Here is a 115343-nt window from a genome sequence, read left to right on the forward strand (position 1 = left end):
AAAACTTGAAAAAAGTATTTGACATTGTACGCTAAGCAAAGAAAAAGCCATTCATTTTATGGCCCTATTACCTTCTTTTAAGTCGACACTTAACAGCAAATCCGTCAGATGGAACGTATAGCTTCCTTAACAGGAACAGATCCAGCTACTAGTTGAAATTCTTTCCCAATAGTATTCTCATTTTCCAAGCTGGCGACGACGACCCTTGCTACATCTTCTCTCGGAATTTCACCTCGTTCTACTTCTACACCTGCATTTACTTGAGCTGTTCCTTTATCATTGGTCAGAATACCAGGGTGGATAATTGTATAATCCAAATCCGTTCCCTTTAACCATTTATCCGCATAATGCTTTGCTGCAACATATGGCGCAAAGGATTCTGGAGCCGCTTGAATTGCTTCACGTCTCGTATCAAACGAACTGATCATGACGAACCGTTTTACACCCGCAGCTTTAGCTGCCTCGACCGTTTTCACAGCACCATCCAAGTCCACCATAATGGTTTTGTCTTTTCCTGTATGTGGCCCAGAACCTGCTGTGAATACGATGGCATCAACTCCCTCAGCAGCTTTCGCAATAGCATCAATGTCTTGTTCCAGATCTACCACTGCCGTATCCGCACCTAGATTTTCGAAAAAGTCAGCTTGCTCCTGTTTACGAATCATTGCCTTTGCTTCCAGGCTATCACTATCCTGAATGAATGAAACGAGATGTTTTCCAATTTGACCATTTGCCCCAACTACAAGAACTTTCATTTTATCCATCCTTTCTAAGTAATTTAAGAGATCTACTAACATTTTAATCCTATTACAGATCTCTTCCTTCAATTATCGTTAGAAAAACTCGCATTCGTTCGCCTTTTAGCAAATGTGTAGTATTTTTTTTTGCTTTGGACATTTAAATTTTGGCTACGCCGAATCCTCTTCTTCGCTAAAATTTTATACTTTTTTAAAGTGTAAATAGAAATATAGACGATGTCTAGTACTCCACACCTAAAGGTCATTGTTCTTTTTCCAGAGGTTCATTGGGTCGGTTTGCTCGTCCTTTAATCCCATTTGTACCATCTTTAGTTTACGATCTTCTTTACGTTTTCCTAACTCTTTATAAATAATTTGCGATTTCCCTAACCCTGCTGCAACAGCATCCTCTACAGACTGGCAATAATACACCTTTTTAATCCCTGCAAAGTACATCACTGTCAGACACATTGGGCATGGCTCTCCACTAGCATACATCGTATAATCTGATAAATCATGTGTTCGCAATTCTTTCTGTGCCTTTCGTATAGCCAGCATTTCCGCATGTCCGCTTATATCATATGTTTTATGTAATTCATTTACCCCTTCCGCCGTAACTTTATTATCTTTCACAAGTACTGCACCAAAAGGCTGTCCCCCGTCCCTCACATTATTGACAGCTAATTCTACTGCTCGTTTCATGAATGGGTCCATTCTTCATCACCTCCTGCTTTCATTGAGATTTTCCATCAGTAACCATCAATCACTGTTTTAATAGTATGGATTGTCCAACTAACCAGAAACCTAATGTCATTAAACCTATTAATACCCTATATTATCAAGACTTTTCAGTGTAACTTTATCTTAACATATCACCATCAAAATATTCTAAGATTTACGACATAACAACTATTGCAAATTCACCCAGAAAAATTCACAAGGGATATTTTGTAAGTATCTTCATTTAAACTGATTGCGACACCCCGCGTCTTAAACTTTTGAGTCAAGAATAATTGGGGGTTGATAAAAAGAGGAACCTTTTAAATTTTTCTTCAACAGTTTTTCACTCCCATCAAGCCACCCCACCTCAAAGCTTAAATTCCTTCTGCAATGTTTTAGGGGACATATTGTACTCCTTTTTGAAAAGACGATAGAAGCTGGAGTAGTCCACAAAACCGCATTGGACGGCAATTTCTTTGATGGAAATCTCGTTCTGTTTAATCATGCTTAATGCTAGAGAAAGCCGCTTTAAGGTCACATAACGGTAAAAAGGTAAATTCATTTTTTCCTTAAAGTAGTGGGAAAAATAATATTTACTTAAGTAAAATCGCTCCGATACATGCTCTAAAGTTAATGCAGGGTCTGTTAAATGTTCTTCAATGTACTCCAATATTGATACTAGCCGTTCATCCAACTCATTTTTTTTACTTAAACCAGCCGCACTTTTCGTCGGATTAAAAATAAGCTCCAGTGCTTGAAACAATTGATACTGTAGGGTAAAGGAATATTTCTCTTTGCCCTCCTTAATCTTTTTAATAATACTTTTTAATAAAGAGACCATATGCTGAAAGCTTTTGGAATCTAAATGGTACATATAAATCCCGTTCGCTTTTTGAAACGTCGTATTTTCTTTTAAAAGTGGAGAACTGTACTCAAAATCATTCATTAAATGCTGGCTGATGGTAACAACGAAGCGTTCATACTGATCAAGACTATTGGCGATCACTCGATGTACCGCATAAGGTGGAATCACCACGACATCCCCCTTTTTTAAATTATAGGTCATTCCCTCGCAGAAATACTCACATTCCCCATCCACCAAAATAAAAATTTCAAACACCTCATGACTATGGAGCTGATAAAAGGGCTCTGTACTTTCCAATCCTCCCCATGCACTTTCATTATGTTTCCGCAGTATACTCGTCTCTATAGTTGGACCCATATGATAGATTTCAAAATCCTGCGTTAACATTGGCAAAAAATAGGTTTTACTCATGAATCATACCACCTTAAAAAATAAGCAATAACTGCAATGTTTTATAGCAATAAATGTTATTTATAAAAATTGTAACGATGTTATTATATCATTGGAAGCTTAAGGAAATCATTCTAATAGAAATTGAACTGTAAAATGAATTTTTAGATATGGAGGAAAAGACAACATGTTATATCCTATAGCTACAGAAAGTCGTGTCGTGATGGATTTAAGCGGCACCTGGAAATTTATGATTGATAAAGAAACAGAAGAAGTAAATGTGAAGCAGCCATTGCCAACCAGTCAACTTATGGCCGTTCCCGCTTCGTTCAATGACCAGGCTGCTTCCCAGGAAATACGCGAGCATAATGGCTATTTTTGGTATGAAAAGGAATTTTCCGTTGCCAAAGCTTTGCGTGATGAAAGATTAGTTTTACGATTCGGTTCTGCCACCCATGAAGCATGGGTATATATTAATGGAGAATTTGCCGTACATCATAAAGGCGGATTTACCCCATTTGAAGTAGAAATCAATGAGTTTCTAGTTCCTGGAGAAAATCGTCTAACGGTTCGCTTAAGCAACATTTTAGATTTTACGACATTACCTGTGGGAAATTATTCTGAGAAGAAAGATGAAAACGGTAAAGTTATCCGTAAAGTTGATGAGAACTTTGACTTTTTCAACTATGCAGGTTTACATCGTCCGGTAAAAATTTACTCTACGCCTACTAACTATATCGAGGACATTACGATTGTTCCAAATGCCGATTTAGCAGCTCAAAAGGCAGATGTTCAAATTTCTGTTAAAACTGCAGGTACATTTGATGAAGTACGTGTGACGATTCTGGATGAACAAGGAAATCAAGTGACACAGGAAACCGGAACTGACATTACTACTGTAATCAATGAGGTCCAATTATGGCAGCCACTGAATGCATATCTTTATACTGCAAAAGTGGAAGGGATGAAAGATGGACAAGTAGAGGATGTCTATGAAGAAGCATTTGGTGTTCGTAAAATAGAAGTGAAGGATGGCAAATTTTTAATTAATGGAGAGCCATTCTACTTCAAAGGATTCGGAAAGCATGAAGATACATTTGTCAATGGCCGTGGACTAAACGAAGCATATAATGTCTTAGATATCAATTTAATGAAAGAAATGGGAGCTAACTCCTTCCGTACGTCCCATTATCCATATTCAGAGGAAATGATGCGTCTATGTGACCGTGAAGGAATAGTTGTCATCGATGAGACACCTGCTGTAGGATTAATGGCATCCTTTAACTTTGATGTATCCATTTTAGAAAAAGATGATTTTGAAGACGAAACATGGAAACAAATGAAAACGTCAGAAGCGCATGAACAAGTTATTCATGAATTAATTGACAGAGATAAAAACCATCCTTCTGTAGTCATGTGGTCGATTGCGAATGAGGCGGCGACTTACTCTAAAGGTGCACATGAATATTTCGAGCCATTATTCAATCTGGCACGTGAATTGGATCCCCAAAATCGTCCATTAACCTATGTCAGTATCATGATGGCTACACCTAAAACGGATAAATGTTCAGACCTTGCTGATGTCATTGCCCTAAACCGCTACTATGGCTGGTATGTACAAAATGGTGATTTGGCAGCAGGTGAAGTGGCCACTCGTAATGAGCTGTTGGAATGGCAGGAAAAATATCCTGAAAAACCAATCATGTATACCGAATATGGTGCAGATACGGTTGCCGGTTTCCACAGTATATACGGTGAGCCATTCTCTGAAGAATATCAGGAAGATTACTACAGAATGAACAGCAAAGTATTTGATGAAATTCCAAACTTTGTAGGGGAGCAATTATGGAACTTCGCTGATTTCCAAACGAAATTTGGTATTATGCGTGTTCAAGGAAACAAGAAAGGTGTCTTCACTAGAGAAAGAGAACCCAAAATGGTCGTACGCTATCTAAGTGACCGCTGGAAAAACATTCCTAATTTTGGGTATAAGAAGTAGGAAGGATTTGGGCTTCCAAGTATTTGGAATCTGGTACACTTACACAAGTGACCTTAAACACTTAGAAAAACGGGATTGCTACATATTAGCTCTCCCGTTTTTTAATACTGTTGATACTTGATAAAATCAGCTCTTTTCACATAGTTTGTTATTATGAATTGATATAAACGACGGACTAACTTTAAATGATATCAGAGATTAATCGACCGCTACGGAAATACACTACGCTTTCCGCGGGCGACCCGTGACATATAATTTTCATTTAAAAGGCAACAAACCTCTTCGGTGGGACGAGTAACTGTAGTCCCAACCTTTTAGAAAACAGACTAAAATAAAATATCTTATAGCTCTTTCTACGATTCTCGATTTTTCTTCGGAAACATAGATGAGCTCTATGTTCCCTTTCTGACATTTTAAGCTCTCTTAAACCGCCCCATTCTTCCCCCTCAAATATCAAATGTGGGAAGAGTGAAGCCGAATGTGGACCCTTCTCCCTCTTTACTTTCGACCCATATTTTTCCTTTATGTGCTTCAATAATCTCTTTGCAAATAGCTAGGCCTAAACCATAGCTACCGCTATTGCTATTGTTTTCCTTTGTATAAAAACGCTGAAAAACATGTGGCAGCTCTAACTCAGGAATACCAGAGCCCTGATCCCGAACCATCAGCTTGAGTATGTTTTATTGCATTCGATAGCAGATTACTGACAACTTGTTCGACATCGGAAGGTATGCTGCTCTTAGTAACTATACACGCCACACATGGAAGCAGCAGAACCCACTATTTTTCACCCAAATGCTGCTTTAACGTACTAGTTGTCGTTTCTAATAGATTTGGATTAATATCCAGGTAATAGATTCCATCAATAAATTTTTCTTCTACTCCATCTTCCATATTTATAACCTGAATAGATTTAGAGTTACTTTCGTCTGTTTGGAATTGATTAAATATGTCACTTGGAATATTCGTTTCACTTTCTTTTATGAGGTTTTTAATTTGAGAAAAGGATAGACGTTCCTTTATTAATTCAGCAATATCATATATTTGAATACGATTTTCCCTTGCTTCCTCTTTATCAATTCCTATTTCTGCATATATCTCTTCTTCTGGAATGACAGAATAGTAATCAATAGAAACATCAACGAGATCCGACACAGATGCCAAGACTGGTACAGGAGTTGAATTGATAGCATATGCATGTGTTAATTTATCCTCTCCTATCACTTTTCCTTCTGAATTAAATATTTGAACATATGCTTCACGAGGAATTGGTACTAATTTCATACTGTGGTCCCTGCTATTATATGTAAGTAAAATATGAATCGTAGTTCTATGGTTACTATTTTCCAATGAATCCTCCCCCAGGAGTAAGACTGAAAAGGATATATCTTCTTGCTGAGAGGCCTGTTTTGTATTCAACTGACCTGTTTTATTACCTGAATACAGGTGCGGTAAAACTAATCCAATCGCTAATAGTAAAACCATGACAGTACCTAATATGGGACCAGTGTAACGTTTCCCATTACGCAAAAAGTTCGTATTATGTTTTTGTTTTTTTTGATACTTTTCTTGAATTTTTTTGAACGTTTCGATTCTGTCTTCTTTCGTAAATATTAAATCGTGCTCATCTAAAGAGGACCTCTGATTAAATTTGTTATCCATAAATACCAGCCTCCTCCAATAAAATTTTTAACCTTTGCTTTGCTCTTCTTAACCTTGTTTTTACCGTATTAGTATTCAAATCAGTAACTTCGGCAATTTCTGTGATAGATAAGGACTTGTAGTAATATAAATAGATCACTTCCTGATAATTTTTAGGCAAGGATAGGATAATGTCTTTCATCTCTTCAGATTCTGATTCTTTGATTACTTTTTCTTCTGTTAAAGGTAAAAAAGTGTTAACAGCACTCTCTAAAATATTTTTCGTTTGCACCTTCCTGTAATGCCAGCTTTTTAAATAATCCTTGGACTGATTAATGGTGATTCGATATAGCCATGTTTTTATGGAGGAATCATAACGAAATGTATCCATGTTTTCATAGCATTTAATAAAGGTATTCTGAACCATATCCTTCGCAGTTTCTCTGTCTTTTACATAATAGAATGCCAGTCTAACTAAATCACTCCCATGTTCAATCATCATTTCTTCTAATATATCTTTTTTCTTTTCTTTCTCCATAACTCCCCTCTTCCCTAACCTATTTTAATATTTGCCCTTTTGACGAAAGCCGATTAAAAAGAGTTTCAGGATTTCAAAAACTTTTCACACGTTAGGAGTGGAAAATATAAAATATTAGCCAAGAAGTGAACGTAGCTAATATTTTAGTCCCAAGGAAAAACCACTTCCTTAAAAAGACGTGTAAAAGTAAACTTTTCTAATAACCCTTTCATTTTACCAGCTAGATTATTATGTCGACATAAAAAAAACAGCCAGCTCATAGTGAACTAGACCATTCCGATAATTTCTTAATAATTCTATTAGTTGAGTATAATCGGTTAGTTATATTTAATATAATTCTATCCTCTAATCAACTGCTTGAAAAATGTGTTCTCTAAATTGCATATAATCGTTACCATTATAAAGAGGCTGGGACAAAAGTGTTTTATTCAAAGAAAAATCCGAACTTGAAATTTTGATTGGTGGATATAAACCGCTCCGGAAATACACTTCGCTTTCCGCGGGCGGCTGGTGAGCCTCCTCGTGCTAACGCACTGCGGGGTCTCACCGATGCCTTTCCTCCCGCAGGAGTCTACGTATATTTCCTCCGCTAAAGTATGATTAGGTAAGATTAAATCTCGAAATAACCACATTGGTTTATTATAGAGTATAAAGTTATATAAAAAATCCCCTATGCAGTAGAAAAGGATTGTCGGATGATACTGTTTCCAATTCCTCCAATCCCCCCATTTCAGCGCCGCTATGGTATAGATAACATTAATTAAAATATACATAATACCAATCCTTTAAAAAGAAGAATATTATTATGCTCTCCAAATATAAAGCAGCTTATTAGCTGTGAAACATTCTTATTACACCATGCATACATATCTTCACTTTTATGTTTTATTTATAAAACGGTTTTATCTTTTTATATTAATTTACAAATACAACTATTAATCAGTGGGATTTTTTTCATCCCCACTTATGGTTAGATGAACCCGGAATTAACTGGCTGACCGTCCCCCTACTTATCATTCTTGAAGTATCTCAAATTCTTGAAGTGAGTTCTTACAACCAGTTAATCTGTGATAAAAATAGCGTCCGCTTCCCCCCCCTGAATGGCCAATTATCTCAGCTCTTTTATTTCCTTGTTCACTGTTTAAAAAGATATTGAATTTTATTTAATCAAATGTAAAATAGCAATATAAGAATCCTATGAAAGAAGGCCCTCAAATGGAAAAAGCTCTACCAAAGCAAGCTGTTACAACCCATGATGACAATCAGACGATATATCGGATACTGTTTCTGATCGGAACCTGTCACCTACTAAACGATTCGCTTCAGGCTGTTATCCCTGCGATGTTTCCTATTTTGGAAAATTCGATGGGACTTACATTTACACAGCTTGGGCTTATTGCCTTCACCTTAAATATGGTTTCTTCCGTCATTCAGCCTTTTGTCGGTACATTTACCGATAGGCATCCCATTCCTTATGCGCTTCCTATTGGGCTCACGAGCAGCATGGTTGGTATGCTCGGTTTAGCGTTGGCACCTAATTTCTGGATGATCCTGATAAGTGTTATATTTATCGGCTTAGGATCTGCCATCTTTCATCCAGAGGGATCCCGTGTCGCTTATCTTGCAGCGGGAAATAAAAGAGGACTTGCACAATCGATTTTTCAGGTTGGAGGAAATTCTGGTCAGGCACTAGCACCAGTTATAACTGCCCTGATTCTCGTTCCCCTCGGACAGAAGGGAGCACTTTGGTTTACCTTGATTGCGGCTTTAGCGGTTGGTGTTCTGTCATATATTTCCAGATGGTATGCGGGGCAAATGAAACATATAGCCATGAAACAGAAAAAGACCCATGACAAAAAGGAGAACAAATTCGTATCCAAAGCTATTAAAAGTGCACTAATTATTCTTATATTCATCGTATTTGCCAGGTCCTGGTACGCGGCAGCAATTTCTAATTTCTATGCCTTTTACGCTATCGATACATATCAGCTTACCATTGCCAATTCACAAGTATACATATTCATATTTCTAGCAATGGGAGCACTCGGCACTTTTTTAGGCGGCCCTTTTGCCGATCGCTTTGGTAGAAGAAATGTTATTTTATTTTCACTCGTCGCCTCCAGTCCGCTTGCCATTTTATTACCATATGCTGGCCCAATTGCTGCTATGATTTTATTGGCTGTTATTGGTATCATCCTAATGTCCAGCTTTTCCGTAACTGTCGTGTACGCACAAGAGCTTGTCCCGGGGAAAATCGGTACCATGTCCGGACTCATTGTTGGCTTAGCCTTTGGCATGGGTGCTATCGGTTCCGTTGCTCTTGGATCATTTATCGATTTCTTTGGGCTAACCACAACGATGATTTTGGCATCCCTGTTACCTTTGTTGGGCCTTCTAACCTTTTTCTTACCTACAGATGAGAAGGTTCAGGAGTGGTATGAGTAGGAAGCATGAGGACGATTCTTTAAGAGAACTTACGCATTAGAAGGCACAACTAGCGGATTTCCTCTGCTAGTTGTGCCTTTTTCTTTTCTTATGTATTCACTATCCGCAAAGTTTTTCATTGTCTCAGTATTTACGTCTTCCAGTATAGAATATTATTATATTAAACCGTAATAAAGTGTTCACAATTGCAAGAAGGATTTTTCATCATTAGGGTTATTTTCTATCAAAAGTGGTTCAGTTTTCAATTGCTATGGTGGTTCACTTTTAAATTACCATATACAAGGATTCAGGATTATATTCGGAATGTTATAGAATCTTCTACGCGACCTTTTGACTCCCAACCGAGTTCGTTCGGGCACCTAGAACCTCTCTACGTTACCTTTTGACTCCCAACCGCGTTCATTCGGGCACCTAGAACCTTTCTACGTTACCTTTTGACTCCCAACCGTGTTCATTCGGGCACCTAGTCTCTTTCTTGGATTCCTCGAAAAATTAGTTAACAAATTTAAAAAGAACTTTTTCACCAATACTGGACGGTTCTTTTCGCTTCCGTTCATACCGTAATCTAAAATAGTAGCCCCTATATTACTGGAAGAAAGAACTGCCTTTTTTATCTGAAGTATTTTCAATGAACAAATTTTACAGAGCGAATTATTGGTGATAAGCAAAACTCCTGTCTTGAACCATGATTTTCCCGCATCTCTTGAAAAGGTTAGCAAAACTCGCATTCGCTCGTCCTTTAGCGAATGGGTAGTTTTTCTTATACTTAGGACGTTAAAATTTTAGCTACGTCGAAAAACTTCTTTGCTAAAATTTTATACTTTACTAACGTGCAAAAAAACAACACCTGCGTTGGCCTGCAGGTGTTGTTTCATCAAAAAGTGAATCTTCCATCCAAGTTTTTTCTCCTCCCACTGATGGAATAAGAGTTTATTAGCTGCCCGACTCCACTTTTATCATTCTTAGTATCTCGTACTCTTGACGTGGAGAGGTCCCACAGCCAGTTAATCACGTGATAAACTCACAACTCCGCTTGTTCCTCTGTTTCCCATTTTTTTACTTCTTCTCGAACAATCGGTGCCACTTCTGTTCCTAACAATTCAATAGCACGCATTACATCTTCATGCGGCATGGAACCAACTGGGACATGAAGCATAAAGCGAGTTATTCCAACGTTTTTACGTAAAAAGATAATTTTTTCCGCTACGGTTTGTACATCCCCTACATATAAAGCTCCTTCCAAACTACGCGCATGATCAAAGGTGGCACGTGTATATGGCCCCCATCCCCGCTCTCTGCCTATAACGCTCATAGCCTGTTGAGTAGGTGGGAAAAATTTCTCCACAGCCACATCCGTACTCTCGGCAACAAACCCATGAGAGTGAGAGGCAACCGTCAGTTTCGATGGATCATGTCCATTTTTCTCTGCCGCACGCTTGTACAATTTAACGAGTGGAGCAAACTGAAGCGGACTGCCGCCAATAATAGCAAGAACAAGAGGCAAACCTAGGACACCAGCTCGAGCGACGGATTCAGGTGTGCCACCACTGGCAATCCAAATTGGTAAAGGATCTTGAACAGGCCGAGGATATACCCCACGATTTTGTATGGCAGGTCGATGCTTCCCGGTCCAATTCACGATTTCGGAATCACGGATTTGAAGCAGCAACTCCAATTTCTCCTCAAATAGTTCATGATAGTCATTTAAGTCATAACCAAATAGCGGAAAAGACTCAATAAAGGAACCCCGTCCTGCCATAATCTCTGCACGTCCATTCGAAATGGCATCTACCGTGGCAAATTCCTGAAACACACGAACCGGGTCATCTGAGGATAATACCGTTACCGCACTGGTGAGGCGGATTTGTTTGGTTTGTGAAGCCGCCGCAGCTAACACCACCGCCGGAGCCGAACTTGCATAATCTTCCCGGTGATGTTCTCCTACACCAAAGACATCTAACCCCACTTGATCCGCTAAGACGATTTCTTCTACAACCTCACGAATTCGCTCGGCATGACTAAGCACTTTTCCTGTTTTTACATCCGGAGTTGTTTCGACAAACGTTGTAATTCCAATCTCCATATGATTGCCTCCTCTTATTATTTGTAAGTATTTTTACTAATCATAGTCGATTTAACCGGGATATGGAAGAAATTTGCAATCATCGAGGTTGGCAAAGCTTTTTCCAAGCACTACTGCATGGAGGAGATGGAAACATATAAGCATCCTTTGCATCTCATTGGAAAATGTTCCTCCGTTTGCTTGCTCTATCTTCACTTCTTGTCTAAACTAGATTTATATTAATTTCCGTATTGTTGTCGAGAGGAGTGCCTGAATGTGAACCATCCTATAATCAAGCTAATCTTTCGAATACTGCTTGCACTATTCCTTGCAGCTATTGGAATTTTCTTTATCTATCAATTGTTAAGGCTTACATACCCATTTCTTCTTGCTGCACTGTTTGCCTTTCTGATCAATCCAATGGTTCGTGTATTAGAAAAGTATGTGCGAATCCCCCGGCTGATTGCTGTACTGACGAGCATTATCTTGCTCATTGGTTTAGTGGGTGGTATCGTGGCCATCACGATTATAAAAATTATTGATGGGTTTCGACATTTATCGGAATACGTTCCCTCACAGATTGAACAAATATCTGTGACGATTCAAGATTATGTTAACCATTACATATTACCGCTTTGGGACCAGGGGATTGGCTTGATGGATAACTTAGAACCTTCTCACCAGAGAGCCCTTCAAGAAGGGATTCTATTAATTGGAGATAACTTGGCTGCAATGCTTGGAAATTTAGGTCAAGGAATTGCCAATGGACTTTCATCGATTGTCAGTGCCCTTCCCATCACATTTACAGTTATTATTTTTACTATTCTAGCTATTTACTTTATCAGTAAAGACTGGCATAAATATACACAGCTTTACAGAAATAAACTGCCTTTTTTTATCCAAAAACAGACCATGGATGTTATAGATGACTTGAAAACAAAAATCTTTGGTTTTCTAAAATCACAAATCATTCTTATGGGCTTAACCGCTATTGTCAGCCTGATTGGTTTACTGATTCTCCGCGTAGACCAGGCATTAACTATCGCATTCATCCTGGGATTCATTGATTTGATTCCGTATGTAGGACCGGGAATAGTCTTAATTCCCTGGAGTGTTTATAGCTTTTTCACAGGGAATCTCTTTATGGGGATTGGTCTCCTCATCCTCTATGCGGCAACGGTAACTGTTCGTCAAATAGCGGAACCAAAAGTATTATCAACTAGCCTGAAACTAAACCCGCTAGCCATTCTTATATCCCTATTTGCCGGACTCCAGCTGTTCGGTTTAATGGGGCTGGTCATTGGGCCCGTATTGCTTGTGCTTTTCGTTTCTTTATATGATGCAAAGGTGTTTAATGGACTGTGGGGCTTTATTAAAGGGAAATATGGGTAATAATCCAGGAAGTTTTGGAATAGTTCCTGTCCCGAAGAATATTTTGCTCATCATTTCCAGAAAGGGAATCTTCAATCAGTGGAATTATATCATCTCCCACTGATTGTTAGTCCTAAAGGATGACCTAAAGGCCTCTAAACCAATGAGGAATTTACTGGCTGCCCGTTCCCCACTTATCATTCTTGAAATATCTTGAATTCTTCTCGTTAAGGGTCTTACAGCCAGTTCATCACGTGATAAAAAAACTATCAATTAAGGGAGATGATCGGAAAGATGTCAAATTTTTGCCCAAATATATGGCCTGAAGAACCAGTTCCTAATAAAGTGAAAACTTGCGATAAGTGTGGTCTGATTGAACATGGCTCACGAATGATTTGGGGAGAAGGAAATCCAAACGCTCGAATTATGGTAATCCTCGATAACCCTGGTGCACGTGAAGACCGAGATGGCAACCCGTTTGTTTGTGGTACAAGACAAACATTACAAAAAGCTGCTTCGAAAGTGGGATTTAGGACAGATGATCTATACGTAACCTATATTTTAAAACGAAAACCTACTCGTGCATATGATAAGGAAAAAACAAGAGAAATCTGTATGATGCACCTCGACGATCAGTTACAAGAAAAGAAGCCTGCATTCATCCTTTGTCTCGGAAATGTAGCTGTCCAGTCCTTTTTTCAAGATGAAGAGGCAGAGGTAAAATCCTTGCGCGGTACCATGCACAATATAAGAGGTATGAAAACAACCGTAGCATACCATCCCCTTGCTGTCAGAAGGAGGCCTAACCTATGGTCTCTATTTTTGGATGACTGGCAATACCTTGCTAATCATTTCCACAAATAAGTTAATTTAGGCCCCATCACCTTTATTTACCATTAACTTTTTAAAGCATCCATGGTAAAATAACTCTTTTAGATTAATAAAATCATTTACTATAGATATTACTTTTTAATAAGGAGGTTGAAAGCATGGCTAAGAAATCAATGGTTGCTAAACAAAAGCGTCAACCAAAATATAAAGTTCAGGAGTACACACGCTGTGAGCGCTGCGGGCGTCCACATTCTGTCCTTCGCAAGTTTAAATTATGCCGTATCTGTTTCCGTGAATTAGCTTATAAAGGGCAAATTCCCGGAGTAAAGAAAGCGAGCTGGTAATGATAAGTCAACCAAAACGGTTGGCTTTTTTTCATGTTGAAAAGCATAAAAAAAAGAAACATAAGGACTAATGAGAAGGACTGGGGCAGTTCCCAGTCCTTCTTCTTGAAATGCACGGATAATCATGGAGACGGTTCTTGCTACCAATTTGCGAAATGCAAAGTAAGTGAATCGCCACCTTGTTCCATTACCTAGCCCAGTATGTTAACATTGAATGACAGTCATTTTTAAAGGAGTTTTAACCTATGAATGTTCCGATTCTTTATGAGGACAATCACTTACTGTTTGTAGAAAAACCCGTTAATATACCGGTGCAGGAGGATCGTTCCAAGGATGAGGACTTACTAACACACTTGAAGAAAGATTTGAAGGTACGTCATCAAAAGCCAGGAAATGTCTACCTTGCCCTCATTCATCGCTTAGACCGTCCTGTCGGTGGGGTGATGGTGTTTTCGAAAACGTCAAAAGCCGCTTCTCGTTTATCCGATGCCATCCGCAGAAATTCCGTCGATAAAAAGTACCTGGCTGTCGTCAGAGGAATTCCCCCAAAAGACTATGGTGTGCTGAAGGATTATCTAGTTAAAGATCGCAGCAAAAATAAAGTGTATACCACACAGCCAAATCACAAAAAAGCAAAGAAGGCGGTACTGGAATATCAAGTCATCGGCAAAAAGAAAGGCATGAGTCTACTTTCCATCCAACTTCATACCGGAAGACCCCATCAAATACGTGTTCAGCTTTCCTCCCGCAATATTCCGATTTACGGGGATCAGAAATATGGTGAAAAAGTGAACACACCAGGAGAGCAAATCGCCTTATGGTCACAGGAACTCGCTATTGAGCACCCAACAAAAAAAGAAGAAATTAAAATACACTCCCTTCCACCAAATCACTACCCTTGGAATCTTTGGTAGGAAGCATGGGGTGGTTCTTCTGCTTTCAGAGTCGCGAAAAAGGAAGCGGGATTATAAGGGCTATGCTTCGGAAATAGATTTTAATAGCTTGTGGCTGGATTTGGTGGTGTTCGCGAGCAGGTTCCTTCTTCCTGTCGTACGATCTTTTGGTCTTGGCGCGCGATTTGGATGGACTCTCGCGCGGGTTTCCTCCTTGCCGCTCGATTTGCACGGACTCTTGCACGGGTTTCCTACTTGTCTCTCGATTTGCACAGACTCTCGCGCGGGTTTCCTTCCAAGCGCTTGATTTGCAGCTCCCTTCCCTCGTTACTCGATTTCAGTGGATAGCAGCCACACCGCTTCAACAAAAAACATAAATAAAGGGAAGCAAGAGAACTGTCCCCATGCTTCCCTAGCTTCCAGATTGACTAAATTTTTTGCGTAATGTCTCTCGTCCTTGCCAAATATGCGTTAGAATTTCCGATTTGGGGGTGTCCAGTACTTCACAAATCTCCTGAACAGATAATTGAAAATGATTGCTAGATTGCAAGATTAGAGATAATCTCTCTTTTATAGACACACCCATCAAACAGGCTTCTATATCCGCATGTAGATACGGATGAAGGATTGAACACCCATCAAAAGAATGGCTATGCTCCACCCCTTCGCTAAGCTTCCCCTCTCTTAACCGGCACTGCGCAAGAGCTACAGTTGTCTGATACAGCCACAACGAGAATTTTCGGTTCGCAGCATCATACTCACCAATGTGGGAATAAACATATAAGAAAGTATCTTTGGCCAGTTCCTCGGCCTTTTTCCTGTTTCCCATCGTAGTGTAGCAGATTTGATAAACCGGTTGCTGATAGTGCTGCACCAGTTTCTTAAAAGCACTACTTTTCCCCTTTTTCACTTGTCGAATGACACGCTGCCTTATCTCCCTCATCCCTTATCCCCCTTAGAAAAACTCGCATCCGCTCATCCTTTAGCAAATGTGACGTTTTTCCTATACTTTGGACATTAAAATCTTAGCTACGTCATGTTCTCTTCTCGACTAAAAATTTATACTTTCCGAAAGTGTTAAAAAATACCAAGCTCGTTATTCCCTTTCCGAGCTTAAGGACATCGCTTCGGTTAACTTCACTATTTCATCCTGATCGATATCTGGATTTGTTATCAAGAGCGAATAGCGCAGACCATCTTCATCCCAAAGAAATCCATTCATGACTTCCTCATATTCTGCTATATTTCCTCGGATTTCGAAATTCCCATCCTCTATCCGCATATCCTCAGGAGTTTGAAAAATCGACAATGAAAACATTGGGATATCTTCTTTTGATCTATAGGTAAGTTCCACTTCATACCTATCCAATTCGCTTGAAAAATCATACATCTGCACGTCAGACAGATAGATATCATCTTCTTTAAAAACGAGGAACGCTTGACCGAGCGCTTCTTCTGCCTCATCTAGTGTTACTGGATTGGGACCAAACATATCATCTAAACTAGCAATCTCGACATCATCTGGAATATCGATGGCAAACGTTTCTTCCGTAAAATTCGGAGAGAAGTCCAGCATTGTATATTCAAATTCTGTTCGCATATCTCCAGTTTCCGAGACCACTTTTACGACAAACCACGTTTTCTGTTCAACCCAAATCTCCATATCGCCAAGTAAATTATCTGTATCATTTGCTTTCACTTCAATATGGTACGTATTCAAATCAAGTACCTTTTCTTCCCCAGCGATTTCATACGTATGGGTATCCTGCATCGATTCCATCATCGTTTTAAATTGATCTTTCGGACTTAAACTGACCATCTCCTCCAATTCACTAACATCCATTTCATGTACTTCCTGTTTGCTCCTATCATACATAAGCATTTTCTTTCCATCATTTAGGACCTCGATTTCCTGATTGAGCAGTTGATCCTTTGTAACAACCTTCCTCTTCCCATTCGTTACATATTCCTGTAATATAACATGCTCCATAAATTCTTCTCCGTCATAAAGCTTCATTTCAGATTCCCCATGATAAGTAGATACATCCTTATCCGACTCAATCGCATTATGGATGATTTCCTTTGCAGAAACATTCATTTCTTGTGAACAACCTCCTAACATGAATATAATTACACTTAATAAAATCACGCTTCTTCTTTCCACCAACTTCATCGTTATCCCCTCTCCTTGATCCAGCAGGCAATTAATGTCCCTTTCTTTTCCGTTGACCAAATTTTTATTTTTCCAGCATGTTTATACATAATAATTTTAGCAATGCTTAGCCCCAAACCTGACGTTGCCCCTTTCCCTCTTGATGTATCATCCTGAAAGAAGGGCTGAAACACTTTTTCCAGCTGACTTTGTTTGATACCATTCCCTTCGTTTTGAATAAGAATAATCGTCCCATCTTTTCGCCATTCATCCACTTTCCCCTTAAACTCCGAAAAAATCCAATGAGGCAATGTCTTTTGCGAGGAGACAGCAGCCAGCCAAATCTTGTGATTGTTAGGAGTATAGCGAATGCTGTTATCCATTAAATTATCAACCACTCGAATCATTTGCTTCGGGTCAAGAAGATAGGAATTTTTGACATAGAGATCGGTTGTTAATGTGATACCTTTTCTTGAACATGGCTCCTCATAACCGGAAAACAGCATTTCAAAAAACTCATTCCCGTTTACCAGTACAGGATTTAAGATATTCCCTGATGATTGCAGAGCAGTAAATACGGATAAATCATCAATCATCTGTTTCATATGATCTAATTTATCAATGAGAATGGACTGATATTCTTCCCGCTCCTTTTCGGATAAATGATGATTTTCCAATGCCTCGGTGTACGTTCGAATAACGGTTAAAGGCGTTTTTAAATCGTGAGATAAGGAGGCGACCATATACTCCTTTTCCTTCTGCTGCTGAGCAAGAGCTTCCCTTGTTTCTTTAATTTGCGCTTTCATCTGTTCAAAATGGGATATTAGCCCCCCTATTTCATCCTTGGATGGAACCAGTGGTTGATTCAGTTCCTTCCCTTCTGCAAAGGCCTTCATATGCTCCTGCAGTTGATAGAGTGGACGATTTAACTTGTAATTTAACGACATGATCACGACCACATAGAGTGCAATGAAAAATACTCCTAAAAGTACAAACATGACAATGGTACGCTGATTCGTTGTTTCGACCCACGCACTTCTTCCAATCGTAATTTCATATAAACCCACTAACTGATTTTCCTCTTGATTAAAAACCAGCCTTTTCGTCGAATATGTACGTGGATTTTTTTGATATTCATTTAAATTTTGATATAAGTTATGTTGATTCACCTGAAAAAGCCTTATGGTTCCAGGTGTGTCCAGCGTGGAAAACAACAAGACACCATCATAACGATATAAATCTATTTTCATATGATCGTCTGCTAGATTCCGTAGATGCTCATAATTTTCTTCAGGCTGGATTTCATACAAGGTTACATCCTGTAGATGGCTTTCCAAGGAATTTACTAACCCCTGAAATTCAAAGTATTCCTTTATATCCTGCTGTTGATCATAATGACTTAGACTGATATATAATAGATAAATCGCTGCAATAGGCAGCAACATGACAATAAGATAGCTGATCATCAGCCAATTCTTTATTTTCATTCCAAGGCTTCCCCTATAAACCGGTAGCCGACACCCCAAATCGTTTGAATGAATTTAGCTTGCTTTTGATTATCCTTCATTTTGGTACGCAAGCTTTTAATATGTACAGTTACCGTATTATTCCCATCTACATTCATCAGCTGCCAAACGTGCTCATATAACTCAGACTTTTTAAAAGTAATAAATGGATTTTTCGCAAGCAGGAACAAAATATCCCGCTCTTTTGCTGTTAAAAAAAGTAGTTCCTCATCGATAAACACTGCTTCATTTAAGAAATCGATGGCTAATCCATGCTTGTAATAATCGATTTGCTCTGTCTCGTGCTTCTTTGTATATCGGTGGTACCTTCTAAGATGAGATTGAACCCGGGCAGTTAACTCCTTTAAACTAAATGGTTTTGTTAAATAATCATCCGCTCCAAGATCCAGCCCCAGAATCTTGCTCTCATCTTCATTTTTTGCACTTACAATTAACAATGGCACGTCACTTTCTAAGCGAATCGTTTTACATAACGTAAAGCCATCCATTTCCGGCAGCATTAAATCCACAATCACCAATGAAAAGGATTCCTGTTTGAAATCTTCCCATCCTTCCATACCTGTCGATGCCCATGTCACCCGAAAACCTTCTCTATTTAAATGGTCCCTCATAATGCGGGCAATCTCATAGTCATCCTCGATAATAAGAATTTTGCTTTTTTCTCTCTCAGCCATATATCCCCCTCTTCTCTACCTTAAGTATAATTCATCTATCCACATCCACTTAAAAACTTTATTTTCACTTAATAATTGTAGTTAAATAGGTACCTTCTTCCATTTCCTTGTTCATTTGAAATAATCACATTCGCTTTTTCCTTTTGTGAACGTGTTCATTTTTTTATTTTCGATAATTTGCTCCGTTAATTTTACGCTTTTATAACGTTAGAAAACTTGGCTATCACCGGGACTTTTGGTGATAGCCAAGTTTGTACTTTTGCTTTAAGTACGTATCGCACTTTCATTACCTGCTGAACTAAGTTAGAAAAAAACCACATTGATTTCGCCATTAGCGAGTGCCGAAGCTTTTCTTATTTTAATATAAACTGATCTACTACTTGTAAAAATGTTAATCTTCCCTAACCGATCCCATGCTTCTTAACCAACTTGCTCGTTAACCTCTGTTATCTTCTTCTTCTTTCTCTTTATGAATAAGCGGCTTAATCCATTGCCTAGTGCATGAAACAATCGGTAGACTGCAGGGATTAAGACAAGCGTGATGATCGTTGCAAATAGCAGGCCGGAAATAATTGCAGTAGCCATCGGTGCTTGATAATTACCTGTTGTTCCTGTTGCTAACGCCAGTGGCAGCATTCCACCCGCTGTCGTAAAGGTTGTCATAAATATAGGACGGAGCCGATCCTTTCCTGCTTGAATGACTGCTTCGTTTACCGAAGCCTGTTCACGACGCAATTGGTTCGTTCGGTCAATTAAAAGAATCGCATTATTTAGCACAATACCAATGAGCATGATGATTCCCATTCCAGACATCACACTAAGCTCCCGCTGTGTAATAAACAAACCAAGTATCACACCAACGATAGTCATTGGAATAACAGACATGACAATCACAGGGTGTACTAAATGATTAAATTGAACCGCCATAACCAAATAGACAAGGAATATGGATAGGATCAAAATGAGAATCATATCGTAAATAAGCTCCTGCTGTGTCTCCAAATCCCCTCCTGTAGAAATTGTGTATCCTAATGGTGTTTCAAAATCACGGATAAGATTCTGGACTTCTCTATTAACAGTTCCTAAATCCGTATCTTCAATATCCGCAGAAATCGTTACATATCTATCCCCATCAAGATGCGAAATTTCATTTGGCATATGAACACTTCGCAATTCAACAAACTCTGATAAGCTCCCTTCCCCCTCAATAGTAGGAATGGTCCAATCAAGTAGAGCTTCTTCCTTCGTTACCTTTTCATTCCATTTCACGACAAGCGGAACATTTTCTTCATTCGTGGTTACTTCTCCAATTGGCATATGGAGAAATGCTTCTTGTATAAATTGACGAATCTGTATTTCCGTTAAACCAGCATCTTCTATCGCATCTTCCTTCAATTCAACTACTTTTTCCACCGAGGTTCGCTCAATGGAGTTGGTTATACCAACAAGGCCGTCAACCTCTTTTAGTTCCTCCGCCAATTCACTCACCAAGGTTTGCAGCTCCTCGTAGCTATCCCCCTTCACCTGTATTTGAACAGGCATACCAGTACTTACAGAAATGGCACTTTGAACACTCCGAATCGGATAGTCTTCTTCCAATTCACGTAAAGAACGTAATATCTCCTCATTCACGTCCTTTTGCTCTCTTGTAACTTCATCTCCCTTTGTCATGTTAATTAGAGTATAAAACATCGTACCATCATCTATAATGTAACTCGTTTCCACATCATCAATATTGGATAATGATTCACTTATTTGGATGGCAGCCTGTTCTTTCTCATTAGCAGAAACTCCTGTTTCTAAATCAATCATTAACTCCGCATATCGATTCATCATATCCGGCATGACAGTCATTGGAATTTTAAATATCAGAAACATAGATCCAACAAACATGAGGAAGAAGATAAAAATAACGGCAATGCTGTTGCGTTTCTTCTTCACCACCCATAAAACAAATCCCCCGTAGGTCTTGACTATTTTCCCTTCTTTCCCAGCACGCTTTTTACGAATCTTGAGAAACTTCTCAGATAAAGAAGGAATGAGGGTAAAGGAAACAATAACCGAACTAATTAAGGTAATCGCCACAACTACAGATAAAATAATCATAAACTCTCCAACATCACCGCCCATGATTCCAATCGGTAGAAAGACAACAATTGTCGTTAATATAGAAGCTATGACTGCTGAAGCTACTTCCTTCGTTCCCTTGAGTACCGCTTCTACCGGGCTAAATCCGTGTTCTTTTTTCTTGTAAATGGACTCCAGTATGACAATGGAAGAATCCACCATCATCCCAACACCTAACCCTAAGGCGATGAGGGAAAGCATATTAAAGCTGTAATCTAAAACCCACATCGTAATAAAGGTTAATAAAATAGAAGTTGGAATGGAGATACCGATAATAATCGTTGCACGAATATTGCGTAAAAATAGTAGCAAGATAACAATAGCAATGATCCCTCCAATAAGGATATTACTAGATACCCCATTGATGGATTCTTCTACGTAGTCTGCCTGTGCAACAAGCTCATTTAAATCAAAATCCGTTACTAACCCTTCATCCCGTATATTTTGAACCTCTTCACGAATAGCATCCGCCATTTCGATTTGTGTGACATCAGAAGTTCGACCAACTTGAACAAAAATAAAATCCTTTGTACCATCTTTCCAAACAGTGGACGCATTTTCTAACGGCTGCAAGGAAACATCTGCAATTTCTTTCAGTGAAATAAATCCCGATTGTGCTGGAATTCTACTATTTTCTAAATCCTCTGCTAAAGCTAGGCTCGTTTCCCAACGAAGGGATGGTTTTTCTTCTTCCTCTGAAAATTCTCCCAATGTTTCATCTGTATTTGTCTGCTGAATAATGGATGTGACCTGTGAAGCATTCAGTCCATGTTCCATCATTTTATCCCGGTCCAATTCAACGACCATCTCATATTCCTGGATTCCCATTAAAGAAACATCTTTCACCTCAGGCAGGTCTTCTAAGCGAGGTTCCAGAACATCCTTTGCAAATGCTGTAATGGTGTCCATATCCCCATTTGAAATATCCATAAAAAATTCATAGCTCGCACTCAAGCTCATTTGCTCTGCAATGACTTCGTTGACACCAGATATATTGGAAGTCATGGATTTGGCAGTAGATTCAATTTCCCGTGAAACCTCCTCACCACGGCCCTTTTCAATCATAACTTGTAAACTGCTCTGGCCAACGGTGGTTGTTGAGTAAATTTCCTCCACCCCATCAATCCCTTGAATACTCTGTTCAAGTGGAGTGGTAATGGAACGTTCCACTTCAATCGCCGCCATATCCCCAGCACTAACAACGACATAAGCTCCATCGAATTCTACTGGTGGAAGCAGCTCTTCATCAAGCTTCGTTATTGAATACACCCCTAAAATTAGTACAAACACTGCCGCCAAAGCAACAAGTATTTTTCGGTTCAAAATAAAGTTTAACAACCTTCTCTCCCCCTGCATCTTTTTTACTATTTTTTTATCCATCTGTAAGCCGTTTTAAGTATAAAAGAAAAGAATAACAATAACTAGAATTTTATGGAAATTTTACAAAGAATATAAAATTAAAGACTTATATCCTCCTTTCCGAATGATTAACTACCATTAATAGTATGTTATTAAAAAATTTTTAACATTGTACTTGAGCCAGAATTTGTATACGACTTGAGACCTATATGAAGAATTTCTTAAGACATCGTGTTTGAATCCGTTTTTCCGCGACGTACAGAGCAAATGAACCGAAAAGACAAAAGGCAATAATAAGTATGAGAAGCTAGCGTAATATGCTAATAAACACAAGCAATTGCCTGGTGAAAAAAGTGGAGGTAAACCATTTCATGTAACGCCTTGAAAGCTTTGGAGAGAAAATATAGATCATGTGGAAGCACAAAGAAAGCATTTCCTTTATACATAAGAAAAGCGTAAGCGCCCGTTTAGCGACGTACGGACTGCGCCTGGCCATGTCAGGTGGTTCGATGTTGCTGCGCAAAGCAGCGGTCTTAATCGGACATTCCACTGCCGTAGGAGATAAAGGAAACATGCCCCTTCATAGGGGTATGCCAACGCCTGAGCGCTAGCCCGCTTTTAGTCGGCCTTCCTAAAAAAACTGAGTCGATGTTGACTTTCACTGCAAGGGTATAAGTGCGACTAAGCCTCTGGTTTCACCAATCGGCAAGTCTTCTTTATCGTACGGAGGTGAGGAAGCCCGCTAGTCGATGGGCGATGGAGCTAGCAAATTTATACTTTCTTATTTCATGATAAAATGAAGATATATGAAGGAGAGCTTATTTAGTATAAAATGTCAGAAGAAGAAGGAATAAGGCACGGGGACGGTTTCTCCTTTCACAGTCACAAAAAAGGAAGCAAGAAACCGTCCCCATACTCTGAAGTTAGTAGTGAAGAATAATCTCGGACATTACCGGATAGTGATCACTAGGAAATTGACCGTTCTTTTGATAATTGATGATTTCACTCTGAGTAGTAGTGACATTTCCTTTTGATAGAATCCAGTCGATTCGATTATCCGCCCCTCCACCAGACGGGTTATTGAATCCATTGAATGTACCTAAGTCTTCATTAATCCTTGTATCTGCTGCCACCCATGTGTCGACAAAGTTTCCTTCTTTAATCAGAATTTCATATGGTTTGCTACCTGGGCTCGTATTAAAATCACCAGTTAAAATGACAGGTAAATCAGGATCGAATTCCTTTACCTTCTCAGAAACCAATTCTGCACTTTTTTCTCTTGATTCAGCAGACATATGATCGAAATGAGTATTTACAAAATAAAATTCTTTTCCAGAATTGTTATCAAGAAACTTAACCCATGTCACCATACGCGGGATTGTGTTTCCCCAGGAAGTTGAACCAATCACTTCAGGAGTATCAGATAACCAGAAATGGTCATATTCCATTGGTGTAAATTGGTTTTGATTATAATAGATAGCCATGAATTCTCCTTGATCGCCACCTTCCCGGCCCAATCCAATCCAGTCATAGTTAGGTAAATCAGCATCCATATCTTTTACTTGTTGATAGACCGCTTCCTGGGTTCCAAAGATATCAGGCTGATTGGTGCGGATAACCTGGCGTACAGTAGGTCGTCTTTCTTCCCAGGAATGTGGTGATTCATCAAAGCTGTTTAGATACCTTAAATTAAATGTCATTACGTTTAAATCGAGACCTTCCACTTGTCTATTTTTTGCGGAAGCCTCAACCGGGCCTGCTAGGGATGGAGCCGTTAATAGTACTAAACTTAAAAGCATCATTGCCTTCTTTAATAGATTTTTCATTGTAAATCCCTCCATTATACTTATTTGATAGTTTAATAATGTGAGTGCATCTACCGTTGTGTTGGCTATCTTTTTCCCAGATTCATTTTAATTTGACATTTTTCCCTCCTTCCGATTTAATTCTATTTTAAAGAAACTTTATGTAATTACTGTTTATTCAATTTAAAAATCTGTAAATTACGAATAATGTAGTTAAATATAATCAAATAGTCACATAAGAGAGTGAAAGACCGGGACTTGGATTTGCTTGTATTCCCGACAATGTAAATAGGATAAAGGTTGGGGAGAAATGTCTAATTCTCGTGTTTTTGGCCAGCAAATATTTCTGCAATATGCTGTTATATCAATACATAACCCCATTTCCCTCATTGCTTAAACGGAAAAACGAATCAGCATGCTGGACGATAATTCATAACTAGTCCTTAAGTTATACTTTCATCCAACATTTTTTATTTATTGGTAAATTTTGTAAAAAATAAGTAACTGAGAAGCACGGGGATGATTCTTTAAGGGGACAATCCGAAGTTTTGTGCGAAAGAAAGCACAACTAGCGGATTTTATCTGCTCGTTGTACCATCTCTATATCTTATGTAATTGCTATCCACAAAATTTTTGATTGCCTTAGAAGAATGAAGTCGCGTCCTTCAGTAAAAGCAAAAATACATTTAAACGAAACGTTCATTATTACAAGAAGGATATTTCTAACTTGTGTCCTGCTTCCTGATTAGGTTCTTCTGCTCCTCACAAAAGGAAGCAAAAGAACCGTCCACATGCTTCCGAATCAAAACGTCTCCTTGTTAAACAAATGTGGTGCCGAAGCAAATGCCTATTGAATCGTGTTCGCATCAATGACTGCTCCCACAGAGTAGAAGTGAAGTGAATCGGGGTTAAATACCTTTACAAGATTACTATCCTGTCGCGGCAAGACTGTCGAATGCGGAGAAGGTGAATTCTGTACAAAACCATTCAAATGTATTTGTTTTTTTGCCATTCTTCAAACACTCTCCTTTAATGAGGCGATACTTTGAATTCGGCTGTCTGAGTACGGATACGAGGGGCAGACGGTTCTTCTGATTCCAACATTGAAACGTCCATCTCCCCTGTGCCCCGCTTATCGAACCAAAGTCTTAAAAAAACTGCCCTTTTCTTGTTTGTTTAATTAATTTTCATCATAAGCGTTCAATGCATTCACACTATGCGCAATGGCTGATCCAGCCTTTAATGCCGTTGCAACAAAAATAGCTTCCGAAATTTCCTCTAAGCTAGCACCCGTTTTCTTCGCATTTTTCGTATGAAGGTTGATGCAATATGCACATCCAGTCGTATGTGCACACGCTACTGCAATCAGTTCTTTTTCTTTCTCTGTTAAGTTTTGCGCTTTAATTGACTTCTGATCAAAATCCATAAATGCCTTAAATGTTTCCCCATTAAGCTCGGCAAATTCCTTGATTCTAGCAAAATAGGATGCTTTATAAAGTTCTTCATCCCCTTGTCCATCAAACGCATTTAATGCATTTACCCCATGAGCTGCAGAGGACCCCGCTTTAAGTGCCGTCGCTACAAATATAGCTTCTGCAACTTCTTCTTTGCTTGAATCATTTTTTTTCGCATTTCCAACATGCAAATCAATGCAATATGGACATCCAGTAATATGTGCGACCGCTACCGCAATTAATTCTTTCTGTTTCACGGAAAGTTCGCCTGCTTCTAACGCCTGATCATTAAATTTAAAAAACGTCTCAAATGCTTCTGGTGCATACTTCTTCAATTCAGTAATTCTTCCAAAATACTCCTTTTTGTACAAGCTATCTGTTTTTGTGTTTGCCATACATACCCTCTCCTTTTTTCTGGGACCGTTCTGCTGCAGTTAGAAAACGACGCATTACACAGGAACTTTCCCTTTAGTTTTACCTACTTTAATATGATTTTCCATATTGTATTACTCAGATTAAAATATAATGAGAAACATAACAAAGATTCTGTTGGTAATGCATAAGGGTCAGTATCAGATCCATTCCTAAACCCGATTCCATCCAGCTCTTAAAGATGAAAAAACCTCTTCCAGATGAGGAAGAGGCAATATGTATGTCCCATACTCATCTTTCAAGCATCCGCTTGCTGGAATTAGCACCTTGTTACATTGTAACGGTTGCTGCGGGATCACTGGACCAGGTTCCTCCCCCGACTCTTGATAAGAAAAATCATATTCAATTAGTAGGAATTGATAACATCATACACGACAGTCCCAAAATCTGTCAACAGAAATTTAGGATTTTTGTAAAATTAGGTGAATAGTCGGGGAATTCAAAGAGACAATCGCTTTAAATTTAATGACTGTACCATGATAAGCCTGTTCGATACTTTTTTCGGATTGTTTAATTTTTTGGGAACCATCCGGGATTCTGCTTCATTTGGTAACCTAGAGCGCTTCTACACAACTTTTCATACGCAGTTCTGCTTCATTCGGGAACCTAGAGCGCTTCTACGTGACTTTTCAGGCGGAATTCTGCTTCATTCGGGAACCTAGAACGCTTCTACGTGACTTTTCATACGCGACTCTGCTTCATTCGGTAACCTAGAACGCTTCTACGTGACTTTCCAGGCGGAATTCTGCTTCATTCGGGAACCTAGAACGCTTCTACGTGACTTTTCATACGCGACTCTGCTTCATTCGGGAACCTAGAACGCTTCTACGTGACTTTTCAGGCGGGATTCTGCTTCATTCGGTAACCTAGAATGCTTCTACGTAACTTTTCAGGCGGGACTCTCTTTCGTTCAGGAACCTAGGATGCTTCTACGTGACTTTCCCAAAATGATTCTGCTTCATTCGGTAACCTAGGTTGATTCTTACTTTAGCGTGGCAAGGGATCATGTCATCCTGTAAAATTAGTTCATGGACGGCCATGTATGGTCTGTAACCTTAGTTCAATCTATAAAAAAAGCCCAAATGGTTAATAATTTGGACTGGTAAAAAGAATATTTTTTTCAGCTTTTTCAAACAGAATACTTGCTTGCCCTAAACTAAAACTTCTCTATTCAACACAAATTTCTCAACGACTTTTGCGACACCATCATTCATATTCGTGTCGGTGACATAGTCCGCCTTTTCTTTAATGTCGTCTGGGGCATTTTCCATGGCCACACCAAGCCCAGCAAATTCAATCATCGTTACATCATTATAGCTATCTCCTATAGCAATAACTTCTTCCCGTTTCATACCGAGACGTTGAATAAGCTGATTTAAGCTTTCCCCCTTCGTAATTCCCTTTTCGGTAAACTCCAGGAAATATGGTTTGGATGTTAAAATACTATATTTTTCGCCCAGTTCAGGTAAAAGCTTAGCTTCCACTGTTTTTATTTTTTCTGGTTCATCCACCATCAAGACTTTCACGACCGGTACCTGGACCGTTTCGATATAATCCTCCACGAGATGGATAGGTAAACCTGTTAAGGTCGATTCCATATCTGTGTATGGATTTGCTTGATCAGTAATGATTTCATCCCCTACATACGTATGAATATGAACACCTTCCCGGCGGCTTATCTCATATAATTGGCGGATATTTTCCAGGGAAAGTGTACTGCTGAACATTTCTTCATTCGTACCGCAGTTGATGATTTTTCCCCCATTGAAAGAGAGAATATAACTTCCATATTCTGCTAGGGAAAGCTGTTCAGCAATAGGTAGCATTCCAAAAGTAGGACGGCCAGATGCTAGTACTACTTTCACCCCCATTTCCTGTGCTTCCATAAGATCCTGTTTCGTTCGTTCAGAAATCGAACCATCATCACGAAGCAATGTATCATCTAAATCTAGTACAACCATTTTATAAGTCATCAAGTAATTCCTTTCCTTACTATGCTATTTTTCTATCCTACAATAAATTGCTGGGAAAATAAATACTAAATTTTGTAATAATTATCGTTTTCCATAGGTTCTACAAAAAAAGTGGCTCTACAGTCAGAGCCACTTTCAACATTTGTGATAGCATGATAATATTCATTAATTACGGATTAAATAATCAAATGCACCTAAAGCTGCGGTTGCACCAGATCCCATCGAAATGATAATCTGCTTATATGGGCTGTTCGTACAGTCACCTGCTGCAAATACACCAGGTATGTTCGTAGCGCCACTGCTGTCTACAACAATATGGCCACGTTCGGTTTCAATAGTACCTTCCAACCATTCCGTATTTGGTACAAGGCCAATCTGAACAAATACACCTTGTAATTCTACGTGGTGTGTTTCACCAGTTTCACGATCCTTGTACGAAATTCCTTCCACACTGTCATTACCAGTAATTTCTGTAGTTTGAGCATTCTTAATAACTGTTACATTTGGAAGGCTGTTCAGGCGATCCTGCAATACAGAATCTGCTTTTAGTTCTGGAAGAAACTCAAGAACCGTGACATGTTTTACGACACCCGCCAAATCGATAGCTGCCTCAATACCGGAATTTCCGCCACCAATAACGGCAACATCTTTTCCTTCAAACAATGGTCCATCACAGTGCGGACAGTACGTTACACCTTTGTTTCTGAATTCTTGTTCTCCAGGTACACCAACATTACGCCAACGGGCACCTGTTGCAATGATTGCCGTTTTACTCTTTAAAACTGCCCCATTTTCAAGTTCCACTTCAACAAGAGCTTTCTTTTCGATGCCTTTCACACGCTGGGAATCCATCACATCAATATCATATTCATTGACATGCTCTTCCAGATGAGCGGCAAGCTTCTCACCTTCCGTGTATTTCACACTAATAAAGTTCTCAATGCCTACCGTGTCAAGCATCTGACCGCCAAATCGTTCTGTAACAATCCCTGTGCGAATTCCTTTACGTGCAGCATAAATAGCTGAAGAAGCACCAGCTGCCCCACCACCGACAACAAGGACATCGAACGGATCCTTATTATTAAATTCGGACGGGTCTTGCGCACTACCCAATTTAGAAAGAATATCTTTCATGGACATCCGTCCGCTTTCAAAGAATTCACCATTTAGATAAACGGTCGGAACAGCCATGATATTTTTGCTGTCCACTTCATCTTTGTATGCTCCGCCTTCAATCATCGTATGGGTAATATTAGGATTAAGCAGGCTCATTAAGTTCAAGGCCTGAACCACATCAGGACAATTGTTGCAAGTCAGACTGACATATGTTTCAAAATGGTATTCGCCTTTAATATTTTTAATTTGATCAATGATGCTTTGCTCTTCTTTTGGCGGTCTTCCACTGACCTGCAATAAAGCTAGGACAAGGGAAGTAAATTCGTGACCTAGAGGAATCCCGGCAAAGGTAATTCCTGTATCTTCCCCAACACGATTCACACTAAAACTTGGTGTACGCTCTAACTCGGCTTTCTCTACCTTAATCTTCGTAGACATTGTTGCTAATTCGTCAACAAGTTCAAGTGTTTCCTTTGATACTTTATCAGACCCTGCACTAACTTTTAGAAGAACATCGCCTTCCAAAAGCTGAAGATACTGGTCTAATTGTGCTTTTATATCTGCGTCTAGCATGAATTATCGCTCTCCCTTAAATTTTGCCTACTAAATCAAGACTTGGTTTCAATGTTTCAGATCCTTCTTCCCATTTAGCTGGGCAAACTTCACCTGGATGTTCGCGAACATATTGTGCTGCTTTGATTTTGTTAACAAGTGTGCTTGCATCACGGCCAATACCATCTGCATTGATTTCTGCTGCTTGGATTACGCCATCTGGATCAATGATAAATGTACCGCGGTCAGCGACACCTTCTTCTTCTCTCAATACATCAAACATATTGATAAGTTTATGTGAAGGATCACCAATCATGGTATACGTAATTTTACCAATAGCATCGGAATGATCATGCCATGCTTTATGAACAAAGTGAGTATCTGCAGAAACAGAGAATACTTCCGTTCCAAGAGATTGTAATTCTTGATACTGCTCTTGTAAATCTTCTAATTCAGTTGGACAAACGAAGGTAAAATCAGCTGGATAGAAACAAACAATGCTCCAGTGTCCTTTAAAGTCTTTGTCTGTCACCTCGATAAAGTCACCATTTTTGTAAGCTTGAAGCGTAAATTCTTCTACTGTTTTTCCAATAATTGACATAATTTAATTCCTCCTATTAGTTAATCTACTAAAATTATAGCTAGTTTGGGACAAATATTCAAAGCTTCTGCATTATAAAATAAATATCGCTTTGTAAAAATTATTTCATAAAAATCATTATTAATAAAGTGAACATTTTGTGACATTTTTATCCACTTTTTCCAATCTACTATATATCAGGGACACTAGTAAGATCGACTGCCCTTTCAGAATTTCCTTGTGTAGTATCTCTATTAAAAAACATTAGTAAATAGTTTAACCACTTATTCTTCTTTTGATACGCTTTCCTTTATTCTATAATGATTTTTCAGAGAGAATCATTGGCGTTCAAATTAGACTATCACAATCTTGCTATCGTAGAGAGGAGCGTTTTCAATTAGCCAACAATTATTGTCCCAAATGAATTCAGTATAGTAGTTGTTATATAATTTTAGTACTAAGTAACATAGATGTAACAAGGATTAGAAAAGCCTAAATCACTGAGTGATTTAGGCTACTAATTTATAGTTAATGGACAAATAGTATTTATAAACACTGGAAGAACCTTTAACTAATAAGGATTAAATAAATGTGGGGCCATCTCCCAGGTTTATTTACATATTCTGAGGCACCCTCTCCTGCCCTTGTTCCTTCTCTCTCATTCTCTCTTGATCTCTTTTTTCCAAATCTTCCGGTGACGTCCTACTGTCTTTAACGAAATAGGAAATAATTAAACCAACGAGTGATAGGGCAGCAACCACTGTAAATGCAACATTGGCACCATAAATATCCGGATTGACAATTTCCCTATTTGCTGCAGATTCCTCTGTTGTTGTCATGACTGTGACGAGAATTGCCGTTCCAACAGAAGCTGCAATTTGTCTCATTGTGTTATCCATCGCTGCTCCGTGGGGGATTAATCGTTTTGGTAATTGATTCAATCCTGCCGTCGCAATTGGCATCATCACCATCGATAACCCAAACATTCTGATGCCAAACATAACAGTCAAGAATGTTAATGATGTGGAGGTATCTAATCTTATAAAGGCAAATGATGAAACGGTAATGATGGTTAAACCAACCATTACTAATTTTCTTGCACCAAATCTATCAAATATTCTTCCCGTAATAGGAGACATAAATCCTGTGATTAATGCACCTGGCAACAAAACCAGCCCTGCTTCAAAGGCGGTAAAGTCACGCATCGTTTGCATGTAAAGGGGAATCAATGTTTCTACTCCAATTAATCCCATGAAGGTAATCATCCCAATGGCAACAGCTAATGGGAAAATCGAATAAGTAAATACCCTGAACTCAAGCATTGGGTGCTTTAATTTTAGCTGTCTAAGGATAAATAACACAAGCGCTATTACCCCAACAGCAAGTGACAATATGGTCAAACTAGCTAACCAGCCGTTATTTCCGGCTGACGTAAATCCATACAGTAAACCACCAAAACCAAACGAAGATAAAATAACCGATAAAACATCTAATTTTGGCTTTGTTATTTCCGTTACATTTTTTAAAGCAAAAAAGGCGATAATGATATCAATAATTGCAATCGGTAGAATAATAAAGAATAACAACCTCCATGAATAATGCTCTGTAACCCAACCAGATAAAGCTGGACCAATTGCCGGTGCAAATGAAATAACTAGTCCAATTAACCCCATTGCCGCACCACGTTTATGGACAGGGAAAATCATTAAAAACACGGTCTGCATCAATGGGAGCATAATCCCTGCACCAGCAGACTGGATGACCCTTCCGACTAACAACATGGAAAAATTAGGCGCAATCCCAGCAACTAGTGTACCAACAGCAAAAATACTCATTGCCGTTATGAACAGCTGTCTAGTTGTAAATCGCTCTAACAAAAATGCACTAACTGGAATCATGATACCATTAACGAGCATAAACACTGTTGTTAGCCACTGACCTGTATTCGCTGTAATTCCCATTTCTTCCATAACCGGTGGAGTTGCTGTAATCATTAACGTTTGATTCAATATGGCAATAAATGCCCCTGCAAGCAGCAGTGCAACAATCGGTTTCCTGTTAACATTTATATTCTGCATATATTTGACCTCTCTTTTTACTCTATCCATTCGCTACTCTATTACCTTATATAGAATACACGATTCTTAATGATTAATCTATATGTATTTGGATACAGAAATGGTGCATACAAGTAAAATATTCCCATTAGTGAAGTTCAAACGGACCAGTCAAAAAGATACACCTGAGATTTGGCGTTTTCGACTTAGTAATGACACACTTTTGACATACTTTGTGGGCAATGCAGAAATCACGACCTCCACTGTAAGCCTGCTTCGTAGGGACTTACATTAACTTTGACATCCCGGACCTTTTTATTTTTTGAAAACAAATGATTTAACAAAAAAAGTATTGACTTTTATTTTGGTAGCCACTAGAATTCATTAGGTGTTTCTACTATATAGTTATCGGAGGTTTTTTAAATAAACTTTTTAAATAAATTGGTCGTATTGTTTGTGTCTTCTATTGTTTTAGGATTTGCTTTTAATATGTTCCTGTTGCCTCATGAAGTATTAACAGGTGGAGTAACTGGACTTGCTATGGTATTCGGACTGCTTTCTCCAATAAACACTGGTATTTGGCTTGTGATTTTAAACATCCCGATTTTGATTATCGGTTGGATGAAACTCGGGAAGGAATTTATAGGGAACAGTATCTTTTCTGTCCTTACTACTTCTATTGCGATGCAGTATATTCCAGTAATTAAAGTAACAGAGGATGTGCTGTTATCTGCTGTATTTGGTGGAGTTATTGCAGGGATAGCAATTGGATTTATTGTCCGATTTTACGGATCAACTGGTGGGTTTGATATTATTGGGCTTTTACTTACTCAAAAGCGGGATATTCCGCTGGGAGGATTAATCTTCGGTTTAAATAGTGTCGTTGTGTTTATATCCGGGTTTGTTTTTGGTTGGGATTTAGCATTATATACGATGGCTTCCATCTATATTACTGGAATTTTAATTGACCGTGTCCATACCCGACATATCAAACTAAATCTAATGGTCGTAACGGATCGAGGAGAAGAGCTAAAAGGTGAGCTTATCAAAAATTTAATTAGAGGGATTACCGTCATGGATGGACAAGGTGGCTATTCCAATACGGAACGGAAAGTATTATATACGGTTATTTCCCGTTATGAACTAGCAATTGTTAAACCTCTTATTACAAAAGTGGACCCGAAAGCGTTTGTCAGCATTAGTGAAACGGTTGAGGTAATAGGAAACTTCAGGAGATAAAGTGAATCTTCAATCAGTGTTATTTCATCCCCCACTACTGATTGGTCAGGATTTTACTGGTTCCCCGCCACCCACTTATCATTCAAAGTACCTTGAACTCTTTTCGTTAAGGAGCATACAGCCATCATCACGTGATAAAACCAGCATGAGCATCGTGTTAATTCACGTTTTTGGTTACCATTGTTAGGAAAACTTTGCAAAAAAATCCACTTTTTTATGAGTAAAATTGATTCATTTACACACCCTAAGTTCTGTAAGTAATTCAAAATTTTGGGAGGTAATTCAATTATGGCACAACAAAATCAACAACAATTACAGCAGGCTGTTCAAGCAGCACAACAAGCTCAGCAAGCTGTACAACAAGCACAGGCTAGTGCTGATCCACAACAACTACAGCAGGCTCAACAGCAATTACAGCAAGCAGAGCAGCAAGTTCAGCAGGCTCAACAGCAAGCTGGTGCTAACGCTCAGCAAAGTCAGCAGCTTCAACAAGCACAGCAGCAATTACAGCAAGCTCAACAACAAGTTACACAAGCACAACAAAATAACTCGCAATAACATAAGCAAACTAAAAGAGGAAGTTCCTTTTATGGAACTTCCTCTTTTGATGTTGGCAAGAAAGAAAGAATTCAGCAACCAGTTATAATTTTAACACGATAAAAATAAGTAAACTGTGGAATTCGATGAAGAAGGAGGCGAATATCTCGTTTGCTAATCCGAAAAGAAAAAGAGGGTAGAGAGAAAGCTTCATCGTGTGAATATACTAATAAACCGGATGGGAAAAGGTATCTGTCATGTTCTAAATGTGGTGTTGGCATTCTCCAAAGCATTCTGTAATTGCTCCAGTACTAAAAAGTAAGATTCACTTTTTACATGACCCATGTTTTTCCTAAAGAATGTTTAATATTTCTTCGGGTGTATACACTGTAAAGTCAGGTTTCATTTTTACTACCGCCTCAACGGAATCATACCCCCAACCAACCCAAATCATTTTAACTCCTGTTTTTTTGGAAGCTATAATATCTCTTTGTTCGTCTCCGACATAAACTACCTCTGAGGCTTTCAAGTTATTTTCTCTAAGATACCTATATATTAGCTTATCTTTTCCAAATATACTGCTTGAACTAATAACTTTTGTTATACTTGTTATCTTGTTGCGCTTTAAAAAAGTAAGAATATTTTCTTTTGAATTGGAAGATATGATGGTAATCTTATAGCCTTTTTTCTCCAGTTGATGTAGCACTTCCTTGATTCCGTGAAATAACTTCATTTCATTTATTGAATCTCGATATAATTTATACATTTCAGGTGCTAGGATCGGTACTTTATATATCGGAAAATTTATTCGTCTAATTTTTCCTCTAATAGGTAGTTTTTTAATCACTTTAATTTCATCAGGTCCTATTTCTCTGAGACGATATCTCTTTGCCAGTAGATTCCAGCTTGATACAAGTACTTTTTCGGAATCAACAAGAGTCCCATCAAAGTCAAAAATTACGTGTTTTATCATATAGAGGCACTACCTTTCTAATGTAGGGAATCCTCAACAAGTGTTATCTATCACTTCCTTCAACCCACACATTCTTTGCTGGTATCCGAAAGCTTATCATAGAGTGTGTTCCACTTTACCATGATTGATTATAAGCAGTACGTTTTATTATATTCTAAGTCATATGCAACCCTCCCCACTCTTGACATTATGGAAGTATATAACGGTGTCTACTAAAAATTCAGCAAACAACCCTACTAGGAAATGGTAAAACATTTGAAAAAAACACTTCCAAAAGACAATTTTTAACGATAGCTTTTAGGGGACGGCAAACTGAAGTGAAGAAGCACCCCATGTTTCAGTATCAGCCTCTAATAGCTAAGATAACTAAGATAGAGACAGATTTATTTATAAAAACCCACTATTTTCAAGGTTAACAACAATCTATCGCAAATTATCGAGTTTGTTTTATCCTAATTCTAATGATATAGTTATACATGCGTAAATTTAATCAATTTTCAATTAGTAGTCGCTAAATTTAGTATCACCATGTGAAATTTTGAACAAGGAGTTGTTTACTATGGAAGCTGTTGATCACACAGAAAATAAGCCTACTGAAAATTTAGGGGATGATTATTCTTTAGACAGGGTTCCTCGTGACAAGAGAAATATGGGGTGGCTCAGTATTACCAATATTACTTTTGGTATTGCTACAGCCATCTTTTACTTTCAAATGGGAAGTGTGATGGCACTTCAATTCGGCGCTATCAATGCCATTATTTCTGCCGTGTATGCCATAATTGTTGCTGGTATTTTAGGAACATTTATTGCCTATCTTTCCGCAAAATCAGGGATGAACGTAAATCTGCTTTCCAGAGGTGGCGGATTTGGCTATATCGGAGCATCTTTGACCTCATTTATATATGCTACTAATTTCATTATGTATTGTGCTCTTGAAGGAATGATATTAGTTGCTGCCGTTCATGAATTTTTCCCTGTTATTCCTGAATGGGTTTTAATCCTTTTCTTCGGAACGATTGTTATACCACTCAACTGGTTTGGGATTAAACAACTAGATAAACTACAAAAATGGTCACTTCCGCTATTTTTCGTCTTTCTAATCGCAGCGATTATTATGGCTGCCATGACGCCTTCTGAATATCAAGGAAGCTTTTGGTCCTATATGCCAGAAGGAGTTCAAGCCGGTGGAACAGCCCTATTGCTTTGTATAGGGATGCAGCACGGAATCATGGGATTAACCCCATTACTAGCTTCTGATTACGCCCGTTTCCTTAAACCTAAAGATACGAAGATTGGTATCTTTGCAATTGGATTTGTTCCACAATTTTTTTGCTTCGGTGTCATGGGCGGTCTTGGTATTTGGTTTGGTGTCCGATTAGGAGAACCGAACCCTGGAGTATATATAGTGTTACTTCTCGGTATTTGGGGAGCTTTATTTACAATGCTAACCCAGGTAAGAATCAACATAACTAATATATATAGTGGCTCTCTTTCCTTATCAACCTTTTTTGAAAATGTGTTTAAATTTACGCCAGGAAGACGTTTCTGGGTAGTCGTTACCGGTGTATCGGCCATGGCTCTAATGCTTGGTGGAATTGTCAATCATCTGGAATTGGCGTTGACCTTCCAAGGGGTCTTTCTTATGACTTGGGCGGCTATTTTAGTCGTCGATGCTGTCATAGTTAAAAAAATATTAAAAATTGGACCGAAGTATTATGAGGCTAGGCAACAAAATTTGCATAAATGGAACCCAATTGGGGTTGCTTCACTCCTTATCGCTAGTGGGTTAGGTACGATTGCTGCATTAGGTTTTATGGGAGAATTCCTGCAAAGTACCGCAGCATTCTTTGCAGCAATATTAGCCGCAATTCTTACAATCATCCTAGCTATTTATACGAAAGGAAAATACTATATCAAAAGAGAAGCAAATGATATAGATAAAGAAGATTATATCGCATAAAGGCTTTCGTTCTCGACTACGTAGGTAAAAGGCACATCTAAATTTATTAGGTGTGCCTTTTTTCTTATGAAGCTCCCAGTTACTTCAAAAGTCACACTCCATGTTTTTCCATCCCTTGTGTTATTCGTAGCGATCTATGTTTTCTCCTTCACGCTTTATTATTTTTTAATATACCATCCTATCAATATTTTTAGTATAATTAAAAAAGTAAATCAAATTATAAAAAAAGGATGTGGATTATGTTCTATAAAACTCGTAAAAAATCCAGAGAATTACTTATACTACACCGTTTAGAAAAACGAATGAATTTGTCCAGAGATAACAAACAGTATTATTTCAACCTTCAAAAGGGCTATGAAGGAGAAACTTTATTTGATTCCATGACAGAAAATCTTCAGAGTGATTGCTACATATTAAACGATTTACTGCTAAAAATAGGTAATACTATTTTCCAAATTGATTCCCTGATTATAGCATCAGAAAAAATTTACTTTTATGAGATCAAAAATTATGAGGGAGATTATTACTACCAATCAGAGAAGCTCTTTAAAAAACCGAATTCTGAAATTAACAATCCACTAAACCAATTGGAAAGAAGCCATTCTCTTCTGCGTCAGCTCCTTCAAAAGCACGGTTTTCATCTCCCAATTGAAGCTTTTGTTCTCTTCATCAATCCCGCTTTCACCCTGTATCAGGCTCCTCTGGATAAATCAATCATTCTCCCAACACAGATTAGCCAACACCTACACAAACTAAATGCAATATCTTCCCCATTAAACCTAAATCATAAAAGACTGGCAGACAAATTAATTTCTTTGCACATTAACGAATCGCCTTTTATGCAGCTGCCAAATTATACCTATGACCAACTACGTAAAGGAATCACTTGTGGAAAATGCCATTCATTTGCCGTCTTCGTTCAAGGAAGGAAATGCATTTGCAGCGAATGCGGTTATCAAGAAAAAGTTGCAACAGCCATTATGCGAGGTGTTCAGGAGTTTAAACTTCTATTTCCTGAGAAAAAAATTACAACAAGCTATATATCTGAATGGTGCCAAGTAATCGAATCCCTAAAAATATACGCTCGGTACTGAATCAACATTTTAACATGTTAGGATTCGGTCGGTGGGCCTACTACGAATAATCTTATAAAAAATCTGCCCTTCATGCATGTAAATGAAGGGCTTTTTGTCCTTTGTATAGATAAATCGCAGAACCTTTCTGCTGGAGGCGATTCGTTGATTCGTTGTTACTTTGATTTTGGTACTCTAGTTTCCTTCAAGATTACTATATTGGTTTCTTCCTGATTCTTTCGGGCATCTAGATTGATTCTACGTGACTTTTTCTGCTCCCTCCTGTTTCGTTCGGGCACCTAGAACGACTCTACATGACCTTTACCGCTTTTTCCTGCTTCATTCGGGCACCTAGAACGTTTCTACGTGACCTCTCCCGCTTCCTTCTGCTTCGTTCGGGCACCTAGAACGATTCTACGTGACCTCTCACGCTTTCTCCTGCTTCGTTCGGGCACCTAGAACGATTCTACGTGACCTCTCACGCTTTCTCCTGCTTCGTTCGGGCACCTAGAACGATTCTACGTGACCTTTCACGCTTTCTCCTGCTTCGTTCGGGAACCTAGAACGATTCTACGTGACCTTTCCTGCTTCCTTCTGCTTCGTTCGGGCACCTAGAACGATTCTACGTGACCTTTCCTACTCCAGCAACCTCTCACATAAACTTTCCAATTCCCTCTAGAAAACACAAAATCTCAGCACTTTACACATCATTCAAAACGAAAAATCCCCGCAAATGCTGAATTAACAACATTTTCGAGGATTTCAACTCCAACTCACCAGAAAAAATACACCACATCAATTACATTTTCCTCGCCATCTGCTGCACCGGATCCCAGACACCATTATATGGTGGAGCATAGGCTAGATCTAAATCCAGTAATTGATGAACGGTCATTTTATTGTATAGAGCAGTGGATAATACGTCGATTCGTTTGTCTACGCCCTTTTTACCGATTATTTGTCCTCCAAGCAATTGCTTCGTCTGTTTATGATATAGGAGTTTGATATTCAATGCTTCCTTGCCTGGATAGTACCCTGCATGGGAACTCCCTTTTCCTGTTTGCACCTCATATGGAATTTTATATCGTTGCGCTTCTTTTTCGTTTAATCCTGTCCGTCCCAAAGTTAGGTCAAAAAATTTCATGATGGCTGTTCCGACAATTCCCTTAAAGGTTAAAGATTTACCAGCCATGTTGGCACCTGCAATCCGTCCCTGTTTGTTTGCGGTCGTACCAAGTGGAATATAGTCATCCACTTGTTTGATCCGATGATATTGTGTGGCACAATTACCTGCAGCATACACATTCTCAACAGATGTCTCCATATAGGCATTCACATGGATGGCACCTTGTCCATTCATATAGATACCTGTATCTTTCAAAAACGCGGTATTTGGCCGTACACCGATTCCTAGTAATACGAAATCTGTCGGATATGATTGCTTTTCCGTAATAACGGTGTCCACCCGTTTCTCACCGGAAAAGCCCACGACCGACTCGCCTAATATCAATTCAATCCCATTTTTCTGTGCTTCTTCATGAATCAATTCGGCCATATCCGGATCAAAGATGTTAGCAACCTGTTCGCCACGTTGAATAAGGGTAACTTTCTTACCTAATCTATGGAAATTTTCCGCTATTTCCAATCCAACATATCCTCCACCAACAACCGTGACATGCTTCATATCATCCGTCATATCCGTCATAATATCTTTCGTATCAGAAATGGTTTTTAATGTATGAATTCCTTCTAAATAAATGCCATTCCAGTCCGGAACTATCGGATCAGATCCTAATGCAATAAGCAAACGATCATAAGAAATTTGAAAATGCTCGTTCCTTTCTGTTTGAATACCACTGACTATCTGTTCTTTTACATTAATGTCGGTTACTTCTGTATTTATTCTAGCATCGATATGATATTTTTCCCGAAACGTCTCCACACTCCGAGCAATAACATCCTTTACTGAAGGAATGACGCCGCCTATTACATAGGGCAAACCACATTGTCCATACGAATAATCTTCCCCACGTTCCAGAACTGTAACCTCAGCAGATTCATCCGTACGAATAATTTCCATTGCTGCACTCATTCCAGCAGCTATACCGCCAATAATTACATAACGCAATTTTCATTCCCTCCTTTTCCTATACAATTCCCATTTGGAAAAGAATTTAACCAGCAGGAAGCACATGGATGTTTCTCCTAGTTTAAAGTGCTACATAAAAGGAAGCAGGAGAAATGTCCCCATGCTTCCTTGAAAAATTATTCGTCATTGTCATGATCCTTGGCTTTATGAAACAATGCCTCTGGAATCATTTCAAATCCTTCAATCACTGTATTTTCTTCCACTTCTATCATTAAGCAAAGCTTTCCGTTTAATTGGACTTGACGTACAAACCGTAAGTCTTGTGGGCTAATGGAAATGTCCGCTACCTTTGTCTTTATTTTGATGGACTTTGACGTATATTTTGGTACGATATTGCTCGCTTTTATTTCATATGATTCATCATCGATTACTGTCTTAAACGCCGTCTCTACCTTTTCCGGATCGATATCCTCTACTCCACTGCTTTTCAACACTTTTTCTACATCTTTGTAGTCTAATTTCGGTATCTCTTCCTCTTCTTCATTCTCTTCCACCACACGATGAATCTCTTCATATACATTCGAAAGGGTCGATGTATTGATTTGGTCACCAGCTACATTTCTCACAATTTCCTCAAAAACAATTTTATCCTCTTGAGCAGTCATGGTTTCTTCCGCATTTAAAACTTCCTCTATAAAATGATAATTCAGCTCATACGCTTTCTGTGCCGAATATAGGACATGATTGACATCCGCAGCATTATCTGTAAAGCAAGGATATAGGAACCCTGATATCGGTTTTTTCAGATTGATAATAGGGTCCACGATAAAATTATACTTAAACTCCTTTTCCACATAGTCAAACAGTAATTCTTTTTTCGGATCTTGCGTCCTATTCATACTACATAAAATAAAGGAATGGGAATAAACTGTATCTCGTTCACTTTCTTCTGCTTCTTCATTGCGGCGTTTCATTGGTTTCATATATTCTCCACGAATAAAGGTAACGACAATATCCATCTCATACTGTTTATCTTTGAGCATTTTCTCCACGAGCTGAAGCATATGTCCCTTCCATTCTTCGGTATCGTTACTTAATAAACCTTGGTGAAGAATGAGCTGACTGTTATTTTCCACATCACGCTGGAACTTTAATTCAAATAATTTTTCGTCGAGCTGGCCTGATAGTACTTTTTTAAAGTTATCCAAAAACAACTCTTTCTGTTCCTGTTCCAGCAATTCAAATGGGACACTTTGCTGATGATAAATTTCACTCGATTCTTTCATGATGTACACATTAAAGATTTCATGAATTTTTAATAAATCATTATTAACTTTGAATTGTTTGCGAATATTGGCTATGTCTTTTTTGTTCAATCTTGTTTCACCCCTACGTTGGTTATCAGCATGTATTCATCACATATACATCTTCTCATTTTATCATAAAGGAAGCACAGGGATGGTTCATTTGCTTCTTTAAGGTGCCTGTCACTTCCCGAATTTTGTCGAAATAAAATACAGCTGCACCCGTGTTTGTTTTGGGTTACAGCTGTTTTCATCTTTGACATCTTAAGTATCAAATAGGTACGTATAGTAAGACTTTACAAAGCCAGGACGGTGCACCTATTCAAATATCCATCAAAATAGGAACAATCATAGGCTCTTTCCTTGTACGTTCTTTTACATATTTTGCAATGGCCCTTTTTATCTGCTTCTTCATGACATTCCACGAATTTCGATTTGCTTCATGTAGCTCATTAATCGTTTCCATCGTTATCCGATTCATTCCTTTTCGAAGTTCAGAGAAATTCTGATCGACGAATCCACGCGAGACAAATTCGGGTTCGGAGAGGACTTTTTCCTCCTGTTTATTCATTGGGATAATAATCATGAGCATTCCATCCTCGGAAATCCGCTTGCGGTCACGTAATACAAATTCCATATCCCCGATATCCATTCCATCGACATAAGTATTTCCACTCGGTATACTTCTCGTACTACGAGCAATCGAGTTTTCAATATCGACTACATCCCCATTTTTTAAGATAAATGTGTTTCCGTCTTCTACGCCTACCGATTCTGCGAGCATTCGGTGGTGATACAGCATTCGATACTCACCATGAATTGGGATAAAATATTTTGGCTTCATTAGGGTAAGCATGAGCCTTAAATCTTCTTGATACCCATGGCCGGAAACATGCATACCGGAACTACTTCCTGGCCCATAAATAACATGAGCTCCAAGTTTATATAAGTTATCGACAATACTGGTTACACTCTTTTCATTCCCGGGAATTGGACCTGCTGCAAGAATCACTGTATCTTCGTCTAAAATCTCAGCATCACGATAGTTTCCCGTGGACAAACGGCTAAGGGCTGCCATCGTCTCCCCTTGACTCCCCGTACATAAAATAGCAAGCCTTTCTGGAGGGAATTCATTGATATCACGGGCTTCAATTAACATCCCTTTAGGAACCGTTAAATACCCACGCTCCATCGCAACCTTTACGACATTCACCATCGACCTGCCAAGTAAAGCCAGTTTTCGATTCGTTTTCTCAGCCGCATGGACAACCTGTTGGATCCGGCTAACATTGGAAGCGAAAGTGGATACAAATACTTTTCGTTTAGCTCTTATAAATATCTGTTCCAAATTTTTCCCTACCATTTGTTCAGATGGAGTATATCCCGGGCGCTCTGCATTGGTACTTTCCGATAATAAGAGCAGTACTCCTTTGTTCCCAATATCAGCCATTTTGTGAATATCAGGTCGCTCATCATTCGCAGGAGTCAAATCAAATTTGAAGTCTCCCGTATGTACAATCGTACCCTCTGGAGTGTTGAATACAATCCCTAAACAATCCGGAATACTATGATTCACTTTAAAAAAGTTAATATTCATTTCACCGATATGTACTTCTGAATCTGAATTAATTTCAATAAGTTCACTTTCCCGTAAAAATCGATGTTCCTTTAATTTGATTTCAATGAGTCCCATTGTAAATCTTGTTGCATACACAGGGACATTTACTTTTTTTAGGAAGAAAGGTACCCCGCCAATATGATCCTCATGGCCATGTGTCACAATTAACGCACGTACCCGGTCCTTATTTTCGATTAAATAGGAAATATCGGGGATGATTAAATCAATTCCTAATAAACTTTCATCAGGAAACTTATTTCCACAGTCGATAAGTACAATATCGTTTCCATATTCGATCGCGTACATATTTTTTCCAATCTCATTTAAGCCACCAAGGGCAAAAACTGATAATGTTTGATTTATGGCTCCCATATGAATCCTCCCGGGTTTTAATTTGGGTTTAGTTTACCCCTGGTGATTCTTAAGATACATGTCTCTCAACATAAACTTATACCGGAAGCAAAATTAGCCCAACTGCAGAGTATATAAAATATCTTTAACAACTTTAAACGTTGTTATTTACTTAGTTACCGTTCCTATTTAGTTTCTCCTCATAGATGGAGCGCATTTTTAAAAACGATTAAGTATATTCTGGATGCTTGTCCATAAAGGTGTGATAATATAGGCAGCAAGACAGTTAACCCAAAGAAGGCAAGAAAAAATGGTTAAAAGAAACACGAAGAACAAGACCACAATAAAGGAATCAGGGTGGACAACGGAAGATTATTTTAGACTTCCTGAAGATTGAAACCAATATGAAGTGATTACTGGAAAATTCGAATTAAAGCCATCCCCAACAACAACACACCAGCGCGTTAGTTACCAGTTGGAACTTGTACTAGCTGATTCATGCGAGAACGACTACATTATTTTAGGAGCACCTGTAGACGTTATTCTTTCTGAAACAGAAACAAGACAACCAGATATCCTTATGATTCACCGCAGTAGGGAACACATTATCGAGGAACATGCGGTTACAGGTCCACCCGATTTAGTTATTGAAATTCTCTCCCCTAACAGCGCAAGACGTGATCGCATCATAAATAAAGAAAGCTATGCTCACTTTAGAATACCAGTATATTGGATTGTGGATTATCACAATAAGACCATCGAACAATATATCCTTCCCTCCAATGGACAAGCCTATGATTTAGTGAATGTTTTTGAATCCGAAGAGACTGTCACATCTGATCATTTACCCTGCGTATCTTTTGTTGTTAAAAATGGAATGGAAATTTAACCGATATCTTCTTAGGGCAGCCGTTCTACAAAATGGAAGCTCAGTTCAATTAATACATTTTTCGACAAAATCCGGGAAGTGACAGGTACCTTTGACCGTTCTTCTTCCAATTATGAGTGCTTTGATACAAGTTTTTACAAAAAATTAATATAAGAAGGTACCACCATCCTATATAATGAAACAAGGAAATATGGTGTTGAAGCGCGTAGATTGTTGTAGGTGTTATGCAGGATGTACTGGAGAATACTATTTAATGTAAAACAAGGAGGATAAGAAAATGACAACCTCTGAACTATTTAAAAAATTTATCGATAAAAACCCTATGCTAGGTGTTCTTATTACAATTGAAATTTGGTTAGGGGCCTATTATTTAGGTACTGTTACTGGAGAGTTTATTGCTAATATTACTGACCCATAAACTGCAAAACCCGCCCCATCAAATCGGGAGGAACGGACTTTATTTAGTGTTTAAAAAAGGGATCGGATGTTTTAAATTTCTGTACTCTATTAAGAATTTCATTAATTTCTTCAATAAGTATTTTATAATAGTAATTTTCAAAGAAATTACATAGAAGTCTTCTCTTCTAAAAATAAGGGCTGTTTTTTGTCTATCATGCTCTATCCATCTGACTACTTTAAGCTGCCTATCATGAAGCCACACTTCCAATATTAAAATATTGAACAGAAAAAGCATAGGGAAAGTCCTGAGTTATCCCTATGCCTTATTTTCTTTTTCTTCAAACCTTCCAACCTCAGTTTGAAATAGACTCCATTATTTTTGTATTACATTTCCCATCTCATCAAAATAAATCGTTTGAACATCATCATAAACACGACGTTCTGTACGAACTAAGTCATAGTTATCATCCAGAATTGGGAAGATATATACGGGTGTTAATGTTAATTCCGCTCCATTTAGTGTATTGACAAAGTCCATTTGCAAATGTCCATAATGTAAACCACCATCAATTAGGTGTTTTACTCCATTTTCATTCGTTTCCCAAAGTTCTGGCTGATCTTTGGTTGCACTCCATTGCGAGTAAGTATTATAATTTTGCGGTACATAATTACCATTTTCATCTTTTATCATTTTTTCACCACGTAAACCATCTGCCGCTACACCAACATCATAAGAATGGAAACCATTGCCATCCCCATCCAAATCTACCCAGCTGCGTTCAAACATTTCATCATGTCCAGAAATAACAGCAGCAACACCATATTTTTCGAATAAAGGCGAATATACGCGCATTGCAACACCAGATTGGTTATCTGCGTTTTCATGATTTGGTGGTGCACCGTGAACACCACTTGAATATGCCGCATGATGGAATTGCACGAGAATGATTTGGCCTTTTTCACGTGCATCCTGTAATTGTTCTTCTACCCACTTATATTGATCCGTACCTGTATTAAAGTTTGGTAAATCAGAATCATCGGTTGTTGCCCCTTCGAAAACCTCTGTATAAGCACGATTATAGTCTTCAGCTGTAAACTCACCTTGTGTATCTGTCGTTATGTAAGGATCACCATCCACACCTTGTTCTGCCCATACCGACTCGTTTAATACAGAATCATCACCACTATAAACTTCTCCAGTAAATGTCTCTGTTTTAGTAGATTCATCAGGAATTCCATTGGTTGAATCCAATGTTAATAATGTAACCGGACCGATATCTGTTCTATAATATGAATCCTTATACTGAGGATTCTCCGGATCTCCAGGAGTATCAAAATATTCATGATATCTATTACGGGAAATTACAGTTGGTGTACGATCTTCAGCACTCCCATACCCACCATTAATAGATGCATAAGTTTCCCAGTTTCCTACTGCAGGTAATAATGCCGTTTGCGATGCTATGTCTGAAAATTCACCTGCAAAGTGTCGCCAAAACTCATCCCAGGCAGGTTGGTATCCTGAACCTTGTGCTAAGTCTCCCGCAATAATTAAAGCATCCGGATTAGCTGCTTCAATATGAGCAAGATTTTCATTTAAAGCCGTTTGCTGATCGAGTGGATAACGTACTAAAAACATATCATTACGAGTTTGATTTCCATATTTTTCATCAAAAGCAGATCCCTCACCTGGACGTTCCTCTGAACCTGGAGCATAAGAATTTACTGTGTGTAATTCCCACTCGCGATGTTCCAGCGCGCCACGTGGTTCTGTTTCCGTATCAGAAAAAGCAATTAATGTGAGCTCGTCCCAATTTTCAGGCTCCGGATAAGTTACAAAAGATGAGGTATGTGTTTTCTTCCCTTGCTTTACTGTATATTGATATTTTGTATTGGGTTTTAACCCGTCAATAGTTACAGAATGTTTGTAGTTAGCGTTTGATTCCAGCCATGAGCCCTGTGGAATAGTTTCTATTACTCCATTACCACTGTCATATGATAGTTCTTGTTCTAGTTCTTGTTCTGTATACTCCATTAATTCCATGTACTGTGGTATCGAAGTTTCTTTTTGCGCCCGCACTCCAGGGCCTGCTACGGTGACTCTACCAGGTTCATTTAACTCAGATATCCAGTTAATAGTTACAGAGGTGCTAGTTGGAGATTGTAAGTATGGTAATACACGGAAGCCTGTTTCTGGTTCACGTAATGTTGATTGTTGACTAACTTGTTCTACGTCTTGTTTAGAAGCTGCACCTGTTGTTACCAATGAACTAGTGATTATGAAAGAAGCAAATGTTGTCATTGCTAGCGTGCATAAAATTAATTTTTTCTTCACTTTTTATCCTCCTTCTAAACTATTCATTACAAATTATACAAGAGGAATGTTTATATAGTTTAAATTTTGTGTAAAAAGGAGAATACCAACTTAATTTTTAATACTGGTGTATTCCAATTTTTACTTAATTTAAATTACAGAGATAATGAGCGGGGTGAATTTATATGCAATATTAAAAAAAAGAATGTTAGTGGAGAGTAATCATTTGTTATGAAACCTTGGACAGAAAGTACCTTTATAATCAAGCTATCAAGGATAAAAAAACAGCAAACCCTATAAATAGATAAAATGGAAGGTTTGCCATTTTTATATTGGAATTCATCATGTAATATTCGTAAGGAAGCGAGGTTTTCTACACTTCACCCTTTCCAGTTTCATTTTTTCTCATGTACTTAACGTAAAGAAATTATATTGCACACTGAATTCTTGAAAAAAGAATGTTCCTGCAAAAGCCGGCAGAACCTAGGGCAATTTATATATCACAATTGATACTGATAAAATATCCTGGTGTGTTCATTTTTGAATCAATTCTTTGTAATGCTCATTTTTCTTAGTTGCAAGGTCTTCTATTTTTGACTGGCAAATCCTTGAGTGGAGGATTCAATGTTAAGATTTTCTTAAAATAATTTATTTATCTAACGCATTTTAATTGTTCCTTAAACTCTCATTCAATGATACACCTAGTATTCCGCTAACCGCTTCCAACTTATACTCCCTTATATACTCTTGCTTCGTACGGTCTTAAGGTAAACACTTGATAATTGTCATTTGCATCAGGATAGTTACCAATTAATTTTTCTTTTCCTTCAAATGCAATACCTTCTGGAAGCCTAAATTCAACGTTTTCTTCGCTGAAGTTTGTTACGACGAGTAGTTTTTGCCCTTCAAATGTACGAGTATATGCATAAATCTTATCATGTTTCGGTAAAATTAATTTATAATCCCCATGCACGATAAGCTCATGTTTTTTGCGTAGTTCAATCAACTGACGATAGTAATGATAAATTGATTCATCATCGGAAACTGCTTGTTCTGCGTTAATTTCCTTGTAGTTTGGATTTATCTTAATCCATGGCTTTCCAGTTGTAAAACCCGCATTAACTGAAGCATCCCATTGGAAAGGTGTTCTGGCGTTGTCACGGCCTTTCACATAGATGGATTCCATGACCTTCGATAGATCTTGATTACCTTCTACTACTTTTTCTTGGTACATATTTAAAATTTCAATATCCCTGTAGTCATCAATTGAGTCAAATTTTACATTCGTCATGCCAATTTCTTCTCCTTGATAAATATAAGGTGTCCCTTGCAGCATATGCAGGAAAGTACCAAGCATTTTTGCTGACACCACACGATATTCTTTTTCATTACCGAAACGAGATACGATTCGCGGTTGATCATGGTTATTCAAATACAAACTATTCCAGCCAATACCATTTAAGCCTGTCTGCCATCTGGAGATATTTGTTTTCAAATCTCTTAAATCTAGTGGTTTTAAATCCCATTTACCATTTGGTCCAGAATCTAAATCCATATGTTCAAACTGGAAGACCATCTGTAACTCTTTACGTTCTGGATCTGTATATTTTTTCGCCTCTTCTACATCAACACCAGGCATTTCTCCAACTGTCATAATGTCATACTTTGAAAGAGCTTCTTCGTTCATTTCGTATAAAAATTCATGGACGCGAGGTCCGTTAATGTAGTATTTTCCACCACCAACATATTTCCTGCCTTCCGGATTAGGTGCATCCGGCAGTCCGGATACTTTCGAAATGAAGTTGATTACGTCCATGCGGAAGCCATCAATCCCTTTATCCAACCACCACTTTATCATGTTATAAACTTCCTGACGAAGCTTCGGATTTTCCCAATTTAAGTCTGGTTGCTTCTTACTGAAAAGATGTAAGTAGTACTCTTCTGTCCTTTTGTCATACTGCCATGCGGAACCACTAAAGGTTGATTCCCAGTTATTTGGCTCTTTCCCATCTTTCCCAGGGCGCCATATGTAATAATCACGATAAGGATTGTCTTTTGATTTTCTGGATTCTTGAAACCATTTATGTTCATCCGAAGAATGGTTAACCACAAGGTCCATGATCAGTTTCATGTCACGTATATGTATTTCATCTAATAACTCTTCCCAGTCTTCCATTGTTCCGAATTCATCCATAATGGCTTGATAATCCGAGATGTCATATCCATTATCGTCATTTGGGGATTTATAAACAGGAGATAACCAAATGACATCGACCCCGAGATTTCTTAAGTAATCCAATTTTTCTGTGATTCCTTTGATATCACCTATTCCATCCCCATTGCTGTCATTAAAGCTCCTTGGATAAATTTGATATACAACACTTTCTTTCCACCACGCTTTATGTGCCATGTAAATTCCTCCATCTGTTTTAATCAGGATAATTTCTAGTAGATTGTTATATTTAACTCCTAGACTCTAACCCACAAATCAATCACACTTCAATTTATGTGCTGGTCCCGCCGGTTTGGAGGGAAGACCCCGCATTTAGGCCGTGGTACCGCTTCTTATACAAAGTTCCGCAAGCTAGAGAATGTAAATGATAGCCATCGGCTACATGGCCATTAGGTTGATAGATTAATTTCTTATATTGTAAAATGGCTATTAAATACTATTATTTCTTTCTTTTAAAAATCTCAATAACACCCGGTACACCTCTTTAAAACATCAAATCCCCAAGTACTACTGAATATTGATTACTTTCGCAAATTGTATAACTGACAGTAAATACTTCTATGTATTGTAATCATCACAAAATATACGTCTCCAAATTTTTTTCCAAATTTTTTTCCAATATATGAAATCTACCACAGCGCTGAACACTGTGCACTGTGGTAGGGGCAATTTTTTTGTATTTTCTTATCTTAAAAAAAGGGGGGCAGAGACCAATAAAAATAGAAATGTTGCTACAGGGATTTAATAATCTACAAACTGAAACTTTGGTTAGCTCCTAGAGTTCTATTTTAGTTCCATAACGGAATCCCGGTATACAATGTTATACGGGATAATGATCCGTTTAACAGGTTCATCTTTATTTTGTGTTTTCTCTATTAAGATTTTGGCTGATTGTGCACCTAATTCATAGATTTGAACATCAACTGTTGTTAAAGCTGGACGTGTAATTTCAGATAAATACACATTATTAAAGCTGACGAGTGAAATGTCACCTGGCACCTTAATTCCAGCTTCCTCTAAACGCCCTAAAATACCTAGACTAATTAAGTCGTCACTCACAACTAATGCAGTAGGACGCATTTCAAGTGAGAGCAAATACTCCACTGCTTCTCGTCCACCAGATTTAAGGAATTCGGTATGAATTTTATATTCATCACAAACTTCTAAGCCAGCTTCTTCTAAAGCTGTAACATAACCAGCTTCACGATCCATCGTAACGAATAATTCACGTGATCCACCGATAAATGCAATTTTTTCATGTCCTTTATCAATTAGATGTCTAGTAATCTCTTTACCGGCTTTGAAGTTATCATTATCAACATGAGTTATTTCAGTTTCATGATCATGTGGTTTACCAACGATAACAAAAGGAAAGTCGTTTTTCCGTAAGAAATTAGTTACTCGGTCATTGATACGGGAATAAAGTAAGATCACCCCATCCACATAACTACCAAATACCATGCGCTTAACTTCCGAGAAAATTTCTTCCTCTGTTTCACCTGTTGAAAGTGACATCGAATACTGCATATGATGAATAACAGAGCCAATCCCCCGCAAAATCTCCGGGAAGAATGGATTTTGTAAAGCAGTATTTGCCGAAGATGGCATAATAACTCCGATTGCTTTAGTAGATTTCGCTACTAGATTTCGAGCGCTAATGTTCGGATGGTAGCCTAATTGTTTCATTGCTTTTCGCACTTTTTTCTTCGTTTCTTCAGTAATTCTCGGATTATCTGCGATTACACGCGATACTGTAGAGGGCGAAACCCCACTAGCCTTTGCTACATCTTTAATGTTTACCATAACTCCCACCCCCTACAATTTTATTTTTATAATTGAATGGTTTTATTCTTTTCACCATTGATTATAATATCTTGACCTTCACTTTGGCCTACAACATTAATATTTATTTCTTGATATGCTGGTTTAAAATCACCTTTTTGCTCTAGAACATTAATTTTAACAGAATTTTCATTTGATACAACTTCAACATCTAATTCTATGAAAGCTCCACCTTCATAAGCAAAAGTTTCCCCATCATCATCGTAGTATGTAAAGCAATAATTTTCGCCTTGACTACTTGCGTAAACGTTCATGCTTACGTGTTTTGGAGTTTTATCCTTATTGGAGTTCCATTCACCTTGCATAATGACTGTTCCATTTTTAACAAAGATCGGTAATTCATCTATTTCCGCATGAATCAAATGCGTTTTTTCCCCTTCATATACTTCACCAGTTGAAAACTCAACCCATTCACCTTTTGGTAAATATACCGCACGATCGGTAACAGACGGTTGTAAAATTGGTGCGAAAATAACATTATCCCCAAGCATGAACTGATCATTTAGGTTATATGTTTTTGCATCCATTGGGAATTCCATTAGCAATGGACGCATGACTGGAAGCCCCGTTTTGCTTGCCTCATAGAATAAGGAGTACAGTTGTGGCATCCACTCGTAACGCATTTGGATATAATTCTTCATGATATCCTCGTGTTTGTCACCAAACTGCCACGGCTCCTGGTAACGGAATCCAATTGCAGAGTGATTACGGAAAAAAGGTGTAAATGCTCCCACTTGTGTCCAACGAGTTAATAACTCTGCATTCGTATCATGAGCAAAACCACCTACATCTGGACCGGTAAAGGCTACACCTGATAAACCTAGGTTCATTACCATTGGCAGTGACATTTGCAGATGCTCCCAGAAACTACGGTTATCCCCTGTCCATACAGATGCATAACGCTGAACACCAGCATAACCAGCACGCGTTAGTAAGAATGGGCGTTTACCATTAAGCTTTTCCTTCATACCTTCGTATGTTGCTTGACCCATTAATAAACCATACACATTGTGCAATTCGCGATGGGTTGTTGGCTCTCCATCATTACGATGCATAACATTAACATCCATTGTTTTCGTCTCGTTAAAAACAGCGGGTTCATTCATGTCATTCCAAATACCTTCGATGCCAAGGTTTGTATAGAACTCATGCTTTTCTCCCCACCACTTACGAACCTTCTCATCTGTGAAATCCGGAAATGCACTAATTCCAGGCCAAACTTCACCAAAATAGATTTCTCCTTCAATATACTTACAGAACTGTTCCTGTCTAACACCCTCTTGATAAATATGATACTCCGAGTCCTTTTTTACCCCTGGATCAACAATCGGTACCACACGAATTCCCATTTCTTTTAAATCAGCGATCAGCTTCTCAGGATTGGGGAAACGTTCTTTATCAAACGTAAATACACGGTAGCCATTCATATAGTGGATATCCAAGTGAATCACATCTACTGGAATATCTTTTTCCACAAAGTTCTTAGCTAACTCACGTACTTCTTCTTCTGTTTCATAGCTATAACGTGATTGATGGTAACCTAAAGACCATTTTGGTGGAAGTGGAATTCTTCCAGTAATATGTGTATATTGTTCTAACACCGCTTTTGGTTCTGGTCCTGCAAATATATAATAATCTAATTGGCCACCTTCAGCAGAGAACGTGTAATAGTTGGATGTTGTTTTCATATCAAACTTGGAACGGAAAGTATTATCAAAAAATACACCATGTGCCTTACCATCACGCAACGTCATGAAATATGGTATCGATTCATATAAAGGATCTGTTTCAGGATTATGTGGCGCATAAACGTCTGAATTCCACATCTCATACGATTCACCACGTTTATCTAAATGGCCAGCTTTTTCTCCAAACCCATAAAAATGATCGTCTTCATGCATGGTTTTAAAAGAAATAACCTCCCCGTTTTCACGGTAAGCCATTCCACGTTTTCCTTCTGTAACAATCTCATGCCCATCTTTATCATAAACAGATAAACGAAAAGGATTTTTAGTGATATGAAGTTCGATTTTTTCAGTTGAAAATGTTAGTTTTTCATTACCATTTGTTTCTTCTATACTTACCAATTCTGGATCTACAATGACAGCTTTAGAGCCAGTTAGCTTTGGTTCATGATGTTGGTTCATAACTATTCGTACAATAAGGTCTGTAAAAAATTGTATTGCTACATTTCCATTTTCACAATTGAAAAAGTACGTGTTTTCTTTTGCTTCATAGTTTAATAACCTACCGATATCTCGGTATACCACTGCCCCAGATTGTTGTTCTTTTCCGGGGTGGATTGCAAAGCTAGTATCTTCAAGCATTGATTTGCCTCCTGTCAAAAAAAGTGCATTTAAGTTTTCTTATCCTTTTGTACCACCACTTGTTAACCCGGATATTAGATAACGTTGAAGGTATAGGTATACAGCTGCTATTGGCATCGCTACTAAAATGGAGCCGGCAGCAAATCTTGTAAAGTTATTAGCAAATTGATCATTAATAAAGTTATATAAACCTACTGCTAATGTATAGTTCTCTTGACTAGACAGAACGATTGTTGGTAACAAAAAGTCAAATAAAGGCATCATGAAGTTAAATAATGCAACAACTGCCAAAATCGGTTTAGCTAACGGAAGCATAATACTCCAAAATACTCTTAGGTGACCTGCACCATCAATTCTGGCTGCCTGGTCAAGTTCACGAGGAATGGTATCAAAGTAACCTTTAACCAACCAGGCATTAAATGGAATCTGCCCTCCAAGATAAATAAGGATCAAACCGGTTAATGTATCTAAAAGTCCTATCATATTAAGGAAGATGTATAAGGCAACCATTGCCATCATTACAGGAAACATTTGTAGAAGTAAAAATACATATAGACCGTTTTTTCTTCCTACAAACTTATATCTAGAAAAAGCATAAGCAACAAGGGATGTTATAACAACACTACCTATAGCAGTTGCTAGAGATACTATCAGTGAATTTTTATACCATATTAAATAATCACTTCCCTCGCTAAATAACCATCTATAGTGTTCTAATGAAAAATTCTCTGGGATTAATGAAGATGAGTATAAACTTGTTCCCTGATTAAATGACATTCCAATTGTCCAAAGTAAGGGATAAAATATAATAATAGACACAATCGCTAATATTATATAAATAGTAGTAACTTCTAATTTTGATTTGAATTTTTGACTCATTAAATTTCACCTTCTTCCTTAAAAGATCTAGTCTTCCTAAACTGGTAGAATGCAAATGCCGAAACAATAAGACCCATGATTATTGATATTACCGCGGCCATACTGTAATTATTTGTATCAAATGTTAATTTATATACCCAAGAAATAAGAATGTCAGTACCACCTGCATTCTGTCCCCGTACTGGAGGTCCACCTTCATTAAATAGATAAATAACATTAAAGTTATTGAAATTCTGTGCATACTGCATGATTAATAATGGAGCAGTTGCAAACATTACGTGTGGTAATGTAATATGTCGGAACTTCTGAAAACGAGTTCCTCCATCCACATCAGCTGCCTCATACCAATCTTTTGAAATACTTTGCAATACACCAGTAAATAATGCAAAAATAAATGGAAAACCAAGCCAAGTCTGAATCATAATAATAGCTATACGAGCGTAAAATGGATCACTCAACCACGGTAATCCATCTCCACCAAATAAAGGAATAATGATGTCTCTATTAATCGCACCGAAATCATCATTGAACATCGCTGAAAAAATTAAAATGGTTACAAATGCTGGTACTGCCCAAGGTAAAATAAGAATGGTACGTATTATTTTTTTGAATTTCACCCGTGGATCATTTACCATTAAGGCAAGGAATAAGCCGACAGCTATTTGTAATGTAGTAGCTACAATAGTCCAAACTACGGTCCAAGCAAAAACACTGAGAAATGTTTCTTGCCAAATTCCAACATTAATCAGGTTACTAAAGTTTTCAAATCCAACCCAATCAACTAAGTTTCTTGGTGGGGAGTTATATAGGTTGTAGTTTGTAAATGCAAGTAATACCGAAAATAATAACGGAAATATCACTACAAAAATCATTAAAACTAAACCAGGAAATGTCATTAAATATGGAAATGATTTATCGTAAAACTCTCGAATTGTATCTCTAAATTTCAACGGTTTCCATCCATTTTTTATTTTAACAGCCTGTTTTCTAGCATCTAAAACGTTAAAAACGTATAGAGTTATAGCAAAGAAAAGACCAATTAATGCGAGTACCCCGAATACTAAAAGTCTAATAGAGTGATCGGTACCAGGAATTGTACCGAGTGTCCTCAATCCCCAAAGTCCAAAATTAAGGGATTCAAGCATTGTAACTAGAAAAGATACTTCGACTAGAACAAATATAAATCCCTTTATATATCTGCGGTTATAAAATTGCCCCAAACCAGCAAATAGTATGGATAAAACCATAGCAATAGTGGGATTATGTTTTTTTCGCTTCTTAGGATTATTATTCATTGATTCACTATTATTAGGTATAGTCATTTACTATCCCCCCTTATACCATTTTTTGAAAAAATTATTACTATCCCTAAGCCTCTACCTCTATTTATTTACCAATAGAATTTTTCTTTAAAGTAAAAGAGATAAAGGGAAGAAATAATCTTCCCATTTCTATTTATTGACCGCTCGCTGCAATATTATCTTTTATTTGTTGAACAGCCTCATCTAGTACAGATTTAGCATCTTCTCCTTCAGCAAGGAATTGCAAAGCATTGTTCATCGGTTCCCAAACTTGAGACATTTGTGGAGTACTTGGCATAGGTACACCATACTCAATTTGTTCAGCAAATGCAGCATAAATTGGGTCATCAATTGCCTCTAATGCATTTGGGTTCGGAGGAAGTTCTCCAGCTGTTTCAAAGTAATGAGAAAGGTTCTCTTCATTTGTCATAAATAATGCTAAGTTTGTCGCCCAATCTTTGCTCTCAGAATAATAAGAAACCATCCAAGATTTAACCCCAACAAGTGTTTTACTAGGTTCTCCATTGATTTGTGGGAATGGAGCAAATCCAAGGTTTTCCTCTCCGATTGCTTCTTTATAAGTGGGAATACTCCAAGGACCGTTTATCACGGCACCGACTTTACCTTCTGTAAATAAGCCGTCTACTACGTCTACAGTTGTTGCAGCAGGTATCTTACCAGCACCAAAGAATGACTGGAATAATTCTCCACCTTCAACTGCACCTTCCGTATTTAAACCAATGTCTGTAGTATCATATTCACCGATATCTCCACCAAAAATGTAACCCCCAAAGTTACTAAAGAATGGATATGCAAAATATAAGTCATTTGGTTTCATTAAAAAGCCATACTGATCATTTGATGGATCAGAATAATCTTCTAAATATGATTTGAGATCATCTATTGTTTCTGGCGCTTCTGGCACAATACCTTTATTGTAAAAAATTCCATAAGTTTCAATTGCTTGTGGAACACCATATACATCAGTTTGTCCGTCAAATTGATATGTCACCGCTGCCACAGCTGCATCACTGTAACCACTTAATTCTTCATCTGATATATTAAGAGGTTCTATAAGACCCTGGGCCACAATATTCCCAATTTGATCATGTGGTTGAAAAAACAAATCCGGACCATTACCTTCAGGACCAGCAAGTGATAATTCTTGTAATTGGTCTAACATTGATTTTGCTACAACATTAACTTTAATTCCTTCTTGTTCTTCATAGTCAGCTGCAATTTTTTCAATTGCTGCTAATTGCTCTTCCACATCATTTACCCAAATAGTCAACTCTTCTGGTTTCTCCGAAGTGTCTGTTTCCTCATTAGTTGCATCATCGTTACCGGAATCAGTAGTATTTTCTTCACGATCTGGAGCACATGCTGCTAATAACATAAATAAAGCCAAGATTGCTGTCAGTAATAAAAACGAAAATTTCTTTTTCACCTTGATTCTCCCCTTTTTAATTAAAGTAATAAATCTAGCCTATAACATTAGCTTTCTTTTAAATTTGTGCAAACGTTTTCACTAGATTTGATTATATTTTACACCTATCTCAAATAAAATGCAACCGTTTTCAAATATTTGACTTTTTTTTCTCTTATTTTATTGATTAAACAATAAATAAGCCCTTATACCTATTGTTTTTTTTGCTCATTATCGTATTAATAGACTTATACTCTAATTATTTATTAGGTATAATAACATTTCGAGGGCAATGCTTTGGCTTTTCAGACAACCCCGGCTTTTTTATTAAAAGGTTGGGGGTTTTTTTATGAAAGGAGGATGGTTTCTTTTTGGTTTAAAGAACAAGGTGAAAAGGAGGAAAGCAATTTGTTTAACTTTAAACACTTTTTAGGGAAAACGTTTGCTTTATTACTTTTGGTTTTGCTAATTTTTTATGTAAAACCATTGGGTACCACACATGCTAATCCAGCTAACGATGTAGACTATTCAAAAGATGTAATCTACCAAATTGTTACAGATCGATTTTATGACGGAAACTCTAATAATAATCCAACTGGTAGTATATATAGTTCAGATTGTAGCAACCTTCATAAATACTGTGGTGGGGATTGGCAAGGTATTATTGACAAAATCACTGATGGATACTTAACTGACATGGGGGTAACTGCTATTTGGATTTCACAACCGGTAGAAAATGTATACGCTTTACACCCTAGTGGTTACACATCCTATCATGGATATTGGGCTAGAGATTATAAAAGAACAAATCCATTTTACGGTAGTTATTCTGATTTTGATAGATTGATTGAAGCTGCTCATTCTAATGGGATTAAAGTTATTATGGATTTCACACCAAATCATTCATCACCTGCTTTAGAAACGGATCCATCCTATGCAGAAAACGGTGCACTCTATAATGACGGTAATTTACTAGGTACCTATTCCAATGATCCACTGAACATCTTTGATCATTTTGGTGGAACAGACTTCTCTTCCTATGAAGATGGTATCTACCGTAATTTATATGATCTAGCAGACTATAATTTAAATAATGGGGGAATCGATACCTATTTAAAGGACTCTATAAAACTATGGTTAGATAAGGGGATTGATGGAATAAGGATCGATGCAGTTAAACACATGTCTCAGGGGTGGCAAAAGTCATTAATGAGTGAAATATATAATCACCGTCCTGTATTTACATTTGGGGAATGGTTCTTGGGAACAGGTAAGATTGACCCCCAAAATCATCATTTTGCAAATGAAAGTGGCATGAGTTTACTTGATTTCCAATATGGTCAAACAATCCGAGAAGTTTTAAGAGATGGTACAATGGACTGGAATGGATTTCATGATATGATTCAAAGTACCTCAAATGAATATAAAGAGGTAATAGACCAAGTAACATTCATTGATAATCATGATATGGCTCGTTTCTCTGTTGAAGGCTCTACTAATAGACAAACAGACATGGCGTTAGCCGTATTACTTACTTCAAGAGGGGTTCCAACAATTTATTACGGAACTGAACAATACATGACAGGAAATATTGATCCTGAAAACCGCAAACCAATGCCAAGTTTTGATCGGTCCACAACAGCTTATCAAATTATTAGTAAGCTTGCATCTCTAAGACAATCGAATCCTGCACTTGGGTATGGTGATACAGAACAGCGATGGATAAACTCCGATGTTTATATATACGAAAGAGAATTTGGTGATAATGTTGTTGTTACAGCAATTAACCGAGGGCATTCTAACTATTCTATAACTAACTTAAGCACCTCCCTACCTGCTGGAATCTATGAGGATGAATTAGATTCTATTTTAAGCGGAAATAATATAACCGTTAATACAGATGGTTTTGTTGACTCATTTACACTTAATGCTAGAGGAGTTGCTATTTGGCAGTATTCGAAAAAATCCACTACTCCAATAATTGGCCATGTAGGACCGATGGATGGTATTGCAGAAAACACCATTACAATTAACGGGGAAGGATTTGGAGGTATTAAAGGTACTGTTCAATTTAATTCTGCAAATGCTGCTGTTCAATCACGGTCTGACACTGAAATAAAAGTAGAGGTTCCATCTGTACCTGCTGGAAAATATGATATTACTGTTAAGAATGGAGATAATGTAGCTAGTAACAACTATGAAGAATTTGAAGTGCTTACTGATAAACAAATACCAATAAGATTTGTAGTCCATAATGCCTATACTGATTATGGATCAAATGTTTATGTTGTAGGTAATGTTTCCGAACTTGGTAATTGGGATCCGAACAAAGCTATTGGCCCAATGTTTAATCAAGTAGTCTATCAATATCCCACATGGTACTTTGATCTAAGCGTACCTGCAAGTACAACCATTGAGTTTAAGTTTATCAAAAAAGATAGTTTAGGCAACGTAGAATGGGAAAGTGGTACTAACCATATGTATACTACACCTACCCAAGGAACCGATACAGTTATTGTAAATTGGCAGTAATCAAATATTGACAATTTAAAGCGTTTGCAGTAATTTAATAATATACAAATAAGGGCAATGCTTTGTATTGTTACAACAACCCCGTTTTCCTATGGAAAACGGGGTTTTTATTATGAAAGGAGAATATTTAATGATTAAAGAAGCAATCTTTCATCGGCCAAAAGATAATTTTGCTTATGCATATGATAAAGACACGCTACACATTGTACTACAAACCAAAAAAGGAGATATGGATTCGGTAGAGCTTATCTATGGAGATCCTTATGATTGGGAAAATGAACAATGGCTTACCAAGACGGAAACAATGGTAAAATCGGGTTCTACTAATTTACATGATTACTGGTTCCTTTCAATAAAACCGAAGTTTCATCGAATGCGTTATGCCTTCCGCTGTACGGATAAAAAAGAATCTTTTATTTACTCAGAAAGGGGAATATTCGACATTCCACCAAGTGAAATTGCAAACTATTTCTGCTTCCCCTATCTAAATAAAGTGGACGTTTTTAATGCACCATCCTGGGTAAAGGACACCGTATGGTATCAAATTTTCCCAGAGCGCTTCGGAAACGGCGATGCTAGTTTAAATCCAGAGGGCACATTACCTTGGGGATCTACTGAACCTACTCCAACTAACTATTTCGGAGGTGACTTCCAAGGTGTGATTGATCACCTTGATTACCTAGTTGAGCTTGGAATAAGTGGAATCTATTTCACACCAATATTTAAAGCTTATTCCAATCATAAGTACGATACAATGGATTATATGAAAATTGATCCACAGTTTGGAAGTAAGGAAACATTTAAACGTTTAGTGAAAGAGAGTCATAAGCGAGGAATTCGTGTTATGTTGGATGCCGTCTTTAATCACAGCGGTTATTACTTCCCTCCTTTCCAGGACGTACTGGAAAAACAAAAAAAATCTAAGTACAAAGATTGGTTCCATTTGTGGGATTTCCCTGTCAAATCAGAGCCAAGGCCAAATTATGATACCTTTGGTTTTGTAGGTTCCATGCCAAAGCTAAACACAGAAAACCCAGAAGTAAAAGAATACTTGCTAAAGGTAGCCCGCTACTGGATAGAAGAATTCGATATTGACGGTTGGCGTTTAGATGTTGCTAATGAAGTAGATCATGCCTTTTGGCGTGATTTCCGCAAAGTAGTCAAAAACGCTAAACCAGATGCGTATATATTAGGAGAAATTTGGCACGACTCCATGCCATGGCTTCAAGGGGATCAATTTGACGCCGTGATGAACTATCCATTTACAAATGCCGCCATCGAATATTTTGCCAAAAATGAAATGAATGCAGAAGATTTTGCAAGTACCATTACCAATGTATTGCACATGTATCCAAAGCATGTGAACGAAGTTGCTTTCAACCTATTAGATAGTCATGATACACCGAGAATTTTAACATTAGCCGGTAATAATACTGATCGAGTAAAATTACTCTATCTATTCCAACTTAGTTTCATTGGCTCCCCATGCATTTACTATGGCAATGAAATTGGGATGGCTGGTGGACAAGATCCAGAATGTCGCGCATGCATGGAGTGGGATGAACAGAATCAGGACCGGGAATTATTTAAGTTTGTTCAAACGTTAATTAAACTACGTAAAAATGAGCCTGTTTTTGGAAATAAAGCAGATTTCCGGATGATTGAATTCAATAATGCACAAAACTATGTCATCTATGAAAAATTTAATGCTGAGAAGAAGCTGATTTTTGTTGTAAATAACAGCTCGAATGCGATTCAAGTTGATTTACGTGGAACTAGTGATCAAGATTTATTAGAATGGAATATTGAAGAAACGATTCAAAAAGATTCAGTTGGTAACTTATCAGCAGTCCATATTAAACCACTTGGATTCCGGGTTTTTGAGCAGTCAGCGTAGTAATTCATAGGAACATCTAACCACATAGGTTGGATGTTCTTTTGCTATTTCTTCAGTTATACAACCTCTGCGTTGATGATAAATTAGAAAACTAATTTTTTAATTACCATTCAAAGTCTTTTTAATAAAGTGAAATCTCGTTCAGTAGTGCTTCCTTACTTTCCCACTGAATATAAGTACCACAAGGGGATGACCTAAAGGCCCTTGGATGAGTCGGACGTTTACTGGCTGCGTTCCCCACTTAACATTCTCATATTCCCTTTAACTCTTCTCGTTAAGAGTCTTACAGCCAATTAATTACGGGATAAATTAGCTAGTCGAACTTAGATATTTGGTAATGATTACCGATAAATTATATAATAATAGTGTCTAACCAGTTAGCTAAACTATCCTATCTGATACCCTTTACATTTTGTCCAAGTCAATAGGTGGTGAGAATTATGAAAAATATAAAAAATAAGTTACATAATGCGTTTGAATTTGTGAATAAAGGCTATTTTAAGCAAGCTGAAATTCTATATTTGGAATGCCTGGATAAAATGGACGAACAGAATTCCAATCTATATAAACAGGCAATGCACGGTCTTGGATTTGTAAAATTGGAATTAAATCATTTTAATGAAGCAAAGGAAATATACACAGAACTATTACACCTTGCCAGGAAAGAGGGAGATAAACAAGGGGAAGCGATTGCCAATCATCAACTAGGTATGGGCGATCGTTTGAATGGAAATCCCGACAAAGCACTTTATTTTTTTGCAGAGGAATATGAAATATACAATAGCTTTTTACCAACATTTCATTTAGGATTTGCCACTAATTTATATGAGCGCGGAACAACTTACTTGTTACAAAACAAGCTAAAGGAGGCCCAGAATTTGATGGAAGATTCCTTGTATCACGGAAAACGAACAGAAGATGTGATTGTCGTTGGTTGCGCATATCGAGATCTTGGGGATATTTTTCAACGATTTGGTGAGAGGGAGAAGGCAATGAATCATTATAAGTATGCACTTGATGCTTTTGAAAAAGCAAATGACAGTCAAGCCGTTAAGGATATAGAAAAGAAAATAGCAAACCTATAGATGACTAGGGTTTGCTATGTTTGTAACTGACTATATATCGACAGAGAAGGTAATTGTTCGGGTATCCTATTAACTGGATATCCTCCACTTTTCACACAAAACCAAGTTATGCCAACGAACCAAATATTTTTTCCTTCAATAACTGCCCTGTAGGTGTAGCAGCTAAGCCACCTTCACCCGTTTCTCTCAAAGTAGACGGCATCGTTTGACCAATACGGTACATCGCACCAATCACTTCATCACACGGAATGCGGCTTGTAACACCTGCTAACGCCATATCTGCTGATACAATCGCGAGGGATGAGCCTGCTGCATTACGTTTCACGCACGGAACTTCCACAAGCCCTGCTACTGGATCACAAACAAGTCCAAGCATATTTTTTAACGTCATAGCAAACGCCTCTGCTGAAGCTTGAGGTGTTCCTCCGGCCATTTCCACAATCGCAGCAGATGCCATTGCTCCCGCTGAACCTACCTCTGCCTGACAGCCTCCCGCAGCTCCCGAGATAAAAGCGTTGTTGGCGACTACAAATCCAAAAGCACCAGCTGTTAACAAATAGCGTACCATCTGCTCACGTGTAGGGTTAAGTCGATTTTTCACTGCAAATAGGGTCCCTGGAACAACTCCTGCGCTACCGGCTGTTGGAGTAGCACAAATGGTACCCATCGCTGCATTTACTTCATTTGTTCCCATCGCTTTGCTTACTGCATCTAAAAGTAAGTCACCAGATAACGGTGTTTTTTCTTTCATATATTCCTGAATTTTAACAGCGTCTCCTCCAGTCAAACCGGTTACAGATTCGACTCCTTTTAGGCTGTCTTCAATAGCCTTTTCCATCACTTCCAAGTTCTTTTCCATCTCAGAAAAAATTTCTTCTCTCGTTTTTTCTTTTACTTCCATTTCTTGACGAATCATCACTTCTGAAATCGATATGTTTTCTTTTTCTGCTATCTCTACTAATTCTGCTACTGTTCGAAACATATGATAACCTCCTCTTTAACTAACAATCGTCGAAACTTGAATAATGTTTTGGGCTTTTGTTAGCTCCTGCAGCACTGCTTCCTCCACATTTTGATCGGTTTCGATGACCATTAACGCTTCCTTACCAAGGTCTTTCCGGTTTACTTCCATGTGCCCAATATTTATTTGGTTTTTGGCTAAAATCGAGGTAATGGAGGCGATGGCACCAAAACGATCATTATGCGTAACAAGAATCGCTGGGTGATTTCCGGACAAACGCAGTTCAAAACCATTTAATTCCGTGATTTCAACTTTCCCACCACCAATAGATATTCCTACTAATTCTACCTGGTCTTCACCATTACCAATAATTAAACGGGCAGTATTTGGATGGCTTACTGCACTTGTATCTTCCATAAATTCAATTGTTAACCCACGTTCTTTTGCTATTTCAAGTGCTTTACTCATTCTAGGATCATCTGTTTCAAAACCTAGTAATCCCCCAGCGAGGGCAAAGTCTGTTCCATGGCCTTTATACGTTTTAGCAAAGGACTCATATAAATGGATTTTTGCCCAACTTGGTTCACTACCTAATAAATTTCGTGCAGCTTTCCCAATTTTTGCTGCTCCTGCAGTATGAGAGCTTGATGGTCCAATCATGACCGGACCAATAATATCGAATACTGAATTATATTTCATAAAAATCACCGCCTTGAACGTAAATTTCGACACAAACAAATGAACAAAAGCATGCTAATTATTGAATCGTTATTTTCTAAAAGATTATTGTTTTTGCGCAAAATGTACAAACCGCGAACTAGTATAGTGCTCCGTTGATTTCCGCTCCGGGCAGTCGTTATACATTAAATAACAACAAAACATACGACAAATTGGAAAGATGTCATTTAAAGAGAAGTTGCCTTACCTCACGCAAATACGATTGTTTTATTACCGTGAACAAGTACTTTATCTTCCACATGCCAGGAAACAGCTTGAGCAAGAACACTTCTTTCCACATGCCGTCCAGCAACTTTTAAATCCTCTGCTGTATACTGATGATTAATTCGCTGGACATCCTGCTCTATAATTGGTCCTTCATCGAGATCATTGGTTACATAATGCGCAGTTGCACCAATTAATTTCACTCCTCGATTAAACGCCCTGACATATGGATTGGCACCAACAAAGGCTGGTAAAAATGAGTGATGAATATTTATGATTTTATTAGGATACTTAGAAATGAAATTAGGGGAAAGAATTTGCATGTATCGGGCAAGAACAATAAAGTCCACTTTCCCTTCCAATAATTCCAATGCTTTCTGTTCGGCATCTTCTTTCGTATCCTTCGTTAATGGAATATGATAATAAGGGATTCCATAACTTTCCACTACTTCTTTTAAATCTGCATGATTACTAATGACTAAAGGTATGTCAACTGGAATTTCATTCGTCTTCCATCTCCAAATAAGCTCCATTAAGCAGTGATCCGCCTTGGAAACAAAGATAGCCATTCTCTTTCTTTTTTTGTTACTGCTCAGCCACCAGTCCATCGCGTAATCCTTGGCGAGCACGTGCAGATCCTGTTCAAGTTGTTCAAGTTTATCATTCTCTAAATTAAACTCAATCCTCATAAAAAATATACCAGCTTGTGGGTCTGTTGTATGTTGATCAAAATCTATAATATTCGCTTTATGTTCCGATAAAAAATTTGTTACCGTCGAGATGATACCTGGCTTTTCTGGACAAGTAATTAATAATTTCGCACGGTTCTCATTTTCCGTATGCAATGTTCTTCCTCCAAATTAAGTTATACTTATCATTTCTTTTTTATCTATCATTTAATCATACTTAAACTAATAATCTGTCATATCATTTGTATCTTCATTTAAAACATTATGCTAGATTCTAAGCATGAATTTCCATACCATCTACTGCTAACGCTGCTTCACCAACTGCTTCAGATAATGTTGGATGCGGGTGAATATTGTGAGCAATATCCATGGATGTTGCACTTAATACTTGGGCTAAACCTGCTTCTGTAATCATTTCGGTAACATGTGGACCTACCATATGTGCTCCTAACAGCTTATTAGACCCTTCTTCCACAACGAGTTTAATAAAACCGTCTGACTCACCAAAAACAAGCGCCTTCCCTATAGCACGAAACGGGAATTTACCTATTTTTACTTGATAACCTTTCTCTTTTGCCTCATCTTCTGTAAGACCTACACTCGCTACTTCCGGATTACTGTATATACACCTCGGAACCATCGGATAATCAAATAGTGCAGGATCACTACCCGCGATATGCTCGATTGCAACGATTCCTTCATGTGAAGCAACATGAGCAAGTTGCAGACCACCGATTACATCACCGATTGCATAAATGTTACCTTCATTTGTTTGGTAGTATTCATTGGTTTGAATAAAACCACGGTCTATTTCAACTTCCGTATTTTCAAGGCCAAGTCCTTCAGTGTTTGGTGAACGGCCGACGGATACAAATAACTTACCGGCAGAATATAAGGTTTCTTTACCTTTACGTTCTGCTTTAATCGAAACACCATCACCCTTTTCCAATGTTTCTGGAAGCACTTTTGCCCCTGTTACAATCTTAATACCTTTTTTCTTCATTAACCTTTGTACTTCTTTTGAAATATCTTTATCCTCTGTCGGTAAAATCCGATCCGCATATTCAATTACGGTTACTTGTAAACCGAAGTCAGCAAGCATCGATGCCCATTCTATTCCTATAACACCACCGCCAACAATAATAATAGAATCTGGTAACGTTTCTAATGCCAGGGCTTCTTCGGATGTCATAACATATTCTCCATCTACTTCCAGGCCTGGAAGTGTTTTAGGACGGGAACCTGTAGCAATGATAACATTTTTGGAACTTAATATCTGCTGCTCTTCTTCATTATTTCTTTGAACAGCTACGTCTTTGGATTCTAAAATACTTCCCGTTCCCTCATAAACATCGATTTTCCCTTTTTTCATTAAATGTTGAATACCTTTATATAAACGAGTCACAATATCTTCTTTCCGGGATTGCACCTTTGAAAAATCAAGTCCAACCTCAGGGGCAATCACGCCATATTTTTCTCCGTCTTTTGTGTTCGAATATATTTCTGCACTTCTTAATAATGCTTTACTTGGAATACAACCAGCATGAAGACATGTTCCACCCAATTTTTCTTTTTCCACAATTGCCGTCTTTAAGCCTAATTGAGTTGCACGAATACCTGTAACATATCCTCCTGGCCCACCTCCAATGATAATAACATCATACTCCTCTTTCATCGGAAACCTCTCCTTTTTCATTGAAAAATACTTTTTAGAAATACACAGCACTCATCTCGCCCTTTAGCGAATATCGAAGCTTTTCTTATACTTGGTACACTAAAATATTTACTAGTTCATCAACTTCTTGCTTAACGTTAAAAAAAGTGAAACATTACTGAGTGGAGGATTTTATCCCCCACTGAAAAGGGGGATGACCCTTGATGGAATCAAGAGTCTACTGGCTACCTACATTCCACTTATCATTCTGGAAGTATATTGAATGCTTCTCGTTCAGGGTCTTACAGCCAGTTAATTCCGTAATAAAGAATAAAGGGGACAGAGAGCAGCTTTATCAAACCGTAATACGTTATGACATGAATAAATACCGTCTTCGCAATTTTCGTTATATTTCTATTATCAAAAATACCTAACCGTTGTTTGAATCAACCATCACTTATTCCGCAAATATCTATACCATTTACATAGTCTACTAGTAAACAAAAGATAGTTACGTCAAACTTTCTCCCATTACACCATTTGTATAATTGCTTTCTTCATGATCCTGTTAATGCAATTCAATTGCACATGCACTTGATGCAAAACTCTCTCCGACAAGAAAGCCCTGTTCATCGTTATAATCAATTTGCGTTTCTTCATCTAAATAACGCTTTGTAAAAAGGTCTATATGAATTTGAATTCCATCATATTCAATCACTGAATCATTTCTACGCGGCTCATCAAAAACAAGTGTGAATTTAACAGATATTCCGCAACCACCAGCAATATCAGCATCAATGCGCGGATATTGCTCTTCTTTTATTTCCGTTGTTTTCAGCTTATCTAGCGCTGATTCTGTTAAGGTAACAACCAAATTCACCTACCCCCTTCTACCTTATTCTGATAACCCCTCCATATTGGCTTAGAACCTGCACTTCTGCATAATGGGAAAAGAAACAAATCACTTCTTTATCACCTTATACCTTTGTGAAATATGAAGATCCATTCTGCCCATGTATCTATCTATCCACGAAAAATAGTGCAAGCCATTGGTGGGTTTTCTCCCCACCAATGGAAAATATCTTTTAAGCTTTAACAGTGTCTTTTTTCTTCTGTGCATCTTTCTCTTTTGTATAACGTACGATTGGTTTCCTTGCTGCTTGAACTTCATCCAATCGGCCAACAACGGTTGTATGTGGAGCTTCTAAAACAATTCCTGGATTTTCTTCTACTTCTTTGGCAATTTGTATCATGGCGTCTGCAAATGCGTCCATTGTTTCTTTGGATTCTGTTTCCGTCGGCTCAATCATTAAACCTTCCTCGACATTTAGAGGGAAGTAGATGGTAGGCGGATGGTAACCAAAGTCAAGCAGACGTTTTGCCATATCAAGCGTACGAACTCCCAGTTTTTTCTGTCTGGATCCGGATAACACAAATTCATGCTTGCAAAGTTGTTTATATGGTGATTCAAAATGCTCTTCCAGTCTCTTACGGAGGTAGTTTGCATGAAGTACTGCCCCTTCTGATACTTCACTTAATCCTTCTGCTCCCATTGTGCGAATATAAGTGTAAGCACGGACCAAAATACCAAAGTTTCCGTGATATCCTTTCACACGACCGATCGATAATGGGTAATCAGAATTTAATACATAGCTTTCCCCATCTTTTTCAATACGTGGTACTGGTAAATAAGGAATAAGATCCTCTTTCACACCCACTGGACCAGCACCAGGTCCTCCACCACCATGTGGCGTCGTAAATGTCTTATGGAGATTTAAATGCACGATGTCAAATCCCATTGCCCCTGGTGTTGTTTTACCTAATATTGCGTTCGCGTTCGCACCATCATAATAGAGTAAACCGCCAGCATCATGAACAACTTTTGCAATTTCTTCAATTTCTGTTTCAAAGAGTCCAAGTGTATTAGGGTTTGTTAACATTAGAGCAGCTGTATCACTATCAACATGTTTCTTTAATTCCTCCAAATCAACTAACCCATTCTCATCAGATGGAATCGTAGCTGTATCAAACCCGGCTACGGAAGCACTGGCAGGATTGGTACCATGTGCGGAATCTGGGACTAGTACCTTATTCCTGCTCTCTCCTTTCTGTTCATGATAGGCTCTTACCATCATTAAACCGGTCCATTCCCCTTGGGCTCCTGCAGAAGGCTGAAGCGATATCGCGTCCATCCCAGTGATAACAGCCAATTCTTCTTGTAAGTTATACAGAAGTTCGAATGCCCCTTGTGTTGTTTCCGCCTGCTGATATGGATGAATGCGGCTAAATCCTGGAAGACGTGCGATATCCTCATTTATTTTTGGATTATATTTCATCGTACAAGACCCTAATGGATAAAAGCCATTATCAATTCCATGATTTTTATTTGATAGAGCTGTATAATGACGAACGAGTTGAAGTTCAGAAACCTCTGGAAGGTCTGCTGCCTCTTCTTCGTCACGGATTAAATGTTTTGGTAATTTTTCCTGTAGATCAACACTTTCTACATCACTCTTCGGAAGGCTGTATCCTACACGTCCTGGACGACTGATTTCAAAAATAAGATCATTATATTCAACCATTTACAACCGCCTCCAATAATTCTACAAATTTATCAATCTCTTCTTTTGATCGCTGCTCTGTAACAGCGATAAGCATTTGTTTATCATTACCATACGCTTCCCCTAAGTCATAGCCACCAATAATACCTAAATCTAGCAGTCTTTCGTTAACTTCTTTGGCCGGGCGTGGCAGTTCAATGACAAATTCATTAAAGAATGCTGATTTATTTATAACAGTAAAGCCTTTGCTTTGGAGAACTTTTGCCGTATAATCCGCTTTTTCAAAATTTTGCTGTGCCATTTTACGGATTCCCTGCTTTCCTAGTGCTGACATACAAATGGAAGAAGCAAGTGCGTTTAATGCCTGGTTGGAACAAATATTGGATGTCGCTTTGTCACGACGGATATGCTGTTCCCGTGCTTGTAAGGTTAATACAAATCCGCGATTACCTTGTTCATCATTTGTTTCCCCTACAATTCGGCCAGGTATCTTACGCATAAACTTTTTATTTACGGCAAAATATCCGCAATGTGGACCACCAAAGGCCATTGGTATTCCCAGTGGCTGCATGTCACCGACAACCATATCGGCACCTAGCTTACCAGGTGATTGTAAAAGTGCTAAGGCTAATGGATTGGCACTAACAATAAATAGCGCACCTTGTTCCTTCGCGTATTCCTTAATTTCCGCCAGATCCTCAATCGAACCAAAGAAGTTTGGGTATTGAATAATAACGGCTGCAGTGTCTTTATCCAATTGGGACTTTAATTGTTTTAAATCCGTAATATCCGTATCTAAACTTACCTCTTCCACCGAATAACCTTGGCCTTTTGCATTGGTATTTAAAATGGCACGGGATTCAGGGTGTACCCCTCTTGATACAAGGACTTTGGAACGTTTTTTTGAAGCAACAGCAAGGGATGCTGCTTCCGCTAAGGATGTAAAGCCGTCATACATGGAAGAGTTGGCTACATCCATTCCAGTGAGTTCACAAACCATCGTTTGGAATTCAAACATGCCTTGTAGTTCGCCTTGACTAATTTCGGGTTGGTACGGTGTATATGCTGTATAAAATTCAGAACGTGAAATCATATGATCCACAACACTTGGAATGTAGTGGTCATACGTACCCGCACCAAGAAAGGTTGGATATTGATCCACATTTATATTACGATCAGCAAGTTTATTTAATTTTTTTACAAGAACAGGTTCTGGATCCGCTTCTGGAATGTCCAGTCCCCCTTTTACTCGAATACTAGATGGGATGTCAGCAAATAACTCCTCAACAGAAGAGACATTTAAAAAATCTAACATTTCTTTTTGATCTTGCTTTGTATCTGGCAGATATCTATACGTATTGGTCATGTTATTCCTCTCCTTCTTTAAGAAATGCTTGGTACTCTTCCTCACTTAATAGCGATTCTAACTCCTCTGGGTCTGATAGCTCGACTTCCACTAACCAACCCGCATCATATGGTTGTTCATTAATCATCTCAGGGGCATCCTCTAACTCTTCGTTTACTTGAACAACTACACCTGATACAGGAGAATAGAGTTCAGAAACGGCTTTCACAGACTCAATGGATCCCATTAATTCATTCGCAGTTACTTCATCGTCCTCTTCCGGATTTTCAACAAAGACGATATCTCCTAACTCCTCTTGAGCATAGGCAGAGATTCCGATTCGAACACGATTTCCTTCTAATTGTAATACCCACTCATGTTCTTTGCTATATAGTAAATTTGTTGTAGCGTTTGTCATTTTTTTACTTCCTTTCTGCATCTATTTGTCTATTATTTTAAGGAGAATCATAGAACCAGCAATTATACATCCACAAGTTGATCGCATGTCGTGGCTACAGTCATTGCAGGTTCTATGAAGCTAGGATGTTATCCCCTTTTATAAAAAGGTGTTTTAACAACAACGGCGTCAATCAATTTCTTACGGATTTCCACTTTTAACGGTGTCTCTGCTTTGGCATGTTCCATAGATATAATGGCAAGACCCAAATTTTTCTTTAATGAAGGAGAACGGGTTCCGGATGTGATGAAACCAATTTCCTCTCCTTCCTCTGAAAACACTTTGTATCCGTGACGTGGAATGCCTCTTCCTGTTACTTCAACCCCTACTAATTTCCGCTTTAACCCTTCTTCTTTTTGATTTAGAAGGCTTGATTTACCGATAAAGTCACTCTCTTTGTTCGTTTTAACGGCAAAACCAATTCCAGCTTCAAGCGGGCTGATTTCTTTCGTAAGCTCCTGGCCATAAAGGGCAAGACGTGCTTCAAAACGAAGAGTATCACGCGCACCAAGTCCACACGGTTTTAACCCATCTTCTTCTCCCACTTGCAAAAGCTTCTCCCAGAGTGCTTTTGCATCGTCAGCAGCTAAGTAAAGTTCAAAGCCATCTTCGCCTGTATAACCTGTACGGGATACAAGAACATCTTTAACTCCATCTAGATTGACATGCTCGGCAAAACGGAAAAGGCCAATGCCTGTTAAATCCTTCTCTGTTAATTTTTGCAGTATACTTTCTGCCTTTGGTCCTTGGATTGCAACCTGTGCAACATCACTTGAAATATTTTTTAATGTTACCTCACCTTTTGCGTGCTGCTCAATCCATTCATAATCTTTTTCAATATTTGCTGCGTTCACCACTAGTAGGTACTTTTCATCCGCTAACTTATAAACAAGAAAATCATCAATTGTACCACCATCTGGATAACACATAGCTGTATATTGGCATTGGTTAATATCAATCTTTGTTACGTCATTTGTCACTAAAGAATCGATAAAGCTCTCTGCATCCTTTCCTTCAACAACTATCTCTCCCATATGGGAAACATCGAAAAGACCTGCTTCCTGTCGAACCGCCTCATGCTCTTCTATAATGCCTGAAAACTGTACCGGAAGTTCCCATCCTCCAAAATCGATGACTTTTGCACCATAATTTTTATATACTTCAAAAAGTGGTGTTCGCTTTAACACTGCTTCTGTACTCATCTATTTTTACACCCCTACTTTCAATTTCTTACTGAACTGAATGAATCTACTATTATATATGTCTCTAAAATTCTGAGAAGCTATTAAACATTTATGCATTTACTGGCTGTTGAAATAGCGGATAACTTTCGCAAATTTCCTTCGTTGTTTCTTTTGCTTTTTCAAGGACATCCTTATCCCCATTGCTCTTCAGAACAGAAGCAATTACTTTCCCAATTTTCACCATTTCATCCTGCTTCATGCCTCGAGTTGTTAAGGCCGCTGTTCCGATGCGGATTCCGCTTGTAACAAACGGGCTTTCAGGATCATATGGAATCGTGTTTTTATTAACGGTAATTCCCGCTTCTTCTAGTAACTTCTCTGCTTCTTTTCCTGTTAAGCTCCATGGACGTACATCTAAAAGAACAAGATGATTATCGGTACCTCCCGACACAAGTGTGGCACCTTCTTCATTTAGAACTTCGCCAAGGGCTTTAGCATTCGTAATGACCTGCTCTGCATATTCCTTAAAACTTGGCTGTAATGCTTCATTAAATGCAACAGCTTTAGCTGCAATGATATGCATCAACGGTCCACCCTGAATTCCAGGGAATACAGCTTTATTCACCGCTTTCGCCATCTCTTCATCATTCGTTAAGATAATACCACCACGTGGACCTCTTAATGTTTTATGTGTTGTACTTGTCACTACATCTGCATAAGGTAGTGGGGATGGGTGAAGACCTGCCGCTACAAGTCCAGCAATGTGAGCCATATCCACCATAAATTTCGCTCCAACTTGGTCGGCAATTTTTCTGAATCGTTCAAAGTCAATGGTTCTTGGATAGGCACTTGCCCCTGCTATAATTAATTTTGGCTTCTCTTTTTTTGCAATAGCTTCTAGCTCATCATAGTCAATCATTTGTGTATCTTCTCTTACCCCATAGGACACGATGTCAAACCATTTACCTGAAATGCTGACAGGACTGCCGTGCGTTAAGTGTCCCCCATGGGAAAGGTTCATGCCCATCACCTTATCACCAGGTTGAAGTAATGCATAGAAAACCGCTAAGTTTGCTTGTGCACCTGAGTGTGGTTGAACGTTGGCATACTTGGCTCCAAATAGCTTCTTTAGTCGATCGATAGCTGTATTTTCTGCTACATCGACAAACTCACACCCACCATAATAGCGCTTTCCTGGATAGCCTTCTGCGTATTTATTTGTCATTACACTTCCCATTGCTTCTAATACATCTTCACTAACAAAGTTTTCTGATGCAATCAACTCAAGTGTTTGGTGTTGACGTTGTCGCTCACTCTCAATCGCTTTAAAAATAGTTGAATCATTTTGTTGTAACCCCATTTTATTACTCCTCCCTATGTGTAAGTCTTTACAAAAGCTCGAACATTAATTAAACATATAGCTTAGCGAGAAGCACTAACACCTCTTTCTACCGTACAATCCAACTTTTAAATGGCAAAGATTATTATTTAGAAATTTGCACACAAAAAAGGACAGAAAAGGGTAATAAGTGTTCTCAACCCTTCTCTGTCCTTTTACCTGAGAGTTTAACTCTTTATTTAAGAGTCTACCCCTTTGGTGGCGTATTGCTCTCAATACGCGCTCTCCAGAGTTGCGTCATGTTGTGGTTCCATCTACCTGAGAGATTTATTCCAAGGGTATTTTTGGAACTTGCTCCTTCGGTGGCCTTTAACTTCGCGCTCTCCCACAACGGTCATCCGCTCATATTTAATTTTACCTATTTTTAGAATAATTGTTAAAAGAGTAAATGTCAATCCCTTTTTTAAAGGGCTTTCAAAAATTATTTTATGCTTCTGAGTGCCTCAATATGATAAAGTGAATCTTCAATCAGTGGGGTTTTTTTCATCCCCCACTGATTGTTAGCCCTAAAGGCCTCTGATCGAATCAGGAGTTTACTGGCTGCCCGACCTCCACTTATAATTCTTGAGGCATCTCGAATTCTTCCGTTAAGGGTCTTACAGCCAGTTAATCACGTAATAACATCTTACTTTATTGATTCCAAATAATTACAAACAACTTGACCGACTGCTTTTGCTGCAACTAAAAGGGCAGCTTCGTCAATATCAAACTTTGGATGATGATTAAAATAGGCTTTCTCTACACCTTTTGGTTTCGCTCCAATATAAAAGAACGTTCCGGGGATTTTTTCCAGGTAGTAAGCAAAATCCTCTGAACCTGAAAACTTAGGAAATTCAATGATCTGTTCTACATCCGGATCATTCATATTTTCTAAACTTGTTTTTACAAAATCAGTAGTTTCAGGATGATTGTATAATGGTGGATAATCATTTTCGTACGTCAATTCACACTTCACACCAAATTCTTCTTCGATCCCTTTTACAATACGATGCATCTCACTTTCGATGATATCCCGAACCTCATTAGACATATACCGAACATCACCTTCAAGCTCAACGCGGTCTTTAATAACATTACGTGATCCTTTTCCATCAAAAGATCCAATGGTGATAACTCCTGTATCAAACGGGTTTAACCTGCGACTAACGATTGTTTGCACGGCTGTTATAAAGTGGGCAGCAGCAACAATCGGATCATTTGCCATATGTGGGGAAGAACCATGTCCGCCAGCTCCTTGAATACCTAAATCAAAATTGCTTCTTCCAGCCATGGAATAGCCTGTATGGTATCCTACCGTTCCAGCAGGCTCTGTCGGGAATAAATGAACTCCAAAAATATGATCCACATCATCGAGAACACCTGAATCCATAATACTTTTTGCTCCACCCGGCGGCGTTTCCTCCGCATGCTGATGGATAATTTTGATTGTACCTGAAAAAGATGATTTCAATTGAATCAAACAATCTGCAAGAACCATTAAGTAGGCAGTATGGCCATCATGTCCACACGCATGCATTACCCCTTCATTTTTCGACTGAAATGGCAATCCAGTTTCTTCCTTAATGGGCAATGCATCAAAATCGGCCCTTAAAGCAATTGTTTTCCCTGGCTTCTCTCCTTTAATGGTAACAACGATTCCATATCCATTTCCAACATTACGTTCGATTTCCACATCTTTTTCCTTATAAAAACTGGCAATAAAATTGGCTGTAGATTCTTCTTTAAAAGATATTTCCGGATGTTCGTGCAAATAGCGTCTAATTTCGATGATTTCATCTTTTCTTTCTTCCAGCATGGGCATTAATTGATCTTTCATATTCTACTCCCCTACCTTTATAATTTTTTATGGATTGGTTGTTACTCCAAATCCGTTGCTCTCTTTTTCCGATTAATCTTATACCTGTGCTTTCCCATTTCTTTGCTCCAACAATAAACAGATGCCAATGGTAAGCACGATACAAAGTAACATTTTGATATATACAGCAAGTGCTGTAAGATTAATAATAAATCCTATAACTAGTGCAATGACACCATAAATTGGTTTTTTTATTGCAAACTGAGCTAGTACGCCACCAAATATAGCAGGTAAAATTAGTGGAAATACTTGTTGAATATGCTCAGGAATATTTGCGACAAGGATAGCCCCACCAAGAATCATTGGAATCAGAAGCACCTTATTGACTATTGATGCAGCACCAATTGCAAGTGTTGCCGTTATTTCTCCCTTCTCTGTCCCAGGTTGTGCGCCAATGGCATTTTGAGCCGCAGCTGCAGATGGCAAACACATATTTCCGATATTACCTGTTAAGAAACCTATATAAGTACCCGATGCACCTAAAATCGGATAATACATGAGAGGTTCAAGTACCCATACGACAGCAACAATACTTGCATATGCGAAGAATCCACTAAGAACAACATTCCAACCAGGGTGATATCCGAGAACAAATGAAAGAATCAGTGGTAATGAAATACTTAATAAAATAACAGGCCATATGGTTAACCGTCCCCAAAAGTGGGATTTTGCATGAAATTGTTCCATGGGGGAATTACTACTAATATTAGTATCTCTAACCGGTATCTCCTTCTGTAGGTTTACACTCACTGTTTTACCTCCCTATGATTAAATAGTAAAATAACCTATCACTAAACTAACAAGAATTGCAATTCCAAGTGACCATTCCCGTAACCATCCCATACGGGGACTTTTGTTTGCTAATGCTGTTACAGCGATCATTGTAATACTTGCCGTTAGCGCAGCTACAATATATTCAAACCCTTTCACCATTTCAGCACTTGCTAAATTTCCGAACGCCGCTACGATTGCAGCTGTTGTAATAACTCCCATTATCTGTTTACTTTTTTCATTTCTATTTACGATCTTTTTTTGAATATTGTCCATGGACTTCGTGGCCAAGGCAACAAAAACCAACCAACCTATCCCACCGATACATAATGTCCATACGACTGCTGTAAATGCTTGTGCAGTAAAGCCAGCACTTCCTAGTTCCGTTCCATAGGCATTCGCACTTAGACTTGCACCTGTTGACTCGATTGGGGCAGAACCAATAATCCCGATACGCATTAACGTTAAAGCTTCTCCTATAAATGGGACCAGTGATACCGCAACAATAATAATGGCAAATGAGGGGCCAATCGCTGCAATGGCTCCTGTTTTAAGTGCACTGTTTACTTCTTTATTCGTCATCCCAATTTCTTTACTTGTTTTCTTAGCTAATAGAATAAATTTTATAGCTTGAAAAATAACGACAGCTAATATCAGTAAAGCAATTCCCCAAACTATCTGACTACCAGCAAGTTTCATAGCTTCTTCCATTCTTTCACTCTCCTTACAACTTTCTATTTGCGCTTTACTTCATACTTATTTAGCACCATACAATAGGGCATATTAAAAGCCTATTGTTTCATTGTAAAAGGAAACAGACGATTTCAAATGGAAAGATTGGTCTTAAGCTAAAATGACTGCCTCAGAATCTAATCGCATTCTATGTATTGTACTTCTTGATGCTTTTTCCATTATTAGTTAACTCACACAGGAAACGCTTACATTACCCACCAAAATATACTGCCTTTTTCCAATAAAAAAAGACAGAAAAATAGGCGTTATCCTATTATTCTCTGTCCTTTTACCTGAGAGTTTAACTCCTTTGGTGGCGTATTGCTTTGCTGTATGTACGCGCTCTCCAGAGGTGCGTCCTATTGTGATCCTTTTACCTGAGAGATTGATATCCAACTTTATGGATACTTGCTCCTTCGGTGCTAAACAAATATTAGTCTCTCTCACAATATTCAACCGCAAATATTTTATTTATTTTAATAATAGTCTAAAATTAACTTTACGTCAACCTAAGATTTAAATTTTCATTAATGTAATGGGCATATCAAAACGCGCGTAGTCCATTTCAAATAGTGCGTCATTCACTTCAAAACGCGCATGCTCAGATTCAAACCACGAGTACTTTTTCTCATAGCTGTCCTAATACATCGAATTGTATGGGGCACTTAATCTTTTTGCCATTCCATAAAAAACTCTTCCTCTGCAGTTTCTCATCAATTAATTTTTCCTTTACTACAAATCCATTTCTCAAATAAAAATGAACAGTATTGTTATTTTTTTGGTACACTTTTAAATGTATATGTTCCCTTCGTTCTTTTATAAATTCTGGCAATTTCTTTCCGTAGCCATTACCTTGGTGATTCATACCAATAAACAATGCAGCCAAATAATCATCCATGGAAATGAAGCCGACTATCTCTGTTTCACTAGCTATCACATAAGTTTCAGACATGTGGATATATTTTTCTTTCATCTTCATTTGCTGTAATCTCCAATAATCCTGATCAATAAAATCATGCGCCATTAAAGATCCTTTGCATCAAATATCTACCAATTTATCCAGTTTTGTATTTTTATATAATCTAATAGTCATGTTGTCACCCTTTTAGAATATACCACTAATCTGTTATAAATTTATTACAATTAATATTTCTATTTGTGATAGAAACAAAATAAACTGTTCAGATAGAAAATATAAACAGACTACCCCGCCCCATGTTTCTACAAACTTTACTGTCAGATTTAACATGTGGTCCATGTTTAGTCAGACAGTTTTCATTTATTCTATCGTTGTATTATAATGATTTGTGGTTTGCCGATTATGTTCATTCTTAAAAGGAGGAGTAACACCATGATTCGACTTGCCACCAGCAAGGACTTAAATACGATTGCAACTACTGCAGAGAAAACTGTAAAAGTAATGAAGGCAGAAGGAAGTGACCAGTGGGATGAAACCTATCCTACCATTCATCACTTTTCAGAGGATATAAAGCATTCTTCTCTGTTTATTTACGAGGTAGATAGCATTATTTATGGTTTTATCACCGCCGTCCAGAACATAGCCAAAGAATATAATAATTTGAATTGGAGTCTTTCCAACGATGAAGTAGGAACCTTTCACAGATTGATAGTAGATCCTGAGCGTCGTAAAACAAACGTTGCTTCAGAACTGATTAAATTTGTTGAGGGGCATTTTCAAAAGTTAGGACTACGTGGTATGAAGATAGATACATATTCTATTAATGAAAAAGCTCAACGGCTGTTTACACGGCTTGGTTATGAGAAGGTTGGGGAATATTATATGGAGGAGCGGGAGTTGCCGTTTTTAGGGTATGAGAAAGAGTTATAATTCCTGTTCCAGATAAGGTTTCTCTATTGTTTACTAAATGACAAGCCTTAGACCATTTCCTTCCTCAGTAGTGTATAGGAGAAATTTTTTTGTGTATCCATTCTATTCCAAGTGAATTACTTTGAAATAAAGTCTCTTTAGCCTTATTATAGTGTAATAGATTAAAATTTTTAGGAGTGTATGTAAATGAAGAAAATTAACTTCCTTTTGATTCTGCTTCTTTCGTTTACTTTTTTAAGTGCATGTTCGAGCGAAAATGAGGATTCAAACAATGGAACAGACCAGGAAAATACGGATGAGGTATGGACAGAAATAAAAGATTCCGGAAAAATCACCGTTGGAACATCTGGAACATTATTTCCAGCTTCTTATTATGAGGGAAGCGAAGGCAATGAAGACAATTTAACAGGCTACGACGTGGAAGTGGTAAGAGAAATTGCAAAGCGTCTGGGAGTAGATGTTGAATTTGAAATAATGGGTATCGACAGCATGCTATCAGCTATTAAAAGTGGCAGAATCGACATTGCAATTAATGACATTGAGCCAACCGCTTCAAGGAAAGAAGCATTTAACTTTAGTGAACCTTATAAATATTCCTACACAACCATGGTGGTTCGAAAAGAAGATAATTCTGGGATAGATTCCCTGGAAGATTTGAATGGTAAAAAAGCTGGTGGTGGAGCAACTACCGTCTATAGCCAAATTGCGGAACATTTCGGTGCTGAAGTAGTAACTTATGGAAACGCGCCAAATGAAGCCTACCTTCGTGATGTACATAACGGCAGAACCGATGTTGTTATTAATGATTACTATTTACAAAAATTTGGAATAGCTGAATTCCCGGATTTCGATATCCATCAACATCCCGAATTAAAATTCAACCCAACTGAACAGGCTATCGCCATTTTAAAGGGAGCAGATCAGCTTACCGAAGAAATTAACCATGCCTTAGATCAAATGCGTGATGACGGTACTTTAGCAGAACTTGGGGAACAGTTCTACGAGGAGGATGCTTCCCAAAAGCCTGGAGATGAAGTTGAGGAGATTGACGGGTTGGAGTTGTAGAAATACAAGAATGAAATGAAGGGAAAAAAACATTACCACCGAACGCAGTAATCTCTAAAGGTTCGGTGGATTTTTTCTTTTAGAATCTCCCGGTGGCAGGTGGATCAAGGTTCTTGTGTCTTAAACATCACTTGCAAAACTAATAAAGGTGTCTAGCATTTCCAGTAGGCCATAGAGAGAGCTACCCCTGTCCACTCGAAAGTAAACGAGCGCGAACTCTAATCCAGATCGCGCGACATTCACTTCAATTTACGTGAGTTCAATCCAAATCGAGCGATATTCACTTCAATTCGTGAGAGCTTCAACTCAATTCGCGCGACATCTTCATAACGCGTGGCCCATTAAAATAGCGCGCGTATTTCAACAGAGAGAAGATTCGCTCAAGCCTAGCCATAGAACTGGATGCGGGCTATCTTGTCACAACCATAAAAGTACGTTTCTATGCTTCCTACCTACAGTGATGGAAACCGTTTTGTAACGCAAGCTTATAAAACAATGGTCCTGCACATTAAACTAAATCAAATTTATATTTACCCAGCCTTTACCGGTTTTGTTCTTACTAAAAGAATAACTAAACCACCTACAAATGCACTTATTCCCATTGCAGTAAAGGCCACATTATAATTACCACCGAAAGCAGTAATTAAATATCCGGTAATAGTAGGAGATAAAAAGCCTCCAACAGTAGAACCCATATTTATAATGGCAATCGACGTGCCAATCACCTCTTGCTTAATCAATTTATGTGGCCAGCTAAATAAAGTAACATAGACTGCATTCGATGTAAGTGTAAAGATAAACATCATGCTAATCGACATAACTAAGCTATTGGTTATAGCAAAAACGATACACGCAAGTCCACATATAATAATACCAGTTAAAGCAAACCCTTTATCATTTCCTTTAAAAACCTTTTTGACCATAAAGCTTGAGCTCAGAGCACCAGCACTCATTAAAACCGCATTGATACCCAAGACAATACTGATTGCCCTTAAATCAAATCCAAAATTAGCCTCATAGTGTGATGGCAACCAGGAAAGGTAACCGTATAATACAATATTTAGAAATAGTAGTGCAGCAAATAATATAAATACATTTTTATCTTTAAACACTGCACTGATTGGAACCTTATCCTCCTTTTTCTCTTGATCTCCATTAGCATCTTTCTTCTCTTTCGGAAAAAAGATAAAAATCATGAGAATAGAAACCGCATATAATGCAGCTAATCCGTAATATGCATAACGCCAGTTCATATTAATTAACGTGGAACCTAATGTAAAAGCAAGAATACCACCAATACCAGAAGTGGCCAAGATTAATGACTGGACAAACATTTTTTGTTTGGGTTCAATGTTATTTGCTACTACCTTTGCCGAACTTGTTGGTACTCCAGCATGACCAAGCCCTGCAACTAATCGGATAATCATAAGCAATACTAATGCGCTAACTAGTCCAAAGAAAAGAGTTGCTACAAGAATGGTACCAATTGAAATGATTAAAACTTTTTTTGGCCCAATTTTGTCAGAGAGCCATCCACTTGGGAATTGCATGACAGTATATCCAATAAAGAACATACTCATTAATAGGCCTGATTGGCTAGCAGTTAGGCTTAATTCCGCTTCCATTGGGATGATTGCTGCGGCGATCATATTTTTATCCATATAAGTCAATGCATATCCAAGCATAATGGAGGCAATTAGCATGACGTTAATTTTGGACTTCTTTTGACTCATCTATTCCACCTCTAACATTTTCTGGTTATTGTATAATATCTGGTTGAAGAATGGTTAAAATCGGTAAAGGAAAAACGATTCAATTAATGATCTGCGGTTCTCTCCATTTGTTGCAAACAATCAGTGGAGGATGTAAAATCCCCCGTTGATTTAGGTTTCCTTTATCTTTTATAATCCCCTAAAAAGGAAAGAGAATTCTTTTCTAACTAAAAAAAAAACGTCCAGTTAAAACAGAACGCTAATTAATCACTATTTTATTAAACAATCACCTGTTTACTTTTGAGGAATGGAGTCCTCTTGGCTTTAAAAGAATAATTATGGTTAAATAGCATTTCCCATTGTATGAGAGAGAAAATAGTTTTTACTTGATCAAGAAGTAAACATTCACTCCTATCTTGATTATACCTTTCCGTATGGACAGTTCCCGCAACTTTGACACCATTTTACTTCAGTTCTCATAAATACATCTTTAAGCATACGATTCCAAGACCTTATTGCTTTTCCAAATAGTTTTCAGCAAAATTCAGACCCTTAGCGAGCCACGGAAACCCCTGACAACATAGTAGGATTCTGCCCCATTGTGATACAAGAAGACCGTGTCTTAACGACATCATCAAAAAGGGCACCACCGAGATCTAATCCTAACAGGGGTTTTCACCCAGCTCGATGTTTTCGTATCGAAATTTCCAAGCTTTTGCAACTCCCGGTATTGTTGTTAAAAGCTCAATGCCCATGTCAGCAGCCATATCCATAACGTTATTTGCTGATTTATATTTTTTCCTTGACTCCAGCGCTTCACGGTCGTAACAAACACTTCTGCGACCTTTAGGACTTTCCGCAGAACAGTCATAAAATATATATTCGCCCGTCTCCTTATCATGACCCACAACGTCCGGTTCACCGCCAGTTCTTTCCATTTTATAAAGTGACAAGAGTTTTCCCGTATTTGCTTCCAGCTTCCCTTGAATGGTAGGCCACTCAATACAACTATGGCGATCCATATTTTTCTCAAAACGGCCTTTCAATGCTCTGAGTAATTCTTCACGTTGTTCGTGTGACAATTCCTTATTTTTCTTTGTCATATTCGTTTTCCCCCTTATTGCTTATAATGTTTTAAAGATTAAACATGAGAGTTCGAATCTTTAAGTAGTTTATGATGATTTGATTTATAAATAAGTTATTCCAGTTAGAGTGAAAAGCTTGTCATTTATACCTATTTTTGTTTCTTATGTATATTTCGGATAATGCCTTTATGATTTGCCGTGACTGTTCCATCCATGCCTATAGCATAGTAACAATATACCGTTAATACAATGACAAAATTTACATCACCTTAACAAATTATTGATACAATGTTTTTCAGGATTATATAAATACATAGGAGGATACTGAAAAGTCATATGCAACTTACAGAATTGATAAACAAAATAAATACATGTACAGATGAGCTTGATTTTGTATCAACAAGAAAATATATTGAGGGTAATATTAACTTATTAGAAGACTACAGACATTTATTAAATCGTAATGCTAGAGAAATATTTGACTTTATCTTTGGTAGATTCCAAACTGGCTATAAACCATTGACACGTAATGAATTCATTTCAATAAATACGATTAATGATTACGCTCGCAATTTAAATGTTCGGGAAATACGGATAATTGTGAGAGAAAAACCAGAACTATTTATACGCGAAGACATAACAAACTCATTTACCAAAGATGCTAAAAAGTTGTTAATAGGAATGGGTGTAATAAAGTGAATCTTCAATCAGTGTTTTTTTCATCCCCCACTGTTTGTTAGTACCACAAGGAGACCCGCGGGCCTCTGAACGAATCAGGAGTTTACTGGCTGCCCGCCCCCGCTTATAATTCCTGATATATCTCGAATTCTCCTCGTTAAGGGGCTTACAGCCAGTTAATCATGTAATAAAGTCTTTGTTCTTTTGCACCCCGGTTTCAGGTGTGAATGTATTACAATATCAATACGTAAATATGAATAATTTGTTAAAACTGGCACAAAGATGTTGTCAAAATACTAAATGGCGTTATAATGTAACTGATTTAAGAATAAGTCTTCCAAGGAAGGTGCGAAAATGAAAGGTACAGCATTATTAATCAATAAGGATCACTCGGTTACCGTATTAGAGAACGTCGAGCATCATGTGTATGAAAAATTAGTTAGCCAGGAGGATTCTAAGAACATAAAATGTACTATTAATAACAAAGAAGTTCAATTTAATCCCTTTAGTAAGGTAGTTTGGTATGAAGATAAGATCGACTGGGCTTATGGTTATTAATTTATAAATAGAATTTAATCCATTAGTAAAGCTTGCAAAGAAGTTAATTTCTTCTTCGCAGGCTTTATTATTTTTGTGGTTATCCTTTTAAAATTCCCACTTCATATAACTTCTAAAATAAATTTTTTGTAGAATCACTGCTGTCTATCCCCGCCGTCCTTTAGAATTATCATTACAAAATTCAAAGAGCGTTTTAATAAACATTTGCTTAATTATTTCCTGGGGAATTTTGTCTGATTATGTAAGAAGATGATCCGGAAATTGTGTAAGCTAAATACAAATCATCCTATTTTATAAAAACAGGAAACTGCTACTTTTAGCTTGAGGGTTTTTCCGAGACAAATTACCCTAACCTATCCCCATTAAAACATAATAACTTAACACCTACCTTATACAATTTTTACAATTACAACGTATAATAGATAGCGTAACTTACTTATCCTCTCACCTATCAAATTCACACCAAGAGCCCCAAGAATGTATCATCACGATTTTCATCATGATTCCCTACATTTCCATCATGGTTCGTTCCATGATGTTATTTATACAAATAATAAAAAGGGAGATGAAAAGATGAGAGCATTCCAACATATGACCACTCCAGTTTTTGCAATCATTTTGGCAATAGTACTTTGTCCGGCAGCACCTATTTTTGCAGAAGTTCCATCACCACCAATGCTAGTCGAATCTGAATCACCAACGTTTTCGATTATGGGAAAAGTAGATAATGGAAACACTGAAACCCCAGGAGTGTGGTATAGAGGGGCAACACCTAGTAATCTTGTTTCAAATTCCCCGGTCCTGTTGTTTGTTCACGGGCTGAATAGTACAGCACAAGTATTTTGGGAAAATAATGACCTCTACCAAACCGCCCATGACGCCGGTTATCAGACAGCCTTTGTTCAGCTTTATGATGCCGGTGGTCAAAACGAAGATATGTGGAAAAACGGTCAATTGCTTGCCAGCAAAATTAAGGAGATCTCCAATTACTATGGCGGAAAAGACATTACCATTGTCGCGCACAGTAAAGGTGGCGTGGACTCCCAAGCCGCCTTGACCTATTATGGAGGAGCCCCCTATGTCGATAATGTGATTACTTTATCAAGTCCACATCATGGCTCACAGCTTGCAGACTTGGCGTACAGTTCATGGGGCGGATGGCTCGCTGATGTCATCGGGGCACAAGGGGAAGGAACAGCTTCCTTGCAGATGGCTTATATGGAAAACTTCCGCTCGCAAACGGACGCCCACCCAAATGCCTACATCAATGATTACTTCACCTTGGGAGGCACCGATTGGGGGAAAACGTTTTCTTCATATTGGTTTGGCGGCATGTACTTATCCTCCTATGGTCCAAACGATGGAATGGTGACGACCGTAAGCACTAATTTACCAGGCGGTCATGAATTAGCAATTGGCCCTTGGGATCATGGTACCGTACGAACGGGGGTTACTTTTCCAGTATTTGATGACTACTTAGCAGGTGATCATTTCGCAAGCACCACTTCCGTACAAAACACGGAAAATGAATTTATACAAACACCTTCTCCCAACCAATATGTCACTGGCGGCCCTTTAAGTAAAAAAGAAATGCTTCCGGTGGATGTTGAGGAAGGGGTAAAACAAATCCAGATAAATATATTAACAGCTGAACCATTAGCGAACTTGAAAGTAATTGACCCATCCGGAAAGCCGACCAAAGCAGATGTCCAATCCACACCAATTGAAGAGGGAGTATTTAAAGATGCGATAAGCTACACCGTTTCCATCAATACTCCGAAAATAGGACAATGGAGTATCGAAATGCGCTCAACTCCCAATGAAAATGCCTACCTAGCAGTCATTGATTTTGACACAGAATCTTACTTAGAGGATCATACAACCTCCAACTATAATGAACAAAATCAGACTTACCAACTAGAGCTAGATGAGGAGAAACTAAACAAGGACAGTTTATCCGCTATCTACCAAGTAACCGAATCCGGCAAACCAAATACGAAACAAACATGGACCGTTCGAGGGAAATCAGATCTTTCACAGCAGCTGAAATTTAAGAATAAACATAAAGTCTACAACATTACTATCGACATTCAAGGAAAAACAAAGGAAGGAAATGCTTTTAATCGGACAATCGTGGATTCGGTTTATTCGGAATAATATTCTCACGGAATCAGGGGAAAGCTCTGGTTCCGTTTTATTTAATAAATATTATTAGCGTTACATAAATAACATTTAAATTTGTAGCATATTTATTAGGGAAATTAGAACGGTGCCTGTTACTTCCCGAATTTTGTCGAATGAAACAGGCCTAGTCAGCTTCCTCATTGATATCTATTCGACAAGTACCAGGCACCCATAGACCAAGACTGTATTAAAAACCATAGTAATATGGGAATTCTCACTGCTGATTCCTTTAAATAACAATCAGTGGAAGACGATTTTTACCCTTTTAACACACTACTACGTTATAATATTGGATGTTGAACTCAAACTATCATGAAGCAAAAGAACCGCCTCTCCGTTTCACTTTTGCTTCAGAGCTTAAGAGGAGGATGTACATGAAAGCGATCACTGTTAAACAACCAGGTGGTGCGGAACAATTACAGTTGGAAGAAGTAGATAAACCTACTCCAAAGGACGGAGAATTATTAATTAAGGTAAAAGCAGCGGCTGTTAATCGAACCGATATTGTTAATAGGGAAAGTAGTTCGGGGTATTTAGACAATCCGATTTTAGGTGTCGAAGTGGCTGGAATTGTGGAAGAAGCGGGCACAGATGCAAAGACTCCAATTGGTACACACGTTATGGGACTTGTCAATGGGGGGGGTTATGCGGAATACGCCGTGATGCCGGATGATCGAGCGATGGTGATTCCAGAAAACCTTTCCTTTGAAGAAGCTGCGGCGATTCCTGAAGTATTTTTGACTGCTTATCAAACATTATTTTGGATAGGTCAATTACGAACGGATGAAAATGTACTGATTCATGCTGGCGGAAGTGGAGTTGGAACGGCAGCGATTCAGCTTGCCAAACAAATCGGACAAGCGAATGTCATAACAACAGCCGGTTCCAAACAAAAATTAGACTTTTGCCGGTCATTAGGTGCGGATGTTTGTATTAACTATAAAGAACAAAATTTTGATGAGGAAGTATTGCGCGCAACCAATAATCAAGGGGTAGATTTGATTCTTGATTTCATCGGTGCATCCTATTGGGATAAAAATCTTGCCAGTATAAAAGTGGATGGACGATGGGTATTGATAGGGGTTTTAGGTGGTACACAAATCGAAAAGTTCAATTTAATGGACGTGATATCGAAACGAATCCAGATGACTGGAACGCTTCTCACTCCTAGAAGTGATGAATACAAGACAGCATTAACATCTGAATTTTCTTCTAAAACCATGGAGCTTTTCCGTCATCATAAGCTTCGTCCAATTGTCGACCAAGTATTTACACTTGAACAAATCCAACAAGCTCATGAACATATGGAGAGCAACAAAAATATAGGAAAGATCATTTTAAAGGTAAATTAACATAAAGTGAACCTTCAATCAGTGGGGTTTTTTTCATCCCCCACTCATTGTTAGCACCACAAGGGTTCAATTACTTAAATTCCTCATCCACTTTGTTTATACTTGTCGAATAGATTCCAAAGAAAATATAGCTGTAAACCTTGACAGACAAGGGTTACAGCTGTTTACTTTCATTCGACAAAATCCGGGAAGTGACAGGCACCTTTACCGTTGTTCATTCTAAACCATATGTTTCACTTTATTCAGGCTAGCTTCTCTTTCTAATATCTCCTTAATTAACTGGTCTACTTTTTCTAATTCAGAACTTGGATCTTTCCACCAATTCCTGCTCCATATACGATGTATTTTCCAGCCCTTATTTTCCAGGAATCTTTGACGGTATACATCTCTCTCTTTTGCTGATGGAGAACTATGATACATTGCACCATCACATTCAATCCCTAAAATATACTTCCCGGGATTATCAGGATGAACAACCGCTAAATCTATACGGTAATTCGACATCCCCACTTGAGTATCCACTTTGTATCCCATATCAATTAATTGTTCGTATACCTGAGTTTCAAACGGTGAATCAAAATGAAGTTCATTCTCCTGACGTTTCGTGTTCATTTCTTCATTTAAATTGGAGAGAACGGCTTCTATAGTGCTTTTTTGCACATTGGATACAGCACGCGCATACTCTAAATAGCTCTTCAAGAACTTAGGTCCATCATTTTTAGTGCTGGATACATCGAGCTCGTGTGGTTCTATACTGGAAACAACATAGATTGCTTCCTTAGCACGTGTCACTGCCACATTCAGGCGGTTTTCTCCACCTTCCTGTCCTAAAGTTCCAAAGCGGTTATATACACGTCCCTCTTTGTTCCGAGCATATCCAACAGAGAATATAATGATGTCTCGTTCATCACCTTGAACATTTTCGATATTTTTCACAAAAATTTGCTCATCTAAATCTTTTCCCATCACTTGTTGATAGACTACATTAAATTCAGTATCTTCCTCTGTTAACTTATCTATATAATCATTAATTTTATCTTGTTGCTTCGCATTAAAAGTAATTATACCAATTGATTTATTGGCGTCTTTTACTAATAATTCCTTCAACAATAGAACAACTTCCTGAGCCTCTTTTTCATTACATTGGTTTATCCACCTACCATCGACTTTCCGCCACTGAATAGAAGACGGCTCTTTTAGATGTTCCACATTAGGTGCGATTTGAATACTTCCGTTATAATAGGCATGATTAGAAAAATTAATTAACTCCTCAGACTTCGAGCGATAATGCCACTGAAGCATTTTACTTGGAAATATTCGCTTGGATAAGTTTAGAAGACTTTCAGATTCCGTCATATCCCCTTCGTCTTCCTCATCTTCATCAACCTGTACGGTTCCTCTAAACAGGTTGGATGGTGGCAATTGTTTTTCATCACCCGCAACTACTACTTTGGATGCCCGATAAACTGCTGGAATGCCATTTTCTACAGTTAATTGTGATGCTTCGTCAAAAATAACCATATCAAACAAATCTCTTTCTAACGGAAATATAGCAGAAGCAGTTTCTGGTGAAACAAGCCAAACTGGCATAGTATCTAATAATCCATGCAAGGAATATTGCTGAACCAGTTTCCTTACTGGCCAAATTTGTCTTTTCTTCCCTGTTTGGTGAATGATATCCTTTATAGCCTTAGAATGATTTTGCTTCACCTGATCAAGTGTTTTGATTAACCGATTTTTTAACACTTTAGAGGAAAGTTCTTTCTTCTCCTGTAACAGCTCTTTAAAGTTCCCTCTTAAACGTTTAAATTCTTCTGTTCCTATTTTGGTTAACTCTCGATGTTTCCTTTCCAACTCATCTATCCAATGAATATATACGGATTGTTTCACAATATCTACCCATTGGTGAGCCAACTCTTTATGGATATGATCTTTACTTTTATCTTTTAACCGATCAATGATAGTTTTGATAAATGGCAGGCTTTCATCATAAATCCTATCCATGTTACGTAAATCCTCAAAGTCCTGAATGACATATTCCTGTTGTTTTTGGAACTCAGATAATGGAATATCTCCCTTAGAAATCTGATCGCGATAACGTTGGATTTTCTCTTCCTTAAAATAGGAAGACAATTGCTGAACTTCTTTTGACATATCATCTGAAACGTTTGAAAGCTCATATAAGATTCTTAAGCTTTCCCGGAGTTTTGGCCATTCTTTTGAAGATAAACCTTTGAATTTATCTCTATCCAACAACTCTTCTACAATTGTTTTTCCTGTAAAAGATGTCCACCACCAAAGTCGTAGTTTTTGTAATGATTTTTTCTCTTCCGGATTTAAGTCTTCATATATTTTTTCTAACTTGCCACCAACTTCCCAACTATACTCCGGTGTAATATCCTCTTGTTCAAAATGTTCCAGATAATCAATACTCTTCTCAGCCTTTTCAGAGACTTTCTTCAATATCTCCACAATCGTTAATTGATCCTTAATCTCAAGCATAGCAAATGATGTTCTATCTTTTAATGGATAATTTTCCTGCCCAAACCGGCTATAGTTGTCCCCATAAGAAAAGATAGTAGTTAGAACTTCTTCTAGATTGTGCTTATTTAGAGCTTTAATAACGTTTGATAAGTCCAGAATCACTTCCTGTTCTGTTCTGGGCTTAGCTAATCCATAAATATCATAAGCTCTATATCCATGGGGTTGCGTCTCATATAAACCTTTCGCGATAGCATTCAGTTCATCTTCACATTTTTTAACTTTATTTGACAGTTGTTCATACTCCACTTCCAGATCCTGAGAGTACTCATCTCTTGTTAATCTGCTGTGCAGTTTTCTGTAAAGCCCTTTTCTATCGGTTTTCTCATCATGTAAAAGACTTACACTTGACGATAATCCTAATCCGTCTAATCTTTGATAAACAACGTCTAACGCTGCACGCTTCTGACAAACCAATAAAACCTTTTTATTTTCTGCAATGGCATTTGCTATGATATTAACTATGACCTGCGATTTACCCGTCCCAGGTGGTCCATGAATAACCAGGCCTTCTGTATTTTCAAGTGAATCAATTATTTCTTCCTGAGAAGCATCCGTATCCAGCACAAAAATCTTTTCTTTTTCTTCCTTAGTGGAAGATTTCACATGATTATCATCAGCTTCAAGATTATCAGCAGTATCGTTGGAGTCCACTTCCCCCACGTTAATTAATTCACCGGCAATCCCAAGATCTATGTTGCCCTCTTCTATTTGTTGGATAAAATCTTCATAATCTTTTAATAGCGCGGAATCACCTTGGGGAAAATGCCCTAACACTGCATAATTATCTAACTGGAATTCACCTTTTTGAAATTCCGGGATGGTATCTCTGTTATAATCTACGAATGATTGTATGTCTGAAGTGTTGGACCAGGAAATATTGATTTCATACTTTTTAAGCCAGGTATACCAACTTAGAAACTTCATTTCAGTTGATTTATCTACCGCTTCATCAAACATTTCCTCTGGTACATGAAGATCACTCATTTTCTGCATGGCTAAAAATAAGGAGCGATTTAACATAGGTTCAGAATCAGCAACAGGGTTTAACATCCACTTTGTACCATGACTCTTTAACCTTTCTAATTTGACAGGGTGTAAAAATAATGGGGCTCTCACGTAAGTTCCATCTAACATCGAACCGCTAATGAATGGGTAACCTATATACAAATCATAAAGCCCAGTCTCATCCTCAATGGCTTTAAGATTGCGATATAGTGTAGTTAATTTCCCAGATAAATGTAAAGTTTCGTTATTATTTACATTCTGCTTCAACAGTTCAATTTTTTCATCATTGAGGATAATACCATCTAAGATAGCTTGAGGATTTTTATTAATCTTCTCTAAATCACTTAAATCAAAAGACCACTTGTTATAACATTTCAACATACGAATCGACCTATTTCGACGGCTTAAGTCATTTAATCGATCCTTTAAGATAGTAATTTTTTCCTTCACTTTATATCACCTTATTTTAATTTATCAGTACATACTACCCATTATATACCTCATTATATTACATGAAAAGAACCAAATAGAACCTAAAGTGAATTATCGTTTTCGACAAAAAGTATGATACAAAGAAAAAGGTGTCGAATACCACTGTCATTTAATGGATTAACACTTGATTTTTATTTTGACCCTGATTCATTCCAATAATTCAGCCTGCATTTCGATAATTCAGCCTTCATCCCGATAATCAAAAAAAGAGTTCATCCCTCACTTACCTTTTCCAAAGTAAAGTGAAAGATGAACTCTTTATTATTTAGTATGATAATCCAGGATTAGAAACTTAGGTGATTATCTACTCCCCTTAATATAAGGCTCCCCATTTGCCTGAGGAGCCTCGGCCCGCCCAATAAACCCTGCTAAGGCAAGAATGGTTAGAACATAAGGAGCAATTAATAAATACACCTGTGGGACATTTTCTAATAAAGGTATCCCCGCACTAACCACACTTAAGCTTTGCGCTAACCCGAAAAACAAGGCAGCTCCCATTGCACCAAGTGGATGCCATTTACCAAAAATAACAGCTGCTAAAGCCATGAACCCTTGTCCGACAATGGTTGAACCAGAAAAATTCGATACTATGGTAAGGGCGAATACAGATCCACCCAATCCACCGAATGCACCGGACAGGATAACAGCAATATAACGCATTTTATATACTTTAATCCCATTCGTGTCAGCAGCCATTGGATGCTCTCCAACCGCTCTCAAACGTAAGCCAAATGGTGTTTTATATAGGACATACCAAGCAACAAACGCTAAAATAATAGCAAGATAAGAAGTGACATAAATTCCTTCAAAGAATATAGGACCGATGATTGGAATATCAGACAACACAGGAATACTTGTTGTATAAAATGGTTGATCCACCATATCGGTTTGTCCTTTCCCATACCAAACTTTGGTTAGATAAACCCCTATTCCTAAAGCGAGCATATTGATAGCAACCCCACTAACGACCTGATTGGCGTTAAAGGATACAGAAGCTACTGCATGAATAATGGAAAAAATAGCTCCAACTATGGTTGCGACTACAATAGATATCCAAGGGGTCCATGAACCTAGGACATCTGAAAAAGTAAGATTAAAAACAATCCCTGTAAAAGCACCCATTACCATGAGTCCTTCCAATCCAATGTTGACAACACCGGATCTTTCACTAAATACTCCGCCTAAAGCTGTCAAAATAAGAGGTGCGGAATAGAACAGAACAGTAGGAATAATCGACTGCAGTGCATCAAACATCTATTTTTCCTCCTTTTTAAAGCGAAGTATTGCCCAGCGGATCATGTAACTGGAAGCAACGAAAAAGATAATAAGAGCAATGATGATATCTACAAGCTCAGTGGGGACTCCCGCTGTAGTAGGCATTTCCCCAGCACCTTCTTTTAATGCACCAAATAATAAGGCCGCTATTACAATACCAAATGCATGATTAGATCCTAATAGTGCTACCGCAATACCATCAAACCCAAGATTGGTAAATCCGGACATAACAGATATTGAACCATACGTACCAAGCCCTTCCATTGCACCAGCAAGCCCAGCAAACGCACCAGCAATAACCATGGACAAGATAATATTCTTACTAACGTTCATTCCTGAATAGTTAGAAGCATGCTGATTAAAACCTACTGCCTTTAATTCATAGCCATATGTCGTCCGTTCAATGATAAACCACATAAGAAATGCAGCAAACAAAGCAATCAAGATACCATAATGGACTCTGGAGTATAAGGTAAGACCTTGTAACCAGGCGGATGCTAATGATGCTGTTTGCGGTATTGATTCCGTCGTCGTTTTCCCGTCCGTCAAGACACTTCTAATGATCTCATTTGTCGTGAATAAGGCAATGTAATTCATCATAATGGTTACAATTACTTCGTGAACTCCGAGTTTGGCTTTCAGTATACCCGGTAAAAATCCCCAAAGACCACCTGCAATTGCTCCAGCAAGTACACTAAGAGGTAAATGGATAATCATTGGCGCATCGATGACTAAACCAACCCATACGGCAGCCAGCCATCCAATGATAACCTGGCCTTCCGCACCAATGTTAAAAAGGCCCGTTTTAAAAGCAAATGCAACAGCAAGTCCCGTTAAAATTAATGGGGTCGTTCGCCTAATCGTTTCTCCGAGCGTATAACCATCCCCAAATGCTCCATTCCACAATGCCACATATCCCCGAATTGGATTATGGCCTGAACCTAACATAATAATGGCACCCGCAATCAATCCAAGAAGTACGGAAATGATAGGTACTAAGATTCCAAACATTTTATTATTAGATATCATTGATTACGCTCACCTGCCTTCACCCTGCTACCAGCCATTAACAGCCCAAGCTCCTGTTCATTCGTTTCTTCCGGTTTTACATTAGCAACAATCTTGCCATCAAACATTACGGCTACACGATCACTGACATTCATAATTTCATCAAGTTCAAAGGATATCAGGAGAATTGCTTTCCCTTTATCACGTTCCTCAATTAACTTTTTATGAATAGATTCAATTGCTCCAACATCAAGCCCTCGCGTTGGTTGAGCAGCAATAAGTAAATCTGGAGAACGATCGACTTCCCGCCCAATTATCGCTTTCTGCTGATTCCCACCAGACAGGGCACGAGCCTTCGTATATACACTTGGAGTACGAACATCATATTCTTTAATTAAATCTTCGGCTTTACGAAAGATTTCTTTATAATTTAATACTTTTGCTTTAGAGTAAGGTTTCTTATAGTAGGTTTGTAATACGATATTTTCGCCAATAGAGTAGTCTAAAACGAGACCATATTTGTGGCGATCCTGAGGTATATGACCTACACCACTTTCCGTTATTTTCCTTGGGGAAAAATTGGATATTTCTTTGTTATTTACTCTAATCGATCCCGAGTTCGTTTTGGCTAAGCCAGTAATTGCCTCAATCAATTCAGATTGACCGTTACCATCCACACCAGCTATACCAACTATTTCACCAGCTTTGACTTCTAAATCTAAGCCTTTGACTAAATCCACTTTTCTGGAATCTTTCACATATAAATTTTTAATTTGAAGAACATTTTCTCCTGGCTGAGCTTCTTTCTTCTCTGTTTTAAAATGAACCTCACGACCAACCATCAATGATGCGAGTTCTGTCGCATTCGTTTCTGAAACATTGACCGTTCCAATCCCCTTCCCTTTACGAATAACCGTACATCGATCACAAACTTCCATAATTTCCTTCAATTTGTGTGTAATAAGAATGATAGATTTACCTTCTTTAACAAGGGATCGCATGATTTCCATTAATTCACTAATCTCCTGGGGGGTTAGAACAGCAGTTGGTTCATCAAATATTAAAACTTCCGCACCACGATAGAGTGTTTTCAGTATTTCGACACGCTGCTGCATCCCTACAGAGATATCACTAATTTTTGAATCAGGGTCTACTTTTAATCCGTAACGATCTGATAATTCTTGAATCTCTTTCCTTGCTTTTGCAATATCGATCTTCCCAAATTTATTGGTTGGTTCCTTTCCTAACACGATATTTTGCGTTACGGTAAATGGCTCTACCAGCATAAAGTGCTGATGGACCATGCCAATGCCTAAATCATTTGCAATGTTAGGGTTCGTTATGTTGACTTTTCTATCTTTTACCCGAATTTCACCTTTTTCGGGCTGATATAAACCAAATAATACATTCATTAATGTTGATTTCCCTGCCCCATTCTCACCTAATAGAGCATGAATCTCGCCTTTTTTTAATTGGATTGTAATGTTATCATTTGCAACAATACCAGGAAACTCTTTCCTTATATTTAACATTTCAATTGCATACTCCAAGTTTGTTCACCCTTTATCTATATGACTTCTTTCATTGAATTTGGCTGTGAAACAAAAATCACCAACGAAAGAAGGCTTTTATTCAACCCCTCTTTCGTTGAAGATTTTTGCTGGTCTACCAAATGAAGTAGAGAAGGCTACATAAGCCTTCCCTACTTTTGTTTATAATGAGTCAACAAATGCCTCTAATTCATCCATAGTCTGTGGTACTTCCACTTCACCGTTAAGAATTTTTTCTTGCCAATCTTCAACAGCAGAAATGATTTCTTCTGTCATTGCTTCTTCATTGGTTGTAGCAACAGATATCCCATTTTCTTCGATACCGTATTCTATTTGTTCTCCTTCAGGGAATTCACCATTGATTCCTCTGTTGATCACGTCTTGAACGGCTACATCCACACGTTTCACCATAGACGTTAATGTAACATTATGTTCTCCAATTTGACCTTCATCATGCTGGTCACGATCTACACCGATTACCCAGATTTCACGATCAGAATCATTTTGTTTAATGTCTTTAGCTTGGTTAAATACACCATTTCCTGTTCCACCAGCGGCATGGTAAATGACATCTACCCCACTGTCATACATGTTCGTTGCTATTAATTTTCCCTTTGCGGAATCCGTGAAAGATTCAGCATATTGTACATCGACTTCTATGTCAGGATTCACAGATTTAACTCCTGCGATAAATCCAGATTCAAATTTCTTGATTAACGGAGAGTCAATTCCACCAACAAATCCAACATTATTCGTTTTCGTCTTCATAGCAGCCGCTACGCCAACTAAGAATGAGCCTTCATGTTCTTTAAATAAAATACTAACCGCATTTGGAGCATCAATTACTTCATCAACTAATGCAAAATTAGTATCTGGAAATTGTTCTGCTGCTGATTGAAGATCTTCTTTTAATTTAAATCCAACACCAAACACAAGATCATATTCGTCACGGACAAAGCGAGTGATGTTAGGCATATAATCTGCTTTCTCATCTGACTGTGCATAGTCAAAACCTTCACCTTTTGATAAACCAAGTTCTTCTCCCCAACCTTGGATACCTTCCCAAGCTGATTGGTTAAATGATTTATCATCTACACCACCTTCATCTGTAACCATCGCAACTTGATAGTCTGAAGAAGCTTCTTCATTTTCAGATGCATTGTCTCCATTTCCTTCTGTTCCAGCATTATTATCTTCCGTTGCTCCACCACATGCCGCCAGGAACAAACCTATTGATAGAAATAAAACAAAAAGTAAAAATATACGATTTTTCATCGATTACCCTCCTATTTTCTTTTATTAGAATAATAATTTAATTTCTCGTAGTTTTTCATAAACGATGATAAAATATTCATCATGACAACTTCATGTTCCTATTCGAAAAAGCGAAAAAACTAATCTATTAAACTCCTCCTACTTTGATGGATGTATTCTATTTTCATATAATCCTATAGAAAAAGCCCGAAACACATGCGTACTATGTACAAGCATGTATTTCGAGCTTAATAGACCGAAATAAGATAAACATCTATTAAAAAACACAACTTATCGTCCATTTGGGAGAAAGTCGATGTTTTACTTTTAACTATCGTCTGCAAATTTATAGATGCTGATAGTAAAAAAATAAACGTTATCCGGACTCGCCTTCCATAGTCAGTTTATTTACGGTAAACCGGTAGAAACTTGCAGGCCATATTCCTGCGATTATATGAAAAATGTTCGTTTTTTAGTATATCACCCTTTTCTCATAATGCAAATGTTTTTTTATGAGAATCGAAACATGAGTTAAAATAGAAACACCTCGAATCCCTTATGAACATTAATTTTAAACACATCAAACAAATATTTCATTCAATCAAACTTATATTTATTTAATAATTTCAAAAATAAATAATACCTTGAAAACACGAATAATGTTTATTTTTTTAAGGAATATTGTTCGTCTTTTCTGAAAACGTCTATTAAAAAATTCAAAAACTAAAGGGGCAGACACAGTTACTCTCTGAATGCGACATTACAACCCCTCCATTGTAGCCCATAACACAAATCAAAATATACCGGAATGTCTTTATCCAGTATAACCTTATTCTCGATTACTTCCCTATTATACACTATAATCTAAACCTCTGTGCCAAAATGCTAGAGTTTTTAATTGAGAGATTTACTATTTAATGGATGTCTTATTGAATGTCCATACGGAGAGACAAATAATCGTAAATTCTACTAAATATTCCATTATATACCCAAAAAAATATTCAGATAGGCATTCATCCCTCTTCCTCTAAAACGGATTCGTCGCCCAAATTGCGGAAGTCTTAATAAACGAGCGTTGTTCAAGCTTAAGCAGGCTTACCATATATTGAGCAAGGTCTTCTGGCTGAGTAAATCTATCCGGGTCCCGCTGAGCATTATCCCTTGTCAGGTCTGTTTCCACGAGGCTTGGTGTCAGAACACTCACGCGAATATTATGACGGCGAACCTCCTGCATTAGGGCTTCACTCATGCCAATAACAGCAAATTTGGACGCACTATAGGCACTTGATCCTTCTGTCCCTTTTAGTCCGGACATGGAGGAAATGTTGATAATATCACCTTTATTTTTCTCTAACATGGTTGGTAAGACCGCTTTTGTAACATAAACCATCCCCATCAAATTCGTATCCAATAGCTTTTTCCACGTTTCGGTTGTAAGCTCCAGAAATGATCCATAGGCCCCAACCCCTGCATTGTTGATAAGAATATCAATTGCACCAATCTCTTTTTCTATTTTTTTCACAGCACGTTCCACATCAGCTTCGTTCGATACATCAGCAGCAGCCGTAGAAAATCTCACACCTAATTCAGTTAATTCTCTTCGAACGTTATCAAAGCTGCTCTCCGACCAGGCAATGAGACCAATCTCTACCCCTTCTTTTGCAAGTTCCAATGCTGTTGCCCGTCCAATTCCTCTACTTCCCCCTGTAATTAACGCTTTTTTGCCTCGTAGGGATTGCATACTTATCCATCCTTTCTATGTTCTAAATGAGCCTAATATTCTTCTACAACAAATATAGCATGGATCCGGATTATTGTAGAATGATGTTGACATCATAGAAAGCTTGAATCAGAGAGCCAGGTTTATCGTTTCAGTTTGAGAAAGCAGGATTGATCTAAAAAGCACCTTTTTTTAAGAAGGTGCTTTTTCAAGTGGTCTCGGACAGGTTCTACGTGACCCAATTCGATCTGCAATCATTCATAAGGGCACGTAGATGGGTTCTACGTGACCCAATTTGTCTGCAATCATTCATAAGGGCACGTAGACAGGTTCTACGTGACTCAATGTGCTCGGGAACCACTCAAAAGGGAACGTAGAGGGGTCACTGTCCTAGTGTCCCCTTCAGACATAAAGGGACTAAGTTTTAGCAAAATGCGCAAGAATGGTTGTAATTGGGAGTAAATCAAACAATATCGACTTATTATCTTAAATAAAGCGTTTTATTCGAAACTGTTTGTACTATTTGTACAGGAATAACTGTTTTTACTGTTTGATTAGAACAAATAAAACCTATAACATTAAATATGTTGTTCTTGACGAAAATGGTATACACCATTCATGAACAGGAGAACAGCAATATACAACAGAGGAGAGTTATACAACATGTTTAACTTTAAATGGAAAAAATTCGGGGTAATTGCTGGTTTATCCTTATCCCTAATAGCTGCAGGTTGTGGATCCGATGAAGGAAACGCACAAACGGAAGCCAATGTTAGCGAAGAAATGGAGTATACAATTACTGGTATTGAGCCTGGTGCTGGACAATCTGAAACAAATGAAGAGGCTATATCTGCTTATGATAGCCTTAATGGCTGGGAACAGGAATTGTCTTCAACAGGCGCCATGTTATCAGAATTAAGCGAGGCTATAGATAATGAAGAGCCAATTGTCGTTAGTGCTTGGTCCCCTCATTATATGTTTGCCAATTGGGATATAAAATACTTGGAAGATCCTAAAGGTATATTTGGGGAAGAAGAAGCCATCACAACTATCACAAGAAAAGGCTTAAAGGATGACATGCCTGAAGCTTATACAATACTTGACCGAATCAATTGGGAACTATCAGATGTGGAAGCAGCCTTGTTAGAAGCACAAGAAAAAGAATTTGAAGAAGTAGCACAGGATTGGGTAGATGAAAATCAGGATACAGTTGCAGAATGGACAGAAGGAATAGAACCTGTAGATGGTACTTCTATAGAACTAGTTTTAACTCCTTGGGATGCTGAAACGTTTACAACAAATGTAGCAAAAATTGTATTGGAACAACAAGGTTTTAGTGTCACTCTTACACCAGTTGATCCAGCTATATTGTTTAAGGCTATAGCAACAAGTGATGCGGATGCATCTCTAGCACCATGGATGCCAGCTACGCATGGAGAATTATATGCTGAGTATGAAGGTGAATTTGAAGATTTAGGACCGAACGTAGAAGGTGCCAAGATTGGATTAGCTGTCCCATCTTATATGGACATTAATTCTATTGAAGATTTACATCCAAAAGAATAATAGCTATTTCCATTTAGCACTATTAATCCATGCTCTTTTATGGCAGCACAAAGTGGATATACCTATACTAAGACAAAACGAACATCAATATTTGCTAATGCACCATAGTTGACTTAAACCGAAAATTAAAGGACCACACATTATAGACATCTCTACTATGTGTGGTCCTTTTGTTCAGCTTAACTAAAGTTATTATACCTAAGGTTTCAGATTGATAGAAATTAAACGGGGTCAGACTATTAATAGGTCTGACCCCAGTTTAGTGCCCGAGGCTATATTTACGATGAAACGGTGGGAACAACGTTAGGATTTTCTTTATCTTCATTCTTCCCCTTCACCAAAATCGTATCCCGATCCCGGTAAAGCAGAGCAGAAGCTAAGGTGAAAGCTAGTACGTCTGAAATCGGAAATGCCATCCACACTCCAATAACTCCAAAGAAGTGCGGTAAAATTAACACTAATGGAATTAAGATTAAAATCTGTCTGGATAGAGATAGAATTAATGCCTGCTTCGGTTTTCCTAGTGCTTGATAAATACCACCAGCAACCACTTGAACACCAACAACAAAGAAGGTTAAGAATAATATTTGCATCGCTGCTGAACCTTCTTTGATTACTTCCGGATCAGACGTAAAAATGCGTAGAAACGGTGATGGAATGAACACTAATAATAAGGTAATGACTACGGTACAAATGGTCACGATTTTAAATGTGAGCCAAATGGTCTCTCTCATTCGCTCAAAATGTTTTGCACCATAGTTATAACCAATAATCGGCATCATTCCTTGCATGACCCCAATAATCGGGATAATCGTAAACATGATAATCCGTTGAATCAGACCATAGATCCCTACATAAAACTCACTACCGAACTGAATGAGCATCGTATTAATCGCAATCATCATTATACTGCTTGCCGCTTGTTGAACAAATGCCGGCATGCCAATTGCTAATACTTCTTTTACAATTTTCCATTTAAGCGATAAGTCCTCTATCGTTACACTTAACGAGCTTTTTCCACTTAAGTAATATTGAAAAATCATCAGGGAAACAATAGATTGTGAAATAATGGTAGCAATCGCTGCTCCCTGTACTCCCATATTTAACCCAAAGATAAAAATAGGGTCTAATATAATATTAATAACTGCTGGTATCACCATCGTCATCATGGCGAATCGAGCATTTCCCTCAGAACGTACGATATTATTTGTTGCGAACCCAAACGAAAAGAAGAATGTTCCTAACATAATTGGAAACATATAGTCCATCGCATATCCTAACGTGGATGGTGTTGCACCAAACAATACAAGTATCGACTCTAATCCAAAGAAGGCGATGATTAGACCTACAATACTTACAATTACTATCATGGAGATGATATTTCCAAATATTTGGTTTGCCTCATTCCCCCGCTGCTCACCTAAACGACGGGAAATAACAGAAGCTCCCCCCATACCTAATGCAGCCGAAACGGCCATTACGATCATCATCAAAGGAAAAGCAATTGTCGTTCCAGCAACGGCATCCATTCCGACCCCATAGGAAATGAAGACAGTATCGACCACATTGTATAAAGTCATCACAAACATTCCGATCATCGCCGGAATCGATAAATTACGGAGTAAGGTGGAAATTTTTTGCTTGCCAAGTAATTCTGTCTGTTCTCTCACTTCCATTTACTCCTCCTCCTTTATTTTAACTATATTTGATTTTATCCTTCCAAGCCAAAGCCTCATTAAAGCTATTTCCTCTTTCGTAAATCCTTTTAATACACGATCCTCTGTGGTAGCCATATCATCCCATAAGCGTTGGTCTATGAATCTACCTTTTTCGGTTAAGCTGATCATTTTAGACCGTTTATCATGTTGATTCTCACTTTTTTCAATCAACTCTTTATTTAACAAGGACTCGATAATCCCATTCATCGTCGAACCTTTTATATATAATTGCTGCTGTAATTCACCTTGCGACTGCGGCCCCTGCTCAACTAATAAGTATAAAACCCTTGCTTGAGCAATCGTCACATCGTATTTAGCAAGCTGCTGATTATAATGATTTTGAAATAAATGGGCCACCACCCCGATTTGATAGCCAATCTTTTCTTCAATACCTCTCCCCAAAATACTTACCTCCCTAATAAAACAACACTTTATATAGTACCACCGTCAACAAAAACACGCAATAAATTATTTTAAAATTAATTAGTAACCTAACTTAATTGAACAAGAATTTTTCGTATTGATGAAGGGAATCTTCAATCAGTAGTTTTTTCATCCCCCACTGGGAACTAATCAGGAGTGGTTTACTGGCTCCCCGCCCCCACTTACCATTCTTGAAGAATCTTGAATTCTTCTCGTTAAGCGTCTTACAGCTAGTTATTCACGTGATAAAGTTTTGCAATTACAATCTGTAAAATAGGTGATATTCTTTCAACAGTTTTCCAGGAAAACTCCTAATAATCCAAAAATACTATTGACGTAATTTCCAAAGTATTGTATCTTATTTAACAATTACATATGCAACTTCTTATTAAGAGAGGTGGAGGGGAATGGCCCTTTGAAACCTCGGCAGCGGGCTCGTATCGAGTACTGTGCCAATTCCAGCAAACAGATATAACTGTTTGAAAGATAAGAAGAGGACAAGTATAAAAATTTATTACCCTCTTCTTAGGAAGGGGGTTTTTTATGTTCCCTTTCCACCAATAGGAAAGGAGGTACTTACCCTATCTAATTCCAAGTAAATGAATAGATTTAAACAGCCATCTATCAAACTATATAGAGGAGAATTTTAATGAGTGAATATGGAATTTGGATTTTAGTCCTAGCAGTTGGATATACAATAGCCCTTATTATTGCAGGGCAATTAGCAAAACGGAAAATAACAAAAACCGGAAGTTATTTTGTGGCGGGAAGAAATTTTAATAAATGGATTGTTGCTTTTTGTATTACCGGATTATTCTCAGGATCAACCTATATCTCGATATTAGAACTTTCTTATTTAACTGGGGTATCTGCAATCTGGTATGGTGTGGCTGAAATCGTTCAGATTTTAATTATCGCATTTTTAATCATTCGACCATTCCGAAAGAAAATGTTGGTTACCATTTCAGGGTTAATCGGAGACAAATATGGGAGAACTGCACTTGGAATCTCAGGTGCTATTACAGCTTTTGCCTTTCCGATGTGGTCGGTCGCTACAGCAATTGCATTTGCGTCAGCCATTCACGTTTTCACCGGAATATCACTAACCCTTTCCGTTGCGATTACGGCTATTCTTTTGTTCATCTATTTACAGGGGGGTGGGATGTGGTCGGTGGCATTTACACAAACCATTAATTTTTTCCTATTTATTGCCATGTTTGTTGTTGGATTAATCGCTTTTTTCATCAATCCTGGGGTAGAGGGACTAAAGGCGTATGCCAGTGCTTCCCCAGCGATGTTTGACTTAGATAATGTTGGACTACAAGTAATTGTCGCTTGGTTTGGTACGTTCTTGGTTAATGTCATTCTTGCACAAGCTGCCTTTCAAATGGCATTATCATCTAGATCTCCGGAAGAAGGTCAAAAAGGAATGGTAATCGCTGGTGTCATGGCAATCCCATTTATTGTTTGTGGAGTATTATTTGGAGTCGGTGCAGCAATTGTCGTACCGAATGCGACAACTGGTTTAATTGCCATCCCACACTACTTAATGGAAGTATTGCCAGCTCCATTAGTTGGATTATTTTTCTTAGGAGTATGGGCATGTGCACTAGGTTGGGGAGGGCCTTGCCAGTTTTCTGGTGCAACTAGCCTTGGACGCGATACAGCTCGTGCGATTTATCCAAAAGCAACAGAAGCACAACTTATTAAATATACGAAAATATCTTTATTATTGCTAACTGGTCTTATGATTATATTTGGAATGCTACGTACGGAACAATCTGCCTGGTGGAATGTACTTGCCTGGACGATTCGTAACAGTGCAACCTTTGCGCCAGTGATTGCTGCATTATTCTGGCCGGTCGTTACGAAAAATGCCGTTATCGCTTCCTTACTTACCGGATTTTCTAGTGGACTATTATGGTACCATTTAGGCGGATGGCAACCAGATCAGTTTTTCTTAAACATTCATCCTGTTTGGATAGGAAGTTCCGTAAATGTTATCACTATCATCATCGTAACTTTGATAGATAAAAATGCACAGTGGGTGATTCAGAAACATGCAAAACTCGGTTATATTGGGTTGCTTCTTGCATTTTTGTTAACTTCGCTAAATATTATTTTCTTTGATGTATTCTATCAAAATGGTTTGACTGGATTATTTGGATTTGCAGCGATTTTGTCTTTCTTTATTGCAACGATTCAATTCTGCAAACCGAAACAAGAGCATCAAACTACGCTACAAAGAGAAGCTTTACATGGATAATCATGTTAATCACAACTTCTTCGTTCCAAGACGTGAAGAAAGGGATGAATAACAAATGAAAGCAAATATTACATGGAATAACAATGTTTTATTCTCAGGGATTGCGGCTTCAGGTCACGAAATAAAAATGGATGGCGCAGAAGAAATCGGTGGTCAACATGCTGGTGTAAGACCGATGGAACTACTATTGCATTCCGTTGCGGGTTGTTCCGGAATACATGTCGTCTCCATCTTACAAAAAATGCGTTTAGAGCCAATATCTTTTAACATAGAAGTAAATGGAGACCGGGAAGAACATCCACCCAAGAACTTCAAGAACCTACAACTACACTTCGCTTTTGAAGGAGAGTTACCCGAAGAAAAAGTAGTACGTGCAATCAAGCTCACCCATGAAAAATACTGCTCCGTTGCACATTCGATAAATGTCCCTATTACGTCTACTTACTCGATTAATGGTGTGACTGGAAAAGAAATTATCTAATAGTAGAAGCCATAGATTTTTAATCTATGGCTTCTTCTTGATTATTAATATATAAACTAGGAGAAAGACTGTATCTTTTCATAGAAAACTATAGAATACCTTTTAAAAATGAATCTATTCTTTATAGTTTCCAATTTCTAGATTAAAATGTTAATTTATACGAATATGTCAATCCCTGTAGAAGAAATTCTCTAGTAACCGTTCTTACATCTAAATTTAGTTGTCTGCGCAACATTCAAACCCTTAACAAGCCACGAAATCCCCTAGCAGCATAGTAGGATTCTGCTCCATTGTGGTACACAAAGACAGTGTCGTAACGACGATCACAAAAGAGTGCACCGCCGAGTTTCCTAATGGTAGCAGGTGTTTTCACCCAGCTCGATGTTTTCGTATCAAAGTTTCCAAGTTCTTGCAACTCCCGGTATTGTTCTTCCGTTAAAAGCTCAATGCCCATGTCCGCAGCCATTTCCATAGCGTTATTTTCCGGTTTATGTTTCTTCCTTGACTCCAGTGCTTCACGGTCATAACAAACACTTCTGCGACCTTTAGGACTTTCCGCTGAACAGTCATAAAAAATGTATTCGCCCCTCTTTTTATCATGACCAATAACATCCGGTTCACCACCAGTTCTTTCCATTTCATAGAGCGACCATAGTTTTTCAGGATTAGCTTCTAGCTTTGCTTGAATTTTCGCCCATTCAAGACTTTGGTGGCGGTTCTTGTTTTTCTCAAAACGGGCTTTCAATGTATTGAGTAATTCTTTACGTTTTTCGAGTGGCAACTCCTTGTTGTTCTTTGACATATTCGTTTCTCCCTTATTGTTTTATAATGGTTTAAAGATTAATTGCCTCGAATCGTTATATTCTCTCTTTATTTGAGTATAGTTCACAATCCATTTTTGATTTTCTTGACCTTTACAGGCGATCCCACAAATAAAAAGGAAAGTATCACATTTGTTATTAGAGGAACTTTTATACTGTACTAAAATTTATACTTGATTTGTGGGTATGATGAACTTAAGCGTAGTTAGGTTACTTCACTTTTATTATTCTGTTATAACCATTATTCCATTACATTTAAATTCAACATCGAATCTTCTACTTCCTTTACGACCAACCGAATAGAATCATCATAATCTTCTTGGGTATGTGCTTTATCTAGTAGTGCTTAATCATGTAAACAGTTTTCTACTCAGATGACTATCGGCGGAAGCTATCTTTCGCTAGTTCTAAATTTAATAATAATTGTGATGTACCATTTCCGTCAATATAGGGCAATACTACAATTATTGCATGTAACAAGTGAGAATTAGTGAATCAATCCATAGACATGCGTAAATTTTTTGAAATCCCAGAGTCTAGTTGGTTTTGGAGATACAGTGAGCTATGGCCATATTCCCTGTAAGTATAAAACAAACATTGAATATGGATTAAAAATGTGGGAATTTATTTACTGAAAACTCACATTTTTCACAATACCTACCGGTGGCCTTTTTGAATATTTTAAGTCCATGCATGTAAATAATAAATAACTGATTAAATAAAAGCAGGAGGCGAAAGATATGAAGAACCTTTCATATTCGGTTATTTTGGTGCTCACGCTAATTCTATCTGCATGTAGTGGAACTGAAGCCAACAATGAAAATGAAGAAAAAAATGCACAACAAAACACTGAAGAGAATAGAGAAGAAAAGCAAGAGGTTATAATTGACTTAAATACAATTGGAAGTTTAACAAAGGAAGAGATTCATTCTAAATATGGTGAGCCTTCAACTACAGAAAACACTACGTTTGATTCAGCTGAAGCACCTACAGAAAAATATGAAAATGGATTGGAAATTATGTATATTAATGGGAACCCAGCAAGAATTACATTCACTCCACAAGAAGAGGTTAAAATTGATGAGAAATCTAAATTGGCTAAAATGGTTGGTTTTGATGAGATAAAGCCTGATTTTGAAAACGAATTTACTAATAGATGGGAAGGTATAGGTGGTTATTATGAGCTTAGTGCACATGCAGATAACGGAAAGGTAACCTTCTTTTACCTTATTACTAATGAGAAGTATAAGTAATATCATAGGATTCACCTAATCAGTGAGTCCCATTATATTACAGGTCCATGGGGACAGGCATCCACTCTTGTTAAGTCTGGTAATTCGCTTGTTAGGATTTGTAAAAAATAATAAAGTGAATCTTCAATCAGTGGTTTTTTCATCACCATTGATTGTAAACCCTAAAAGATGACCTAAAGGCCTCTGAACAAATCAAGAATTTACGTCTGTTGGTCGTCCACTTATAATTTTTGAAGTGGGGGTCTTACAGCCAGTTAATCACGTGATTTAAGCCATCGAAAAATATTTCATTTCTATTAATGAAACGGAAACGTATATGTAGTATGAATTTCCACCGCGTTAAACGTAAATAAGAAAATCAGCCTAATTTCTAACTTGAATTTTATACAGAAAACACTTGTGTTTGTAGCGCACCACAAAAGTTAGATTTCTACTCTAACTTTTGTGGTGCGCTACAGTTCAATATTCGAGTCCAATCCCTTTTACAGTGGTCCAGAATTAATTCAAGGTCAATCATTAATAAGCTATTATTTTAAACCCCCCCACTTCTTAAAGACAGGGGTTTCGTTATTTTTTAATATTTTAGTACCTTCACAAAGGACAAACCTACGAGAGTCTTCGGAACATCATATAGTATTGTAAAAATTTGTATCTTATAAAAATACACATGAATATGGATGCAATTGCCAAACCTTCATTCGTTTATCCATAAAAAACTTAATAGAACTTTTACATAAAACCACGTACCTCTATATATTGTTAAAGTAAAATAAAATCAGTATGAAAGCTTTGACTCAGTATGCGATTAATTTTCCGTTAATCTTGTATTACTCCCCTCCCCTTTAGCACTATCAAATCAAGGAGGAAAAACCATGCCATTATTTAAGAAGGAATATCGTATTCACCTAAGTGCTTTATCTCTCGTGATTTCAGGAATTTTGTTTGTCATTTATCCAGCGTTACGTCCGTATTCTGATGAAATATCCATGGAGGGTGCTACAGCTTTCGCTTCAACAGAATGGTTAGTAGCACATATGCTCGCCATTGTCGCTTTCACCCTTCTTCCGCTTGGTTTACTTGGGTTTCACAACTCATTACAAGGCACGAATGTACGCTCATTTACGTATTGGGCGTTAGTATTGTGTTTATTAGGGATTGGATTAACCTTACCGTTTTACGGAGGGGAAACATTTGGTTTACATGCGATAGGGCAGGAAGCGATTAAACAACAGTCAGCCGCCTTGCTTAGTCAAGCAGACATCGTTCGTTCTGGAGCAGGTCTTGTTATGTTTCTTATTGGACTCCTGCTGCTCGCCATTGCCTCTATTATACTTGCAATTGCCATTTGGAAATCTGGAAAATATCCGAAATGGATGGGTCTTCCATTTGCAATCGGGATGAGTCTGTATATTCCTCAATTTTTAGCTGGACAACCGTTAAGAATAACCCACGGACTGTTAGTTTCCCTTGGTTGTATATGGATAGCGGTAGGGTTATGGAGGAATAGGAATCAAACGTCGAATCGGAAGGCACAGCCAAAGACTATTTCCTCTTAAGTGGGCGATTTGTTGAACTGAGTTTGTTTAAGGCAGGAGATAGGTAGCTAGGACTTTACATTTTAAAACCGCCAATATAGTATTATTGGCGGTTTTTCGTACAACACTGTTTTTGCGCAGCAAGAATGGTTAACGGATACTTTAATCGAGAGTATTAAGTGGTTATCACAACTTTCCCTCGTGAATGTCCCTGTGCAAGGTATTGAAGTGCTTCTGGAACCTTTTCTAAGGAATAGCTTCTATCCATAACTGGTCTTACTTTTCCTTCTTCCATAAGACCCATTTCCTTTCTGGAATAACTAAGAAACAATGGACTATTAAATTACTTATTCGTAGAAACGGGAAATGAGTTAAGTGTAGCTAATGCAATTTGGAAAAGTAATTGATCTTTAACATTCCCTGGATTGAGATTTGTTAAATCACGAATTATATTCATTCTATATCGCACAGTATTTTTGTGTATAAATAAAGAATCCGCTGTCTTATCATAGTTTCCATTGTGTTTTAAAAATTGCTTTAATGTATCTAAAAGTTCACTGTTTTTCTTTTTATCATAATTTATAATTTCACTAAGGCATTCAGTAACAAGATTCTTGGCCTCCTGTTTTGGATCATCAGAAAAAAGTATACGTTCTATATTTAATTTAGAGAAATCTCGAATATATAATTGAACTCCTTTACTGTGATTTGAGTCTTTTAACATATTTTCATACGATATTTTTAAAGCTAATTTTGCTTCGTTATAACTGGTTGATAATTTGTTAACTGAACTTAATCTCCCAATACCTCCATAGAAGGTAGTACTATCCAATTTTGATATTAATTTCTCTAACTTATATTTAAGTGTATCTGTATTTACTTCCTGTGAGATTAATAAGGTAAAACGTGATTGTGAATCAAAGCCAATAGGGGTTTTGGGGAATAACCATTCTATTTCATTTTCCATGATTTCTAAAAGTTCTTCTTTTTTACTCCATAATGATAGTTCACTATTCCAATCACTTTTTGAATATAAATCCAATAAAACTACCTTATATTGTTCCTCCAAATCCCAGTTAACTTCTTTCGCGTTTCTAAATAGAACTTCTCGCGTTTTATTGTTGTTTGTATCTAATAACATGAGTAAGAAGTCATTCTTAAAATGCTGTATTTTGGTAGAGAGTGTTTTTAGACGTTCAATTTCAAGAGCAGTAATCACTGCTGCCTGCTCTAAGGCGGCTTTTTCCCATGTTTGAAGATTTGATTTCTCCCGCCATAGGAAAACGCCTCCTTCTATACGCTCCGAATTATAAATCCACCTGACAGTACAGTCTAGGTTATTCCATTGTAATCGTTGAATGGTTTGTTCGTGGTTGTAATACAGCTCTAAAATCAATTTTTCAATATCGTGTTGTGATAGTATAGAGGTAGCTGAGTTTACTATTCTATTATTTTTTCTAATATAGATGGTAACAGGTGAATTTGTAATTTTATGGAGTAACTCGGCAAGTTCTTGAATATCTTCCTGATTTTTAAGATGGATATGGAATTGCTCATATACTTGATGCGTCTTTTCTAACTCCTGTTGATTTTTTTTATTGATTTGAGTAAATATAGGAACAATCATATCTGCCCAAGAAATATGGTTTGGCAGCGATATAATTGGAAAGCCATTTGAATTTGCATACACGATGGCTTTACTTGGTAATTTCGGAATATACCTACCTAATTTTACACCAAGACCGGAACATTTTTTTTCAACAAGTATTTCAAGTAAATTCATTAGGCCTTCTTCCCACTGATTATTGTTGATAAAAGGATACCCAGTCGAAAGTACAAAGTCCCCTTCTTTACACCATTGATATCCATCTGGAGCATCGATGAATGTTGCGTTAAGTACAAGATTACTTAATCCCTCATTTCCAGCTAATATCTCTGAATCTGTAAATACTTTTAGTTTAATCATTTCAGTAATATTCATAAATCATCCCCCATTTAATATTCAGCTATAAATTTTTATAAATAAATTCATTTCTTTGTACAAAAGAACAAAGTTTAATAGAAATCTTTATTCCTTATTACAATTTAATTCGTGATACACTTTAAAAAACCCTCTATTTTACAGAATAATTCATAATTATAAAATATTCCAAACCAAACTGCGACTATCGTGAAGGTTGGAGGAGGATAAAAGTAAACCATGAACGTGCAGTTATATTTTCACTAAATTGGGGTCTCTGCCTAAAGTACCTTTCAACAACATATGTAAGCGCACCCACCTATTGGGATAGCAGAATCTTTCCGACCTTCACCCTGTCTATATCCAGGACGAAGGAGGGGATGGATTAACATCCTGGGATTTATAGGAGGATGAGGCACCATAACAAGTATATGGACCTTATAGAAGGAGGTGAAAGAATGAGTCGAAAAAAATTTCAACGAGCTTACTGGATTACGGTGTTATTATTACTCTCATCTTTTATCTTTCCAGTGTTTGAATTAGCAAATAAACCTTACCCGATAATAATGGGACTACCATTTTCTTTCTTTTGGGTTTGTTTGTGGACGTTCATTATATTTATAGCCGTTATCATTTTTCACTTTATCGATCCGGATAACAAAAGGGAGGAATAGTCTTGGAACAATGGCAAATTGCTTTGATCATGATGATTGGTTATTTAGCTATCGCTTTGGCTATAGGGATTTTTTCTGGCCGAGGCAGAGATAAAGAATCACTAACTGAATTTACTGTGGCAGGAAGAAATTTAAATTTATTTGTTACATGGTTTTTAATGGGTGGAGCCATATTTAGTGCCTTTGCATTCCTTGGTGCACCGGGTTGGGCTTTCTCTCGTGGTGCTCCAGCATTATATATACTCGCCTATTTAGCGTTAGGTATTCTTCCATGGTATTTTATTGGTCCTAAAATTGGAAAAATCGGTAGAACGTTTGGGCTATATTCGCTTGTAGGATTTCTCAAAAAACGTTTTAACAGTAAGGCACTCGCAATTATAATTGGTGTTATTTCCTTCTTTGCATTCATTCAATATTTAGCTATCCAATTAAAAGGTATGGCCATTATTTTCGATGTAATGACAGAAGGAAGAATTCCTTTCTGGCTTGGCGCATTGATTGCATACGCCATAGTTGTCATCTATGTAGCAACAGGTGGGCTACGTGCAGCGGCTTGGTCGGATGTTTTTCAGGGGTTATTAATGATTGTTGTTTCATGGACTGTTGGACTTATGATAGTAAATAAATTGAATAATGGTACAAATTCCATGTTCGAAAACATTATAGCAGATAAACCTGGTTTTCTGGAAATTGGTGCGGAAGGATCAACGATGTCACCAATGGCTTTTACAACGTTGATTATTGTATCTGCAATCGGCTTACTGATGTGGCCGCATCTCTTTTCACGTTCGTATTCTTCCAAAAGTAAAGCAATAAAACAAACCGTTATTGCATATCCAATTTTCACTCTGTTTCTCATTCCATTATTACTCGTTGGTTTTGCTGGGGTAAGTGTGATTAGTGTGGAAGAACTCGGTGATCCTGACCAAATCTTACCGTATCTAGTGACAACTATATTAGATTTACCTGGCATTGTTTATGGTCTTGTAGGGGCAGCAGCTTTAGCGGCGGCTATGTCATCATCTGACGTCATTACACACAGTGCATCCCTTGAATTTACGGATGGTGTAATACGTAATATGAAAAAAGACCTTTCAGATAAAGAAGTATTGTTCATTATGAGAATTGCCGTTGTTACAGTCGGTGCACTTGCTTATTTCGTTGCCGTATTTGGAGGACAGGGTTTAATTGCCTTACTTGCCGGAGCATATGGATCAATTGTCCAATTTGCACCAGGGGTCTATAGTGCACTGTATTGGAAACGAGCAACCGGACCAGGGGTAATTACCGGGCTTATAACTGGTTTTGCAGTAAATGTCTATTACCAAATGATTAACACAGATACTCCATTTGATATCCATGCTGGTACCCTTGGTTTAATTGCTAATATTATCGTCTTTATTGCTGTTAGCTATTTAACCAAACCACAAAATATGGAAATTGCCGATCGCTATGTAAATATTAATGAAATGGAAGAAGAAACAATAATACTTAATAGAGAGGATGTTAACTAATGCATGCTGAGATAAAAGAGTACCTTTCTCATAATAAGTACAGGCAGATTTTAAAATCACTTGTTCAAACCAATACAACCAATCTTCCAGGAAACGAAATGGATGTCGTAAACGCTATTCTTGATTTTTTCCCAAGAGAAAAAATTACTTATAACGTCATTGATCATGGTGAAAATAGAGGCTCTCTTGTGATCACCATTCCAGGTGTCCAGCAAGACCGCTCCCTCGCATTTGTTGGCCATATTGATACAGTTCCGGTTTCCGATGCGGAGGACTGGAACTATCCTCCTTTTGATGCAGTAGTTGATGAGAATGGCTTCTTACATGGCCGTGGTTCTGCTGACATGAAGGGCGGTGTCACTGCAATGATTGTCACTGCACTTTATTTTATTGAAAAGGAAATCACACCACAGAAAACATTGAAGTTCTGCTTCACTGCCGATGAAGAATCAGGTGGAATAGGTGCCATCAGTTTACGTGAGCAAGGATATTTAGATGATGTAGAAGCAATGATCATTCCCGAGCCCACAAAGGAAGGGATTGGAATAAGTGAAAAAGGTGCCCTTTGGCTGAATGTTCAGGCTACTGGAAAAGCTGCACACGGTTCACGCCCAGATCTTGGCATAAACGCAGTAGAAGAAGTAACACTTTTTCTGGAAAAATTAAAACAAACCATTAACACCTCTTATGATGATCCCTTGTTGGGTAAAACCACCTGCTCCATCACCCAGTTTAAAGGAGGAGTAAAAACAAATATCATTCCAAATCAGGCGATGGCCACGATGGATATTCGAACAACGCCTGATCAAGATCATGAGAGAATCATCGGGAGTGCAAATGAAATAGCTAGAGAACAAATGAATAATAAGCCCGGTCTCACTATTAATCTTGAAATTGAGAACAACCGTCCTCCTGTTTCAACAAATAAAAGTGAAACATTTGTATTAGAAATGCAACAAGTTTACCGTGAATTATCCTATGATTCAACAGTCAAAGGGCTACAATTTTACACAGACGCATCACAGTTAATCCCTTACCTAAACATTCCATTTGTCATACTAGGTCCTGGAAAAGAAGAAATGGCCCACCAAACAAATGAATGTATAGAGCTTTCGTCTGTTGAAAAAGTGGCAGAGATATATCTTTCTTATTTATTAAGAGGTGAAAAGACCAGCGATTAATGCTGGTCTTTTTCCATAAATAATACGAACAGGATAAGCATCTCGTTGGGATATGATAAAACGCTTTTTCTAATTACAGTAGAATATATAGGGTCAGTTCCCTGCCACGCTAGCACTTTAGCGCAGTAGGAGGACTGATCCTTTTCCCAGAAAGCTAACAATAACAATCACTTATTTTTGGTTTGCAAACTGCTTTTCGTGTTATAATAAACATAGAGACAGGAAAAAGACATAAACTAATAAAGACCGAAGATACGTCAATATCTCCGGTCAGCAATAAATCGCTCCCCTTTAAGAGGGGTCAGCGCAGGTAAGGAATAGACCTCACTCGGCTGTCAAACTAAGGGAGGTCTATTTTTTTTGGTTAATAATCGTCACAACGAGCGTTGCAAAAGCAATCATTAAAACCAGTGTCTCAAAAACAGACAAGGGCAACACCCCCTTCCGTTATAGCGTATCGTATGACACTACAACCGACAGGAATGCGCCGACCTCCCTTAAGGAAAACACGATTATTGCATATTTCCATTATATCACTTGCCTAGGGAGTTTAAAGAAGACGATTTTTAATTTTCCTTCAGCAACTATTTTCTCCGTGTTGATGATTGGCCATTAGATACAATATGAACCTAATCACTCTTGAATAAAGGGAAACTTCACTTTATTGGGGTGCACTTTCCCCACTGATTGTTAGTTGAACGAATCGGGCGTTTACTAATATACAGGGTCAGCCCCCTGCCACGCTATCAATTTAGCGCAGTGAGGGACTGACCCTTTTTTCCTTTTAACCAATACGCATTAACGCGCCATCAGGCTTTGGTAAATCTTGTTCTTTTATCTGATTCATTTTACAAAAATGGTCAAAAAATCGTTGCGCAGTCTCTCGTTCCTCTGAATCACGTTTTAAAGAAACCATATCAAGTAAAATTTGAGCCATCCATACATTATCAAAATAACGGTATTTCCCTGTATTCCATGCCATTTTATGGGGGAGTTTTTCATTTACATAATAGTTCCAAAAGAGCATTTGATCCGATTCTTCTTCTGTAAGTTGGAGTCTGAATTTGGAATGAGCAGGTATATATCCATCTTCACAAAGCTTACCAATAAAATCTTCATTCACCATGTAGACACCTAAGATACGTCTATCTTTTTCAGG

The 115343-nt window shown here is 37.9% G+C and carries 86 protein-coding genes, 1 pseudogene and 6 riboswitches (1 of these 93 running past the window's edge); of the genes and pseudogenes, 29 read left to right on the forward strand and 58 right to left on the reverse strand.

Features of this window, described 5'->3' with window-relative positions:
• Nucleotides 1-104 precede the first annotated feature (104 nt).
• The 3 genes from GMJ66_RS05340 to GMJ66_RS05350 form a co-directional block, all read right to left on the reverse strand.
• On the reverse strand, nt 105-755 hold the full coding sequence (locus GMJ66_RS05340) for an SDR family oxidoreductase (RefSeq protein ID WP_156289310.1): 651 nt from the start codon (nt 753-755) through the stop codon (nt 105-107).
• 237 nt (nt 756-992) lie between these two features.
• Nucleotides 993-1451, reverse strand: a complete 459-nt coding sequence (locus tag GMJ66_RS05345) for a nucleoside deaminase (protein WP_156289311.1) — start codon at nt 1449-1451, stop codon at nt 993-995.
• Between the two features lie 373 nt (nt 1452-1824).
• Complete coding sequence (locus GMJ66_RS05350; RefSeq protein ID WP_156289312.1) at nt 1825-2733, reverse strand: helix-turn-helix domain-containing protein; 909 nt, start codon at nt 2731-2733, stop codon at nt 1825-1827.
• A gap of 166 nt (nt 2734-2899) precedes the next feature.
• On the opposite strand from GMJ66_RS05350, the gene uidA reads away from it, so the two are divergent.
• Entirely contained in the window at nt 2900-4711 is a 1812-nt protein-coding gene (gene uidA / locus GMJ66_RS05355) for a beta-glucuronidase (protein WP_156289313.1), read from the forward strand.
• A 446-nt stretch (nt 4712-5157) separates the two neighbouring features.
• Here uidA and GMJ66_RS21140 read toward each other — a convergent pair whose 3' ends face one another.
• From GMJ66_RS21140 to GMJ66_RS05370, 3 genes are all read right to left on the reverse strand, one after another.
• The gene (locus GMJ66_RS21140) at nt 5158-5376 is read right to left on the reverse strand and encodes a sensor histidine kinase (RefSeq protein WP_156289314.1); all 219 of its coding nucleotides are present in this window, start codon (nt 5374-5376) and stop codon (nt 5158-5160) included.
• 115 nt (nt 5377-5491) lie between these two features.
• Entirely contained in the window at nt 5492-6373 is an 882-nt protein-coding gene (locus tag GMJ66_RS05365) for an LCP family glycopolymer transferase (protein WP_156289315.1), read from the reverse strand.
• Nucleotides 6366-6890 (reverse strand): sigma-70 family RNA polymerase sigma factor, encoded by a 525-nt coding sequence (locus tag GMJ66_RS05370; protein ID WP_156289316.1) that lies wholly within the window; start codon nt 6888-6890, stop codon nt 6366-6368. The genes GMJ66_RS05365 and GMJ66_RS05370 overlap by 8 nt, the downstream gene beginning before the upstream one ends.
• Nucleotides 6891-8105: 1215 nt before the next feature.
• Here GMJ66_RS05370 and GMJ66_RS05375 point away from each other — a divergent pair.
• On the forward strand, nt 8106-9335 hold the full coding sequence (locus GMJ66_RS05375) for an MFS transporter (RefSeq protein WP_156289317.1): 1230 nt from the start codon (nt 8106-8108) through the stop codon (nt 9333-9335).
• A 1021-nt stretch (nt 9336-10356) separates the two neighbouring features.
• Here the strand turns inward: GMJ66_RS05375 and GMJ66_RS05380 are convergent.
• Nucleotides 10357-11418 carry an LLM class flavin-dependent oxidoreductase gene (locus GMJ66_RS05380; RefSeq protein WP_156289318.1) on the reverse strand — a complete coding sequence of 354 codons (1062 nt, stop codon included), beginning with the start codon at nt 11416-11418 and terminating at the stop codon, nt 10357-10359.
• A 255-nt stretch (nt 11419-11673) separates the two neighbouring features.
• Between GMJ66_RS05380 and ytvI the strand changes: the two genes are divergently transcribed.
• From ytvI to GMJ66_RS05405, 4 genes are all read left to right on the forward strand, one after another.
• Complete coding sequence (gene ytvI / locus GMJ66_RS05385) at nt 11674-12789, forward strand: sporulation integral membrane protein YtvI (protein WP_156289319.1); 1116 nt, start codon at nt 11674-11676, stop codon at nt 12787-12789.
• A 273-nt stretch (nt 12790-13062) separates the two neighbouring features.
• Nucleotides 13063-13632 carry a uracil-DNA glycosylase gene (locus GMJ66_RS05390; RefSeq protein WP_156289320.1) on the forward strand — a complete coding sequence of 190 codons (570 nt, stop codon included), beginning with the start codon at nt 13063-13065 and terminating at the stop codon, nt 13630-13632.
• A gap of 125 nt (nt 13633-13757) precedes the next feature.
• On the forward strand, nt 13758-13943 hold the full coding sequence (locus GMJ66_RS05395) for a type Z 30S ribosomal protein S14 (RefSeq protein WP_156289321.1): 186 nt from the start codon (nt 13758-13760) through the stop codon (nt 13941-13943).
• 245 nt (nt 13944-14188) lie between these two features.
• Complete coding sequence (locus tag GMJ66_RS05405; protein ID WP_156289322.1) at nt 14189-14857, forward strand: RluA family pseudouridine synthase; 669 nt, start codon at nt 14189-14191, stop codon at nt 14855-14857.
• A gap of 391 nt (nt 14858-15248) precedes the next feature.
• On the opposite strand, the gene GMJ66_RS05410 is transcribed toward GMJ66_RS05405, so the two are convergent.
• The 11 genes from GMJ66_RS05410 to GMJ66_RS05460 form a co-directional block, all read right to left on the reverse strand.
• Nucleotides 15249-15779 (reverse strand): sigma factor, encoded by a 531-nt coding sequence (locus tag GMJ66_RS05410; RefSeq protein ID WP_156289323.1) that lies wholly within the window; start codon nt 15777-15779, stop codon nt 15249-15251.
• Between the two features lie 153 nt (nt 15780-15932).
• The gene (locus tag GMJ66_RS05415) at nt 15933-17009 is read right to left on the reverse strand and encodes a LolA family protein (protein WP_156289324.1); all 1077 of its coding nucleotides are present in this window, start codon (nt 17007-17009) and stop codon (nt 15933-15935) included.
• Between the two features lie 2 nt (nt 17010-17011).
• Entirely contained in the window at nt 17012-18475 is a 1464-nt protein-coding gene (locus GMJ66_RS05420; RefSeq protein ID WP_156289325.1) for a HAMP domain-containing sensor histidine kinase, read from the reverse strand.
• Nucleotides 18472-19188 carry a response regulator transcription factor gene (locus GMJ66_RS05425; protein WP_156289326.1) on the reverse strand — a complete coding sequence of 239 codons (717 nt, stop codon included), beginning with the start codon at nt 19186-19188 and terminating at the stop codon, nt 18472-18474. The genes GMJ66_RS05420 and GMJ66_RS05425 overlap by 4 nt, the downstream gene beginning before the upstream one ends.
• 420 nt (nt 19189-19608) lie before the next feature.
• Nucleotides 19609-22653 carry an efflux RND transporter permease subunit gene (locus tag GMJ66_RS05430; RefSeq protein ID WP_231514821.1) on the reverse strand — a complete coding sequence of 1015 codons (3045 nt, stop codon included), beginning with the start codon at nt 22651-22653 and terminating at the stop codon, nt 19609-19611.
• A 944-nt stretch (nt 22654-23597) separates the two neighbouring features.
• Nucleotides 23598-24500 carry an endonuclease/exonuclease/phosphatase family protein gene (locus GMJ66_RS05435; protein WP_156289327.1) on the reverse strand — a complete coding sequence of 301 codons (903 nt, stop codon included), beginning with the start codon at nt 24498-24500 and terminating at the stop codon, nt 23598-23600.
• Between the two features lie 1159 nt (nt 24501-25659).
• Nucleotides 25660-26328 (reverse strand): carboxymuconolactone decarboxylase family protein, encoded by a 669-nt coding sequence (locus tag GMJ66_RS05440; RefSeq protein WP_156289328.1) that lies wholly within the window; start codon nt 26326-26328, stop codon nt 25660-25662.
• A gap of 265 nt (nt 26329-26593) precedes the next feature.
• Nucleotides 26594-26698, reverse strand: a riboswitch (SAM riboswitch).
• 818 nt (nt 26699-27516) lie between these two features.
• Nucleotides 27517-28338, reverse strand: a complete 822-nt coding sequence (locus GMJ66_RS05445; RefSeq protein WP_156289329.1) for a Cof-type HAD-IIB family hydrolase — start codon at nt 28336-28338, stop codon at nt 27517-27519.
• Nucleotides 28339-28503: 165 nt separating this feature from the next.
• Complete coding sequence (gene ahpF, locus GMJ66_RS05450; protein WP_156289330.1) at nt 28504-30027, reverse strand: alkyl hydroperoxide reductase subunit F; 1524 nt, start codon at nt 30025-30027, stop codon at nt 28504-28506.
• Nucleotides 30028-30043: 16 nt separating this feature from the next.
• Nucleotides 30044-30607: an alkyl hydroperoxide reductase subunit C gene (ahpC, locus tag GMJ66_RS05455; RefSeq protein ID WP_156289331.1), complete on the reverse strand. Its 564-nt coding sequence runs from the start codon at nt 30605-30607 to the stop codon at nt 30044-30046.
• A gap of 593 nt (nt 30608-31200) precedes the next feature.
• Nucleotides 31201-32664 carry a DHA2 family efflux MFS transporter permease subunit gene (locus tag GMJ66_RS05460; protein ID WP_197046610.1) on the reverse strand — a complete coding sequence of 488 codons (1464 nt, stop codon included), beginning with the start codon at nt 32662-32664 and terminating at the stop codon, nt 31201-31203.
• Nucleotides 32665-33066: 402 nt separating this feature from the next.
• Here GMJ66_RS05460 and GMJ66_RS05465 point away from each other — a divergent pair, with 402 nt between their 5' ends.
• Both GMJ66_RS05465 and GMJ66_RS05470 read left to right on the forward strand, forming a co-directional pair.
• The gene (locus GMJ66_RS05465) at nt 33067-33882 is read left to right on the forward strand and encodes a YitT family protein (protein WP_156289332.1); all 816 of its coding nucleotides are present in this window, start codon (nt 33067-33069) and stop codon (nt 33880-33882) included.
• Nucleotides 33883-34152: 270 nt separating this feature from the next.
• On the forward strand, nt 34153-34440 hold the full coding sequence (locus GMJ66_RS05470; RefSeq protein WP_197046611.1) for a hypothetical protein: 288 nt from the start codon (nt 34153-34155) through the stop codon (nt 34438-34440).
• A 331-nt stretch (nt 34441-34771) separates the two neighbouring features.
• Here GMJ66_RS05470 and GMJ66_RS05475 read toward each other — a convergent pair whose 3' ends face one another.
• Entirely contained in the window at nt 34772-35392 is a 621-nt protein-coding gene (locus GMJ66_RS05475) for an HAD-IA family hydrolase (protein ID WP_231514822.1), read from the reverse strand.
• A 559-nt stretch (nt 35393-35951) separates the two neighbouring features.
• On the opposite strand from GMJ66_RS05475, the gene GMJ66_RS05480 reads away from it, so the two are divergent.
• Together GMJ66_RS05480 and GMJ66_RS05485 are read left to right on the forward strand one after the other, a co-directional pair.
• Nucleotides 35952-37352 carry a purine-cytosine permease family protein gene (locus GMJ66_RS05480; protein WP_156289333.1) on the forward strand — a complete coding sequence of 467 codons (1401 nt, stop codon included), beginning with the start codon at nt 35952-35954 and terminating at the stop codon, nt 37350-37352.
• A gap of 239 nt (nt 37353-37591) precedes the next feature.
• A complete protein-coding gene (locus GMJ66_RS05485) occupies nt 37592-38446 on the forward strand; it encodes a nuclease-related domain-containing protein (protein WP_331279662.1) in 855 nt (284 codons plus the stop codon).
• A gap of 778 nt (nt 38447-39224) precedes the next feature.
• Here the strand turns inward: GMJ66_RS05485 and GMJ66_RS05490 are convergent.
• The 3 genes from GMJ66_RS05490 to GMJ66_RS05500 form a co-directional block, all read right to left on the reverse strand.
• Nucleotides 39225-40553 (reverse strand): CoA-disulfide reductase, encoded by a 1329-nt coding sequence (locus tag GMJ66_RS05490; protein WP_156289334.1) that lies wholly within the window; start codon nt 40551-40553, stop codon nt 39225-39227.
• A gap of 137 nt (nt 40554-40690) precedes the next feature.
• Nucleotides 40691-41890 carry a DUF4317 domain-containing protein gene (locus GMJ66_RS05495; RefSeq protein ID WP_156289335.1) on the reverse strand — a complete coding sequence of 400 codons (1200 nt, stop codon included), beginning with the start codon at nt 41888-41890 and terminating at the stop codon, nt 40691-40693.
• A gap of 250 nt (nt 41891-42140) precedes the next feature.
• Nucleotides 42141-43808 (reverse strand): ribonuclease J, encoded by a 1668-nt coding sequence (locus GMJ66_RS05500; RefSeq protein ID WP_156289336.1) that lies wholly within the window; start codon nt 43806-43808, stop codon nt 42141-42143.
• 388 nt (nt 43809-44196) lie between these two features.
• Between GMJ66_RS05500 and GMJ66_RS05505 the strand changes: the two genes are divergently transcribed.
• Complete coding sequence (locus GMJ66_RS05505; protein ID WP_156289337.1) at nt 44197-44676, forward strand: Uma2 family endonuclease; 480 nt, start codon at nt 44197-44199, stop codon at nt 44674-44676.
• Between the two features lie 277 nt (nt 44677-44953).
• Nucleotides 44954-45094, forward strand: coding sequence for a hypothetical protein (locus GMJ66_RS05510; RefSeq protein ID WP_156289338.1), 141 nt, complete (start codon nt 44954-44956; stop codon nt 45092-45094).
• A gap of 354 nt (nt 45095-45448) precedes the next feature.
• Here GMJ66_RS05510 and GMJ66_RS05515 read toward each other — a convergent pair whose 3' ends face one another.
• From GMJ66_RS05515 to GMJ66_RS05545, 7 genes are all read right to left on the reverse strand, one after another.
• Complete coding sequence (locus GMJ66_RS05515; RefSeq protein WP_197046612.1) at nt 45449-47410, reverse strand: metallophosphoesterase; 1962 nt, start codon at nt 47408-47410, stop codon at nt 45449-45451.
• A 706-nt stretch (nt 47411-48116) separates the two neighbouring features.
• Nucleotides 48117-49799, reverse strand: coding sequence for a glycoside hydrolase family 13 protein (locus GMJ66_RS05520; RefSeq protein ID WP_156289339.1), 1683 nt, complete (start codon nt 49797-49799; stop codon nt 48117-48119).
• Between the two features lie 606 nt (nt 49800-50405).
• Complete coding sequence (locus GMJ66_RS05525; protein WP_156289340.1) at nt 50406-51425, reverse strand: LacI family DNA-binding transcriptional regulator; 1020 nt, start codon at nt 51423-51425, stop codon at nt 50406-50408.
• Nucleotides 51426-51451: 26 nt separating this feature from the next.
• Nucleotides 51452-53791, reverse strand: coding sequence for a glycoside hydrolase family 31 protein (locus GMJ66_RS05530; protein ID WP_156289341.1), 2340 nt, complete (start codon nt 53789-53791; stop codon nt 51452-51454).
• Between the two features lie 39 nt (nt 53792-53830).
• The gene (locus GMJ66_RS05535; RefSeq protein WP_156289342.1) at nt 53831-54670 is read right to left on the reverse strand and encodes a sugar ABC transporter permease; all 840 of its coding nucleotides are present in this window, start codon (nt 54668-54670) and stop codon (nt 53831-53833) included.
• On the reverse strand, nt 54670-55992 hold the full coding sequence (locus GMJ66_RS05540; RefSeq protein WP_269321861.1) for a carbohydrate ABC transporter permease: 1323 nt from the start codon (nt 55990-55992) through the stop codon (nt 54670-54672). Before GMJ66_RS05540 ends, GMJ66_RS05535 begins: the two co-directional genes overlap by 1 nt.
• 133 nt (nt 55993-56125) lie before the next feature.
• Nucleotides 56126-57418: a sugar ABC transporter substrate-binding protein gene (locus GMJ66_RS05545; protein WP_156289343.1), complete on the reverse strand. Its 1293-nt coding sequence runs from the start codon at nt 57416-57418 to the stop codon at nt 56126-56128.
• Nucleotides 57419-57805: 387 nt separating this feature from the next.
• Between GMJ66_RS05545 and GMJ66_RS05550 the strand changes: the two genes are divergently transcribed.
• The 3 genes from GMJ66_RS05550 to GMJ66_RS05560 all read left to right on the forward strand — a co-directional run bounded on the left by GMJ66_RS05550 (nt 57806) and on the right by GMJ66_RS05560 (nt 62911).
• Nucleotides 57806-59929: an alpha-amylase family glycosyl hydrolase gene (locus GMJ66_RS05550; RefSeq protein ID WP_231514823.1), complete on the forward strand. Its 2124-nt coding sequence runs from the start codon at nt 57806-57808 to the stop codon at nt 59927-59929.
• 130 nt (nt 59930-60059) lie between these two features.
• The gene (locus GMJ66_RS05555) at nt 60060-61826 is read left to right on the forward strand and encodes a glycoside hydrolase family 13 protein (RefSeq protein ID WP_156289345.1); all 1767 of its coding nucleotides are present in this window, start codon (nt 60060-60062) and stop codon (nt 61824-61826) included.
• Between the two features lie 440 nt (nt 61827-62266).
• Complete coding sequence (locus GMJ66_RS05560; protein ID WP_156289346.1) at nt 62267-62911, forward strand: tetratricopeptide repeat protein; 645 nt, start codon at nt 62267-62269, stop codon at nt 62909-62911.
• Nucleotides 62912-63017: 106 nt separating this feature from the next.
• Here GMJ66_RS05560 and sdaAA read toward each other — a convergent pair whose 3' ends face one another.
• From sdaAA to GMJ66_RS05630, 14 genes are all read right to left on the reverse strand, one after another.
• Nucleotides 63018-63893, reverse strand: coding sequence for an L-serine ammonia-lyase, iron-sulfur-dependent, subunit alpha (sdaAA, locus tag GMJ66_RS05565; protein WP_156289347.1), 876 nt, complete (start codon nt 63891-63893; stop codon nt 63018-63020).
• A gap of 15 nt (nt 63894-63908) precedes the next feature.
• Entirely contained in the window at nt 63909-64571 is a 663-nt protein-coding gene (sdaAB, locus tag GMJ66_RS05570) for an L-serine ammonia-lyase, iron-sulfur-dependent subunit beta (protein WP_156289348.1), read from the reverse strand.
• Between the two features lie 227 nt (nt 64572-64798).
• Nucleotides 64799-65659: a formyltetrahydrofolate deformylase gene (gene purU, locus GMJ66_RS05575; RefSeq protein ID WP_156289349.1), complete on the reverse strand. Its 861-nt coding sequence runs from the start codon at nt 65657-65659 to the stop codon at nt 64799-64801.
• 118 nt (nt 65660-65777) lie between these two features.
• The gene (lpdA, locus tag GMJ66_RS05580) at nt 65778-67178 is read right to left on the reverse strand and encodes a dihydrolipoyl dehydrogenase (RefSeq protein ID WP_156289350.1); all 1401 of its coding nucleotides are present in this window, start codon (nt 67176-67178) and stop codon (nt 65778-65780) included.
• 547 nt (nt 67179-67725) lie between these two features.
• Entirely contained in the window at nt 67726-68031 is a 306-nt protein-coding gene (locus GMJ66_RS05585; RefSeq protein WP_156289351.1) for a HesB/IscA family protein, read from the reverse strand.
• 211 nt (nt 68032-68242) lie between these two features.
• Nucleotides 68243-69739 carry an aminomethyl-transferring glycine dehydrogenase subunit GcvPB gene (gene gcvPB, locus GMJ66_RS05590; protein WP_156289352.1) on the reverse strand — a complete coding sequence of 499 codons (1497 nt, stop codon included), beginning with the start codon at nt 69737-69739 and terminating at the stop codon, nt 68243-68245.
• Nucleotides 69732-71084, reverse strand: a complete 1353-nt coding sequence (gene gcvPA / locus GMJ66_RS05595) for an aminomethyl-transferring glycine dehydrogenase subunit GcvPA (RefSeq protein WP_156289353.1) — start codon at nt 71082-71084, stop codon at nt 69732-69734. The genes gcvPB and gcvPA overlap by 8 nt, the downstream gene beginning before the upstream one ends.
• Before the next feature lies 1 nt (nt 71085).
• Nucleotides 71086-71481, reverse strand: coding sequence for a glycine cleavage system protein GcvH (gcvH, locus tag GMJ66_RS05600; protein WP_156289354.1), 396 nt, complete (start codon nt 71479-71481; stop codon nt 71086-71088).
• Between the two features lie 128 nt (nt 71482-71609).
• Nucleotides 71610-72722, reverse strand: coding sequence for a glycine cleavage system aminomethyltransferase GcvT (gene gcvT / locus GMJ66_RS05605; RefSeq protein ID WP_156289355.1), 1113 nt, complete (start codon nt 72720-72722; stop codon nt 71610-71612).
• Nucleotides 72723-72813: 91 nt separating this feature from the next.
• Complete coding sequence (gene glyA / locus GMJ66_RS05610; protein ID WP_156289356.1) at nt 72814-74064, reverse strand: serine hydroxymethyltransferase; 1251 nt, start codon at nt 74062-74064, stop codon at nt 72814-72816.
• Between the two features lie 176 nt (nt 74065-74240).
• Nucleotides 74241-74343, reverse strand: a riboswitch (glycine riboswitch).
• Nucleotides 74344-74728: 385 nt separating this feature from the next.
• Nucleotides 74729-75919: a M20 family metallopeptidase gene (locus tag GMJ66_RS05615; RefSeq protein ID WP_156289357.1), complete on the reverse strand. Its 1191-nt coding sequence runs from the start codon at nt 75917-75919 to the stop codon at nt 74729-74731.
• A 78-nt stretch (nt 75920-75997) separates the two neighbouring features.
• Nucleotides 75998-76708: a small-conductance mechanosensitive channel gene (locus GMJ66_RS05620; RefSeq protein ID WP_231514824.1), complete on the reverse strand. Its 711-nt coding sequence runs from the start codon at nt 76706-76708 to the stop codon at nt 75998-76000.
• Between the two features lie 18 nt (nt 76709-76726).
• Nucleotides 76727-77440: a DUF5058 family protein gene (locus GMJ66_RS05625; protein WP_156289358.1), complete on the reverse strand. Its 714-nt coding sequence runs from the start codon at nt 77438-77440 to the stop codon at nt 76727-76729.
• A gap of 300 nt (nt 77441-77740) precedes the next feature.
• Nucleotides 77741-77813, reverse strand: a riboswitch (glycine riboswitch).
• Between the two features lie 3 nt (nt 77814-77816).
• A riboswitch (glycine riboswitch) is annotated at nt 77817-77917 on the reverse strand.
• 172 nt (nt 77918-78089) lie between these two features.
• Nucleotides 78090-78440: a GNAT family N-acetyltransferase gene (locus tag GMJ66_RS05630; protein ID WP_231514825.1), complete on the reverse strand. Its 351-nt coding sequence runs from the start codon at nt 78438-78440 to the stop codon at nt 78090-78092.
• Nucleotides 78441-78812: 372 nt separating this feature from the next.
• On the opposite strand from GMJ66_RS05630, the gene GMJ66_RS05635 reads away from it, so the two are divergent.
• Both GMJ66_RS05635 and GMJ66_RS05640 read left to right on the forward strand, forming a co-directional pair.
• Complete coding sequence (locus tag GMJ66_RS05635; protein WP_197046613.1) at nt 78813-79310, forward strand: GNAT family N-acetyltransferase; 498 nt, start codon at nt 78813-78815, stop codon at nt 79308-79310.
• A gap of 186 nt (nt 79311-79496) precedes the next feature.
• The gene (locus tag GMJ66_RS05640; protein ID WP_156289360.1) at nt 79497-80375 is read left to right on the forward strand and encodes a transporter substrate-binding domain-containing protein; all 879 of its coding nucleotides are present in this window, start codon (nt 79497-79499) and stop codon (nt 80373-80375) included.
• 530 nt (nt 80376-80905) lie between these two features.
• Here GMJ66_RS05640 and GMJ66_RS05645 read toward each other — a convergent pair.
• Together GMJ66_RS05645 and GMJ66_RS05650 are read right to left on the reverse strand one after the other, a co-directional pair.
• The gene (locus GMJ66_RS05645; protein WP_156289361.1) at nt 80906-82108 is read right to left on the reverse strand and encodes an MFS transporter; all 1203 of its coding nucleotides are present in this window, start codon (nt 82106-82108) and stop codon (nt 80906-80908) included.
• 523 nt (nt 82109-82631) lie between these two features.
• Nucleotides 82632-83091, reverse strand: a pseudogene (locus GMJ66_RS05650) (DUF4256 domain-containing protein).
• Between the two features lie 417 nt (nt 83092-83508).
• On the opposite strand from GMJ66_RS05650, the gene GMJ66_RS05655 reads away from it, so the two are divergent.
• The 4 genes from GMJ66_RS05655 (at nt 83509) to GMJ66_RS05670 (ending at nt 87944) form a co-directional block, all read left to right on the forward strand.
• Entirely contained in the window at nt 83509-83871 is a 363-nt protein-coding gene (locus GMJ66_RS05655) for a hypothetical protein (RefSeq protein ID WP_156289362.1), read from the forward strand.
• Between the two features lie 333 nt (nt 83872-84204).
• Nucleotides 84205-84408 carry a hypothetical protein gene (locus tag GMJ66_RS05660; RefSeq protein WP_156289363.1) on the forward strand — a complete coding sequence of 68 codons (204 nt, stop codon included), beginning with the start codon at nt 84205-84207 and terminating at the stop codon, nt 84406-84408.
• Nucleotides 84409-84981: 573 nt separating this feature from the next.
• Nucleotides 84982-86565, forward strand: a complete 1584-nt coding sequence (locus GMJ66_RS05665) for an esterase/lipase family protein (protein WP_197046614.1) — start codon at nt 84982-84984, stop codon at nt 86563-86565.
• A 401-nt stretch (nt 86566-86966) separates the two neighbouring features.
• On the forward strand, nt 86967-87944 hold the full coding sequence (locus tag GMJ66_RS05670; RefSeq protein ID WP_156289365.1) for an NAD(P)H-quinone oxidoreductase: 978 nt from the start codon (nt 86967-86969) through the stop codon (nt 87942-87944).
• 219 nt (nt 87945-88163) lie between these two features.
• Here GMJ66_RS05670 and GMJ66_RS05675 read toward each other — a convergent pair whose 3' ends face one another.
• From GMJ66_RS05675 to GMJ66_RS05700, 6 genes are all read right to left on the reverse strand, one after another.
• Entirely contained in the window at nt 88164-91943 is a 3780-nt protein-coding gene (locus GMJ66_RS05675) for an AAA domain-containing protein (RefSeq protein ID WP_156289366.1), read from the reverse strand.
• Between the two features lie 342 nt (nt 91944-92285).
• Nucleotides 92286-93239, reverse strand: coding sequence for an ABC transporter permease (locus GMJ66_RS05680; protein WP_156289367.1), 954 nt, complete (start codon nt 93237-93239; stop codon nt 92286-92288).
• Nucleotides 93240-94289, reverse strand: coding sequence for an ABC transporter permease (locus GMJ66_RS05685; protein ID WP_156289368.1), 1050 nt, complete (start codon nt 94287-94289; stop codon nt 93240-93242).
• Nucleotides 94286-95818 (reverse strand): ABC transporter ATP-binding protein, encoded by a 1533-nt coding sequence (locus tag GMJ66_RS05690; protein WP_156289369.1) that lies wholly within the window; start codon nt 95816-95818, stop codon nt 94286-94288. Before GMJ66_RS05690 ends, GMJ66_RS05685 begins: the two co-directional genes overlap by 4 nt.
• Nucleotides 95819-95980: 162 nt before the next feature.
• Complete coding sequence (locus GMJ66_RS05695; RefSeq protein ID WP_156289370.1) at nt 95981-97093, reverse strand: BMP family lipoprotein; 1113 nt, start codon at nt 97091-97093, stop codon at nt 95981-95983.
• 355 nt (nt 97094-97448) lie between these two features.
• Nucleotides 97449-97550: riboswitch (purine riboswitch) on the reverse strand.
• 549 nt (nt 97551-98099) lie between these two features.
• Complete coding sequence (locus GMJ66_RS05700; RefSeq protein WP_156289371.1) at nt 98100-98813, reverse strand: 3-ketoacyl-ACP reductase; 714 nt, start codon at nt 98811-98813, stop codon at nt 98100-98102.
• A gap of 642 nt (nt 98814-99455) precedes the next feature.
• On the opposite strand from GMJ66_RS05700, the gene GMJ66_RS05705 reads away from it, so the two are divergent.
• Nucleotides 99456-100358, forward strand: coding sequence for a glycine betaine ABC transporter substrate-binding protein (locus tag GMJ66_RS05705; RefSeq protein WP_156289372.1), 903 nt, complete (start codon nt 99456-99458; stop codon nt 100356-100358).
• A gap of 278 nt (nt 100359-100636) precedes the next feature.
• On the opposite strand, the gene GMJ66_RS05710 is transcribed toward GMJ66_RS05705, so the two are convergent.
• Nucleotides 100637-102034 (reverse strand): MATE family efflux transporter, encoded by a 1398-nt coding sequence (locus GMJ66_RS05710; protein ID WP_156289373.1) that lies wholly within the window; start codon nt 102032-102034, stop codon nt 100637-100639.
• Entirely contained in the window at nt 102035-102478 is a 444-nt protein-coding gene (locus tag GMJ66_RS05715) for a MarR family winged helix-turn-helix transcriptional regulator (RefSeq protein WP_231514826.1), read from the reverse strand.
• A 403-nt stretch (nt 102479-102881) separates the two neighbouring features.
• A riboswitch (SAM riboswitch) is annotated at nt 102882-102992 on the forward strand.
• A 156-nt stretch (nt 102993-103148) separates the two neighbouring features.
• Between GMJ66_RS05715 and GMJ66_RS05720 the strand changes: the two genes are divergently transcribed.
• Nucleotides 103149-104765, forward strand: a complete 1617-nt coding sequence (locus tag GMJ66_RS05720; protein WP_156289375.1) for a sodium:solute symporter family protein — start codon at nt 103149-103151, stop codon at nt 104763-104765.
• A gap of 55 nt (nt 104766-104820) precedes the next feature.
• Nucleotides 104821-105246, forward strand: coding sequence for an OsmC family protein (locus GMJ66_RS05725; RefSeq protein ID WP_156289376.1), 426 nt, complete (start codon nt 104821-104823; stop codon nt 105244-105246).
• Between the two features lie 235 nt (nt 105247-105481).
• On the opposite strand, the gene GMJ66_RS05730 is transcribed toward GMJ66_RS05725, so the two are convergent.
• Nucleotides 105482-106048 carry a DUF4256 domain-containing protein gene (locus GMJ66_RS05730; protein ID WP_156289377.1) on the reverse strand — a complete coding sequence of 189 codons (567 nt, stop codon included), beginning with the start codon at nt 106046-106048 and terminating at the stop codon, nt 105482-105484.
• Nucleotides 106049-106807: 759 nt separating this feature from the next.
• Between GMJ66_RS05730 and GMJ66_RS05735 the strand changes: the two genes are divergently transcribed.
• Together GMJ66_RS05735 and GMJ66_RS05740 are read left to right on the forward strand one after the other, a co-directional pair.
• Complete coding sequence (locus GMJ66_RS05735) at nt 106808-107320, forward strand: hypothetical protein (RefSeq protein ID WP_156289378.1); 513 nt, start codon at nt 106808-106810, stop codon at nt 107318-107320.
• A gap of 872 nt (nt 107321-108192) precedes the next feature.
• Nucleotides 108193-108876, forward strand: a complete 684-nt coding sequence (locus GMJ66_RS05740) for a hypothetical protein (RefSeq protein ID WP_156289379.1) — start codon at nt 108193-108195, stop codon at nt 108874-108876.
• Nucleotides 108877-109030: 154 nt separating this feature from the next.
• Here GMJ66_RS05740 and GMJ66_RS05745 read toward each other — a convergent pair whose 3' ends face one another.
• The gene (locus GMJ66_RS05745) at nt 109031-109150 is read right to left on the reverse strand and encodes a zinc-binding dehydrogenase (RefSeq protein ID WP_231514827.1); all 120 of its coding nucleotides are present in this window, start codon (nt 109148-109150) and stop codon (nt 109031-109033) included.
• Between the two features lie 48 nt (nt 109151-109198).
• Nucleotides 109199-110836, reverse strand: a complete 1638-nt coding sequence (locus tag GMJ66_RS05750) for a PucR family transcriptional regulator (RefSeq protein ID WP_156289381.1) — start codon at nt 110834-110836, stop codon at nt 109199-109201.
• A gap of 437 nt (nt 110837-111273) precedes the next feature.
• On the opposite strand from GMJ66_RS05750, the gene GMJ66_RS05755 reads away from it, so the two are divergent.
• From GMJ66_RS05755 to GMJ66_RS05765, 3 genes are read left to right on the forward strand one after another with little or no spacing between them, the layout of a single operon-like run.
• A complete protein-coding gene (locus tag GMJ66_RS05755) occupies nt 111274-111489 on the forward strand; it encodes a hypothetical protein (RefSeq protein WP_156289382.1) in 216 nt (71 codons plus the stop codon).
• A 2-nt stretch (nt 111490-111491) separates the two neighbouring features.
• Nucleotides 111492-113003, forward strand: coding sequence for a sodium:solute symporter family protein (locus tag GMJ66_RS05760; RefSeq protein WP_156289383.1), 1512 nt, complete (start codon nt 111492-111494; stop codon nt 113001-113003).
• Complete coding sequence (locus GMJ66_RS05765) at nt 113003-114184, forward strand: M20 family metallopeptidase (RefSeq protein WP_156289384.1); 1182 nt, start codon at nt 113003-113005, stop codon at nt 114182-114184. Before GMJ66_RS05760 ends, GMJ66_RS05765 begins: the two co-directional genes overlap by 1 nt.
• A gap of 351 nt (nt 114185-114535) precedes the next feature.
• Here GMJ66_RS05765 and GMJ66_RS21145 read toward each other — a convergent pair whose 3' ends face one another.
• Nucleotides 114536-114622, reverse strand: coding sequence for a putative holin-like toxin (locus tag GMJ66_RS21145; RefSeq protein ID WP_407939202.1), 87 nt, complete (start codon nt 114620-114622; stop codon nt 114536-114538).
• 346 nt (nt 114623-114968) lie between these two features.
• A protein-coding gene (locus GMJ66_RS05770; protein WP_156289385.1) for a malate synthase crosses the window boundary here: on the reverse strand, nt 114969-115343 show its final stretch. 483 nt of this gene lie beyond the right edge of the window; only the last 375 of its 858 coding nucleotides appear in the window; the start codon falls outside the window, past its right edge; it ends in the stop codon at nt 114969-114971.

This window comes from Oceanobacillus salinisoli (assembly GCF_009733865.1).
GTDB classification, from domain to species: Bacteria; Bacillota; Bacilli; order Bacillales; family Amphibacillaceae; genus Oceanobacillus; species Oceanobacillus salinisoli.

What these genes read in the sequence shown, in the direction of transcription:
- GMJ66_RS05340 (WP_156289310.1), bottom strand. Translation starts at nt 755, where the DNA reads ATGAAAGTTCTTGTAGTTGGGGCAAATGGTCAAATTGGAAAACATCTC.
- GMJ66_RS05345 (WP_156289311.1), bottom strand. Translation starts at nt 1,451, where the DNA reads ATGGACCCATTCATGAAACGAGCAGTAGAATTAGCTGTCAATAATGTG.
- GMJ66_RS05350 (WP_156289312.1), bottom strand. Translation starts at nt 2,733, where the DNA reads ATGAGTAAAACCTATTTTTTGCCAATGTTAACGCAGGATTTTGAAATC.
- uidA (WP_156289313.1), top strand. Translation starts at nt 2,900, where the DNA reads ATGTTATATCCTATAGCTACAGAAAGTCGTGTCGTGATGGATTTAAGC.
- GMJ66_RS21140 (WP_156289314.1), bottom strand. Translation starts at nt 5,376, where the DNA reads ATGGTTCGGGATCAGGGCTCTGGTATTCCTGAGTTAGAGCTGCCACAT.
- GMJ66_RS05365 (WP_156289315.1), bottom strand. Translation starts at nt 6,373, where the DNA reads ATGGATAACAAATTTAATCAGAGGTCCTCTTTAGATGAGCACGATTTA.
- GMJ66_RS05370 (WP_156289316.1), bottom strand. Translation starts at nt 6,890, where the DNA reads ATGGAGAAAGAAAAGAAAAAAGATATATTAGAAGAAATGATGATTGAA.
- GMJ66_RS05375 (WP_156289317.1), top strand. Translation starts at nt 8,106, where the DNA reads ATGGAAAAAGCTCTACCAAAGCAAGCTGTTACAACCCATGATGACAAT.
- GMJ66_RS05380 (WP_156289318.1), bottom strand. Translation starts at nt 11,418, where the DNA reads ATGGAGATTGGAATTACAACGTTTGTCGAAACAACTCCGGATGTAAAA.
- GMJ66_RS05390 (WP_156289320.1), top strand. Translation starts at nt 13,063, where the DNA reads ATGTCAAATTTTTGCCCAAATATATGGCCTGAAGAACCAGTTCCTAAT.
- GMJ66_RS05395 (WP_156289321.1), top strand. Translation starts at nt 13,758, where the DNA reads ATGGCTAAGAAATCAATGGTTGCTAAACAAAAGCGTCAACCAAAATAT.
- GMJ66_RS05405 (WP_156289322.1), top strand. Translation starts at nt 14,189, where the DNA reads ATGAATGTTCCGATTCTTTATGAGGACAATCACTTACTGTTTGTAGAA.
- GMJ66_RS05410 (WP_156289323.1), bottom strand. Translation starts at nt 15,779, where the DNA reads ATGAGGGAGATAAGGCAGCGTGTCATTCGACAAGTGAAAAAGGGGAAA.
- GMJ66_RS05415 (WP_156289324.1), bottom strand. Translation starts at nt 17,009, where the DNA reads ATGAAGTTGGTGGAAAGAAGAAGCGTGATTTTATTAAGTGTAATTATA.
- GMJ66_RS05420 (WP_156289325.1), bottom strand. Translation starts at nt 18,475, where the DNA reads ATGAAAATAAAGAATTGGCTGATGATCAGCTATCTTATTGTCATGTTG.
- GMJ66_RS05425 (WP_156289326.1), bottom strand. Translation starts at nt 19,188, where the DNA reads ATGGCTGAGAGAGAAAAAAGCAAAATTCTTATTATCGAGGATGACTAT.
- GMJ66_RS05435 (WP_156289327.1), bottom strand. Translation starts at nt 24,500, where the DNA reads ATGAAAAATCTATTAAAGAAGGCAATGATGCTTTTAAGTTTAGTACTA.
- GMJ66_RS05440 (WP_156289328.1), bottom strand. Translation starts at nt 26,328, where the DNA reads ATGGCAAACACAAAAACAGATAGCTTGTACAAAAAGGAGTATTTTGGA.
- GMJ66_RS05445 (WP_156289329.1), bottom strand. Translation starts at nt 28,338, where the DNA reads ATGACTTATAAAATGGTTGTACTAGATTTAGATGATACATTGCTTCGT.
- ahpF (WP_156289330.1), bottom strand. Translation starts at nt 30,027, where the DNA reads ATGCTAGACGCAGATATAAAAGCACAATTAGACCAGTATCTTCAGCTT.
- ahpC (WP_156289331.1), bottom strand. Translation starts at nt 30,607, where the DNA reads ATGTCAATTATTGGAAAAACAGTAGAAGAATTTACGCTTCAAGCTTAC.
- GMJ66_RS05460 (WP_197046610.1), bottom strand. Translation starts at nt 32,664, where the DNA reads ATGCAGAATATAAATGTTAACAGGAAACCGATTGTTGCACTGCTGCTT.
- GMJ66_RS05475 (WP_231514822.1), bottom strand. Translation starts at nt 35,392, where the DNA reads ATGATAAAACACGTAATTTTTGACTTTGATGGGACTCTTGTTGATTCC.
- GMJ66_RS05480 (WP_156289333.1), top strand. Translation starts at nt 35,952, where the DNA reads ATGGAAGCTGTTGATCACACAGAAAATAAGCCTACTGAAAATTTAGGG.
- GMJ66_RS05485 (WP_331279662.1), top strand. Translation starts at nt 37,592, where the DNA reads ATGTTCTATAAAACTCGTAAAAAATCCAGAGAATTACTTATACTACAC.
- GMJ66_RS05500 (WP_156289336.1), bottom strand. Translation starts at nt 43,808, where the DNA reads ATGGGAGCCATAAATCAAACATTATCAGTTTTTGCCCTTGGTGGCTTA.
- GMJ66_RS05510 (WP_156289338.1), top strand. Translation starts at nt 44,954, where the DNA reads ATGACAACCTCTGAACTATTTAAAAAATTTATCGATAAAAACCCTATG.
- GMJ66_RS05520 (WP_156289339.1), bottom strand. Translation starts at nt 49,799, where the DNA reads ATGGCACATAAAGCGTGGTGGAAAGAAAGTGTTGTATATCAAATTTAT.
- GMJ66_RS05525 (WP_156289340.1), bottom strand. Translation starts at nt 51,425, where the DNA reads ATGGTAAACATTAAAGATGTAGCAAAGGCTAGTGGGGTTTCGCCCTCT.
- GMJ66_RS05530 (WP_156289341.1), bottom strand. Translation starts at nt 53,791, where the DNA reads ATGCTTGAAGATACTAGCTTTGCAATCCACCCCGGAAAAGAACAACAA.
- GMJ66_RS05535 (WP_156289342.1), bottom strand. Translation starts at nt 54,670, where the DNA reads ATGAGTCAAAAATTCAAATCAAAATTAGAAGTTACTACTATTTATATA.
- GMJ66_RS05540 (WP_269321861.1), bottom strand. Translation starts at nt 55,992, where the DNA reads ATGACTATACCTAATAATAGTGAATCAATGAATAATAATCCTAAGAAG.
- GMJ66_RS05555 (WP_156289345.1), top strand. Translation starts at nt 60,060, where the DNA reads ATGATTAAAGAAGCAATCTTTCATCGGCCAAAAGATAATTTTGCTTAT.
- GMJ66_RS05560 (WP_156289346.1), top strand. Translation starts at nt 62,267, where the DNA reads ATGAAAAATATAAAAAATAAGTTACATAATGCGTTTGAATTTGTGAAT.
- sdaAA (WP_156289347.1), bottom strand. Translation starts at nt 63,893, where the DNA reads ATGTTTCGAACAGTAGCAGAATTAGTAGAGATAGCAGAAAAAGAAAAC.
- sdaAB (WP_156289348.1), bottom strand. Translation starts at nt 64,571, where the DNA reads ATGAAATATAATTCAGTATTCGATATTATTGGTCCGGTCATGATTGGA.
- lpdA (WP_156289350.1), bottom strand. Translation starts at nt 67,178, where the DNA reads ATGAAAGAGGAGTATGATGTTATTATCATTGGAGGTGGGCCAGGAGGA.
- gcvPB (WP_156289352.1), bottom strand. Translation starts at nt 69,739, where the DNA reads ATGGTTGAATATAATGATCTTATTTTTGAAATCAGTCGTCCAGGACGT.
- gcvPA (WP_156289353.1), bottom strand. Translation starts at nt 71,084, where the DNA reads ATGACCAATACGTATAGATATCTGCCAGATACAAAGCAAGATCAAAAA.
- gcvH (WP_156289354.1), bottom strand. Translation starts at nt 71,481, where the DNA reads ATGACAAACGCTACAACAAATTTACTATATAGCAAAGAACATGAGTGG.
- gcvT (WP_156289355.1), bottom strand. Translation starts at nt 72,722, where the DNA reads ATGAGTACAGAAGCAGTGTTAAAGCGAACACCACTTTTTGAAGTATAT.
- glyA (WP_156289356.1), bottom strand. Translation starts at nt 74,064, where the DNA reads ATGGGGTTACAACAAAATGATTCAACTATTTTTAAAGCGATTGAGAGT.
- GMJ66_RS05615 (WP_156289357.1), bottom strand. Translation starts at nt 75,919, where the DNA reads ATGAAAGATCAATTAATGCCCATGCTGGAAGAAAGAAAAGATGAAATC.
- GMJ66_RS05625 (WP_156289358.1), bottom strand. Translation starts at nt 77,440, where the DNA reads ATGGAAGAAGCTATGAAACTTGCTGGTAGTCAGATAGTTTGGGGAATT.
- GMJ66_RS05630 (WP_231514825.1), bottom strand. Translation starts at nt 78,440, where the DNA reads ATGAAGATGAAAGAAAAATATATCCACATGTCTGAAACTTATGTGATA.
- GMJ66_RS05635 (WP_197046613.1), top strand. Translation starts at nt 78,813, where the DNA reads ATGATTCGACTTGCCACCAGCAAGGACTTAAATACGATTGCAACTACT.
- GMJ66_RS05640 (WP_156289360.1), top strand. Translation starts at nt 79,497, where the DNA reads ATGAAGAAAATTAACTTCCTTTTGATTCTGCTTCTTTCGTTTACTTTT.
- GMJ66_RS05645 (WP_156289361.1), bottom strand. Translation starts at nt 82,108, where the DNA reads ATGAGTCAAAAGAAGTCCAAAATTAACGTCATGCTAATTGCCTCCATT.
- GMJ66_RS05655 (WP_156289362.1), top strand. Translation starts at nt 83,509, where the DNA reads ATGCAACTTACAGAATTGATAAACAAAATAAATACATGTACAGATGAG.
- GMJ66_RS05660 (WP_156289363.1), top strand. Translation starts at nt 84,205, where the DNA reads ATGAAAGGTACAGCATTATTAATCAATAAGGATCACTCGGTTACCGTA.
- GMJ66_RS05665 (WP_197046614.1), top strand. Translation starts at nt 84,982, where the DNA reads ATGAGAGCATTCCAACATATGACCACTCCAGTTTTTGCAATCATTTTG.
- GMJ66_RS05670 (WP_156289365.1), top strand. Translation starts at nt 86,967, where the DNA reads ATGAAAGCGATCACTGTTAAACAACCAGGTGGTGCGGAACAATTACAG.
- GMJ66_RS05680 (WP_156289367.1), bottom strand. Translation starts at nt 93,239, where the DNA reads ATGTTTGATGCACTGCAGTCGATTATTCCTACTGTTCTGTTCTATTCC.
- GMJ66_RS05685 (WP_156289368.1), bottom strand. Translation starts at nt 94,289, where the DNA reads ATGATATCTAATAATAAAATGTTTGGAATCTTAGTACCTATCATTTCC.
- GMJ66_RS05695 (WP_156289370.1), bottom strand. Translation starts at nt 97,093, where the DNA reads ATGAAAAATCGTATATTTTTACTTTTTGTTTTATTTCTATCAATAGGT.
- GMJ66_RS05700 (WP_156289371.1), bottom strand. Translation starts at nt 98,813, where the DNA reads ATGCAATCCCTACGAGGCAAAAAAGCGTTAATTACAGGGGGAAGTAGA.
- GMJ66_RS05705 (WP_156289372.1), top strand. Translation starts at nt 99,456, where the DNA reads ATGTTTAACTTTAAATGGAAAAAATTCGGGGTAATTGCTGGTTTATCC.
- GMJ66_RS05710 (WP_156289373.1), bottom strand. Translation starts at nt 102,034, where the DNA reads ATGGAAGTGAGAGAACAGACAGAATTACTTGGCAAGCAAAAAATTTCC.
- GMJ66_RS05720 (WP_156289375.1), top strand. Translation starts at nt 103,149, where the DNA reads ATGAGTGAATATGGAATTTGGATTTTAGTCCTAGCAGTTGGATATACA.
- GMJ66_RS05725 (WP_156289376.1), top strand. Translation starts at nt 104,821, where the DNA reads ATGAAAGCAAATATTACATGGAATAACAATGTTTTATTCTCAGGGATT.
- GMJ66_RS05730 (WP_156289377.1), bottom strand. Translation starts at nt 106,048, where the DNA reads ATGTCAAAGAACAACAAGGAGTTGCCACTCGAAAAACGTAAAGAATTA.
- GMJ66_RS05735 (WP_156289378.1), top strand. Translation starts at nt 106,808, where the DNA reads ATGAAGAACCTTTCATATTCGGTTATTTTGGTGCTCACGCTAATTCTA.
- GMJ66_RS05740 (WP_156289379.1), top strand. Translation starts at nt 108,193, where the DNA reads ATGCCATTATTTAAGAAGGAATATCGTATTCACCTAAGTGCTTTATCT.
- GMJ66_RS05745 (WP_231514827.1), bottom strand. Translation starts at nt 109,150, where the DNA reads ATGGAAGAAGGAAAAGTAAGACCAGTTATGGATAGAAGCTATTCCTTA.
- GMJ66_RS05750 (WP_156289381.1), bottom strand. Translation starts at nt 110,836, where the DNA reads ATGAATATTACTGAAATGATTAAACTAAAAGTATTTACAGATTCAGAG.
- GMJ66_RS05755 (WP_156289382.1), top strand. Translation starts at nt 111,274, where the DNA reads ATGAGTCGAAAAAAATTTCAACGAGCTTACTGGATTACGGTGTTATTA.
- GMJ66_RS05765 (WP_156289384.1), top strand. Translation starts at nt 113,003, where the DNA reads ATGCATGCTGAGATAAAAGAGTACCTTTCTCATAATAAGTACAGGCAG.